Annotated in this window: 116 protein-coding genes (2 of these 116 cut by a window edge); 36 read left to right on the top strand and 80 right to left on the bottom strand. The window is 63.4% G+C overall.

All coding sequences use genetic code 11. The features are described 5' to 3' along the window. The 31 genes from VMF11_09230 to rpmE all read right to left on the bottom strand — a co-directional run. Positions 1-370: the 5' end (the start) of a DHA2 family efflux MFS transporter permease subunit gene (locus VMF11_09230; GenBank protein HTU70486.1), read on the bottom strand. The gene continues 1,172 nt to the left of window position 1, outside the view; the window shows 370 of its 1,542 coding nt (coding positions 1-370); the start codon lies at positions 368-370; its stop codon lies off the left edge, out of view. A gap of 95 nt (positions 371-465) precedes the next feature. Then, complete coding sequence (locus VMF11_09235; GenBank protein HTU70487.1) at positions 466-2,166, bottom strand: DUF885 domain-containing protein; 1,701 nt, start codon at positions 2,164-2,166, stop codon at positions 466-468. Positions 2,167-2,178: 12 nt separating this feature from the next. Further along, positions 2,179-2,700 carry a hypothetical protein gene (locus tag VMF11_09240; protein ID HTU70488.1) on the bottom strand — a complete coding sequence of 174 codons (522 nt, stop codon included), beginning with the start codon at positions 2,698-2,700 and terminating at the stop codon, positions 2,179-2,181. 4 nt (positions 2,701-2,704) lie between these two features. Next, a complete protein-coding gene (locus VMF11_09245) occupies positions 2,705-3,250 on the bottom strand; it encodes a TQO small subunit DoxD (GenBank protein ID HTU70489.1) in 546 nt (181 codons plus the stop codon). Continuing rightward, positions 3,247-4,383, bottom strand: coding sequence for a glycosyltransferase (locus VMF11_09250; protein HTU70490.1), 1,137 nt, complete (start codon positions 4,381-4,383; stop codon positions 3,247-3,249). The genes VMF11_09245 and VMF11_09250 overlap by 4 nt, the downstream gene beginning before the upstream one ends. Continuing rightward, complete coding sequence (locus VMF11_09255; protein ID HTU70491.1) at positions 4,384-4,686, bottom strand: hypothetical protein; 303 nt, start codon at positions 4,684-4,686, stop codon at positions 4,384-4,386. It lies immediately after the preceding gene. A 17-nt stretch (positions 4,687-4,703) separates the two neighbouring features. Further along, positions 4,704-5,702 carry an endolytic transglycosylase MltG gene (gene mltG / locus VMF11_09260; protein HTU70492.1) on the bottom strand — a complete coding sequence of 333 codons (999 nt, stop codon included), beginning with the start codon at positions 5,700-5,702 and terminating at the stop codon, positions 4,704-4,706. Further along, the gene (gene ruvX, locus VMF11_09265) at positions 5,699-6,106 is read right to left on the bottom strand and encodes a Holliday junction resolvase RuvX (protein ID HTU70493.1); all 408 of its coding nucleotides are present in this window, start codon (positions 6,104-6,106) and stop codon (positions 5,699-5,701) included. Before ruvX ends, mltG begins: the two co-directional genes overlap by 4 nt. 5 nt (positions 6,107-6,111) lie before the next feature. After that, positions 6,112-6,864: a DNA repair protein RecO gene (gene recO / locus VMF11_09270; protein ID HTU70494.1), complete on the bottom strand. Its 753-nt coding sequence runs from the start codon at positions 6,862-6,864 to the stop codon at positions 6,112-6,114. After that, positions 6,812-7,213 carry a cytidine deaminase gene (locus VMF11_09275; GenBank protein ID HTU70495.1) on the bottom strand — a complete coding sequence of 134 codons (402 nt, stop codon included), beginning with the start codon at positions 7,211-7,213 and terminating at the stop codon, positions 6,812-6,814. The genes recO and VMF11_09275 overlap by 53 nt, the downstream gene beginning before the upstream one ends. Then, positions 7,191-8,507, bottom strand: coding sequence for a hemolysin family protein (locus tag VMF11_09280; GenBank protein HTU70496.1), 1,317 nt, complete (start codon positions 8,505-8,507; stop codon positions 7,191-7,193). The genes VMF11_09275 and VMF11_09280 overlap by 23 nt, the downstream gene beginning before the upstream one ends. A 135-nt stretch (positions 8,508-8,642) precedes the next feature. Further along, on the bottom strand, positions 8,643-9,347 hold the full coding sequence (locus VMF11_09285; protein ID HTU70497.1) for a diacylglycerol kinase: 705 nt from the start codon (positions 9,345-9,347) through the stop codon (positions 8,643-8,645). A gap of 3 nt (positions 9,348-9,350) precedes the next feature. Then, positions 9,351-9,824 carry an rRNA maturation RNase YbeY gene (gene ybeY, locus VMF11_09290; GenBank protein ID HTU70498.1) on the bottom strand — a complete coding sequence of 158 codons (474 nt, stop codon included), beginning with the start codon at positions 9,822-9,824 and terminating at the stop codon, positions 9,351-9,353. Next, positions 9,821-10,660 (bottom strand): PhoH family protein, encoded by an 840-nt coding sequence (locus tag VMF11_09295; GenBank protein HTU70499.1) that lies wholly within the window; start codon positions 10,658-10,660, stop codon positions 9,821-9,823. Before VMF11_09295 ends, ybeY begins: the two co-directional genes overlap by 4 nt. A gap of 74 nt (positions 10,661-10,734) precedes the next feature. Beyond that, positions 10,735-11,172, bottom strand: a complete 438-nt coding sequence (locus VMF11_09300) for a hypothetical protein (GenBank protein HTU70500.1) — start codon at positions 11,170-11,172, stop codon at positions 10,735-10,737. Between the two features lie 9 nt (positions 11,173-11,181). After that, complete coding sequence (gene floA / locus VMF11_09305) at positions 11,182-12,192, bottom strand: flotillin-like protein FloA (GenBank protein HTU70501.1); 1,011 nt, start codon at positions 12,190-12,192, stop codon at positions 11,182-11,184. Between the two features lie 16 nt (positions 12,193-12,208). Next, positions 12,209-13,522, bottom strand: a complete 1,314-nt coding sequence (locus tag VMF11_09310) for an NfeD family protein (GenBank protein ID HTU70502.1) — start codon at positions 13,520-13,522, stop codon at positions 12,209-12,211. Positions 13,523-13,559: 37 nt separating this feature from the next. After that, positions 13,560-14,006, bottom strand: coding sequence for a GatB/YqeY domain-containing protein (locus VMF11_09315; protein HTU70503.1), 447 nt, complete (start codon positions 14,004-14,006; stop codon positions 13,560-13,562). A gap of 9 nt (positions 14,007-14,015) precedes the next feature. After that, positions 14,016-14,186 carry a 30S ribosomal protein S21 gene (rpsU, locus tag VMF11_09320; protein ID HTU70504.1) on the bottom strand — a complete coding sequence of 57 codons (171 nt, stop codon included), beginning with the start codon at positions 14,184-14,186 and terminating at the stop codon, positions 14,016-14,018. Positions 14,187-14,285: 99 nt separating this feature from the next. Next, complete coding sequence (locus tag VMF11_09325) at positions 14,286-14,750, bottom strand: type II toxin-antitoxin system VapC family toxin (GenBank protein HTU70505.1); 465 nt, start codon at positions 14,748-14,750, stop codon at positions 14,286-14,288. Between the two features lie 3 nt (positions 14,751-14,753). After that, a complete protein-coding gene (locus VMF11_09330) occupies positions 14,754-15,389 on the bottom strand; it encodes a hypothetical protein (protein HTU70506.1) in 636 nt (211 codons plus the stop codon). Positions 15,390-15,500: 111 nt separating this feature from the next. Continuing rightward, complete coding sequence (locus tag VMF11_09335; GenBank protein ID HTU70507.1) at positions 15,501-15,839, bottom strand: histidine triad nucleotide-binding protein; 339 nt, start codon at positions 15,837-15,839, stop codon at positions 15,501-15,503. 9 nt (positions 15,840-15,848) lie between these two features. Beyond that, positions 15,849-17,315 (bottom strand): hypothetical protein, encoded by a 1,467-nt coding sequence (locus tag VMF11_09340; GenBank protein ID HTU70508.1) that lies wholly within the window; start codon positions 17,313-17,315, stop codon positions 15,849-15,851. Continuing rightward, positions 17,312-18,265 (bottom strand): glycosyltransferase family 1 protein, encoded by a 954-nt coding sequence (locus tag VMF11_09345; GenBank protein HTU70509.1) that lies wholly within the window; start codon positions 18,263-18,265, stop codon positions 17,312-17,314. Before VMF11_09345 ends, VMF11_09340 begins: the two co-directional genes overlap by 4 nt. A gap of 59 nt (positions 18,266-18,324) precedes the next feature. Continuing rightward, positions 18,325-19,065, bottom strand: coding sequence for a glycosyltransferase family 2 protein (locus VMF11_09350; GenBank protein HTU70510.1), 741 nt, complete (start codon positions 19,063-19,065; stop codon positions 18,325-18,327). Continuing rightward, positions 19,062-20,720 (bottom strand): CTP synthase, encoded by a 1,659-nt coding sequence (locus VMF11_09355; protein HTU70511.1) that lies wholly within the window; start codon positions 20,718-20,720, stop codon positions 19,062-19,064. Before VMF11_09355 ends, VMF11_09350 begins: the two co-directional genes overlap by 4 nt. A 49-nt stretch (positions 20,721-20,769) precedes the next feature. Further along, positions 20,770-21,534 (bottom strand): peptide chain release factor N(5)-glutamine methyltransferase, encoded by a 765-nt coding sequence (gene prmC, locus VMF11_09360; GenBank protein ID HTU70512.1) that lies wholly within the window; start codon positions 21,532-21,534, stop codon positions 20,770-20,772. After that, positions 21,531-22,631 carry a peptide chain release factor 1 gene (gene prfA / locus VMF11_09365; protein ID HTU70513.1) on the bottom strand — a complete coding sequence of 367 codons (1,101 nt, stop codon included), beginning with the start codon at positions 22,629-22,631 and terminating at the stop codon, positions 21,531-21,533. Before prfA ends, prmC begins: the two co-directional genes overlap by 4 nt. Positions 22,632-22,636: 5 nt before the next feature. Beyond that, a complete protein-coding gene (locus VMF11_09370; GenBank protein ID HTU70514.1) occupies positions 22,637-22,999 on the bottom strand; it encodes a type II toxin-antitoxin system PemK/MazF family toxin in 363 nt (120 codons plus the stop codon). Beyond that, positions 22,996-23,244, bottom strand: a complete 249-nt coding sequence (locus VMF11_09375; GenBank protein ID HTU70515.1) for a hypothetical protein — start codon at positions 23,242-23,244, stop codon at positions 22,996-22,998. Before VMF11_09375 ends, VMF11_09370 begins: the two co-directional genes overlap by 4 nt. Positions 23,245-23,348: 104 nt before the next feature. After that, positions 23,349-23,618: a 50S ribosomal protein L31 gene (gene rpmE, locus VMF11_09380; GenBank protein ID HTU70516.1), complete on the bottom strand. Its 270-nt coding sequence runs from the start codon at positions 23,616-23,618 to the stop codon at positions 23,349-23,351. Between the two features lie 84 nt (positions 23,619-23,702). On the opposite strand from rpmE, the gene VMF11_09385 reads away from it, so the two are divergent. Both VMF11_09385 and VMF11_09390 read left to right on the top strand, forming a co-directional pair. Beyond that, positions 23,703-23,954 (top strand): type II toxin-antitoxin system Phd/YefM family antitoxin, encoded by a 252-nt coding sequence (locus tag VMF11_09385; GenBank protein HTU70517.1) that lies wholly within the window; start codon positions 23,703-23,705, stop codon positions 23,952-23,954. After that, positions 23,951-24,376 (top strand): type II toxin-antitoxin system VapC family toxin, encoded by a 426-nt coding sequence (locus VMF11_09390; GenBank protein HTU70518.1) that lies wholly within the window; start codon positions 23,951-23,953, stop codon positions 24,374-24,376. The genes VMF11_09385 and VMF11_09390 overlap by 4 nt, the downstream gene beginning before the upstream one ends. An 11-nt stretch (positions 24,377-24,387) precedes the next feature. Here the strand turns inward: VMF11_09390 and VMF11_09395 are convergent, their stop codons facing one another. Further along, positions 24,388-26,550 carry a protease pro-enzyme activation domain-containing protein gene (locus VMF11_09395; GenBank protein HTU70519.1) on the bottom strand — a complete coding sequence of 721 codons (2,163 nt, stop codon included), beginning with the start codon at positions 26,548-26,550 and terminating at the stop codon, positions 24,388-24,390. After that, the gene (locus tag VMF11_09400) at positions 26,547-28,400 is read right to left on the bottom strand and encodes a hypothetical protein (protein ID HTU70520.1); all 1,854 of its coding nucleotides are present in this window, start codon (positions 28,398-28,400) and stop codon (positions 26,547-26,549) included. The genes VMF11_09395 and VMF11_09400 overlap by 4 nt, the downstream gene beginning before the upstream one ends. A gap of 76 nt (positions 28,401-28,476) precedes the next feature. Between VMF11_09400 and VMF11_09405 the strand changes: the two genes are divergently transcribed. Both VMF11_09405 and VMF11_09410 read left to right on the top strand, forming a co-directional pair. Beyond that, positions 28,477-28,965: a hypothetical protein gene (locus VMF11_09405; protein ID HTU70521.1), complete on the top strand. Its 489-nt coding sequence runs from the start codon at positions 28,477-28,479 to the stop codon at positions 28,963-28,965. Further along, positions 28,962-29,579 carry a hypothetical protein gene (locus VMF11_09410; GenBank protein HTU70522.1) on the top strand — a complete coding sequence of 206 codons (618 nt, stop codon included), beginning with the start codon at positions 28,962-28,964 and terminating at the stop codon, positions 29,577-29,579. The genes VMF11_09405 and VMF11_09410 overlap by 4 nt, the downstream gene beginning before the upstream one ends. 34 nt (positions 29,580-29,613) lie before the next feature. Here VMF11_09410 and VMF11_09415 read toward each other — a convergent pair whose 3' ends face one another. After that, a complete protein-coding gene (locus tag VMF11_09415) occupies positions 29,614-31,746 on the bottom strand; it encodes a protease pro-enzyme activation domain-containing protein (GenBank protein HTU70523.1) in 2,133 nt (710 codons plus the stop codon). Then, positions 31,743-33,335: a hypothetical protein gene (locus VMF11_09420; GenBank protein ID HTU70524.1), complete on the bottom strand. Its 1,593-nt coding sequence runs from the start codon at positions 33,333-33,335 to the stop codon at positions 31,743-31,745. The genes VMF11_09415 and VMF11_09420 overlap by 4 nt, the downstream gene beginning before the upstream one ends. Between VMF11_09420 and VMF11_09425 the strand changes: the two genes are divergently transcribed. The 11 genes from VMF11_09425 (at position 33,322) to VMF11_09475 (ending at position 45,777) form a co-directional block, all read left to right on the top strand. Continuing rightward, entirely contained in the window at positions 33,322-33,630 is a 309-nt protein-coding gene (locus tag VMF11_09425; GenBank protein ID HTU70525.1) for a hypothetical protein, read from the top strand. The genes VMF11_09420 and VMF11_09425 overlap by 14 nt on opposite strands. A 114-nt stretch (positions 33,631-33,744) precedes the next feature. Further along, the gene (locus tag VMF11_09430) at positions 33,745-35,004 is read left to right on the top strand and encodes an O-acetylhomoserine aminocarboxypropyltransferase/cysteine synthase family protein (protein ID HTU70526.1); all 1,260 of its coding nucleotides are present in this window, start codon (positions 33,745-33,747) and stop codon (positions 35,002-35,004) included. Further along, positions 35,001-35,486: a CoA-binding protein gene (locus VMF11_09435; protein HTU70527.1), complete on the top strand. Its 486-nt coding sequence runs from the start codon at positions 35,001-35,003 to the stop codon at positions 35,484-35,486. Before VMF11_09430 ends, VMF11_09435 begins: the two co-directional genes overlap by 4 nt. Continuing rightward, positions 35,483-36,598: a hypothetical protein gene (locus tag VMF11_09440; GenBank protein ID HTU70528.1), complete on the top strand. Its 1,116-nt coding sequence runs from the start codon at positions 35,483-35,485 to the stop codon at positions 36,596-36,598. Before VMF11_09435 ends, VMF11_09440 begins: the two co-directional genes overlap by 4 nt. Then, the gene (locus VMF11_09445) at positions 36,595-37,818 is read left to right on the top strand and encodes an acyl-CoA reductase (protein ID HTU70529.1); all 1,224 of its coding nucleotides are present in this window, start codon (positions 36,595-36,597) and stop codon (positions 37,816-37,818) included. Before VMF11_09440 ends, VMF11_09445 begins: the two co-directional genes overlap by 4 nt. A 5-nt stretch (positions 37,819-37,823) precedes the next feature. Continuing rightward, complete coding sequence (locus VMF11_09450; GenBank protein ID HTU70530.1) at positions 37,824-39,107, top strand: aspartate aminotransferase family protein; 1,284 nt, start codon at positions 37,824-37,826, stop codon at positions 39,105-39,107. Beyond that, entirely contained in the window at positions 39,104-40,141 is a 1,038-nt protein-coding gene (locus VMF11_09455; protein HTU70531.1) for a Gfo/Idh/MocA family oxidoreductase, read from the top strand. The genes VMF11_09450 and VMF11_09455 overlap by 4 nt, the downstream gene beginning before the upstream one ends. A gap of 69 nt (positions 40,142-40,210) precedes the next feature. Further along, on the top strand, positions 40,211-40,594 hold the full coding sequence (locus tag VMF11_09460) for a hypothetical protein (GenBank protein ID HTU70532.1): 384 nt from the start codon (positions 40,211-40,213) through the stop codon (positions 40,592-40,594). A gap of 38 nt (positions 40,595-40,632) precedes the next feature. Further along, positions 40,633-41,133: an RES domain-containing protein gene (locus tag VMF11_09465; protein HTU70533.1), complete on the top strand. Its 501-nt coding sequence runs from the start codon at positions 40,633-40,635 to the stop codon at positions 41,131-41,133. A gap of 691 nt (positions 41,134-41,824) precedes the next feature. Next, positions 41,825-43,519 carry a toll/interleukin-1 receptor domain-containing protein gene (locus VMF11_09470; protein ID HTU70534.1) on the top strand — a complete coding sequence of 565 codons (1,695 nt, stop codon included), beginning with the start codon at positions 41,825-41,827 and terminating at the stop codon, positions 43,517-43,519. Positions 43,520-43,572: 53 nt separating this feature from the next. After that, complete coding sequence (locus tag VMF11_09475; protein ID HTU70535.1) at positions 43,573-45,777, top strand: tetratricopeptide repeat protein; 2,205 nt, start codon at positions 43,573-43,575, stop codon at positions 45,775-45,777. A gap of 9 nt (positions 45,778-45,786) precedes the next feature. Here the strand turns inward: VMF11_09475 and VMF11_09480 are convergent, their stop codons facing one another. From VMF11_09480 to glpX, 7 genes are read right to left on the bottom strand one after another with little or no spacing between them, the layout of a single operon-like run. Continuing rightward, positions 45,787-47,490 carry a S8 family serine peptidase gene (locus VMF11_09480; GenBank protein HTU70536.1) on the bottom strand — a complete coding sequence of 568 codons (1,704 nt, stop codon included), beginning with the start codon at positions 47,488-47,490 and terminating at the stop codon, positions 45,787-45,789. Positions 47,491-47,516: 26 nt separating this feature from the next. Next, positions 47,517-48,770 (bottom strand): competence/damage-inducible protein A, encoded by a 1,254-nt coding sequence (locus VMF11_09485; protein ID HTU70537.1) that lies wholly within the window; start codon positions 48,768-48,770, stop codon positions 47,517-47,519. Continuing rightward, positions 48,760-49,311 (bottom strand): NAD(P)-dependent oxidoreductase, encoded by a 552-nt coding sequence (locus VMF11_09490; GenBank protein ID HTU70538.1) that lies wholly within the window; start codon positions 49,309-49,311, stop codon positions 48,760-48,762. Before VMF11_09490 ends, VMF11_09485 begins: the two co-directional genes overlap by 11 nt. Positions 49,312-49,325: 14 nt before the next feature. Beyond that, positions 49,326-50,183 (bottom strand): NAD+ synthase, encoded by an 858-nt coding sequence (locus VMF11_09495; GenBank protein HTU70539.1) that lies wholly within the window; start codon positions 50,181-50,183, stop codon positions 49,326-49,328. Next, complete coding sequence (locus VMF11_09500) at positions 50,180-51,067, bottom strand: nitrilase-related carbon-nitrogen hydrolase (protein HTU70540.1); 888 nt, start codon at positions 51,065-51,067, stop codon at positions 50,180-50,182. Before VMF11_09500 ends, VMF11_09495 begins: the two co-directional genes overlap by 4 nt. Continuing rightward, on the bottom strand, positions 51,051-52,487 hold the full coding sequence (locus tag VMF11_09505; protein HTU70541.1) for a dihydrolipoyl dehydrogenase: 1,437 nt from the start codon (positions 52,485-52,487) through the stop codon (positions 51,051-51,053). The genes VMF11_09500 and VMF11_09505 overlap by 17 nt, the downstream gene beginning before the upstream one ends. Before the next feature lie 9 nt (positions 52,488-52,496). Continuing rightward, entirely contained in the window at positions 52,497-53,438 is a 942-nt protein-coding gene (glpX, locus tag VMF11_09510) for a class II fructose-bisphosphatase (GenBank protein ID HTU70542.1), read from the bottom strand. Positions 53,439-53,522: 84 nt separating this feature from the next. On the opposite strand from glpX, the gene VMF11_09515 reads away from it, so the two are divergent. From VMF11_09515 to VMF11_09525, 3 genes are all read left to right on the top strand, one after another. Next, positions 53,523-55,010: a mannosyltransferase family protein gene (locus VMF11_09515; protein ID HTU70543.1), complete on the top strand. Its 1,488-nt coding sequence runs from the start codon at positions 53,523-53,525 to the stop codon at positions 55,008-55,010. Continuing rightward, positions 55,003-55,431, top strand: coding sequence for a GtrA family protein (locus VMF11_09520; protein HTU70544.1), 429 nt, complete (start codon positions 55,003-55,005; stop codon positions 55,429-55,431). The genes VMF11_09515 and VMF11_09520 overlap by 8 nt, the downstream gene beginning before the upstream one ends. A 150-nt stretch (positions 55,432-55,581) precedes the next feature. After that, on the top strand, positions 55,582-57,291 hold the full coding sequence (locus VMF11_09525) for a glycosyltransferase family 39 protein (GenBank protein ID HTU70545.1): 1,710 nt from the start codon (positions 55,582-55,584) through the stop codon (positions 57,289-57,291). On the opposite strand, the gene VMF11_09530 is transcribed toward VMF11_09525, so the two are convergent. The 6 genes from VMF11_09530 to proS all read right to left on the bottom strand — a co-directional run bounded on the left by VMF11_09530 (position 57,249) and on the right by proS (position 62,891). Continuing rightward, on the bottom strand, positions 57,249-58,058 hold the full coding sequence (locus VMF11_09530) for a hypothetical protein (GenBank protein HTU70546.1): 810 nt from the start codon (positions 58,056-58,058) through the stop codon (positions 57,249-57,251). The genes VMF11_09525 and VMF11_09530 overlap by 43 nt on opposite strands. A gap of 6 nt (positions 58,059-58,064) precedes the next feature. Then, positions 58,065-58,718: a hypothetical protein gene (locus VMF11_09535; protein ID HTU70547.1), complete on the bottom strand. Its 654-nt coding sequence runs from the start codon at positions 58,716-58,718 to the stop codon at positions 58,065-58,067. Next, the gene (locus tag VMF11_09540; protein ID HTU70548.1) at positions 58,705-59,601 is read right to left on the bottom strand and encodes a DUF2837 family protein; all 897 of its coding nucleotides are present in this window, start codon (positions 59,599-59,601) and stop codon (positions 58,705-58,707) included. The genes VMF11_09535 and VMF11_09540 overlap by 14 nt, the downstream gene beginning before the upstream one ends. Next, a complete protein-coding gene (locus tag VMF11_09545) occupies positions 59,588-60,844 on the bottom strand; it encodes a pitrilysin family protein (GenBank protein HTU70549.1) in 1,257 nt (418 codons plus the stop codon). The genes VMF11_09540 and VMF11_09545 overlap by 14 nt, the downstream gene beginning before the upstream one ends. A 3-nt stretch (positions 60,845-60,847) precedes the next feature. Next, positions 60,848-61,345: a hypothetical protein gene (locus tag VMF11_09550; protein HTU70550.1), complete on the bottom strand. Its 498-nt coding sequence runs from the start codon at positions 61,343-61,345 to the stop codon at positions 60,848-60,850. 61 nt (positions 61,346-61,406) lie between these two features. After that, the gene (gene proS / locus VMF11_09555) at positions 61,407-62,891 is read right to left on the bottom strand and encodes a proline--tRNA ligase (protein HTU70551.1); all 1,485 of its coding nucleotides are present in this window, start codon (positions 62,889-62,891) and stop codon (positions 61,407-61,409) included. A 38-nt stretch (positions 62,892-62,929) separates the two neighbouring features. On the opposite strand from proS, the gene VMF11_09560 reads away from it, so the two are divergent. Together VMF11_09560 and VMF11_09565 are read left to right on the top strand one after the other, a co-directional pair. Then, positions 62,930-63,538, top strand: coding sequence for a cob(I)yrinic acid a,c-diamide adenosyltransferase (locus VMF11_09560; GenBank protein HTU70552.1), 609 nt, complete (start codon positions 62,930-62,932; stop codon positions 63,536-63,538). Positions 63,539-63,554: 16 nt separating this feature from the next. Then, positions 63,555-66,104 (top strand): TonB-dependent receptor, encoded by a 2,550-nt coding sequence (locus tag VMF11_09565; protein HTU70553.1) that lies wholly within the window; start codon positions 63,555-63,557, stop codon positions 66,102-66,104. On the opposite strand, the gene VMF11_09570 is transcribed toward VMF11_09565, so the two are convergent. Beyond that, positions 66,101-66,637, bottom strand: coding sequence for an NUDIX hydrolase (locus VMF11_09570; GenBank protein ID HTU70554.1), 537 nt, complete (start codon positions 66,635-66,637; stop codon positions 66,101-66,103). The two genes, VMF11_09565 and VMF11_09570, sit on opposite strands and share 4 nt — an antisense overlap. Positions 66,638-66,663: 26 nt before the next feature. Here VMF11_09570 and VMF11_09575 point away from each other — a divergent pair, with 26 nt between their 5' ends. From VMF11_09575 to VMF11_09585, 3 genes are all read left to right on the top strand, one after another. Then, positions 66,664-68,193 (top strand): amino acid permease, encoded by a 1,530-nt coding sequence (locus VMF11_09575; GenBank protein ID HTU70555.1) that lies wholly within the window; start codon positions 66,664-66,666, stop codon positions 68,191-68,193. 124 nt (positions 68,194-68,317) lie between these two features. Continuing rightward, positions 68,318-68,914, top strand: coding sequence for a hypothetical protein (locus VMF11_09580; protein ID HTU70556.1), 597 nt, complete (start codon positions 68,318-68,320; stop codon positions 68,912-68,914). A gap of 20 nt (positions 68,915-68,934) precedes the next feature. Next, positions 68,935-69,234: a hypothetical protein gene (locus tag VMF11_09585; GenBank protein ID HTU70557.1), complete on the top strand. Its 300-nt coding sequence runs from the start codon at positions 68,935-68,937 to the stop codon at positions 69,232-69,234. A gap of 18 nt (positions 69,235-69,252) precedes the next feature. Here VMF11_09585 and VMF11_09590 read toward each other — a convergent pair whose 3' ends face one another. From VMF11_09590 to rpsB, 11 genes are read right to left on the bottom strand one after another with little or no spacing between them, the layout of a single operon-like run. Then, positions 69,253-69,723 (bottom strand): copper amine oxidase N-terminal domain-containing protein, encoded by a 471-nt coding sequence (locus VMF11_09590; protein ID HTU70558.1) that lies wholly within the window; start codon positions 69,721-69,723, stop codon positions 69,253-69,255. After that, positions 69,720-70,862 (bottom strand): flavodoxin-dependent (E)-4-hydroxy-3-methylbut-2-enyl-diphosphate synthase, encoded by a 1,143-nt coding sequence (gene ispG, locus VMF11_09595; GenBank protein ID HTU70559.1) that lies wholly within the window; start codon positions 70,860-70,862, stop codon positions 69,720-69,722. The genes VMF11_09590 and ispG overlap by 4 nt, the downstream gene beginning before the upstream one ends. Before the next feature lie 5 nt (positions 70,863-70,867). Further along, positions 70,868-72,001, bottom strand: coding sequence for a M50 family metallopeptidase (locus tag VMF11_09600; protein ID HTU70560.1), 1,134 nt, complete (start codon positions 71,999-72,001; stop codon positions 70,868-70,870). After that, a complete protein-coding gene (locus VMF11_09605; protein ID HTU70561.1) occupies positions 71,992-73,200 on the bottom strand; it encodes a 1-deoxy-D-xylulose-5-phosphate reductoisomerase in 1,209 nt (402 codons plus the stop codon). Before VMF11_09605 ends, VMF11_09600 begins: the two co-directional genes overlap by 10 nt. Further along, positions 73,197-74,000: a phosphatidate cytidylyltransferase gene (locus tag VMF11_09610; protein ID HTU70562.1), complete on the bottom strand. Its 804-nt coding sequence runs from the start codon at positions 73,998-74,000 to the stop codon at positions 73,197-73,199. Before VMF11_09610 ends, VMF11_09605 begins: the two co-directional genes overlap by 4 nt. Before the next feature lie 8 nt (positions 74,001-74,008). Beyond that, the gene (gene uppS, locus VMF11_09615; GenBank protein ID HTU70563.1) at positions 74,009-74,716 is read right to left on the bottom strand and encodes a polyprenyl diphosphate synthase; all 708 of its coding nucleotides are present in this window, start codon (positions 74,714-74,716) and stop codon (positions 74,009-74,011) included. Continuing rightward, positions 74,700-74,900: a hypothetical protein gene (locus tag VMF11_09620; protein ID HTU70564.1), complete on the bottom strand. Its 201-nt coding sequence runs from the start codon at positions 74,898-74,900 to the stop codon at positions 74,700-74,702. Before VMF11_09620 ends, uppS begins: the two co-directional genes overlap by 17 nt. Positions 74,901-74,910: 10 nt before the next feature. Beyond that, the gene (gene frr, locus VMF11_09625; protein HTU70565.1) at positions 74,911-75,465 is read right to left on the bottom strand and encodes a ribosome recycling factor; all 555 of its coding nucleotides are present in this window, start codon (positions 75,463-75,465) and stop codon (positions 74,911-74,913) included. Between the two features lies 1 nt (position 75,466). Beyond that, the gene (gene pyrH, locus VMF11_09630; GenBank protein HTU70566.1) at positions 75,467-76,219 is read right to left on the bottom strand and encodes a UMP kinase; all 753 of its coding nucleotides are present in this window, start codon (positions 76,217-76,219) and stop codon (positions 75,467-75,469) included. 13 nt (positions 76,220-76,232) lie between these two features. Next, positions 76,233-76,832 (bottom strand): translation elongation factor Ts, encoded by a 600-nt coding sequence (locus VMF11_09635; GenBank protein ID HTU70567.1) that lies wholly within the window; start codon positions 76,830-76,832, stop codon positions 76,233-76,235. A gap of 20 nt (positions 76,833-76,852) precedes the next feature. After that, complete coding sequence (gene rpsB / locus VMF11_09640) at positions 76,853-77,647, bottom strand: 30S ribosomal protein S2 (GenBank protein HTU70568.1); 795 nt, start codon at positions 77,645-77,647, stop codon at positions 76,853-76,855. A gap of 197 nt (positions 77,648-77,844) precedes the next feature. Here rpsB and VMF11_09645 point away from each other — a divergent pair, with 197 nt between their 5' ends. The 5 genes from VMF11_09645 (at position 77,845) to rfbF (ending at position 82,620) form a co-directional block, all read left to right on the top strand. After that, positions 77,845-78,789, top strand: a complete 945-nt coding sequence (locus VMF11_09645; GenBank protein ID HTU70569.1) for a hypothetical protein — start codon at positions 77,845-77,847, stop codon at positions 78,787-78,789. 61 nt (positions 78,790-78,850) lie between these two features. Further along, a complete protein-coding gene (locus tag VMF11_09650) occupies positions 78,851-79,948 on the top strand; it encodes a PHB depolymerase family esterase (GenBank protein HTU70570.1) in 1,098 nt (365 codons plus the stop codon). Between the two features lie 59 nt (positions 79,949-80,007). Next, positions 80,008-81,024: a dTDP-glucose 4,6-dehydratase gene (gene rfbB, locus VMF11_09655; GenBank protein HTU70571.1), complete on the top strand. Its 1,017-nt coding sequence runs from the start codon at positions 80,008-80,010 to the stop codon at positions 81,022-81,024. Positions 81,025-81,032: 8 nt separating this feature from the next. Continuing rightward, on the top strand, positions 81,033-81,764 hold the full coding sequence (locus VMF11_09660; GenBank protein ID HTU70572.1) for a sugar phosphate nucleotidyltransferase: 732 nt from the start codon (positions 81,033-81,035) through the stop codon (positions 81,762-81,764). A gap of 82 nt (positions 81,765-81,846) precedes the next feature. Beyond that, positions 81,847-82,620 carry a glucose-1-phosphate cytidylyltransferase gene (gene rfbF, locus VMF11_09665; GenBank protein HTU70573.1) on the top strand — a complete coding sequence of 258 codons (774 nt, stop codon included), beginning with the start codon at positions 81,847-81,849 and terminating at the stop codon, positions 82,618-82,620. On the opposite strand, the gene VMF11_09670 is transcribed toward rfbF, so the two are convergent. Then, complete coding sequence (locus VMF11_09670; GenBank protein ID HTU70574.1) at positions 82,617-83,261, bottom strand: NeuD/PglB/VioB family sugar acetyltransferase; 645 nt, start codon at positions 83,259-83,261, stop codon at positions 82,617-82,619. The two genes, rfbF and VMF11_09670, sit on opposite strands and share 4 nt — an antisense overlap. 56 nt (positions 83,262-83,317) lie before the next feature. On the opposite strand from VMF11_09670, the gene VMF11_09675 reads away from it, so the two are divergent. Then, positions 83,318-84,472: a DegT/DnrJ/EryC1/StrS family aminotransferase gene (locus tag VMF11_09675; GenBank protein ID HTU70575.1), complete on the top strand. Its 1,155-nt coding sequence runs from the start codon at positions 83,318-83,320 to the stop codon at positions 84,470-84,472. A 13-nt stretch (positions 84,473-84,485) separates the two neighbouring features. Next, positions 84,486-85,145 carry a hypothetical protein gene (locus tag VMF11_09680; protein ID HTU70576.1) on the top strand — a complete coding sequence of 220 codons (660 nt, stop codon included), beginning with the start codon at positions 84,486-84,488 and terminating at the stop codon, positions 85,143-85,145. 20 nt (positions 85,146-85,165) lie between these two features. Here the strand turns inward: VMF11_09680 and VMF11_09685 are convergent, their stop codons facing one another. Further along, positions 85,166-85,705 (bottom strand): dTDP-4-dehydrorhamnose 3,5-epimerase family protein, encoded by a 540-nt coding sequence (locus tag VMF11_09685; protein ID HTU70577.1) that lies wholly within the window; start codon positions 85,703-85,705, stop codon positions 85,166-85,168. Next, positions 85,702-86,925, bottom strand: coding sequence for a class I SAM-dependent methyltransferase (locus tag VMF11_09690; protein ID HTU70578.1), 1,224 nt, complete (start codon positions 86,923-86,925; stop codon positions 85,702-85,704). The genes VMF11_09685 and VMF11_09690 overlap by 4 nt, the downstream gene beginning before the upstream one ends. A 93-nt stretch (positions 86,926-87,018) precedes the next feature. Between VMF11_09690 and VMF11_09695 the strand changes: the two genes are divergently transcribed. Then, a complete protein-coding gene (locus tag VMF11_09695) occupies positions 87,019-88,767 on the top strand; it encodes a glycosyltransferase (protein HTU70579.1) in 1,749 nt (582 codons plus the stop codon). A 6-nt stretch (positions 88,768-88,773) separates the two neighbouring features. Here VMF11_09695 and VMF11_09700 read toward each other — a convergent pair whose 3' ends face one another. Both VMF11_09700 and rfbG read right to left on the bottom strand, forming a co-directional pair. After that, the gene (locus VMF11_09700; GenBank protein HTU70580.1) at positions 88,774-89,466 is read right to left on the bottom strand and encodes an FkbM family methyltransferase; all 693 of its coding nucleotides are present in this window, start codon (positions 89,464-89,466) and stop codon (positions 88,774-88,776) included. Between the two features lie 11 nt (positions 89,467-89,477). Beyond that, positions 89,478-90,536, bottom strand: coding sequence for a CDP-glucose 4,6-dehydratase (rfbG, locus tag VMF11_09705; protein ID HTU70581.1), 1,059 nt, complete (start codon positions 90,534-90,536; stop codon positions 89,478-89,480). A 64-nt stretch (positions 90,537-90,600) separates the two neighbouring features. Between rfbG and VMF11_09710 the strand changes: the two genes are divergently transcribed. Continuing rightward, the gene (locus VMF11_09710; protein ID HTU70582.1) at positions 90,601-92,376 is read left to right on the top strand and encodes a glycosyltransferase; all 1,776 of its coding nucleotides are present in this window, start codon (positions 90,601-90,603) and stop codon (positions 92,374-92,376) included. 7 nt (positions 92,377-92,383) lie between these two features. Then, a complete protein-coding gene (locus VMF11_09715) occupies positions 92,384-93,421 on the top strand; it encodes a hypothetical protein (GenBank protein ID HTU70583.1) in 1,038 nt (345 codons plus the stop codon). Here the strand turns inward: VMF11_09715 and VMF11_09720 are convergent. The 3 genes from VMF11_09720 to cysD are packed head-to-tail and all read right to left on the bottom strand — an operon-like array spanning position 93,415 to position 96,818. Continuing rightward, positions 93,415-94,176, bottom strand: a complete 762-nt coding sequence (locus VMF11_09720) for a sulfite exporter TauE/SafE family protein (protein HTU70584.1) — start codon at positions 94,174-94,176, stop codon at positions 93,415-93,417. The genes VMF11_09715 and VMF11_09720 overlap by 7 nt on opposite strands. Further along, a complete protein-coding gene (gene cysC, locus VMF11_09725; GenBank protein HTU70585.1) occupies positions 94,173-96,002 on the bottom strand; it encodes an adenylyl-sulfate kinase in 1,830 nt (609 codons plus the stop codon). Before cysC ends, VMF11_09720 begins: the two co-directional genes overlap by 4 nt. A 3-nt stretch (positions 96,003-96,005) precedes the next feature. Beyond that, a complete protein-coding gene (cysD, locus tag VMF11_09730; protein ID HTU70586.1) occupies positions 96,006-96,818 on the bottom strand; it encodes a sulfate adenylyltransferase subunit CysD in 813 nt (270 codons plus the stop codon). 99 nt (positions 96,819-96,917) lie between these two features. On the opposite strand from cysD, the gene VMF11_09735 reads away from it, so the two are divergent. The 3 genes from VMF11_09735 to VMF11_09745 are packed head-to-tail and all read left to right on the top strand — an operon-like array spanning position 96,918 to position 100,068. Then, positions 96,918-97,859, top strand: coding sequence for an AAA family ATPase (locus VMF11_09735; protein ID HTU70587.1), 942 nt, complete (start codon positions 96,918-96,920; stop codon positions 97,857-97,859). A 32-nt stretch (positions 97,860-97,891) separates the two neighbouring features. Further along, complete coding sequence (locus VMF11_09740) at positions 97,892-99,304, top strand: hypothetical protein (protein HTU70588.1); 1,413 nt, start codon at positions 97,892-97,894, stop codon at positions 99,302-99,304. Further along, positions 99,301-100,068, top strand: coding sequence for a glycosyltransferase (locus VMF11_09745; GenBank protein ID HTU70589.1), 768 nt, complete (start codon positions 99,301-99,303; stop codon positions 100,066-100,068). Before VMF11_09740 ends, VMF11_09745 begins: the two co-directional genes overlap by 4 nt. 20 nt (positions 100,069-100,088) lie before the next feature. Here VMF11_09745 and VMF11_09750 read toward each other — a convergent pair whose 3' ends face one another. The 12 genes from VMF11_09750 to VMF11_09805 form a co-directional block, all read right to left on the bottom strand. Further along, on the bottom strand, positions 100,089-100,451 hold the full coding sequence (locus VMF11_09750; GenBank protein ID HTU70590.1) for a hypothetical protein: 363 nt from the start codon (positions 100,449-100,451) through the stop codon (positions 100,089-100,091). A 7-nt stretch (positions 100,452-100,458) separates the two neighbouring features. Further along, entirely contained in the window at positions 100,459-100,914 is a 456-nt protein-coding gene (gene fliS / locus VMF11_09755) for a flagellar export chaperone FliS (GenBank protein ID HTU70591.1), read from the bottom strand. Positions 100,915-100,923: 9 nt separating this feature from the next. Further along, the gene (gene fliD / locus VMF11_09760; protein HTU70592.1) at positions 100,924-102,939 is read right to left on the bottom strand and encodes a flagellar filament capping protein FliD; all 2,016 of its coding nucleotides are present in this window, start codon (positions 102,937-102,939) and stop codon (positions 100,924-100,926) included. A 9-nt stretch (positions 102,940-102,948) separates the two neighbouring features. Beyond that, the gene (locus VMF11_09765) at positions 102,949-103,332 is read right to left on the bottom strand and encodes a hypothetical protein (GenBank protein ID HTU70593.1); all 384 of its coding nucleotides are present in this window, start codon (positions 103,330-103,332) and stop codon (positions 102,949-102,951) included. A gap of 155 nt (positions 103,333-103,487) precedes the next feature. Next, positions 103,488-105,458 carry a hypothetical protein gene (locus VMF11_09770; GenBank protein ID HTU70594.1) on the bottom strand — a complete coding sequence of 657 codons (1,971 nt, stop codon included), beginning with the start codon at positions 105,456-105,458 and terminating at the stop codon, positions 103,488-103,490. Then, positions 105,455-108,079, bottom strand: a complete 2,625-nt coding sequence (locus VMF11_09775) for a glycosyltransferase family 2 protein (protein ID HTU70595.1) — start codon at positions 108,077-108,079, stop codon at positions 105,455-105,457. The genes VMF11_09770 and VMF11_09775 overlap by 4 nt, the downstream gene beginning before the upstream one ends. Positions 108,080-108,086: 7 nt before the next feature. Further along, positions 108,087-109,757, bottom strand: a complete 1,671-nt coding sequence (locus VMF11_09780; protein HTU70596.1) for a glycosyltransferase — start codon at positions 109,755-109,757, stop codon at positions 108,087-108,089. 230 nt (positions 109,758-109,987) lie between these two features. Next, positions 109,988-111,223, bottom strand: a complete 1,236-nt coding sequence (locus tag VMF11_09785) for a flagellin (GenBank protein HTU70597.1) — start codon at positions 111,221-111,223, stop codon at positions 109,988-109,990. A 115-nt stretch (positions 111,224-111,338) separates the two neighbouring features. Next, positions 111,339-111,575 carry a carbon storage regulator CsrA gene (gene csrA / locus VMF11_09790; GenBank protein ID HTU70598.1) on the bottom strand — a complete coding sequence of 79 codons (237 nt, stop codon included), beginning with the start codon at positions 111,573-111,575 and terminating at the stop codon, positions 111,339-111,341. 45 nt (positions 111,576-111,620) lie between these two features. Further along, a complete protein-coding gene (locus tag VMF11_09795; GenBank protein HTU70599.1) occupies positions 111,621-112,085 on the bottom strand; it encodes a flagellar assembly protein FliW in 465 nt (154 codons plus the stop codon). Between the two features lie 43 nt (positions 112,086-112,128). After that, positions 112,129-113,457 carry a flagellin hook IN motif-containing protein gene (locus VMF11_09800; protein HTU70600.1) on the bottom strand — a complete coding sequence of 443 codons (1,329 nt, stop codon included), beginning with the start codon at positions 113,455-113,457 and terminating at the stop codon, positions 112,129-112,131. A gap of 18 nt (positions 113,458-113,475) precedes the next feature. After that, on the bottom strand, positions 113,476-115,343 hold the 3' portion of the coding sequence (locus VMF11_09805) for a flagellar basal body rod C-terminal domain-containing protein (protein ID HTU70601.1). 373 nt of this gene lie beyond the right edge of the window; only the last 1,868 of its 2,241 coding nucleotides appear in the window; its start codon lies beyond the right edge, outside the window — the gene reads right to left on this strand; the stop codon is at positions 113,476-113,478.

Genomic DNA, 115,343 nt, shown 5'->3' on the forward strand with positions numbered 1-115,343 from the left:
TCGACTGTGCGGTTGCCAGCAAACCGCCGCCGAACGCGCCCTGCACGATGCGCGCGACAACCAAAACACCCAAACTGCTCGCCGATCCGCAGACCACCGACGCGATGGTGAAGCCCGCGATCGAAGCAACGAAATAATTCTTACGCCCGAAGCGGTTCTGAAGCCATGGCGTGAGCGGGATCACGACGAGCGCGGCAATCGTGTACCCGGTGACGACCCACGTGCCTTCCTCTTGAGTCGCGCCGAGGTTGCCCTGAATCGTCGGCAGCGCCACGTTGGTGATCGTCGAGTCGAGCGTCTGCATCAGCGCCGCCGCCATCACCCCGGCCACGATCAGCGCGCGGCGCAGACCGGTCTCGGTGACATCCACCCGCGATGGGGTCGGCGACGCGCTCATAGCTCACAAGAACACGCTCAAACCAACGGCGGATGCCGAGGACGATGCCAAACCATGCTTGCTTGATTCTACCGGTCGCCGCCGATAAACCGATCGATCTCCGCCTTGACCAGGGTGAGCGGCATGCCGCCGTTTTGAACGATCCGCTCGTGGAAAGCGCGCACGTCAAACGCCGAACCGAGTTGTGTACGTGCCTTTTCGCGTAAGTCGGCGAAGGTCAGCGAGCCCAGCTTGTACGACAGGCTCTGCGCCGGAAGGTCCGTTGCATAGCGCAAGAGTTCCGAATCGATTTCCGTTTCCGACATCAGCGTGTTCGTGCGCATGAACTCGGCGGCACGCTCGAGGCTCCATCCCAGAGCGTTCAGGCCGGTGTCGACGACGAGACGAGACGAGATAAAGATGTCGAGCGCGTAGCGCCCGTATAGGTCGTACGGATCCTCGTAAATTCCGAGTTCCTTGCCGAGATCGGCTGCGTATTCGGCCCAACCTTCGTGATAGGCGGCGATGTACGTCGAGATCGATTGAAACGCTCGAAAACGCGGCAGCGATTCGTTTTCCCGGGAAATGCTGATTTCGTAGTGGTGACCGGGAACGAGTTCGTGCAACGCAAGCGACGCCAGGCTCAAGAGCGATCGTTCTTCGAGCTTCGAGCCGTTGTAGATATAGTAGCCGGTTTCGCCGGCCTTTGCGCCGGGCTGGTAATACCCGAACGTCATCCCGCCCTCGAGATCGGGCGGCAAGCGTTTTACGCCGAACGGCGCCGACGGTTTCTTCGAGAACAGCGCCGGCATCACGTCATCGGCTCGCCGTGCGAACAGCTCTAGGCGGTCACCGATTTGTTCGGCGCGGGTCGGCACGAAGCGCGCGTCATGGCGAAGCGAGAAATGAAACTCCGGCGCGGAGCCGCGAAAGCCGAGCCGCTCTCGCTGCTCGGCCATCGAGTTGCGAAGCGCATCGACGGTCGAAAGACCGCGCTCGTGGATCGTTTTCGCATCGAGATCGAGCGTCGTATTCGCGCGGACGAGGTAATCGTAATAGCCGGCACCGCCCGGGTACGATGACTGCCCGATCGTATCGGATGCCGCAGCAAGATAAGCCCCCGCGAGATCGTCTGCCAATTCCTGGAGAGCGGGCGAGACTTCTGTACGAATCGCATTTTGCGCATCGTTCAAAAAGCGCGCACGAAGCGTCTCGTCGAGAACCGCCAATTTTTCGGGCGGCGGAAGAAACGGGCTCCTCACGGCGTCGACGGCGGCGCGATGCAGCGCGACGATCGGAGGAATCGCGCGTCGCGGAAGCACGATCCCGCGCTCGACTTGGCCGGCGACCTTCGCTCGTACCGCCCGCGCGTAAAGGCCGACGTCTCTGATGACCGCGAGGTAACGCGTTCGAGCTTCGTCCGACTCGACGTCGAACGCGCGAAAGATGCTCCGAAAGGTCCCGATAAACGAGCGATACGGCGTAACGCACGGTTCGTACCAATAATATCGGCTCGCTGCTTCGCGCCGCTCGATGGCCGAGCGGAGCACGGCGAGCGAAAGGCGCTCTTGCCCCTCGAGAGCCGATCCGTCGAGTTCGTCCAGTTGCGTGAGGAAGCGCCGGCAGAACGCAGCGGCCTCCTCGTTACCCTCTTCGGTTACCGGCGCGATCCGCGAAACCGCCAGGCCTTGTCCCGAACGATAAAAGGCCGAGAATCCGGCGGTCGCCAAGGGACCGTGTTCATCGAGGTTCGCGCGCTCGTACGCCGCGATGGCATCGGATAGTCTCACGGACCGCTGGCCTTAGAGCAAATCTCTTCGACGGCGTTCCAGCTCTTCGCAGAACTGCTTGCGCTGCTCGACGGCGGCTGCGGCTACCGGCTCGAGCGACGCGTTTCGCGACGGTATTTCCTCGCGAAGCTTCGCTACGTTTCGTGCGATCACGCCGGCGATCTGCTCGTGAATGTGCCTGGTCGCTCCCGGTTGCAGATGGGCGCGAAACTTGAGCGTCATCCGATCCTCGGTCAGGTGAACCTCGTAGGCATGCTCGATCGTTCCCGCGCTCGTGGGCTGGCAATGAAACGCCTGCGGGTTCTTGATCTCGTGAACGTAGGTTGCGTACTCGCCCTGATCGTCCAGATCGGCGGCAATCGCCTTCACATCGAACTCGGGAAGGGCAACGGCGTGCGCTTCCAGGATCCGGCGTATCAGGTAGGCGTCATCGGCGCTCTTGCAAGGGATCGCGGCGGCCTCTTCTTGGATCGCGCGGCGCGCGGCGCTGAACACCTCGTGCAGCGGGTGCGCGAACAGCCGCTCGTCGGGCACCGCCTTACGGGCTCGGCGCGCTCGGTCCGGTCATCGGCGGTTCCTCGACAAAGACGGCAGCCGGTTCAGCTTTGCGGTGGTGCCGCAAGCGCGCGAGGATTCCGTCGACGCCGAGCATGCGGCCGGTCGGGAGCACCAAATTCACGGCGGAGAGCACCAGCGCGGTGGAATCCAATCCGGACCACACGCTCAGATGTGCGAGGCCGCCCTTGGCCGAGATGTAATTGAGCGCGAGCAAGATACCGATCAATCCGCCCAGGCGCGTATAAAATCCGAGCAGCAGCAATGCGCCGGTCACGACTTCACCCAAGCGCACGAGCTCGGCGAAGAACGATGCATTGGGCAGCACGACGTGGATCAGGAACGACTGATACGGACCACTTACGTGCGAGATCTGCGTATTGAGGAACTCCACCATCATGCCGTTGGGCGGCATGAAGTCTTGGCTGTTCAGGAATTTCGGGATGCCGTGCATCAGCCAGAACGCGCCGGCGTAGATGCGCAGGAGCGAGAGCCAGAACGCGTAGGTCGAGGAAGATGGGAGCTTCACGCTGGAACCTCCTTCGCTGCCGTCGCAAGCCCAAAGATGAGTGATGCGGCTTCACGTGCGGCATTCGGGCGCCCATGCCGCCCTGCCGCCTGAACCATTCGCTCGCGGCGCGCCGAATCCGTCAGAACGGCGGTAAGCGCCGCGGGTAGATCGTCGATGCGCCGCGCGCGCAGCGCGACACCCCACTCCGTAAGCACACGCACATTTCGTTCTTCCTGTCCCGGCAGCGGTTTAAACAAAACCATCGGAACGTGGGCGGCGAGCGCCTCCGCGGTACTGAGGCCACCTGGTTTGGTGACGAACACGTCCGCTGCATGCATGTAATCGTAGACGTTGTCCACGAAGCGAACCACGCGCACCGGATAGCTCACGCTCTCGGCAGCGGCAAGCACGCGCTGTTCGACGCGCGAATTACGTCCGGCGATTACCATTGCCGCAATCGGTGTGCCCACGTTTTCCATGGCGCGCAGCATATGCTCGAGCGGGCCGATCCCGAGGCCGCCGCCCATCACGAGCGCGATCTGCCGGTCGGGCGGCATGCCGAGGCGTTCGCGAATCGCGGCCCGCGACTGGCAGGGTTGACCGAAGCGCGGGTCCACCGGAATGCCGCACACGAGAATCCGTTCCGGACAGACGCCGCGCGCGATCATCAGCTCGCGCATTGTTTCGGTCGCCACGCAGTAACCGTCGAGATTGTCGTGGATCCAGAACGCGTGGACCGCGAAGTCGGTCACGATCCCGATGACCGGCGGGCACTCACCGTACAGCCGCTTGTATTCCGCCATCGCGCCGCTCGGGAATGCATGCGTGCACACGATCGCATCGGGGCGCTCGCGCTGGACCACGCGGCGAAGATTGCTCGCGGTGAACTGATGAGCCCAAGTTCGAAACGGACCGACCTCGGTCGCGCGTTCGGCGCGATCGTAGATGTAACGATACATCTGCGGAATCGTTTTGACCATCTGCAGGTAGCCGTCGGAAACCACGCGCGAAACGACAAGCGCGGCATACTCGTACGAATCGACGACGTTGGTGCGCGCGAATGGATCGATCTCGCGCAACCCGGCGCAAACGGCATTGGCCGCCGAAAGGTGGCCGACGCCGACGCTCGCCGAGAGAAAGAGTATTCGAATTTAGGGAGCCTCCCCGCCTTCGTCGCCGGCCTCCTCGGCGAAGACCAGAAACTCATCGAGGATTTCCTGTGCGAGCGCGTCGTCTTCGAGCAGATTGCCCTCGAGGTCGGTGACGATGAATTCGCTCTCGGCTTCTTCGTCTTGCGGCTCGTGCATCAGCACGGCATAGGAGGTGCCGTCGTCGGGGTCCTCGAGAATGCCCACCACCTCGAACGGCAGCTCGCCGCCGTCCTTGGTTTCGATGTAGAGCACTTCGCTCAATTCGAGCGGTCCGCTCCTGGTTTCACCGTTGTTGGACGACATCTTGGCTCCTTAAGTATCTAATGTAAGCAGCGTGCGACGTTGGCTTGATGCTGGGCAAGTGTACTCGCAAAGGCATGGTGCCCATTACCGCAATAGACATAGTACAGCGCATCGGTCTTCGCCGGGTGAAGCGCAGCCTCCAGCGAGGGGAGGCCCGGGTTGGCGATTGGGGTCGGCGGCAAGCCGTCATGCCGGTACGTATTATAGGGTGAATCGACCTGTAAATCGTGCAGGGAAAGCTCGCTTTTGTAGCGCGGCAACGCATACTCGATCGTCGCGTCGATTTGCAGGGGCATCCCCAGCCGCAGCCGGTTGTAGATAACGGCGGCGATGAGCGGGCGATCGGCATCGATCTTGGCCTCGCGTTCGACCAACGATGCCACCGTCACTGCCTGCGGTACGGTCACGTGCAGCGCCCGCGCCCGCTGCGCAGCATCGGAAGGTAGCTCTTTGAAGAACTGGTCGGTGAGCTGGCGCGCGACCTGCGCCGGCGTCGCGTCCAGCGGTACGAGATAGGTGCTCGGAAACAAGAAGCCCTCGAGGCCGCGGGTTCGCGTGCCGTCGACGTCCAGACTCGTCGTACGGAACGAGCGCTCGAAAGCCTCGGCAGCCCCAACTCCCTCCGCCGCGAGCCGGTGCGCGATCTGACTGTCGCGATACCCTTCGGGGATCGTAACCCACGTCGCGATCTGCGCGCCGCCGGTCACGAGTTGCTCCAAGATTTCGGCGGCGGTGGCGTGCGGCGCGAACGCATACGCACCCGCTCGCACTTCGACGTCCGCATGACGCAGGCGCGCAAGAATGCGAAACGCGAACGAGTTGCCGATCACGCCGCGCTCTTCCAGCAGCGCTGCGATGTCGGAAAAGGATGCACCGGGCGGCACGATCACGTCGGTTTTTTCCGTCGGATGCGAACGATCCAGATAGACCAACGCCGACCAGGCGCCCACCGCGCCGAGCCCCAGGATCACGACCAGCGCCACCAGCGCGCCGAGTATCTTCGAACGCTGCGTCATGCGTTCCGGCGGCGCGCAAGAAAGGTCTCGAGGATCAGTGCAGCCGCCATCTTGTCGACGACTTCCTTGCGCCGCTTGCGCGAAACGTCGGCGGCAATGAGCGTCTTGGTCACCTGCGCCGTCGTCATCCGTTCGTCGACACGATGAATCGTTCCGGCGAACACGCGGCGAAGGGCTTCGACGAACGCATCCATTTTTTCCGCTGCGATTCCGCGCTCGCCGGAGAGCGCAACCGGATCGCCGACAACCAGTTCGCGCACGTCGTACGATTCGACGTACTCCGCGATCTGCGCCAGATCGGCGCGCAGATTGCTGCGTTCGATCGTGCCGAGCGGCAAAGCGAAGCTCTGCGTCGGATCGGCGATCGCGAGACCGATCCGTTTGCTGCCGACGTCGAGTGCCAAGATGCCTATGACGCGGCCTTGGGCTTTCTGCCCAGGTGATGCGTCACGATCTCCGCGATGGCTGCGGCCACGCGCGGGCGTGCATGCACGCTCGCACGCGCCGCGCCGCGCGGTGCGCCGAGGTCGGCGAGATTGCGAACGTCGACCTCGTCGAGTTCGATCAGATCGCGCCAGGATTCGCGGCACGATGCGCCGATGAGTCCGCCGTTCTGCGGATCGACCCAAACACGCGGGCCATCGAGCGGTTTGCCGCAGCGCACGCACCGCTCGAACGGAGGCTCGATCCCGAGCGAGGAGAGCAGCCGCAGTGAAAAGCGGGGCACGAGCGTGCGCGGCTCCTGGCTGGCGGCGATGGCGCGCAACACCCCGGCGAGCAGTTCGTACACGTCGGGCATCGCGAGCTCGGGTTCACAGAATGCGTCGATCAATTCGGCCGCCAGTTGCGCGGTCGCAAACCGGTCCGGCTCGACCAGACGCTCCCACGGGGCATGCACGATGTCGGCGCCGACGATGACGTCGAGCGAACGCCCTTGATGCATCTGTAGATCGCATTCGTTGCCGAACTCGAGCCTGCCGGCGAAATGGCTTTTGGCACGGCGCACGCCTTTCGCCACCGCGTCGAGTTTTCCGCGGTCGGTGGTATACAGGCGGATGATGCGATCGGCTTCGCCCAGCGGCCTGGCGCGCAGCACGATGCCGCGCGTCTTATACGAACGGGCCGAAGGAATGGGGAAGCAGCTCCTCGAGCGTGGCGGCAACCGGCCCGTCGGGCGCCGTGAAGATCACCGTCATCGCCGGATTGAATTCGGCCAGCACTTGCCGGCATGCGCCGCAGGGGCTGGTGAGCACACCGTCGGGACCGGCGATTGCGATCGCCGTGAAGTTGCGAAAGCCTGCGGTTACGGCCGATGCCACCGCCGCGCGCTCGGCGCAGATCGAGAGGCCGTAGCTCGCGTTCTCGACGTTGCACCCCAGGAACACCGCACCGTCACCGGTATCGAGCGCGGCCCCGACCCGAAATTTCGAATACGGCGCGTAGGCGCGTTCACGCACTTCGCGTGCAGCGGAGAGCAGCGCCTCATATTCACCGAGCAAGATCGTCGACATGCACCTCTTCCCCACCGGGGACCACGCCATTGGGACTGGTGAAGATGCGCACCGAGAGAATCCGCCGGCCGCGCGTGCGCTCGACCTTCAAACGCGTGCGCGCGTCGGCCTCGATCTCCTCTCCCTCGCGCGGGAGACGGCCGAAGAGCCCGACGATGTAGCCGCCGATCGTTTCGAAATCCTCGGTCGGCAGATGAGTGCCGAGCTTTTCGTTTACGTCTTCGATATTCGTGCCCGCCTCCACCACCGCTTCCGCGTCCGAGACTAGGTGGATCGGTTCTTGTTCGTCGATGTCATGCTCGTCGCGGATCTCACCGACGATCTCTTCGAGCAGATCCTCCATCGTCACCAGTCCCGCCGTTCCGCCGTATTCGTCGACCACGATCGACATCGAAAACTTGTCGCGCTGCATCTCGCGCAGGAGTTCGGCGATCTTCTTGGTTTCCGGAACATGCGAAACCGGACGCATCAACGAACGCAGGCTCACCTGCGAGAGCGCGCCGTTGGCGAGCGCGATCAAAAGCTCGCGATCGTGCACGACGCCGACGATGTCGTCTTTGGATTCTTGGTAGACGGGTAACTTCGAATACCCCTCGGCGATCACGAGGTCGAGCGCGCGGCGCGGCGAGTCGTCGATCGAAACGGCGACGATTTCCGGACGCGGCGTCATCACCTCACGGACGATCGTATCGCCGAATTCGATGACCGAGTGGATCATCTCGCGCTCTTCTTCTTCGATGACGCGCTGCTCGGCGCCCACGTTGACGACCGCGCGAATGTCTTCTTCGGTAATGTAGATCTGATGCGTCACGCGCACGCCGAAGATCCGCAGGATCACGTTTGCGACGAAGATGAAGGCGTTGCTGATCGGCCCGAGCACGGTCGCGACCACCCGCATCACCCGCCCGAGCTGCAGCAGCCAGCGGTCGCTGTTGCCGGCGGCCAGCGTCTTCGGAATGATCTCACCGAAGAGCAGCAGCACGACCGCCATCACGACCGTCGACCAGATCGCGGCTTGCGCCAGACCCATGTCGATCGCAATCGTGGTCGCGAGCGAGTCGGCGGCGAGCAGCGCGATCGTATTGCCGATCAGGATCGAGGTAAGGACCTGACTCTTGTCGTCGACGAGCTTGACCAGGCTCGCGGCCCCGCGCAGATGGCGTTCTTCGAGCGCCCGCGCACGAACCCGCGAAACCGCCACCAGGGCCGTTTCGGAAGCCGAAAAGAAGGCCGAGCAGAGCACCAAGACGATCAGGGCCGTGATTTCGAGCCCGCTCGGATGGACCGGCGTCACCGCAGACTACTTCGGTCGGGGTCGCTATTCAAAACGGCGCCATTATAACACATCGGTTTTTTACCGCTGCGCGGTACCGCCCATCCTGGGCTAAAAACCTTTGCACCACCTTCCAGGTGGTGCATCGGGTACCCGTTATATCGCAAGGTGGGACCTCGCAAGCAGGTAGATCGCTAAGGCGACCACGATCCCCAGGACCGACCCGGCCGCCACTTCGGCGGTGGTATGGATCTTCGCCTCGACCCGGCTCTGGGCCACCAGGAAGGCCACGAAATAGGCGAGGAGCCCCGCCAGCGGCCGCTGGTAGAGGAACGCCAGCAGGGTTGCCGCCGCAAAGGCCAGCGCCGCATGGCCCGAGATCGCTCCACCTTGCAAGGCGGAGCCGCGCCCGACCCAGGCCTTGGCGAAGATCGTAACGATCGCCACCGCCGCGAGCACGACGAAGGCGATGTTGCTGGGCACGTTCGCGACCGCCTCGTAGACGCGCTGGCCGCCGTTGATCAAGCCCTGATAGAACACCAGGTAGCCGACGATGAGCGCCGCGATCGAGGCGATGAGGACGGCCCCGGCCGCGGCGTCCTTCGCCGTTTTGGCGAGGGGATGGTGGGTAACGGTGAGCAAGTCGACGATCGCCTCGACCGCCGTGTTCACCAGCTCGAGCGCGAGCACGACCGCGATGATGATCACCAGGTCGATCACGTAATCGCGCCCGATCCGCAAGATCATCGCCGCCAAAAGTACCAAGAGGGCGATGATCAGGTGGGCGCGCATGTTCGGCTGCGTCCGGGCGGCATACATGATGCCGGCAAACGCGTGGTTGAACGAACGCCAAAACCGCACGGGCTAGGTCTCGTCGAAGGGCCACGGCATGCCGATCGCCGCAGCCAGGCGGCGTTCCTCGGCTTCCATCGCCGCGCGTTCTTCCGTCTGCATGTGATCGTGACCGAGGACATGCAGCAATCCATGGATCATCAGCCGTTCGATCTCGCGTTCGAGCGGCGCACCGTAATCGGCGGCTTGCCGTCGCGCCGTATCGATACTGATCACGATGTCGCCCAGCAAATGCTCGGGTTGCGGGGATGCCGCGGGCTTGGGACGGCCTTCGCGCGGATCGTGAAGCGGGAACGAAAGAACGTCGGTCGCCTTGTCTTTGCCGAGGTGCTCCTTGTTGAGCTGGGCGATGCGCTCGTCGTCGACGAGCGTGAGCGAGATCGCCGAATCGTTTTCATCGACGCTCGCCAGCAATTTGCGCATCGCGGCCTTGAGCGCGCGCGCGTTTACCCCGCTGGCGCGCACCTCGTTTCGAAAATAAATCAAGGTTGATCCGCGTAGGCGCGGATGATCTTGGACACGAGCGGATGGCGGACGACGTCGGTTTCGTTCAATTCGATTACGCCGACCTCCGCAAGGTCGCCGAGACGACGCGCCGCGTCGCGCAAGCCGCTGCGCTGGCCCGCAGGCAGATCGATCTGCGTCACGTCGCCGTTGATCACCATCTTCGACCCGGCGCCCAAGCGCGTGAGAAACATCTTGAGCTGCGCCGCGGTTGCGTTTTGGGCCTCGTCGAGGATCACGAAGGCATCGTTCAACGTGCGGCCGCGCATGTAGGCGAGCGGCGCGACTTCGATCGTCCCGCGCTCGAGGTACTTCGCCACCAATGCGAGATCGAGCAGGTCTTCGAGCGAATCGTAGAGCGGACGCAGATACGGATCGACTTTCTCGCGCAAGTCGCCCGGCAGGAATCCCAACTTCTCGCCGGCTTCGACCGCCGGACGCGAGAGAATCACGCGCGAGATCTCGCGGTTTTTGAGCGCGCGTACCGCCATCACGACGGCAAGGAACGTTTTTCCGGTACCGGCGGGACCGATGCCGATCGTGAGCGGATTGTTCTCGATCGATTGCACGAACGCGCGTTGCCCAGCCGTCTTCGGACGGACCTCTTTTCCGCGCGCGCTGCGGATCAGCGTGGGCGGAATCGCCCGCCCGTTGCTGCCCTCGCCCGCATCGGCGATCGCGAGCGCCACGTCATCCGGCGTGATTTGCGCGCCCTCGAGTGCCGCGTCCAGCATGCGCCGCACCGCCTGCTCGGCACGCTCGACGTTGGCGGAGGTCCCGGCGAGAAACAGGCGGTCGCCGTCGGCGCGAACGCTCACCCGTAACCGCTCTTCGAGTGCGGAGAGATTTTGATCGAGTTGTCCGAAAAGGCGGACGCGATCTTCGAGATCGCTTAGATCGACGGTTCGCTGTGACGTGGACTCCAGATCGATTGCTCCTGAAACGCTTTTGGTGAGCCGAGAACTTCTGCGGCGACGATCGCCCGCACGAGCGTCGCGCTTCCTCCGAACATACCACGGATCGGCGAGGTTCCAATCCGCGGCGGAACGTGAAGCGGCGGCTCCGATGGGGATGGCGGCGCGTCGACCGGCGGCATCTCAAATGGCTGCGCCGGTATGACCATCCGGGCCGGCGGCGGCGTTGCCGGGCGCGGCGGGGGTGCCGGGCGCGGCGGGGGTGCCGGACGAGGCGCCGGCGGACGCGAGGACGGCGCCGCCGTCTGCGGTTGCGGTGCGGCGCGCCCGCGCGCGCCCCGCACGTTCTTACGAATGCTCGAGATCACCCCGATCAATACGATGGCGATCCAGATGAGCGCGCCGATGCCGTGCACGATCCGTCCCTATCTGGGCGGCTGCGTCTGGCCGGCATCCGGCGGCGGACCGCCTTCGACGCTGCCGCCGATCGCGTCGCGCATGCCGGTATCCGCCTGCAGATTCTTCAGGCGGTAATAATCCATCACGCCGAGGTTGCCGCTCTTGAACGCGTCTGCGATCGCGAGCGGAATCGCGGCTTCGGCGGCGACGACTTTGACCCGCATCGCCTGCGTTTCGGCCTTCTGCTCTTGCTCCGCAGCCTGCGCCGCATACTGCCGCTCGGAGGCCTTCGCCTGGGCGATCTTACGATCGGCGTCGGCTTGCGAGGTCTGCAGTTCGGCGCCGATGTTCTTACCCACGTCGACGTCGGCGATGTCGATCGAAACGATCTCGAACGCCGTTCCGGCGTCGAGCCCTTTGGCGAGCACCGTCTTCGAAATGCGGTCCGGATATTCGAGCACTTCCTTATGATCGATCGCCGCGCCGACCGCGGCGACGACGCCTTCGCCGACACGCGCGATCACCGTTTGCTCGCCGGCGCCGCCGACGTAGCGGTCGAGATTGCTGCGCACGGTCACGCGCGCTTTGACGTTGAGTTGAATGCCGTTCTGCGCTACGCCCTGGAACGTCGGCGTTTCGATGACCTTGGGGGTGACCGAAGTCTGCAGCGCTTCGACGACGTTACGACCGGCCAAATCGATCGCTGCGGCGCGCTGCCAATCCAGCGGAATCTGCGCGCGCTGTGCGGCGATCATCGCCAGCGTGACGTTCTCGACGTTGCCGCCGGCCAGAAAGTGCGACTGCATCTGATCGACCGTGAGGTTGAGGCCGGCCTTGCGTGCACGCACGTAGTTCGCGACGATGACGCTGGGCGGAATGCCGATCAGGCGCATCCGCACCAAGGTGATGATGCCCAGCGGCACGCCGGCCGCGATCGTGCGGATCCATGTTCCAATCGGAAAGTAATACAGGAAGACGAAGAACAGGATGATCGCGACGAAAAAAACGATCACCACACCGGCGGTTGCGAGCCCCACGCTATTCAAACCTCTCTCATCGGTAGTCGGGTAGTGTTACCGGCTCTACGAATACTCGCGCGCCTTCGACGCGCGTTACGCGGATGGGCGTTCCCGCCGCAATGAATTCTCCCTCGGTCAGTACGTCGACGCGTTTGCCGTCGATCTGCGCAACACCCGCGGGGCGCAGATAGGAAGCGGCAACACCCGTTTTGCCGAGCAGCGACTTGAAATCGCTGCTCGTCACATAGTCTGCGCCTTGCGCGTCCACCAACGCCAAACGGCGCATCCACGCGTTCTCGGGAAAGACCCGCGTCAGCAGCGCAAAGCAGATCGCGGTCATGATTATCGCCGTCGAGAACGTCTCGACCGCGATGAAAAAGAACGGAATTCCAAAGGCGAGCAAGACGGCGGCGAGCAAGGCGAGGCCGCCCAATATGCCCGGAACGCCGTGACCGGGGACGACGTGCAGTTCCCACAAGATGCCGATCAGCCCGGCGATCGCGAGCGCGATCACGAGGCCGTTCGAGAACCCGGCCTCCACGTGCGTTCCGAAGAAGAGCGCGAGCGCGCCGACGCCGATCGTACCGGCGATGCCGTGCATCGTCTGCATCTCGAGAATCAGACCCAACATGCCGATGGTCAGCAACAGGCCGCTTATTTCGGGCGTGTTGGCAAAGCGCGCCAACTCTTCGCCCCAGGTATAGGCGGTCGTTTGCCGCGGATCGCCGGCGAGACGCTCCGAGGCGAGCGCCGCGTCGAGCGAGGGTTCGATGGCGTCGGCCATGCCCGTCTTCACCGCGTCCTGGGCCGAGAGCGTCAGGATCGTTCCCGGCGTCTTATAATCGGGCACGTCGATGTTCTTATCGACGAACGCCGCGGCGAGTTTGGCGGGACGATGGTTGCGCTGCGCGGTCGAGACGAAGAGCGACTTGAGCGCCGAGATGGTTTCGGGGTCGGTGGGATGCGGTTCGGCCGACCCGATGACGGAACCCGGCGCCATCATGATATGCGAGGTCGAAAGCGTGATCAGCGACGCGGCCGAAAACGCGCGATGCTCGACGTAGGCGATGACGGGTTCGTGCGCGGCGAAGATCGCGGCGCGGATATCCTCGGCCGCTTCGACCAGCCCGCCGTTGCTGTTGACGTCGAGCACGACCGCCGCGGCATGTTCGCTATCGGCCTGCGCGATCGATCGCTGCACCAAATGCGCCATCCCGTCGTCGACCATGCCGGTGATCGGTACGATCACCACCGGACTGGTGGGGGACGCCGCCCGCGCGAGCCCGGCAAGGCCGACCGTCGCGAACGCCAGAGCGAACGTGACCCGTAACAAGCGCATACCAACCATGCCGGATGCTACCTTCGCGGCAGGGCAAGGTTTCTTTCTAGCCGCCGAGTTCCTCGGTGACGATCTCGCGGATCAGGTTGCCGTCGGCCTGCCCTTTGAGCTGAGGCATCACCGCCTTCATCGCAGCGCCCTGGTTGCGCGCGCCTTCGGGCAGCGCAGCCAGCGCCGCTTTGACGATTGCCCGGATCTCCTCGGCGGATTTCTGCGCCGGGAGATAGGCGCTCAAGATCTCGCGCTCGGCGCGTTCCTTGTCGGCCAAGTCGGCACGGCCCGCTTTCTCGAACTCGGCAAGCGAGTCGCTGCGCTGCTTGACCAGCTTCTGGACGACCGCCAGTTCGTCGGCGTCGGAAAGCTCGGTGCCGGCTTCACTCCGTTTGTAGGTAAAACCGGAGAGGGCCGAGCGCAGCGTATCGAGCCGCAATTGGTCGCGCGCCTTCATCGCCTCCTTGAGATCGGAGGCGATGCGGTCTTTCAAACGTCCCATCTCGAAGGGTTACGCGCGGCGCTTACGAGCGGCCGCGGACTTCTTCTTGCGGCGAACGCTCGGTTTTTCGTAGTGCTCGTGCTTGCGCGCTTCGGCGAGAATACCCGCCTTCTGGGTGGCCTTCTTGAAACGGCGCAGCGCGCTCTCTATCGACTCACCTGGAGCTACGCGGACTTCCATTGTTGATTGACCCCCCTTTCGGCACGCGCGGAGCGCGGCAAAATCTCGGCCTCGAACACGGGGCCGGCTGGGGTACTGTAGCACAGGCGTCCGAGGCCGTCAAACCGGCTCTTCGCTGCGTCCCGGATTCAGCGTTGCCAGCCCTTCCGATCGCGCTGCCCCCTCGAGGCTGATGTCGGCGCACGCGAATCTCACCGGCTCTCCGCCGGCGGAGCGCGGCATCACGAGGCACCCGGCCAACTGCATTGCGTCGTAAGCACGCAGCGTGTAACGGTCGATCAGTTGCAGCGCCGTTTCAACCGTGGCCTCGGTTATGGGTTGCCGGATAAACACCTCGGCCAGATGCTTCGCAAATGCCAGGAGGATGCCGTCAGCGGCGTCGGCACCAACATCGCCTGCTCGCTCGCGCCGTCGGATCGCCGCATGAAATTCGACCGGCGCGAGTGATAGCACCGTGAAGGTGTGCGATGGCGTGGCGTTCGCGAGCCGGAGCATTTCTTCCGTGCCCGGCTCGCGAACATACAGCTTTACGAGAGCGCTTGTGTCGAGGTAGTACAGCCCCAACCGCTATCGTCTTTCACGCAGGATCGTTTCCGACAACGGTTCACCGCTGATTGAAACGGGCGCAAAGCGCGCGCGTGGTTCAGAGGCCCGAAGGACGGTCTGCACGTCGGACGCAGAGCGATTGAGACGAACCGAAGCGACCGGGAAATTCGGATTCTTCGGATTCGGCACTTTACCCGTTTGCACGATCCCCTGGTCAATCGCTTCCCGCAAGAGCGCCTCGCGATTTAGGTGCGCCAGGGCAGGCTCCACGGACATTCCCACATCGCGAAACCACTTGAATGCAACGAACGTGTACCCGGGACGCGATTCCGCGCGATCGAGCGCTCGAATCAACGCGGCAAGCACCTCGGTTCCGGGCCTTTCGTATCTGGTATTCTCCCCTATGCGGGATGACGATGTTGGGGCAGGCTCAAACGTCAGGACGACGGCCGTCTCAAGCGGCGCAAAATTCGTCTCGAAATCCGCGCTTTCGCGGATTTTCCGCGCCGCCTTCTTTCCGTCAGCATGATGGAAAACCGCCCGAACATGAACGTTCTGCGGGATTATCGGCTCGAACGAGCCGCTGCGCACCAGAGCTTGAATTTCATCGGAGAGCGCCGCTTCGGCATCCCGGATCGTCGAATATCTATCTTTCATGACCGGCTTACGTTTAGTTTAATTGTAACAATAAAATAATTTTCTCTCTATCTGAGACACGTGTCAGCGTAACACAGCGGTCAACCTGGATCAAGCCAGCCGGGATCACGGCTAGCCGGGCGGCCAGGTCAGATGGCGACCCGCCAAGACGTGGATGTGGAGATGGTCGACCGTCTGCCCGCCGTCGGCGCCGGTGTTCATCACCAGGCGGTAACCATTGTTGCCGTGCTCGCGGCCGAGTTTGGTCGCGACCTCGATCAGCCGCGCGAGCAGCGCGGCTTCGCTGGCGTCGGAGAGATCGCCGATGTTGGCGTGATGCGCGCGCGGCATCACGAGCAGGTGGGTCGGCGCCTGCGGATTGATGTCTTCGATCGCGATCACCGTATCGTCGTGATAGACCTGCGTGGATGGAATCGCGCCGGCCGCGATTTTGCAAAACAGACAGTCCACGTCGTGCTCCTATGGGCGAATGGTGAAGGTCCAAGATTTCGTCGTGGTGTTGCCGGCCATGTCGGCCACGCGCACCGTCACGCGCACCGGCCCGCTGCGATACGAGTAATCCGGTAAGTATTGGATGAACGTCGGCGTGCGCAAACACTCACTGGTCACGTCGCGGCCGTCGACCCAGAGCACGATGCTCGACGGGTTCACCGCAACCGCATCGGCCACGAACGTAGCGTAGATCGCCGGCGACGAGGTATTTACCGTCGCGCCCTCGCCGGGAGCGAAATCCGACACCCCGGGCGGCGAACTCGAAGCCGACAGCGTTTGTGCCGCCTGTAGATCCGGCGCGCTCTTGCCGTCGACGCTGAGATGGCCGATGATCGGGACGCCGGTGAAGTTCGCGCCCTGGGGAATCTGATAACTGCCGATGTACTCACCGTCCGGGCTCGCGCTCATCGCAAGGCTCGTTACATACGATCCGATGTCGAAAGTGGCCGCCCCGCCGGGCGTTCCATGCATCGTCACGTTGACGGTATCTCCGGCGCGAAGCGGATGATCGGTATCGAGGGTCAGGCTCGCAATCTGCGGACCGCCGGGCTGCGCGGAAGCTTGCGCCACCGCGCGGCTGACGAAGATGGAGCGCACTTCGCTGCTCTCGACGTTATACCGGACGGTTACGAGATCACCGTTTCGCAGGTCGGAGAGCTGCGCGGGCTGTCCGTTGAGCGTGATCTGGGTGGTGCGATCGGGAACGATTACGTGGCCGTCGGTTAGGACGAACTCATCGGCCGTCGAGGCGGCGATGCGGCCGGTGCGCGAGCCGAATGCGTCCTCGACGCGCTCGACGTGGCCGGCCCGATCCATGTAGATGCGCGCGAAATCCCCGGGGTGCAGATCGCTCAACTCGCCCGGAACCGTGACGTTCGCCGCCACATCGTGCAATTCGACGATCGCGTTGCTGCCGATCGGAACGGTGTGAACCGACGCATTGTACTCGAGCGTCACGCTCGGCGGATCGGAGTCGAGATCGACGGCCGTCACCGTGCCGAAGCGCTCCGCCGAGGTGTGGGTGAGGATGAGCCCGTTCGACGATGTTCCGACGAGCTGCGCGATGATATTAACGCTATGTGCCGCGCGATCGTAGGTCGCGTACGCGCCCAGCACGTCGGTGAAGAATCGCAATGGTACGTAGAGCACCCACTTCACCTCGACCGCGCCGCCGCCGCCGATTTGCAAGGTAACGGTTTTTGCACCGACTTGCGTCTCGATCAGATTTCCCGACCGCATGAACTGCAATCCAAGAGCCTCGATCGTCCGTCGTACCGGAACGTAGAGTTCGCCGCGGATGAGGATCGGCGGCGGTTGCAGCGGCAGCTTCACGCCATTGATGACGATCGATATCGGCGCTGACGTCGGCGCCGGCTTCGGCGCGGAGCCGAGCAACACCAGGGCGGCGACCAGCACGACCGCGATCCGACTCATTCTTCCTCCGGCAAGATCTCGCGATAGACGTCGGCCGTCTCACGCGCCGTGCGATCCCAGCTCAGCTTGGCGGCGGCCTCGCGTCCCCGTTCAACGAGATCGGTACGCAATGCCTGGTCGTCGAGCAGCCGCTCGATCTGCGCGCGCGCGCCGTCCACGTCGCGGGGCTCGAACGCGAGCGCGATGCCGGCGAGCGGGTCGGGGATCGAAGTCGTGCTGGCGATGACCGGGCACCCTTGCGCCGCTGCCTCGACGAGCGGAAGGCCGAACCCCTCGAGCAACGAGGGGTGCACCAGCGCGACTGCGCCGGCATAGTACGCGGCTAGTTGATCGTCGCTTAGGTCGCCCAGCGCGCGCGCGCGGCGGTGTTCGCTCGAGGCGCGCTGCAAAAGCCCGCCGAAATCGTCGCTTCCGGTAAAGTAGAGATCGACGTCGTACCGCGCGGGAAGCGATGACCACGCCTGCACGAGCGTGGGCAGGTCTTTGTGCTCGCGATGGTTCCCGACGTTGAGCAGATAGGGACGCTCGCCATGGTACGGCGATGCCGGTGCGAAGAAGCGATCGCGCGGCGCCAACGGAATCACGCGAACGCGCTGCGCGTCGACGCCGAAGAAGTGAACCAAGTCGTCGATGGTGCGTCTATCGGAAGTGATGATGCGCGCGGCTCGCCGGGAAGCGCGCCGCACGATCGACATGTAATACGGTTCGATATAGGCACGGAAGTATTGCTTGAAGCGCAGATGGATCAAGTCGTGGATGGTAAAGACGAATCGCCCGCCGGCAAAAGCCGGAACGTAGTGCGCCATGTAATGGGCCAGGTCGATGCGATCGTGCCACATTTCGAGCGGCAAAACGATCTGCTCGGCGATACCGAGGTTTTCTCCCTTCGTATAGACGCGGTAATCGAACTCGGGCGCGATGCGCGGAAGACGCGTCGAGACTTCGCGCATGTAGGTGGCCATTCCAACGGAAATGCGCCGCCCGGTCCGGGCATCCAGCCCGATTCGCCTCAACGAATCGCTTTCCAGGCAACGACGGCGGGATAGACGGCCGAGTACCAGGCCACGTACCAGCCGCGCGGGCCGTCAAGCAGCGCGCCCCGCCAGAGCAGGGCATGGGCAAAACGCGGCGGCACGAGCGCGGACTCGCGCAGCAGGCGCCACGGCGGCGTATGCTCCGCTGCCGCCTCGATCGCGGTGTAGCGCGCAAATTTCTCGCGATAGGTTCGCGCGGTTGGATACGAGTAGTGCAACAGCGTTCCGTCGAGTTCGCGCACGACACCGTCGCACACGAGGAACTCGTGCAGGGCGGCTTCGCCGCCCGCGGCAGGGCGCGCCTCGACGCGAACGGCATTGGTGCGAACCAAGCGCAGCAGCGGCTCGTTCTTCCACAACCGCATCGGTTTCCCGCGAAAATACGTCGTTCGCCGCACCACGTAACCGTCGGCCTCGTCGGACGCGCGCACGATCGCCTCGCGCAGCCGGTCGTCGAGTTCTTCGTCCGCGTCGATCATCAGCGTCCACGGCGTCGCGATCTGCGCGAGGGCGAAGCGCCGCGCGTCGACGAAATCCGTCCAGCGCCGCTCGATCACACGAGCGCCTGACGCGCGCGCATACGGAACAGTGTTGTCGGCCGAGAGCGCATCCACGACCAAAATCGAAACGCCGTGCGGCAGGCTCGTGATCGCACGCGGCAGATCGCGCTCTTCGTCCCGTGTCAGGATAAAGGCGGTGATGCGGTCAGGGTTCAAACTATCGGAGCCCCCGGGCGAACGACGTTCGCCTGGGGAGCGGAGGCGTGCGCGAGCGCCGCACCGACGAAATCGCGATAGAGTGGTGACGGATTATTGGGACGCGATTTGAACTCGGGATGCGCCTGCGTGCCGAGGAACCACGGATGCATGTCGTGCGGCAATTCGACGATCTCGACCAGCGTGGTCTTACCGACCGTGTGATGACCCGAGAAGCGCATGCCGTGCTCTTCGAAAACCGGACGATAACGGTTGTTGAACTCGTAGCGATGACGATGGCGTTCGGTGACTTCGGCCGTACCGTAGGCACGTAGCGCCAGCGACCCCTGCTCGAGGGTGCAACTATAGGAACCCAACCGCATCGTGCCGCCGTAAATCTCGAGATCGCGCTGGTCCGGCATGAAATCGATCACCGGATCGGGCGTGGTCTCGTCGACTTCGATCGAGCTCGCTTTTGAAATGCCGCAGACGTCCTGGGCGAACTCCACGCACGCGAGCTGCATGCCGAAGCAGATGCCCAAGAACGGAATCCGGTGCTCGCGCGCATACCGGATCGCCTGGAGTTTACCGTTGACGCCACGCGCACCGAATCCGGGCGCGACCAGGATGCCGTGCGCGCCCTCGAGCACGCCGACGCCCTGCGTTTCGACGGTGACCGAATCGATGCGCTGAACCTCGACCTCGGCGTTGTGATGAGCGCCGGCGTGATAGAGCGCTTCGTTGATCGAGATGTAAGCGTCTTTGAGTTCGACGTACTTTCCGACCAAGGCGATACGTACGTGATGGCGCGGGTGCATGATCCGGTCGACGATCTTCGCCCATTCGTCGAGTTTGGGGGCATTGGTCGGCAAATGCAATTTGCGGATGACCGCGTCGGCCAACCCTTCAGCCTCTAAATTGAGCGGAACTTGGTAGATCGTGCGTGCGTCGATGTTCTGCACGACCGAGTTGGGCGGGACGTCGCAGAAGAGCGCGATCTTCTCTTTCAGCTCGATCGGCATCGGGATGGCCGACTGCGTGCGGCACACGATCGCGTCCGGCGAGATGCCGATCCCGCGCAGCTCGCGCACCGAGTGCTGCGTCGGTTTGGTTTTCAACTCGTCCGGGGCCCCGAGATGCGGGACGAGGGTGAGGTGCGCGTACATCACGTTCTCGTCGCCGGCGTCATAGCGCATCTGACGAATCGCTTCGAGAAAGGGCAGCGATTCGATGTCGCCGACCGTTCCGCCGACCTCGACGATGCACACGTCGGCGTGACTGGCCTCGGCGACGCGCTTGATGTGGGCTTTGATTTCGTTGGTGATGTGTGGAATCACTTGGACGGTCGCGCCCAAATACTCGCCCCGCCGCTCTTTTTCGATGACGGAGTTGTAGATCTGGCCGGTCGTGACGTTGTTCGCGCGGACCAAATTTTCGTCGATGAACCGCTCGTAGTGACCGAGATCGAGATCGGTTTCGGCGCCGTCTTCGGTAACGAAGACCTCGCCGTGCTGATACGGGTTCATCGTGCCCGCGTCCACGTTGATATAGGGATCCAGTTTCTGGATAGAGACGCTGATGCCGCGCGCTTTGAGGAGTCGTCCGAGGGATGCCGCAGTGATGCCCTTGCCGAGCGAACTCACCACGCCGCCGGTGAAGAAAATGTACTTCGCCATCTCGGGATGATGATATTCGCGCTAGACCGGGGTCTCCACCTTGGATGGTTCAGCCGCACCGTGCGACGACGTAGCGCTCGCGTCCGCCGTAATCGCGCTCCATGGTAACGGCTGCCTGCGGGAACGCCGCGCGCGCGAGCGCGAGCAGCCCGGCGGCGATCGGCGGCGCCCCCTCAGCGAGCACGAGCCCACCCGGTTTGACCACCGGCGGCACTTCGATGAAAAAGCGGCGGTACTGGTCGAGGCCGTCGGCGCCGCCCTCGAGCGCCAGCGCCGGCTCGAATCGCAGGCTCACCTCGCCCGCGCCTGTCGGGACGTAGGGCAGATTTGCGACGATCGCGTCGTACCGCTTGTGCTCGACCGGCGCCAGCAGGTCGCCGAGATAGAACGTGACCCGCTTTTCGAGACGGAAACGATCGCGGTTTTCGGCCGCGACGACGAGTGCGGCGGGCGAGATGTCGACGGCGTCGACGTGCGCGCTAGGCAATTCGGCTGCGAGCGTGCACGCGATCGCACCGCTGCCGGTGCCGACGTCGAGGATGTGCGGCGCATCGTAGCCGCGCAGATGCGCGAGCGCCGCGTCGACGAGATGTTCGGTTTCGGGACGGGGAACGAGCACGCGCGGATCGACGATGAACTCGCGCCGGTAAAAGCCCGCGGTTCCGATGATGTACGCGAGCGGCTCACCGTTCCGGAGGCGCGCCGCGAGCGCGTCGTACCGCGCTTCCGTCGCAGGATCGAGCGGCTCGCCCGCATGTGCGCGCAGATACGCCGGCGATTTTCCGGTGGCAAACGCGAGCAGCGGCTCGTTCATGCCGGGGCGGCTTCGCCGGCTAGGAGGCGCGCCTGTTCGTCCTTGAGCAAGTCGTCGACGATCGGGGCGAGCGCACCGTCCATGACGCCGCGGATGTTGCCGTAGCTCTGGTTGATCCGGTGATCGGTGACGCGGTCTTGCGGGAAATTGTAAGTGCGAATCTTCTCGGAGCGGTCGCCGGTACCGACCTGGCTGCGCCGCAGCGACCCCATCGCCTCTTCTTTTTCGCGCTGCTGGCGTTCGTACAGCATCGCGCGCAACATCTGCATCGCCTTCTCGCGGTTTTGCATTTGCGAGCGCTCTTGCTGCGAGGCGACGATGAGGCCGGTCGGCACGTGCGTTATGCGGATCGCCGACTCGGTCTTGTTGACGTACTGGCCGCCGGCGCCCGAGGCTTTGTAGGTGTCGATTTGCAGGTCGGCGGGTTTGATCTCGATCTGCACGTCGGGATCGACCTCGGGCAGCACCGCAACCGTCGCGGTCGAGGTGTGGATACGCCCCTGCGCTTCGGTCGCCGGCACCCGCTGCACGCGGTGGACGCCGGATTCGTGTTTGAACCAGCGATACGGCGAATCGCCCTTCACCGCAAAGACGATCTCTTTGTAGCCGCCGGCCTCGCTCTCGTTCTCGGAGACCAGCTCGACGCGCATCCCGCGCGACTCGGCAAAGCGCATATGCATACGGGCGAGATCGCCCGCAAAGATCGCGGCTTCATCGCCGCCGGCGCCGGCGCGAATTTCGATGAAGACGTCTTTGTCGTCGTTGGGATCCTTCGGAACCATCAGCACGTGCAGCTCGCCCTCGAGCTGGGCCCGCCGATCGCGCAGCGTGCGCAGCTCTTCCTCTGCAAGCTCCCGCAATTCCGCATCGCCGCCCTCGCTCAGCAGCGCTTCGCTTCCCTCGATTTCAGCGAGCGTCTTGCGGTACCGCCGGTAGACGTTCACGGTCTCTTCGAGCTGCGCGCGTTCCTTGACCAGCGCGGTGTAACGCTCCTGATCGAACGCGCCGCTGGGATTGGCCAGCTCCGCCTCGATCTCATCGAAGCGCCGGACCATCGTATCGAGGCGTGCGAGCACGCTTTCGTTCAGTTCAGCCATGATAATCAGTCGCGATATCCAATTGTTTCGGCGATCTGACGCCGGATCGACCGCAGCTGGTCGAGCGTTATCCGCGTGCCCGGACGGCCCCGGACGCGCCCCTTTGCCGCCGTGACAACCGCGTGCGAAATCGCGAACGAACGCCGTTGGCAGCCATTGTCCGGCGTCGGCTCGACAACGGTCGAGAGTTGTGGAATCACCATCGACTCATCGCTGGTGAGGGGCACCACGATCACCGTCGGATGCGCGGCATCGAACAATTCGTCGTCCTCAACGACAACGCACGGGCGCAGTTTGTTCGCTTCTTTCGCCAATCCATCGCCCCGCCAATCGATCAGGACGATCTCGCCGGATGCATATTCGCTCATCCGAGGTCAGGCGCGGAAGAGCCGATCTCGTCATAGAACTCCGCCGCCTCGCGCGATGCAAGCACCCGCTCGCCGAGGCGTTTGCTCGCCGAGCGAATCGCGGCTTTTCGGACCTCGTGCGCGCGGACCGTCGCGAGATCGCGGAGATACGTCGCCAAGCCCACGCCGTGCGCGGCCGCGTCTCGCTCCAGCACCTCCCGAACCTCAGGATCGAGACGGAGAGAGATTGGCGCGCGCGTACTCATGATGCGTCTATTGTAGTGCGCCAATGTATTACGGTCAAGTAATACGTTTCGCCCATAAAAAAGACGAGCCGCATGCAGCTCGTCTTCGAACCCCGACGGGGTAGCTACGCCTCGACGGCCTTCTTGGCGTCCTTGACGGCCTGGCGCTTGGCAGCTTCCTCTTTCTTCCTCGCGGCGGCGGCAGCGCGCTGGTTGAACTTATCGACGCGGCCGGCAGTATCGACCAGCTTCTGCTGGCCGGTGAAAAGCGGGTGGCATGCCGAGCAGATCTCGACCGCGATCTCTTTCATGGTCGAGCCGGTGGTGAAGGCGTTGCCGCAGGCGCAGTGGACGCGCGCCTCCGGGTACCAGTTGGGGTGGATCTTCTGTTTCACAGCCCACTGATTATAGCAGGGGGTGCAAGGGCCGCCGGGCACGTTGACGCGTCAACGCCGGCCAAGTAAACTAGTTGGACTAGTATGCCGCGACGATGGAATCTTCAGGACGCCAAAGCACGGCTCTCCGAGCTCGTCGATCGAGCGCGTGCCGGTGAGGCGCAGGTCATTTTGCGCCGCGGCGAGCCGGCGGCGGTCGTCATCGCATTCAGCGACTACGAGGAACGGGACGGGCCGGCGCAATCCGTGCTCTCGTTCTTCCAAGATTCGCCGCTCAAAGGCCTCGACGTAGAAGCGATGCCGCGACGCAAGGAACGCATGCGAGAGTTCGGGTGACGCGCTTTCTTCTGGATACGATGGTCGTTTCGGAAGCGACGAAAGCGCGACCCGATCCGGTCGCGGCGGCCTGGCTCGAATCGCAGCGCATCGACGCCTGCTATCTCAGCGTCCTAACGCTTGGCGAGCTCCAATTTGGGATCGCGCGTTTGCCGGCCGCCTCGGCGCAGCGAGCCGAACTCACGCGCTGGCTACACGACACGCTCCTTCCGACGTTTCGCGATCGCATTCTACCGTTCGATCGCGAAGCCGCCCTCGAGTGGGGCGCGTCCGCGGCTCGGGCCGCTGTACGCGGCAAGAGACTCCAAACCGTCGATGCGCAGATCGCAGCGACCGCTAAAACGCGTGAACTGACGCTCGCCACGCGCAACGAACGTGATTTCGCCGGCGTCGACATCGACATCGTCAATCCGTGGGGATAACCCCCGTCTTCTTACGGAACTGAAAGCCCCGTAATTGCGTCGATCAGGTGCCCGGCATACGGAACACCCACGCCGGTAATCATGTCGTATCCGGTCATGGCCGGGTAGCCGGGGACCGGCGTCGACGGAACACCAGTCGCGACCTCGTTGCTGCCGTACAGCACGTCGTAAAATACATTTGCGTACGGTAGTAAGGGCGTGGTACTCACACCGACATCGTTGCCTTTATAGATCGCGTACAGGTACGGCGCGGCGTTTCCCAGTCGATACGGATATGATCCTCCGCCGTTCGCACACAAACCCTGCCCGGGATGCGTTTTGCACGCGCTGAGTACGTCGGCCCACATGGCAGCCATCTCAGGCGCAGCTACCGACGTGCCGCCGATGTCTTCGGGGCCGGAAGGGCCAAGATCAACACTAACCGTGCCGGGAAACGCCGCGTCGTAATAAACGGTGACGCCGGTGTTAGGATCGCCGATCATCGCCACGTCGGGCTGCTCGCGCATGGACGCGCTAAGATCGTCCTTTTGCCAGAGCGGTGAGATGACGATCGTCGAGATGCCCCCGCCGCTCGCTCCGCCCGGATTGGTTCCCGCGCCGTAGCCGGTATCGTTCGACGAGATACCCCAGGCAAGAATCGGTCCGTTGAGCTGGTCGACGCTGTTGATGGGTAAGGTCACGCCGCCAACCGATGTCACGTTGAGATCACCCGACGGATACGTCACGCACTGGATGTCCTCGAGCGCACCCGTCGTTGGATCCTCGCACTCGGCCGAGCCGCTGTCGCCGGAAGAAGCAAACACGGCAACGCCCTCGCTTTCGAGTGCGGCAAACTCGAGCGCGTAAAATGAACTCGGATAATTTGCGGATGTAAAGCCGACCTGGCTTTCGCCTTCGCCGTAACTGATCGAGACGACGTCGACCGTGTCGTCGGCAATCGCTTGCTGGATCTCGGGATCGGACTCGATGAGTCCGATGTACGGCGCTCCCGCGTTCGAGCCCGACGTCGGACATGGCGACCCGTTGAAGGTCGTGTCGCAGTCATCTTCGTTGTACGCAAGATAAAAGTCGACCGTAGCGTCCGGGGCGAGCGTCGCCACTTGTTGCGAGTCGAGCTGCGCTTCGAGGTCTTCCGGATTGCAATCCGCCGATACGTTGCCGTTTCCCGTCGGCGTGCACGGTGCGGTGACCGGCGGCGGCGTGGCAAACGTGTTTGCGTACGGAAAATCAGGTTGTGAAATACCGCTGTAGCTCAAACCGGCCGCGACACCGTTTCCCGTAACCATGATTTCGTTGATCTGCGCAACGCTTGCAATGTTGTACAGCGACTTGAGTGCATTCAGATCTTTATCGCCGGTGCCGATGATGATGCCCGAACCCGGCGTGGTGGTGTCCGCCGCGTTGGCGAAGTCCAACGGACCCGTTCCGATGATGCCGACGTTGATCCCGGTTCCATTGTACCCGGCGGTAATGGCGTTGTTGAAGTCGAACGCGCCCTGCACTTGCTGCGGCGAATAGCCGAGGTTGAAGGCTTCACCTGCGGTCGGTGGATGCATGAGGAACGTCCGAGCCGTTTCGGCGGCGACCAGATTTGAGACGGCGTCCACCGGAAGCGGCGTCATGAAGTGCGGAACGCTCGTCGGCGCGATGAACGTCTTGCCGTAGCCGTGGTACGCACCGAAGGTCGTGCCGAACGCACGCTGCATCGAGGTTTGACCGCCGGAAACGGTCAGAATCATGTGCTGCGGCCAACCGGCGACGGCCAGGCCCTGCTGCGCGAAATAGGCGGCGACCTTTTGATAGTCGCTCAGCGAGGCGCCGAACTGTTGCGCGATCTGCTGCGGCGTCAGCCACCGATGGAAGCTGCCGGACGTCGGATCTTGAGTGGCGAGCGCGTAATTCATCAGCCCCTGCGCGTTTTGCTGGTGGACCAGCACGTTCACGCTCAGGAAGGCATTGCTCACCGGCCCTTCATACGTGGCGTTTTGCAGGAGCGGCTGTCCCCAGCTCGCGATTTGCAGGTCCGCGGGGATCGAGCCCGCGTTGAACGACGGCTGTCCGACGCCCTGCCCTGTGCTAGGTGCAACGCCCCCGCCGCCCCCGCCACATGCGCTCAGCGCCAGCGATGCTGCGGCGGCAAGCGCCGCGAAGCGGATGAGCGACGCGCGTTTCACTTCACACCTCCAGCGATACCATGCATGACCATATATTTTGCAAACGTCTCCATCGTCTTCGCGCGCTGCAGCGAGCGGGTGAAGCGAATCCCGAGCGCGCGGGCGTTGATCTCTTCACTCATGGCGCTCGAGGAGAGGGTGCGTCGTGCGACGTCCGCGACCAGTCCGCTCTGCGAGAGGTTCAAGGTCTCGCTGATGTCGTTGGTGAGCACGGGCTGGCCGGCTTCCGTGTAGAACAGGCTAAACGGCGTCGTCAAGCTGTAGTCGTAGTATTCCGAGAGATCGTCGGTGATGATCGAGCAGACCGGGCCGAGCGTCGTCGAGCCGGTTCCGGTGCCGGTACTATTGGTGTCGGCGAGGTCGTAATTGTCGATCGTTTCCGTCTCCGTGTATCCGAGGACCGGATCGGTGACCGAGATTGTGCGTACGATCTCGTCCGGCGTACCGTTGCTGCCGGTGATCGGGAAGGTGCAGCCGGTTCCCAACGCACCGACCGTCCCCTCGTCCTTCGTCGAGTCGCTGTAGAAGGTCGTCGTGGTGAACCATTCCGGGATCGTCATCGTACTCGTCGGCTCGCCCGGAGCGGTGATCGTTAGCGTAATTCCGCTGCTCGACGGCGCGCTGAACGCGTACTCGACGAGCGGCGAGCCGCTAGAGAGACCGATCGAGTAGCTGCCCGAGCCGTCCGCGCTCACCGCGATTTGGTTGGAGTATCCGCCCGGGATCGTGTCGGTCTCGCTGTAGGTTCCCCCCGCGCCGTACGTCTGGTCGATCGCTTCACCGTCGTTGAGCGTCTGATTCACCGAAGCGGGCGCGGCGTTGGTCCAGCTCTGTGAAGACGATTCCGGAACTTCGGCGTAGATCAAACCCGGTGAGGTGTACGTCGTAGTCTCGGCGTTGTTGTTGCCGTCGGTCGCCGTTTCGCTCGTTTCGTAGAATGTCGTCGTGCCGCCCGATATGCTCGACGATACGTTGGCGACGGTGTCAAGCGTAGTATCCAAGAGTGCGTACGTGTCGGTTTCGTCGTCCGTTTCCTGCGTGCCGTTGGTCGTCACGTCGATCGCTACGGTTGCCGCCGCCGTCGCGGTCGGTTGTGGGCAGGGTTCGTAGCGCGTGATCGTCTGCACTAAGCTACCGCCGTACGTGTACGAATCGCCGCTCGTGATCGGATGCACGCCGACCGCGTTGCTGTGTGCAATCGCCGAGCCCGACGGCGGCGGCGATGCGTTGCCGTTCACGCATCCGAAGATGTTGATCGGCGGAATGTAATTTCCGCTGTAGAGCGCGAGCTGCAGCGGTGACGATGCGTTGATCGTCAGCGCCGTCGGAATCGCGAGCGTTGGAATCGTCAGCGTTCCCGAGCCCGAAACATTTTCGCCGGTCTCGGTCGTCGACGTCCATGCGGGCGTTTGACCGCCGCTGTAGTACCACGCCAAGAAATACGGCGAGCTCGAAGCGGGCACACCGCTCACGGTGAATCCGGGAAACGCATCGAGCGTCGCCGAGCCCGTCGAGGTTATCGTGATATAGACGAGCGGCGAGTTCGCCGGATTCGTCTGCATCCGGTGCTTGAGGTCGAGCACCGCCGGATTGGGCGTCGTCGAAATCGTAACCGTCACCGTGCCGCTGCCGGCGGGTACGCTCGCCGTGCCGCTGTATCCCAGTACCGAGAACGGGGCGCTCGTCGCGGACGCTCCGAGCGTCACCGTCGTCGTATAGGTGGAGCTGCCGGTCGGCGTGCTCGTCGGCGGGCTCGTGGGGGGGCTGCTGCTACCGCCACCTCCGCCGCCGCAAGCGACTAAGGCCGCGGCAAAAATGACGGCGCCGAAAAATGCAAAGCGAGCGTGCACTCAGGTTCTCCCACAGGAACGCGCGACGAGTGTGCCCCACTTACCGTTACTTTGATAGCATCCCTGCGGAGGCTAGATGAGAAATAGATTGATCTTTACGGTCGCGATCCTGGGATTGTCCGTGCTGGGCGCGGCCGCACCGCGAGACGGTGCGGTCATTCATAACTCGGGTTCCACCAATACGGCGGGATATACGATCACCGTCCGGTCCGATGGAACGGGCACGAAAAGCATCCAGCGCGGACCCGCGAGCCCATTCACGCTTGCTCAGGACGTGAGCGAGCGGTTCTTCGCTGATCTCAAAGCCGCGCGCGAGAATCCCGGCGTGCCCACGCACTGCATGAAGAGCGCGTCGTTCGGCACGACCACGGTCGTGCAGTGGCATGGTTGGACCTCACCGGACTTACAATGCCCGCCGTTCTCGGCAAGCGTGGGCGCACTCGCCAACGACGTTCGCGCGATCCAATCGGCAGCAGGAATCACGACCTTGATGCGTGGGAGGATCGGTCTGCCGCCCAGCCTGCGCAAGATTCCCCCGGCGACTCCCGAAGTGCAGCCGACGTGAAATATGCAGCCCTGATGTTCGTTGCGGTTGGACTGATCGCCGCGACGCCGACCCCACCGCCATCGCCTCCACCGCTCAATGCTACGATGCCCGCAACAACGCCGGTGCCGGCCGAATCCGCGATGCCGAGCTCATTGCCGAGCGCAACCCCCACGCCGAATCTCGACACGATGATGGGTCTGCCGCAGCGGCACGGCAGGCATCCGCAGACGCGCGGCACGCCGACTCCGCCGCCGCAGCGCAAGGGGCTCGACGGCGTGTGGGAAGTGCAGATCCAGCGCGGCGCCAACACCGAATACGAACACATGAAGCTCACCCAGGTCGGGAATACGATCACCGGGTTCTATTTGACGAAGGACAAAAAGAAGTACCCGGTCGCGGGATCGCTCGACGATCAGAACAACGTGCGTCTCGTGGTTTCGCTTCCCGACGGATCGACGATTCTGCTCGAAGGCCGCGTCGACGGAACGACCGATATGCTGGGCATGTTCACCGATTCCAAGGAACGCGTACCGTTCACGGCTGCGTACCGTCCAAAAGAAAATTGGATGGAGAACATCAACGCCACGCCCGGCGGACTCGGAACCGGGGGCGGGCCGGGCGGCCCGCCATAACGGCAAGCCGCCCCATTTTCGATCCGCCTAGCGTTTACGGAACGTTCGTTCCGGTCACGGCTTGGACCAGGTGTCCGGTAAAGGGAGCACCGACACCGGTGACCTGATCGTAACCTGGTCCGGCTGAATAACCGCCCGGCGTGCTCGCCGGCGTCGGCGTCACGTTCGGCGGCACCGCTTGATTGTTACCGTAGATGACGTCGTAGAATGTTTGTGCGTACGTGAGAGCGGGCGTGAAGCTCGACTTGTACGGCGCCGCCGCGAGAGCCGACGTACCGTAGATCGCGTAGTATAACGCGGCCGGATCGCCGAGACGATAGCCGGTCGTTCCGCCTTTGTTGCAGGTCGCACTCGCCATACATGCCTGAAGCACGATGCCCCACTGTGCCGCCGCTTCGGGAGCCGACGCACTCGTGCCGCCGATCGCCACTGGCGCGAAGCCATACGCCGCGTCGACGGCAACGCTCGGCCCGGTGTTCGGATCGGCGTCCAGCGACATATCGGGAAGCTCGCGCATCGCCGCACCGGTCGTGGCCGCTTGCCACGGTTGCGGCGTGAACACCGCCGAAACGCCGCCGCCCGAACCGACGTTATTGCCGAAGGTGCCATTGCCGCCGAGCGTCGTGTTGTCGGCCCACGCCGTGATCGACCCGGTCAAGTTTCCGCTCTCATCGAGTGGAATGTTGACGCCGCCGACCGCGACCACGTTCGGATCCGAGGCCGGATACGATACGCAGGCGATGCCAAGATATGCGCCGGTCGTCGGATCTTGGCAATCCCAGGCACCGTTGTCGCCTGAGGAAACGAACACGGCGATACCTTCAGCCGCAAGCGAGGCGAATTCGATCTGTCCGACGCCCGGAGCACCGCCGGTCGCCGACCCTTGAATGTACCCGTAGTATTGTTCGATGTTCTCCGGCGCTCCGAAGCTTAAAGAAAGCGCGTCGGCTTTATTGTCGGCAATGGCTTGTTGGATCTCGTCGTCGGCGATCTGAATGCCTTCGTACTGCTGTGGCGTGTCGCCAGCAGCGCATGGGGGCGCATAGAGATCACCGGCGTCGGCACCCGATGCGTAGATGCAATAGCTGTCGAATCCGAGGTAGAACAACACGGTTGCACCAGGTGCGAGCGACGCAACCGATTCGGTATCCAGCTGCGCTTCATAGTCTTCGGGGTTGCATGCGGCGTAGTTGTTCAGACCCTCGTTAGGATTGCCGGTGTAGTTGCAGCTCGGATTCGTCACCGGCGGTGGGGATGTGAGGTACGAGCCCGACTCCGTGGGGTCGACCGATCCCGTGCCGGTGTTTCCGTTTTGCGTTGTCGCCGGTTGATTTTGCGCGTCGACCTGCACAACCGACGCGAGCTTCGCGTTCCAGAAGCTGGCCAGCGCAGCGGTATCGTCATCATGTCCGTTTGCATCCAGAATCGGGCCGGTACCGATGATACCGATATCGATACCGCTGCCGTTGAGACCGCCGCTCGCCGCTCCGGAGTAGTCGAAGCCGGTCGCGATTTGCTGCGGCGAATAGCCGTAGTATGCGGCGTTGTTGTTATGGATGATGTACGTGTGCGCCGGCTGTTCGCCGACCAAACCGAACACCGCGCTGACCGGGAGTGCGGTCGTGAAATGCGGTGTACCGGTTGGCGCGACGATCTGTTTGCCCTCGAACGTGTACACGCCGAAGGCCGTTCCGAGCGCCTTCGTGAAGGCGGCAAGCGAACCGGTTACTTCGAGCGTTTCACGCTGCGGCCAGCCGCCGACGTGGAGTCCATAGCTCGCGAAGTAATTGGCGACGGCAGCATAGTTCGCGGCGGTCGCGCCGTACTCCGAACCGATCTCCTGCGGCGTCAGCCACTGCCGGTAGACTCCTGAGCGCGGATTGCTAGCCTGCGCCGCATATTGCAGCAAGCCCTGGGCGTTTTGCATGTCGACCAGCACCTGCACGGTGAGTCCACCCGTCGTCGCGGGTCCGGCATAACTCAGCTGCTTGAGCAGCGGCGCCCCCCAGGCGAAGTTCGCCGTGTTCGCTGGAATTGGCCCGGTATTTTGCGCCGGCGGCGCCACGAGAGATGCCGTTTTGGGAACACCGCCGCCGCCGCCGCACGCAGTGATGAGCATCGCGCCGGCAAGCAGAGCCCCCAGCACTCGAATCGAAGAGCGAATCATCGCACGCCTCCCTGGATCGAACGGATTGACGAAGCTGCCTTCTGCGAACGAACCGCCTGAAGCAGTGTACGGGTACGAATCACGCGTTCGCGCGCAAAGTAACTCAGTTGATGCGCTTCGAGCGAGGCAACGATCCCGTTCCTCGCGGGAACCCCCGCGGTTACGGTTGCCGGCATCGCTGCGCTTCGCATTGCCGATGAGGCGGTCGAGCCCGACGACGCGGCGCCCAAGACGAGGCTTTCGGTCGTCGTAACCGTCTCAAGGGGACTCCCGTTCGGCGTGATGTAGAGGAAATACGGCGTGTTCTGCTGCTGATCGTACGCATAATTCTGCGTATCGGTGGTCGTTAGGCAGATCGGGACGCCATTGAACTCGTAGCTGTCGAAGACGGTGGTCTCGGTGTACCCGATCACCGTATCGAGGGTCGTGATCGTGCGATTCACGTCGGTCGCCGTGGTGAAGGGAGCGCACGATTTCGGTAATGACGCGCCGGTCGTCACCGTGTCCGTCTCCGAATAGAGCGAGATTGGCAGCGAATACCAAACCGGAGCGGCGATCGTCTCGCTCGGTGGGTACCCGTAGTCGTTCTGGGCGTCGGTCGTGTAGTTGACCGTGACGTCGATCGCCGTCGGCGAGGCCGCCGGTGACGGCGCCGCAAACGCCACCGACGAGATGATGTCGCCGCCGAAATACGGGCCGGTGATCAATCCTGAGCCGTCGCTATTTTCGGTGAGCACTGCTTGGCCGCCGATGCCGCCGGAAAGCAGGTTCTCCGTATCGACGTAACTCCCGTCCGAAGCCACGGCACGCGTGCCGTTGTCGCCGTCGGCGTAGCTATACGTGACGGTCGACGCAGGGTTGTTCGTCCAGGTCGCGCCGTTGCCCGCCGGATATTCATCGACCTGCTGCGCGTTCGTGTACAGCGTCGTGATGTCCGGCAGATTTTCCGAGGACGGCTCTTGTTGCGTCGATCCGTAGAGCAACTCCGTATACGGACTGCTCGACGCGTCCAGTCCGAGCCAAGAGTCGGTCGTGTAGGTCGTCGTTTCGAGACTCTGCACGTCGGACTCGGCAACGTGCTCGTCGATCAGGCTCGCCGTCGTGGTACCGGGATACGGCGAAGAACCGGCGCTCACCGTCGTCGAGACGCTGTAAGCAAGATTCGCCGGAGGCGCGGTTGCCGTGGGACCGGGCGTTGGATATCCGAAGGCGTATCCGTAGCTGAAATTGACGTTTTTCGCGCCGCCATACGAAAGCGACGGAGCAGTTGCGGGCGTCGTCGAGACCACGAGCGCAAAAATGTACGTATCCCCCGCGGCAAATGTGATCGGAGGGTTGAGGGATTGCGCGGCAAACGTGATGTTGGTGCCGCTAATCGTTCCGGGTCCAAGCAGGACGTTCCAGCCCGCACTCGGGTTGCCGGCGTCGTAGTAGGCAACGTACGCGGTCCCCGTCTGGGCGAGCGCCGTGGTGAACGAAAACGCCGGTGTGGTGGTAATGACCACCGGCGAACTGACCGTCAGTGCGATGTAAGCGAATACCGAAAGGTTGCCGCCGCCGATGGCGTCGGATTTCTTGATCGTGCTCATCTCCGGCGTCGACACACCGGCGGGAGCCGAACCGGTATACGACAGGCTGGCGGTCGTACTGACGTTGACGCTTGGCAGCGTGATGGTCGCCGTAGCGCCGCTCGTGTTGGGCGTGGCGAAAGTGACAGCGGTGGTACCGCTGGTCGATAATGGCACGGACGTTGTCTCCGCCTGTGGGATGGAGCTGGACGGCATATACGTATTTCCGACGGATCCGCCACCGCATGCGGCGAGCATCGCCGCCGCCGCCGTCGCGACAAAGAACACAAAGCGCGCTCTCACGAAAACTCCTTAAAGTAGCGACATCGTCGCTTGCCATACCGGCAAGTGATGTGAGGCGGTCAGTTAGGCTTTTGTCGGACCGCACCTGCGGGACTTATAGATCATAAGCGACGAAGCACCAAGCAATATGCATGACCGCAATTTCGGCTTTGCCACGCGCGCCATCCACGCCGGGACGCCGCCCGATCCGACGACGGGTTCTCGGACTACCCCGATTTATCAGACGGCCGCGTATGTCTTTGGGACGACCGAGCAAGCCGCCGAGCTTTTTCAACTGCGCAGCTACGGCCACATCTACAGTCGCATCAGCAATCCGACGGTGGCAGCCTTCGAGGAGCGAATGGCCTCGCTCGAAGGCGGCCTGGGCGCAATCGCCTTCTCGAGCGGTCTGGCAGCGCAGCTCTGCACGGTTCTCGCATTGGCCCAAGCCGGCGATCATCTCGTCTCCTCACAAAACGTCTACGGCGGAACGGTCACGCAGTTCACCGTCACGCTGCGTCGCATGGGCATCGAAACGGCGTTTGCGCCGGTCGACGACTACGCAGCGCTCGAGGCAGCGATCAAACCGAACACCAAACTGCTCTTTGCCGAAACGATCGGCAACCCGTCGGGCACGATCGCCGACCTCGCGCGGCTGGCGCAGATCGCGCATGAGCACGGCATCCCGCTCGTCATCGACAACACCTTTGCATCGCCGTATCTCTGCCGCCCGATCGAGCACGGCGCCGACGTCGTGGTGCATTCGGCGACGAAGTTCATCAGCGGACACGGGACGACGATGGGCGGCGTGATGATCGAATCGGGGCGCTTCGATTTCGGCGGCGGGAAGTTTCCGCTGCTCTCGCAGCCCAGCCCCGGCTACCACGACAAAGTCTTCACCGAAACGTTCGGCGAGTACGCCTTCTTGATGCGTTCGCGAGCCGAGGTGCTGCGCGACGTCGGCGCACAGATGTCGCCGATGGACGCATGGATCCTCCTCTTGGGTCTGGAGACGCTGCCGCTGCGCATGGAAGCGCACGTGCGTAACGCGAAAGCGATCGCCGCGTTTCTCGCAGCGCGGCCCGAAGTCGAGTGGGTGCGTGCGCCCGAAATGGGGTCGATCTTCACTTTCGGCATTCGCGGAGGCCGTGAAGCAGGACGGCGCTTCATCGATTCACTCGAGCTGTGGAGTCATCTCGCCAACGTCGGCGACGCGAAGTCGCTGGTCATTCATCCGGCTTCGACCACGCATTCCCAGCTCAGCGACGAGGAGATGCGCAAGGCGGGGGTCGCTCCGGAGGCGATCCGGCTCTCGGTCGGCCTGGAGGATGCGGACGACCTGACCTGGGACCTGGGCAATGCCCTCGAAGCTTCGCAGCGCGGTGAGCTGGCGGAGGCCCTGCGATGATCCTGCAAACCCCGGCGCAGCGGCGCGCGCTGCTCGAGCGTTCGAAGCGCGTGGCCGTCGTCGGCGCGTCGAACAACCCGATGCGCCCCAGTTACACCGTCTTCTCGTACCTGCGCACCCAGCACCGCTTCGAAATCGCGGCGATCAACCCCACGATCGCCGCGATCGACGGCGTCCCGGCCTTTCCGTCGCTCACCGCGTATGCCCAAGCACATGGCGCACCCGACATCGTCGACGTATTTCGCAAGCCAAGCGAGGTCGTTCCGCTGGTAAACGAGGCGATCGCGGTCGGCGCCAAGGCTATTTGGTTCCAATACGGCGTGATCAACGAGGAAGCCATCGCGCTGGCCGATAAAGCGGGTCTGGACGTGGTCGTGGACCGCTGCATCAAGGTCGAGAGCGCCCGTTTCAACGGCGGCCTCTCGATGACGGGCCTCAACTCGGGAATCATCACCAGCCGCCGAAGCGAGACGCACGCGTGAATTACGCCGAAGAATCCCATCAGCTCGACGCCGAGATCTTTACGGTCATCCAACGCTGGCACGATTACGACCGGGATCTTCCCGAGGACGCCTTCAACGAACTCGCTCTGCGCGTCTTCGAGCATCAGCTCCACTACAACCAGCCTTACGCGCGCTATTGCGAAACGCAAAACGTTTCGCTCGAACGCATGCCCGAGCATTGGCACGAGATCCCTCCGGTTCCGAGCGCGGCTTTCAAAGAGGCCGCGCTCACTACATTCGACCCCGAACAAGCCGCGCTGGTGTTCGAGACCAGCGGCACGACAGCCGGACACACCGGCCGTCACTATATGGAAAGCACGAAACTCTACGACGCGGCGCTCATCGCCGGCTTCGATCGCTTCATGCGGCCCGACCACATCCGCTTGCGTTACTTGAACCTCGTGCCCAATCCGGCGCTCAACCCGCACTCCTCGCTCGGCTACATGATGGGACGCGTGAGCGAACGGCGCGGCGACGGCGCCACCGCCTGGTATCTTCACGGCGAAACGTTCAACGTCGATGCGTTCATCGGTGATCTGGAAGCAGCGGTCGAGTACGACCGTCCGGTCTGCATCGCCGCCACCGCCTTCGCCTTGGTCAACGTGCTCGACATCCTGCACGAACGCCGGCGCTACTTCGCCCTGCCGACCGGATCGCGCGTGATGGAGACGGGCGGATTCAAAGGCCGTTCGCGCGTCGTCGATCGCGACGACCTCTACGCCCGCACCGCCGAGCGCTTCGGCATGACCAACTGTTCGATCGTCGGCGAATACGGCATGACCGAACTCACCTCGCAGTACTACGACGACGTGATGGTCATCGGGCACGATCACTCGATTGCACGCGTACGCTACAAGCTCGCGCCGCCATGGCTGCGGGCGCGCGTCGTCGGCTCCGACGGAGCGACGCTGCCCGATGGGACGGTCGGCGCGCTGGTCCACGTGGACCTCGCAAACCGTTCCTCGTGCGTGGCAATTCTGACCGAGGATCTGGGCGTGCGATTCGACGACAGTTTGGTCTTGATCGGGCGCGAGCACGGCGCCGCGCTGCGCGGCTGTTCGCTCGCGGCCGAGGATCTCATCGTGCGATGAACGCCCTGCGCGCCGTGCCGGCACGACGGGTCGTGCGCGCGGTTGCCGATGCCGCGGTGCGCTGGTCCGACGCTGATTTTCCGCCGCGCGTTCGTTTGCTCGATCGGATCGTCGAACGCACCGGTTACACCAAGCCCGTCGTGGAATACGCCCTCGACCAACTCTTCGGCTCGCTCACCGTCGACTCGCTCGAAGCGACGATCGCCGGCGAGCTGGGTTCGCTCGACGTGCTCGACGAATTTGCGTTACGACCGGGGCGGCCGCGGGCACGCGCCCTGCCGGCGGGCGTGGTTTGCGTCATTTCGAGCCGCACCACGATCGGGGTTGCGATCGTGCCGGCGATCTTCGCGCTGTGCGCGAAGTGCGAGGTGCTCGTCAAGGATCGCGAAGACGGCCTGGTGCGCGCATTTTTTAGCACGCTCGGTCAGGAGCTGAACGAATTCCGCGAGGTGACGCGCGCCCAGGGCTGGGAAGGCGAAGGCGACGCGGTCGATTTGGGGCGATTCGACGTCGTGGTCGCCTTCGGGAGCGATGCGACGCTGGGCCGCATCGCGGCGGCGATGCAAGGCGGCGCGCGCTTCATCGGATACGGTTCGCGCGCGAGCATCGGCTACGTGGCGCGCGAAGAACTGCGCGACCTCGTGCAAGCGACCGCGATCGCGGCCGGCGCAGCACGCGATCTGGTCCTCTACGAAACCGAGGGTTGTCTCTCGCTGCACGCGCTCTTCGTCGAGCGCGGCGGATTGATCGATCCCACCCACTTCACCGCGCTGGTCGCGCACGAGGTCGAGCGCGCTTCGATCGAGTTTCCGCCCGGCAAGCGCGACGCGCGCGCGAGCGCCCGTATTACCAACGCGCGCAACCTCGCCGCGTTCCGTTCGGCTGCCGGCAGCGGCAGCGTCTTCTCCGACGCTCGCGGCTCGTATCTTGCGGTGCTCGACCCGCCGGCGAGCGAACCGCCCGCCTTTCTGCCGCGCGCGCTGGCGATTCACGCGGTCGATAACCCGAGCGACGCGATCGGTTACCTCGTTCGTCACGACGTTCCGGTGGAAGCCGTGGCGCTGGCCGGCAAGCGCGAGGATCTGCGCACGTTCGCAACCGAAATCGGGGCACACCGCATCGCGCGTTTCGGCGATCTTCAGCGCCCGCCGCTCGGGGGCAATCACGGCGGCCGTGCGCGCATCGCGGACTTCATTACGTGGATCACGGACGAACGATAGCCGTGATGAACGAGGACCTCGAGCACGTCGCGGGCGATATTCCCGGCCCGCGAACGCGTGCGCTCACCGCGCCGCTGCTCGCGCACGAGTCGCGCAACGTCACCTACGTGGGCGACGATTTCCCGGTCTTTTGGGAATCGGCCAGCGGCGCCGCCGTAACCGACGTCGACGGTAATCGCTACATCGATCTGACCGCGGCGTTCGGCGTCGCGAACGTCGGCCACAGCAATCCGGCGGTGATCGCCGCGATCGCCGAGCAGGGCGCAGCACTGATGCACGGGATGGGCGACGTCCATCCGACGGCGGTGCGCACCCGGCTGCTCGAACGGCTCGCGCGCGTGCTTCCCTCGGGACTGGACAAGACGTTCTTCGCTACGACCGGCTCCGAAGCGGTTGAGGCCGCACTCAAAACCGCGGTGCTCGCGACCGGCAAACATCGCTTCATCGCCTACCACGGCGCGTATCACGGACTCTCGCTCGGCGCGCTCGAAGTCGGCGGCATTCCGCGGTTCATCGAGCCGTTCGCGCCGCTCGTGCCCGAAGTTGCCATTCGGCTCGACTATCCCGACGCGCGCACGACCACAGCGAAGGACGCGCTCGCCGCGTTTCGCAGTGTGGCCGATGCACACGACGATATCGCGGCCGTGATGGTCGAGCCGATTCAGGGCCGCGGCGGCTGCATCGTTCCGCCGGACGGGTATCTGGCGGGTTTGCGCTCGTACTGCGATGCGCGCGGCATCCTGCTGATCTTCGACGAGATCTACACCGGGTTCGGCCGCACCGGAAATTGGTTCGCGTGCGAGTACGATCATACGATTCCCGACGTCATGTGCATCGGCAAGGCCATGGGCGGCGGCTTTCCGATCAGCGCTGCGGTCGCGCGCGACGCGGTGATGGACGCCTGGCCGCGCTCGACCGGCGAAGCGCTGCACACCTCGACCTACCTCGGCAATCCGATGGGCTGCGCCGCGGCGCTGGCGACGATCGAGGAGCTGGAGCGCATGGCGCTGCCGGTGCAGGCACGCGAGCTGGGCGAGCTGATCGAGCGCCGGCTGCAGGCGATGCTGGACCATCCGGCTGTGGTCGCGATGCGCGGCCGCGGCGCGATGTGGGGCTTGCAGCTGGCGAGCGCGGCCGATGCCGACCGAGTCGTCAAGGCCGCGCTCGCGCGCGGTGTTATTCTCGTGCAGGCGGGCCCGCGCGGCGACGTGCTCTCGATTACGCCGCCGCTGGTGATCTCGCCGCTGCAGCTCCATCGCGCGCTCGAATTGGTGAAAGAAGCTTTGTGAAAACCTATCGCATCGGCATCAGCGGCGCCGGCTTCGGCGTCAAGGCCCATCTCCCGGCGCTGCTCGCGCACCCGCGCTTCGACGTCGTCGCCCTCGCCTCGCCCTCCAGCGCGAAGGCGATCGCGGCCGAACGAAAGATTCCCCATTCGTATCCGAGCGCGGCGGCGATGATCGAGGGCGCCGAGCTGGATGCCATCACCATCGCTTCGCCGCCGTTCACCCATCGCAACGACGTGCTCGCGGCGCTGGACGCGGGGCTGCACGTGATGTGCGAGAAACCCTTCGCGCTCAACGTCGAGGAAGCGGAAGAGATGGTGGCGGCCTCACGCGACGCCGGCACCGCGTGCGGCATCGCGCACGAGTTTCGGTTCGTGCCGCAGCGGCAAGCGCTCAAAGAGCTGATCGACAACGGCCATCTCGCGCCGCTGCGCGAGATCGAGATCACGCACCTCACGACCTTTCTGCGCGAAGCGAGCACCCAGCGCCGGCGCGGCTGGTGGTTCCAGCGCGAGAAAGGCGGCGGCATGGCCAACGCAATCTTCTGCCACCTGATCGATAGTGCGAATTGGGCGATCGGCCGTCCGCCGCGCCGTACGTACGGTTTTCTGCGTACCGCAAACCGCCTGCGGCACGACGATCAGGGAGAATTCGCGAGCACGGTCGACGACGGCTGCTTCGCGCTGCTGGATTACGGTGACGGGCTGGTTGGGCGTCTGACCACTGACGCAACCGAGATCGTTGAATCGTTCACCTTTGCCGTGCACGGCGAGAACCGCTCCGCCGTGGCGAGCGGTCCGGGCGCAATGGACACCACGCTCTACAGTATCGATGCCGACGAGACCAACGAACTGCAATGCAAGCCCTCGCCGTACGCGAAGTTCGCGAGCGTGCTGCCCAACGTACCGTATTTGATGGAACTCTACGACGAGTTCGTCAAGCAGATCGAAACCGGCGAAAGCGCCTTACCGACGTTCCAAGACGGCCTCGAAACGCAACGCGTCCTCGCCGCGATCGGCTATTCCTACCCGACGTAGGACCTGCAGCTGCGACATGTGCTTCTGACTACACTTTACGTAGTCACGCAGATGGACTATGCTAAGTCCATGGCCTGGACGATCGACGCCCGCAAGCTCTCGCCGCGTAAACTCAGCGAGTTAGGGGCTATGCAGCCGCGCCTTCTTCGGTTGGCGGAAATCCTCGGAACCCGGCCGCTGGCCGGCCTCCTCGGTATGGACCCTGGGAACCTCACCCAGATGGTCGCTGGGAAGCGCAACGTGCCCGAGGAGATCGCCAAACGTGCGCTCGACCTCGACCACGTTCTGGCTCGCGCGCTCCAGGTCTTCGGAGACGCCCAGGTGGTCGTCGATTGGCTCGAGGGAACGGAGCCGACATTCGGCTTTGGGAAACCAATCGTCATGCTCTCGAAGCATGGTGCTGGTCCCCTGCTCGACGTGCTCGACGCGATCGACGCAGGAGCCTACACGTGAGGCTGTATCGCGTCTTTCCTTGGGATCCCAGTGCCGCCATGGACCGACCAGGCGGCGCTCTTTTTATCCCACGGTCGAGCACCGGCAGCTTCGATAACCCAGACCTCTTCCAGGGACTCTACTGCGCGGCGTCTCCCGAGGCAGCCATCGGCGAACGGTTCGCCAGACTCCGCGCGTGGCGCCCAGCGACCTTCCAGAATGCCAAAGCCACGTTCGCGCTCGCGACGATCGACACCCAAGACCTCGCCCTCGCCGACCTAGGCCACGTTCCGACGCTGACCAAGCTTGGCATACAGCGCGTGACCGATGTGGTCACCCGGGACCGAGCCGTCAGCCAACCCGTCGCCGCCCGCGCATACCACCTGGGCGCGGCGCACGGTCTTAGCTGGTGGTCGGCCTACGTCGCGGATTGGACGAACGTGTTACTCTGGGATACCACCCGCTTGACGCTGGTCGGCCAGCCTGAACCTTTGAGTGTCGCGCATCCGGCGGTCGCCGCTTCGGCCGATACGCTCCCGCGCTCAGTTGTCTTGCGGTGAGCGACACGGCGGCGATTACGGATCCCTTGCGGCGTGTTAGTCGAAAATATGCTGCGCGTCCGCGCAGTGTCGCTTATGGAGCCACGCCCGTACCGTTCCGACAATCGCTAACGCGGAGCCAAGGTGGCGAGCTGTCGACCATCCGCATCCGCACTGATACGTACGCATCCAGCGTAACGCTTCGTACCCGCGCATTGTCATATGCCACGTATCGCCGTCTTTCGCGGCCCAGCCCAGCCCTTGGGCGAAACGGCAGGCGTCTTCGACGTATTCAGAGGTCATCCGAAATGGGGTGCGCTCAAGAACGCACAGTACCTCGAGCGGCATCTTCGCGGGTCCATTGAAGTCGGCTACGCTCGGCGAACGCGGGTGCATCACGATCGATTAGTACAGAGAAGGGGCCGGGATTCCCCCCGCCCCCCGAAATCAAGCACGCAACGCCCGCATCGTCTCGCACGGGACGCCTCCTTCGGCCGGCAAACTTCCGACGGACGTGACGTCCTGGCCTCCCGTACTAGGATCGACTAAGATCACTCCACACCTCCGGTGCGTTGCGCGCCCTTTCAAACGGGACCACCTTGAGAGGGCGCCCTCAAGCACACGACTCCCTCAGCCGATACGGAGGGTTCCGAACAACGAGGTGCCGATGACTCTGTGGCGAGCCATTGCCGATAAGCTGAGCATTGCAAGAATGCTTCTTGCCGCACGCATTCCGTCATGGTGGGTCCGAATTGTGGTGCTCGCAGGCGTCTACACCGCCGTGATGCTCGTCGTGACGTTGGCAATCCCCGCATGGCACGACTGGGATTGGCGCTTCTTCTCATTGTTGAGCTCCCGCGCCGCGCCGGTTTTTTCACAGGACCTCACCATCGTCGACGTCGCTTGGGACCCGAAGATCTCCGGGATTCCGGCCGACCGCCTCCGCGTCGCAAGTTTTCTCAATGGCCTGGTGAAGACCGGCCTCGGACAAACCCATCAATGGCCCGATGGCGTCATCCTCGATTTCCGGTTCTACCCCTGTCATTCGCAGCCGTGCACGCTCGACGAGCGCAACGCTCGTGACGCGCTGGTGACGAGCATCCGCACTGCGACCTATTATTTTCCCGTCTATGCGACCGAGCAATTCCCGGTGGACGTCGCCTACGATCAGGCGGCTGGACCGCTCGACCCCCAGGATCAAGCAATCTACGCGGCCGTGAGCGGAGCAGCGGACACCATCTTCATCAGCAATACGCGCGAAAGCGGCCTTTTCTACCGCCGTTGTTACAGCCAGGTTCCCGTTGTCTCCGGTGACATTCAAGCTTACGAGGACGTCTGGTCGATGGTCGCGCGCGTTCTGATGCTTCCGACGCGCGGCGGCGCAACGCTTCCCGCGTGCGACCCCACCGAGGTCGCGTTGCGCTTAGGCCCAAAGATCGCGCTGGCCGCGCCCACCGTGTATCGCTTCACGAACGCATCCGCATTTCAAAACTACCCGCAGCTCGACGGAACGTACGTCATCGTCGGTACGATCGAGTATGACAGGTCGCCCTATGCGGATCGAAGCGGTCCCGAACTGCTCGGCTGGGCGCTAAGCAACGCGCGTGACCAGGGCCTGATGGACTACTATGACGTGCAGCCCCAGAATCGGTTCCTTCTCTTGCTTATCCCCGTCTTTTCGGCATTGGCCGTGCTCGTGTATGCCGCGACGTTTTTTCTGCTAAAGCGTACTCGTCTACGCGCGGCGCGCCATTTGCTTCCGGCTCTCTCGTCGGTAATCGCGCTGGCGCTCGGCCTGGGCATCTTCCTGCTCTTCGAATTCTGGATGTTCTCCTCGCACCACATCCAGCCGCAAGTATCTTTGATTTCCATCGGTATCGTCGTCGCGTCGGGGCTCGGATTCGTCCGCGGATCGCAAGTCTTGAACGACGAACGCAATGCCATCGAACCCCTTCCAGTGGAAGCCTACGACTACGATGTCTTCGTCAGTTATGCGCGCGAGGACGGCGCCTGGGTTTATGAACACGTGTACGTTCCCCTGCGCGACGCCACGCTATCGAACGGTGAAAAGCTCTCGGTCTTCTTCGACACGTCCGCCATTCGCGGAGGCAGCGACTGGCAATCGAAGATAACTCTTTCGCTCGATGCCAGCCGCTTCGTCGTGCCGGTGTACTCTGAAACGTATTTCACGAAACCGTATTGCCGTTTCGAGATCATGCGCGCGCACCGAAAGTGGATCAATGCCGGCATCGAGTCGCGCTGCGTCTTCCCGGTCATGCTCGGCCATCCCAAGATTTACGAACCGGTCAGCGACATCCAAGCCCGCAGCATCGACGACGACCCGAACGTCGTCCAGGAGTACATCGCCGAAATCGTCGACCGCCTCTCGCATGGGCCGGTGACCTAAGCCCGCGGCGGACGGCAGGCTTACGGCCGCTCGCCAGCGCACCCTACCGCACCATGGCCGGCTGGATACGCGCCTGCTTTTTGCTCGCCCTCGCGATATCGATGCAGGGACCTGCGTTCGCGGCGGCGCCGCGCGTGCATACGGTCAAGCAAATCTTCCTGGACGGGAAGCGGGCGGCGACGGCCCAGGTGACGGTAACCCGCGGAACATCCGTGCGGCACACGCTGCAGCTCGGGGAAACGATCCTAGATGGGACACGCATCGACGTGCCCGCCCACGTAGTCGCTGTTATCGCGAGCACCGGCGGCAAGAGCACGATTACCCTCGAGCCGGGGGCCAGTATCACGTTCGTGAGCACCGGGGCGGGCGAACTCGTGAAGCGCAACGGCGGGAACATGACGTTCGACATCGTGCCCCACAGTCTCAATTTCTTTCAAGTCCAGTCCGGCGTGGCGCTCTCGGCTTCGGTCCCCGGAACGGTATTTTCGATAACCGGAAGCGACGGAAGCGTGACGTTCGCGTGTACGCGGGGCGAGATCAACGTCAGCAAGACGGGATACCTCGTCATCGGCACGGCCTCACCGTTCAAAGCGACGCTCACGGACGTGGTCGCGGCGGCAGGAATGTCGCACATCACCTATCATCCCACCGGCACATGGTTCTTGGCGAAGTTTTCGAACTACGCGCAGGCAGAAGCGTACTACGAACGGCAGCTCGTGTTGGCGCGCAAGAGCAAGGACTCCAATGCAATCGCGGTTGCGCTTCGAAATCTTGCCACAGTCCAGTGGCACGCCGGCGAATATCATGCGGGGATCCAATCGTTCGGCACGGCACTTGCGGTCGAACGCGAGCGCCGCAACCTCGTCGGCGAGGCGAACGCGCTCAAGGGTATTGCGGTGATCGAAGATACACAAGGCGATCATGCGCAGGCGCTTCGCACGTTTGCTCAAGCCCTCGCCCTTTATCGACAGGAGAACGATCGCGAGGGAGAAGAGGCAGTTCTTAGCAACACTGCAGTTACGGCGGATGAAGAGGGCCGCGAGGACGACGCACTGCGTTTGCAAAGTCAAGCTTACGCGTTGAGTCGCGCGCTCGGCGATCGAGACTCCGAGGCCTACGACCTTATCGACATGGGAAACGTCCGCATCCATCAGGGCCGGTACGCCACCGCAGCGGAACTGAATAAAGAGGCGCTCGCGTTGCTCGTTCCCCTCCACGATGCTTACGGGCAAGGACTGGATGAAAGCAATCTTGGCTTGATCGCTTCGCAGCAGGGCCGGTACGCCACTGCGCTCCAGTGGTTTGCGCAGGCACTTTCGCTCGACCGCACGTTGGGAGATCTCGACGGCGAGGCGATCATTCTCGGTAATATCGGGAACGCGCAACAACATCTGGGCAAATACCCGGAGGCGTTGAATGCCGAGGAGCAATCGCTTGGGCTCTATCGCCGAATCGGCGACCGCGGGAACGAGGGTTACGCGCTCATCGGTATCGGCCTGATCCAAATGTTCGAAGGGCGCTACGCGGAGGCACTGCAAGCGGGGGAACAGTCATTCGTGCTCGGGGGAGCCGTCAACGAACCCGAAATCGAAGAAGGCGGTCTTCTCGATGTCGCGCTGGTCCAATGGCGCGAGGGGCAATACGATGCAGCGTCGGCGACATCGCAAAAGAGCCTTGCGGTTAGCAAACCGATCGGCGGCGACGACGAGGGAAGCGCTTTGGTCGTGCTGGGTTACGTGCAAAACAGCCTGGGTCAATATTCAGCCGCAATGAGTTCGGAGCAACAGGCGCTGACGCTCGTACAGAAGGCGGGGGACGTCGACGGCCAAGGCGATGCGCTCAGTGGATTGGGCCTCGCGCTGCTTGGCCTGGGAACCGACGCCGATGCGCTTGCCTCCGAGCAGCACGCGCTCTCCCTCTATCGTACCGTTTCCGACCAGGACGGTCAGGGGCGTGCCCTCGATGACTTGGGCCGAGTTCAAACCGCGCAAGCTGCGTACGCAGACGCAATGCGATCGCTCCAAGCCGCGCTAAAGATTTTCCGCTACATTGGCGATCCTCACGGCGTGGCCGACTCGCTCGCCGACATCGGCGCGATCGACGAAAAACAATTGCAGTACGGCGACGCTCTGCAATCGTACCAGCAGGCGCTCGCACTCTATCAGCAAGTCGGGGACCACTTCAACGCTCCGAAGATTGCGCAGGCTCTCGCCCGCGTTCAGGCTCTTCTGCACGCAGAAGCGAGCCCCACCCCGTAGCGACGACGCTTATGTCGGCGGGTGCGGGTCGCCCAATGCGGTCGCGATGGCGCGGTAGACGTTGAGCCGGCCGCAGCCCTGATGCGGATCGTAGATGTTATCGGCGGTACTGCACAAGAGTTCTTTCATCGCGGTCGGCGACTGGTAACTCGAATTCACCGAGAGCACGAGCGCGGCGGCACCGGCGACGTGCGGGGTCGCCATCGAGGTCCCGGCGATCTCGGTCAGGCAGTTGCCGGGCTCATTGAACTGCGGATCGTCGCACTGGCCCGCGTAGCTGCTATCGAGCGGCGTCGTCGTCCAGATGTTTTCGATCCAATGCAGGTAGTCTTGATCCGTATCACCGGTCGGATCGCCGCCCGGTGCAACGATGCCCCACGAGGCCGAACTGTTGAGCGTGTTGACCGAGCCGTATTGCGAGTAGCTCGCCACGTATTCCGTATTCGAACCGGAGTAGCCGGTGCCGTTCGCCGCGCCGTCGTTGTAGGCGCTCGCGCCGACCGCGATCACCCCCGGGTCGCAGCCGGGTGCCGACACGCCCGAGCCCCCGCTGTTGCCCGCGGCGGCAACGACGATCACGTCGCTCGCGATCGCGTTGGCAATCGCCTCGCCCTCAACCGGGTCGGGGTCCGCTCCGCTCACGCACGAGCTTCCGCCTAGACTCATGCTGATCACGTTCGCGCCGTTGTTCACCGCGTCGTCGATGGCGCTCGCGATATCGGTGTCTGTTGCCGTGCACTGCGGGTCGGTCGAGTTCGGATTGGTGCAATTATCGTCGGGTGTCGGGAAGACCCGATACAGCATCAACGACACGTTGCCGGCGTCGCCCGCAAAGCCATAGTCGTTGTTCGCGTTCCCTTCGGCGATGCCGGTGACGTCCGTACCGTGCCCGTCCTCGTCGGTCACGTACGTGCCCGTGCTTTGCGCATTGCTGTTCGGATCGGTGATGAAGCACTCGGTGCGCACGATACTCGCCTTGGCAAGCTCCGGATGCGTCACGTCCTCACCGGTGTCGATGATCGCCAACTTCACGTTGGTCGAGCCGAGCGCTGCGGCGTTGGTGATTCCGCTGCCGTTGTTCAACTGCGAATAATCGAAAGCGTGCTCGAGCTGCACGACGTGCATGTCCCACTGCCCGCCGACCGCGCTGTTCTCGTAGAGCGGTGCGGGGACGCCGGACTGGCCGTCAAAATACGGGTCGTTGCCGAGATAGGGGCCATTGACGCTCAAGGCGGAGAGACGCTGCGATTCGCCGACCGCGACCACGCCCGGCGTCGCGCGGAGCGTCGATTCGACCGCGCTCGCGTCGGCGGGCGTGACCCGCACCAATCGGGTCGCGTATCCGATCTTTGCATAATCGAATTCTCCGACGTTCGTCCCACCGATACGCGCATCGATCGTGACCGCCGGATTCGCGATCACGGATGGACGATAGGTCACTTCGATCAGTCCCGGACTCGCGATCACTCCCGACGCCTTACGATACATGCGTCGCGTAACCGATGCCGATCCCGCTGCACGCGCAACCGACGAAGCGCTATCTGACGAAGGACACGTGTAAGCGGATGACGAGCCGCCGCTCGGCGCGCTCGTGGGCTCCATTGTCGCAATTGCGGCGACGCTGCTGCCGCCGCCTCCGCCGCCGCACGCGGCGAGAGGAATCAACAGCAGCGCTGCCGTGAGTGACGCGCCAAAACGAGCAAGCAGAATCAAGGGAACCTCCCGGGGTGCGCTTGAGCTTAGCGTGACAAGCTTAGAAAACGCCAAACCAAACCGAGCGCCATCACGGTTGCCCGGCGCTGTACTGCGTCGCGGTCACCGCGGAAATGAAAACGATATGTCTTGCTTTCCCCCTCTGCGTCGATGGCGAACCATACCAAACCAACCGGCTTCTCGTCGCTCCCGCCGTCGGGACCGGCGATGCCTGTGGTCGAGAGGCCGTAGTTGGTATGGAGACGTTCGCGCACGCCGCGCGCCATCTCCCCCACCGTCTCTTCACTCACCGCGCCGTAGCGCTCGAGCGTTCGCCCGCTCACGCCGAGCTGCTCCACCTTGACCGCATTGTCGTACGCCACGATCCCACCGAGGAAACTCTGCGACGAACCCGGCACCGCGGTCAGCGCCGCCGCAATCCGGCCACCCGTACACGACTCCGCGACCGCGATCGTCGCAGCGCGCGCCCGCAGAAGCTCGTGCACCGCGCCTTGCAGCGTGAGGTCATCGGCGCCGAAGATAAATCCGTCGAGGCGGCCTCGGATCTCGGTCTCGAGTTGTGCGATCATCGTGTCGGCGAGGTCTTGCGAATCCGTCTTGGCCATGATCTTCACGTCGCACAAGCCCTCGTGAGCGAGGACGGCGATCTTCGGATTCTCGCTCGCGCGAAAGAGATCGTCGATGCGGTGGTCGATCTCGGATTCGCCGATGTTGACGGTGTGGAGCACGCGCGTATAGATGGCTTCGCGCACCGCGTAACGTTCGCGTAAGAATGGAATTAAGAGGTCGGTGAGCATCGGGCGCATCTCGCGCGGTACGCCCGGCATACACGCGATGAACTTCCCGTCCTCGCCGAACGCGACGAACCCGGGAGCCGTGCCGCGCGGGTTCTCCAGCACGAGACTGCCGCGCGGCACATACGCTTGTTTGCGATTGTTCTCGCGCATCTCCCGCCCGATCTGTGCAAAGAATTCTTGCATTTGCTTAAGAGAGGGCTCGTTTAATTCTACGTCGAGTCCGAGTGCGTCACACACGGCTTCCTTGGTTACGTCATCGATTGTCGGCCCGAGTCCTCCGGTTGTGATGACGCCGGTTACTCGCTCGAGGGCGCCACGCATCGCACTCGCGATTCGCGCGCGATTATCGCCGACCGCGTGTGTGCCGTACACGTCGATGCCGTTTGCGGCGAGCGACTGCGCGATGAAGACCGAGTTCGTGTCGGTCTGCTGGCCGAGCAGCAGCTCGGTGCCGACTGCGATCAGCTCGACGCTAAGGGGCATCGAACCACGGCGGATACGTAAAGCGCACGTCGGCATCGAATCCTCGGGCCGCTTCGATCATCGCGCTGCGGCGCTCGTCGGCGTGCGCGGGGCCGGGCTTTTCGCGCTGCATCTTCACCTTCATCTCGCCGAGGCGCTCGACGAAGCGCGCGAAGCGCGCATCCATCGCAGCCTGCAGCCGTGCTTTGAGGATTTTGCCTACGCGCGGAGCAAGACCGCTGGTGGCGATCGCAATGCGCACCGGGCCTGCTTTGGCAATCGCCGCCATCGCAACGAAACCGTACTTCGGCTGATCGATGCAGCAGAGCAGAAACTTATGCTCGTCTGCCAGCGACCGCAATCGCGCCGAGAGTGCATCGTCGAGCGGACACGAGATCACGAAATACGCGTCGGTCACATCCTCGTCTCGCAGTACCGACGGGTCCTGGATCCAGCGCACGTCGGCGCCGGATTCGCGCAGCGACGCCTCCTTTTCGATTGCTTCACGGTCGTTCGCGGCACCGATCACCACGCAACGCCGCCCCACCAAATTGAGGCTCACCGGGAAAAACGCCATCAGTAGTCGACCGGGCGCAAGTAGAACTCGTTGATCGCCGTGTTGGTCAGCATCGCCGTCGTCGGCAAGTGCCGCTTCCAATGCGTCGAATCGACGCGGCGGCGCACCAGCACGACGTCTTGACGATCGAAGCCGCGCTGCACCAGTTGGTCGTCGGTGTAGCCGATCAAGAGCTGCGCAAGGATCGCATCGGCACGTGCATACGTGATACCGATGTCGCCCTCGTCGGTTTGGTCCGCTTCCAGATCCGCACTCGGCGCCTTGTCGACCAGGCGCTGGGGCACACCGAGATACCGCGCCAACGCCCAGACCTGCGTTTTGAACAGGTCACCAAGCGGATTGACCGGCGGCGTGTCATCGGCGTGCCAGGTGAAATAGCCGAGAAGCCGTTCCGTCTTGTTTCCGGTACCGATCGGCAGCGCGTCCAGCTTGGCGGACTGATCGAAGAGCACGACCATGCGGGTGCGTGCCATCACGTTACCCCGCCGGCGCGCGTCCGCTTCAGGTTCGAATTGCAGATAGCCGTCGACCGCGGCCGTGATCTCGATTGTCCGCGCGTTGATGCCGAGGTCGTCGATCACGAGCTGCGCGTCGGCCAAGCTCTCGGGGCTCGACGTTTTGTACGGCAAGCGCATCGCGTACACGTTCTCGGCGCCGAGCGCCCGCGCGCAAAGATACGCCGTGACCGCGGAGTCGACACCGCCCGAAAGCCCGACCACGGCGCGGCCGATGCCGCGGCGCTCGATCATCTCATCGCGCAGAAACGCGACCAGCCAGCGCGCGGCCACCTCGGGGTTGATCGAGGGCGGCAGCTGCAGCGCATCGGTCGTCGCGCGCACGACGGTGAGCGTTTTCACGCGCGCCCCTTGGGAAGCGGCAACTCATCGTCGAGCAAGAGGTCTGGCAAGACCGCCTCGAGATCGCCGAGCAGCGGCAACGACGCGCGGGCAAGATCGGCGTCACGCAGATCGATCGCCGCACTGAGCACGCACTCGCCGAATTCGGGCCCCTGCACGATGATCTCGCCGCGCGGGTCGATGACGCACGAGGACCCGGTCATGCCTTTGCCGCCCTCGAATCCGGTCAAACCGGCGTAGATCACGAAAACGCCGTGCTCGCTGGCGGCGGCGCGCAGGATCTCGCGCCAGTGCGTGATCGAGGTCAACTCGTGTGCGCCTTCGATTCCCCGCCCGGGCGCCGCGGAAGGCACGAGCAGGATGCGCGCTCCCTTGATCGCAGCGATCGTCGGCATGATCGCATGCCACATGTCTTCGCAAATCAGCATCGCAACGCGGCCGTACCTCGTCTCGAACGTCTGCAACCGCCGTCCACGCGAAAGAAACCGCGCCTCGTCGAACACGCCGTAGGTCGGCAAAAACATCTTGCGATGAACGTGCAGGATCTCGCGGCGCCGCGGACCGGCGCGGACGTACATCGCGCTGTTGTAATACGTTCCGTCGTCGTTCTCGTAGAAACCGCAGCACAGATCCACCTCGCGCTCGCTTCCGGTGCTCTGCCATGCCCGTGCAAGATCGTCGGCAAACCGCTGCGCCGGACGGGCCAGATCGTAGACCGCGCCTTCGAGAAAATAGCCGGTCAGCGCGGCTTCCGGCAACACGATCACATCGGGCGCGCCGCCGTCGGCGCAGATCTGCGCGAAGATCTCGGCGCACTCGGCGAGGTTCTCGTCGTAGCGTCCCTTCGCGGGCTTGACCTGAACGACGCTAATCTGCACCGCCACTGGTAGCCATCTCGACCATTTGGTCGACCGCCTCCTTCAGGCCGCACTGCGCCGCACATTCCTCGGCCGGGTACGTCCAAATCTCGGCCAGCGTCGGATGAAGATGTGGAATGCGCATGAAGTCACCCACCGTCGCACGATAGTTCATTGCCACGATCACTTCATGGATCAACTCGGACCCCTGCGGACCGATGACCGAGGCGCCCAAGATCTCGCCGGTCTTGGGGCGAGCCATCATCTTCACGAAACCACGCGTTTTGTTCAAGCACATCGCTTTGCCGTGCTCGGCAAAATCGTACCGTCCGAAAAGATACTCGATGCCGGCGCGCTTGAGATCTTTCTCGGTCATGCCGACGTGCGCGATCTGCGGGTCGGTGAAGATCGCGTGCGCGCCGAAGATGCGGTAGTCCGCCTCTTCATTCGTGCCGCTCACCGCGTTACGCGCCGCGATCTCGCCTTGGTAGATCGCGACGTGCACGAGCTGGAACTCGTCCATCACGTCGCCGATCGCGAAGATGTTCGGGCGGTTCGTGCGCAAGGTGAGGTCGACGCCGATGCCGTCCTCGAGATCGTACTCGACGCCCGCCGCAGCAAGACCGAGCCCCTCGACGTTCGGCACGCGCCCCATCGCGAAGAAAATCTCCTCCACCGCGAGTTCCAACCGCTCGCCACCGACCGCGTAGTGCACGACTTTGCGCTGGCCGCGCTTTTCTACGCGTGCCACGGTCGCATAGGTAACGACGTTGATGCCGTCCTCGCGAAAATATCCGGTGAGCGCCTCGCCGACGTCGTCGTCCGCGTCGGTGAGGAGATGGTTGCTGCGAATCAGGACGGTGGTTTTCGCGCCCATGCGCGCCAGAAATTGCCCGAGTTCGCAAGCCGTGTAACCGCCACCCAGGACAGCGACCGACCCCGGAATGCGCTCGAGTTCGAGCACACCGTCGCTGTCGATGTATCCCGCTTCGCTCAGCCCGGGTATCCGTACCGGAGCGACCGAACTGCCGGTTGCGATGATGAACGAGCGTGCCTGCAGGCGCATGTCCTCGCCGACCATCACCGCTTCGTCCGAGACGAATTGCGCGTGCCCGAGATGGACCGGAAACGTATTGATACCCTCGATGCGGTGATCGGCGAACTCCTTGACGAGCGCGCGTTTGCGCAGCGCGACCGCCTGCATGTCGGCCGCAATCGTTCCCTCGATCTGAATGCCGAGCGCCGGTGATTCGCGCACGTCGTGCAGCGCATCGCTCGAAGCGATGAACGCTTTGCTGGGCATGCAGCCGCGCAGGATGCACAAGCCGCCGAGCGGACCGTGATCGACCAGTGCGACCTTCGCGCCGAGTTCGTTTGCAACGCGAGCCGCCGCATAACCGCCCGAGCCGGCTCCGAGGACGACGAGATCGTAGTCGTGAGTTTGCATATCGTCTATCTAACGCGGGCGCGCCCTGAGCAGATGAATCGACTCGATGAACCGCACCGTCCCATTTGCGTGGACGAGAATCGAGTGGGTACGCGCGTGGTTGCCGAAAAACCGGACCCCTCGTACCAGGTCGCCGTCGGTGATGCCCGTCGCGCAGAAAATGACGCTGTCGCTCTTCACGAGGTCGTCGATCATCAAAACGCGGTCGAGGTTGCCGAATCCCATGGCGATCGCGCGATCCGCTTCCTCTTGGTTGCGCGGCTGGAGGCGGCCCATGAAATTTCCGCCTAAGCACTTGATCGCGGCTGCGGCCAGCACGCCTTCGGGCGCGCCGCCGGTACCCATTGCCACGTGTATCCCGGTGGTGTCGATCGCGGTCGCGATGCATGCGTCCACGTCGCCGTCGGAGATCAGCTTGATGCGAGCGCCGGCTTCGCGCACCTCTCTGATCAGCTCGGCATGACGAGGACGGTCGAGGATGACGACGCAGACGTCGGCCAGCGGCTTCTCGAGCGCGTTTGCTACTGCTTCGAGATTGTCGAGTACCGGTGCGTCGATGTGCACGTACGGAGCGGCCTTCGGCCCGACCGCCAATTTTTTCATATACGAATCGGGCGCGTGCAGCAGACCTCCGCGCTCGGAGATCGCCATCACCGCGATCGAATTGGGTAAGCCGTTGGCGACCAGATTCGTGCCTTCGACCGGATCGACCGCGATGTCGACCTCGAACCCTCCACGGCCGACTTCTTCGCCGATGTACAGCATCGGCGCTTCATCTCGCTCACCTTCGCCGATGACGATCCGCCCCGAGATCTCCATTTCGCCGAGCGCTTCACGCATTTTCTCGACGGCGGCACCGTCGGCTTCATCGCGCTCGCCCCTGCCCATGTAGCGGGACGCAGCAAGCGCCGCACTCTCGGTAACCTTGATGAAATCGAGCGAGTTGACCATGCCGCTCAGCCTCTACAAGGGAACTACTCCGATTCCTTTAAGAAATGCGCGGTGTCTGCCCACGCTCATAGCTCGCGCCCCGTCATGCGCACGCCCGCCACAGTCGATCTACTTGCCGCCGGTCCCGCGCCGTGCGCAATCGTTGCGCTCGCCGGTTTTACGCTCGGCTTCTTTGCGTGGCTCACGCTGATCGTTCCGCGCCATCACGCACTGCTCAGTGACGCAGGGCTGCTCGTTTCGCTCGCGCTCGGTATCGCGGCGACGTTGTGGCTCTGGCAGCGCTACGCCCACTACTTTTCTCGCAGAACCGGGGCCACCTACGCGCGCTCCCTGCGCTACGACGCGCTCACCTGGGCGCCGTTCGTCCTACTCTGGCTCACGTTCGTACTTGCGCCGGCGCTCACGCACGGCGAGTCGCGCACCTTCGCCATCTGCGCGACGCTCTTTTGTCTCGGCAAAGTTCTGATCGCCGCGCGCTTCAACCAGACGGTGCGCGAGGTACTGCTCGATTTCGTCGTGACGCGCACCGCCATCATCGTCATCGCGGAGCTCGCCGCCATCATCATCGGTCAGCGCGCCGGTCAGCACGTGCAAGAATCGACGAACCTGCTCCTCAACGTTTGGGGCCGCTGGGACGCCGTCCACTATCTCGCGATCGCCTCGCAGGGATATCAGGGCACGGACATGGCGTTCTTCCCGCTCTTTCCGCTGCTGATTCATCTGCTCGGGCTCTTGGTGGGCAATCACCTCATCGCCGGACTGCTGATTTCGAACGCATCGTTCTTCTTCGGCTTGCTCTACCTTTACAAGCTCCTCGAGCACGAATACGATCGTCCGGTCGCGCGGCGCGCGATCTTCTACGTCTCGATTTTCCCGTCGGCGTTCTTCTTCTCGGCGGTCTACACCGAATCGCTTTTCTTCATGCTGACGGTCGCATCGTTCTACTATATGCGCGCACACCGCTGGTGGCTGGCCGGCGCAATCGGGCTCCTCGCGGCGATGACACGGGTCGAGGGCGTACTGTTGGTCGTTCCGTTCGCCATCGAATGGTACATGCAGTACAAACCAAATCTGCGCCGCCACCGCAGCGACCTCTACGCGGGCGCCCTGATCCCGCTCGGTTTGCTCGCATACATGGCGTACCTGTGGGTGCTCGTGGGCGATCCGCTCTATTTCTCGCACGTGCAGATCCATTGGAACCGCCACTTTGCGGCACCCTGGGTGAGCGTGATCAACTCCGTTCACGGCATCTTGCACGCTACGCAAGGTCAGACGATCGCCGACCAGGGCATGGAATTGGCTTTCACCGCGCTGATGGTCGCCGTGCTCATCGGCGGCTGGAAACAGTTGCGGCCGTCGTACATTGCCTACATGGCGCTCTCGATCCTGATTCCGATGTCGACCTCGAGCCTGATGAGCATGCCGCGCTTTGCGCTCGTGCTCTTTCCGATGTACGCAATCCTCGCTCGCGACGGCGAGAAGCCCTGGGTCAACAACCTGATCGTCGCGTTCTTCCTGCCGCTCCTGGGACTCTTCACCGTCCTCTTTGCGAATTGGTACTGGGTTGCGTAGCCGCATCGCTGCCCTGATGGAGCGCCGCGGCGTGCGTCAGTTCGTCAAATTCGGGATCGTCGGCGCGTCGGGATTCATCGTCAATCTCGTGGTCTTCACCGTTCTCCAGCGCCTCGATCCGCAACATACGCTCGCCCTGCACTACGATGTGCTCTACTCGATCGGCTTTCTCGCCGGTGGCGTCTCGAACTACTGGCTCAACCGCGTCTGGACATTTCGCTCGAGCGGGCACGCGGTTCGCGAAGGCGTGCAGTTTCTCACCGTTTCGGTGATCGCACTGATCTTCGGGCTGATCGTATCCGCCATGGTCGCGCCGTTCTTCGGCCACGGCCACCGCACGTGGTTCGTCGGCACGGTCGCCGGCATCTTCGTCAACTTCTTCGTCAACAAATACTGGACGTTCAAGGGTGCTCCGGCCTAGGCTCCGTTCAAAGGCGCTCCGCCCCGGGCTCCGCGCCCCCCAACTTCGTTGGGGCCCCCCAACCATGGCGCGCTCAACGTGTCGGTAAGCGAAGATTCCCCTAGGGCGCGCCAAACCAACGTTGATACGCAGCCATCGATTTCCCGGGACTTGGACCGGCGCTTTACTCTTCTTTTGCTCGTCATCGTGCTCTTTGCCGTGGTCCTGCGCCTCAAAGGCATCCACGATCCGATTCTCGATCATCCGGCCTGGCGGCAGGGCGATACGGCGAGCATCGCGCGGAACTTCGCACTGCTTCGGTACAACATCATGTATCCGCAGACCAACTACGACGGGCCGCCGCCCAATTACGTCGAGCTGGAGCTGCAGATCGTTCCGTTTCTGGCGGCCTCGCTGTACAAGGTCTTCGGCGTGCACGCGATCTTCGGACGACTGATCACGCTGCTCTTCTCCGCCGGGACGGTCGCGGTCGTCGGTTATTTCGGCCGCTGGCTGTTCTCCCCACTTGCTTGGCAGCAAGTGGGGACCCCGGCACGTTCAAAAGGCGCTCCGCCTTCGGCTGCGCGCTCCCCCGGTGCTTTGCACCTGGGGCCCCCCAGCGCGATCGCGGGGCTAACGGCGGCGTTCTTCTACGCGATCTTTCCCGGCAGCATCTACTATGGGCGCACCTTCACGCCCGACACGGCGATGGTGTTCTTCCTCACCGCCGCACTCTATGTCGTCACGCGGCTCATCGTGGAAGACGAGATCTTCTCCCAACGCTCCCTCGCGCGCGCGACCGCGCTGCTCACGTTGGCCTATTTGGCCAAGCCGGTCGCCGTCGTCGGGCTCGTTCCGGTAATCGGTACGCTCTGGGAACGTGTGCGCAGCGGACGCACGATGCGGCCCACGGCCGTCATGGTCTTACTGGTCGTTCCGCTGATCATTCTATGGCTCTACGACGTGCGGGTGAGCGAACAGGCGGAGTGGCATTGGGCGAGCGGCATCACCAGGCTGCACGTCATCCCGGGCCTCGAGTCGGCCTTGCGCAGCATCAGCGGTTTCACGCTCAAACTCACCCAGTTCCGCGAAGTGCTCGGGATGCTGCGCGCGACCATGCTCGGCACGATTCCGTTCGCACTTTCGATCGCCGGATTCGTCGCGCTCGTCTGGACGAACGCGCGCAGCAGGGCGCTGCTGTGGGGGTGGCTGATCGGCGGCATTGCCTACATGTACGTCGTGGTGACGGTCGAACGCGTCGACTATTACATGGCGCCGCTCTTGCCGCTCTGCGCACTGGTCATCGGCGCGCTCGTCGCGCGCTTCATCGCGTGGGTTGGAACGGTCGACGCTGCTCCGGCGTCGCGCTACGCAATCGTTGCGCTGGTCCCGCTCGTCGCGCTCGCCTCGCTGGTGCAAGCGCGCGCCGCGATTGCGCCGTACTACGCCTACAACAAGGCGGCGTATCGCAATGCGGTCACGCTCGATCATACGCTGGCACCCGGTTCGCTGGTCGTCGTCGGCCACTACGGTCCCGACATTCTCTATTACATCGACCGCTACGGTTGGGAGGAGGATCCGTACCTGTGGACGCCGTTCGACGAAGAGAGCGCGATCCGCAAGGGGGCGCGCTACTTCATCTCGATCGAGGATAACCGCTTACGGCGCAACCTCGAACTCTGCGCGTGGCTGCAGCGCTTCCCGGTGCTCGATCCGAACGCGCAGTGGCCTGTCTATGTCACGAATCCCGCGCACGAACGTCCCGGCGCCGACGCGTTCTGGCGCGCCTTCCGCAAGGCGGAAGCTGCCGGTAGAGGCCGCGCGTTCCTCGACTCCCGTCACCTGTGCATCGGGCGTACCGGATCGGCCGCGTCGACCTGATCGAAGACGCGCTGCGCGCGCTCGAAGGCGTGGGGCTCGACGCGAACCGCGCCTCGGAACGGAAAATCGAGACTCATGGTCAGAAAGATGACCATTCCGATCAAGAGAGCGAGCGCGCCGAGCATCGCGGTCTGCATCGCGCTCTGGCGAAAGCCGAAGAGCGAGGTGAAGGCAACCGTGATGAAGCCGCCGGCCAAGACCACGAACCACATCACGCCGTTGAGGCCGGTCGAGTCCTCCGACAGCCGCGCGTCGCGATCCAGCAGCGCCTCGCTCACCTCACCCAGCATATGCCCGTACAGCACGGCGTCGCGTTCGTTTCGAAGCGGCGTGCGCCGTGCGTCACGCGCCAAAATTTCGCCGCTGATGCCGGTGAGCGTACCTTCGCGCGCGTTCTCGAGGGCCGGCCATCCCCGGTCGATCACATTTATCACGTACGAGCGCACATCGTGGCGAAGCAGCGTACCGTTCGAGAATCCGCTCGCATCGCGATAGACGGAAATCAGACTGCTCGCCTCGTCGTAGGTACGCGCCTCAGCCGCTTGAAAGCGGTCCCAGACGCCGACGGTGATGAAACCAAGGATCACCGCATAGACCACGCCCACGACGGCAAAGATGAAACCGGTCAAATCGTTGTGCTCGCGCAAGACGTCCGGTCGCGCGATACGTCCGACGAGCCGGGCAAAAAGCAGCGAAAGCGCGACGAATCCGCCGACGATGAGAACAGCTCCCGAGAACAACGGAAGGGCCTCGAACCAGGCGATCATCGCCGCTTACGGCAGGGGCAGGAGCGAAGCGGCATTGACGTTGCTCGTGCTGTGGGTGGTCTCCGGTACGCCGGAGCTGACGACCTGACGATAGGTGATCAGACGGTTGGTGAGGCGCGCGACGTCAAGCTCGAGATCGTAGCTGTCTTTGATCGCGGCCGTGAGCTCGTCGGTATCGTAGGTATACGAGAAACGCTTCAGCGCGGCAAGGATCGACTTGTCGGAAGCATCGAGCTGCCGGTACGCGTGTTGGATCTGAATACCGGCGTCCTTGTAGGTCGGATAGTTCGAGATCACGATCTCGCGCTTGAGCTTGGCGTCCTCGAGCTGGCCGCGCAGCGCCGCCAGACGCACGCTCGAAGGATCGTATTTCAGCCCGCTGGCAATCGCCGCAAGGGCGTCGTCGAAATCGCCTTTGGAATAATCGTCCTGCGCGAGCGCGGCCGAGGTTTCGACAAACCCGGCGCGGGCACGCGGATCGTTCGGATCGACGCGTAACGCCAGGCTGTACGCCAGCACCGCGTCCCTGACGTTGCCGCGCGCAAGCGCGGTTTCGCCCTGATGCACGCGCGTATCGACGATCCAATGCTCGATCGGACCGGCGCAGCCGCCGAGAAAGAGCACGAGCGCACCCAGCGCGGCGTATTTAGAAATGCACATGAAGAGCAAACCTTGCTACGTATTCGATGATGACGGCGGCGGGATAAAAGACGATCTGCGAAAGCAGCGTCCCCGCAATCGCCGTGACGGAGAGATAAAACACCATTGACCGAACCTCCTCGACCGTGCGCTTCCCATGGATCGCCTGATCGGTGATCATCGAGGACGTCGGATCGACGAAAAGCGTGAATGAGATCGTGCCGATCCCGTTGATGATGCCGGAGAGGCTCGACGCCGTCACGCGGACTGCGGGATCGAGCACGGCGGCGAGAAACGCGGCCGGGACCCCGATCGCGTAGATACCGGTCACGACGACGTTGAATATCAGGAGGCGGCGGGGAATCGTATGCCAGTCGAACTGCCGTAATTCTTCCCACGTCGGCAAGTGCTCGGCGCGCACGACGTCCCGGATGTTCTTCGGCTTGAGCAACTGCGCGAGCGCGTGCGGTACCGAACCGCGCAACTCGAACGAGTGCACGCCGCGGCGGAAAAGATAGACGAACATCGGCAGCAGCAATGCGAAGATCACCATGCCGGCCGTACCCGCCAAAATGATCAGGCGCAGCTGCAAATCGTAATTATGCTGCCACGCGGCGGCGAGCACGGGATCGTGGCGGTCCGCTACCACTGCGTCGCTTGCCATATCCGCCAAGGGAGCGACAAAAAAAATCGAGAACAGCGTCGCGAGCCGGCCGACCGTCACGAACAGATTGAACAGCGAGATCGAAGTCGCGATCCGTTTTGTCTGCACGCCCGCGAGGCGCGCGGAGTAGGCTCCGATCGTGATGCCCTGCACGATGAACGTGATCAGCATTGCGCCGATCAAGCGTCCCGAGAAGAGAGTCGGGGTGAGAAGCTCGTGTGCGACGCTATGCGGCGTCACGGTTCCATTCTATTGAAGCTTCGTCCACGGGTCCGAGGATGCACAAACCGAGCTGATCTTCGGAAAACAGCTCTTGCGCCAGCTGCCTGATCTCCGGCGCGCTCACCAAATCGACGCACTCTTCCATCTCCTCGGGCGTTATCTGCCGGCCGAGCGCGAACTCGTTGCGTCCAAGGCGAATCATGCGGCTCGACGTCGACTCGAGCGAGAGCGTCAGGTTTCCCTTGATGTGTTCCTTGGCAAGATGCAGCTCGGCGTCGCCGATCTCGATCTCGCGCAGCGCCGCGAGTTGTTCCGCGACCACGTCGATACACGGCTGCACGTTCTCGGCCGAGGTACCCGCGTAGACGCCGAAGAGCCCCGCCGCGCGATATGCCGCTTGAAACGAATAGACCGTGTAGACCAAGCCGCGCTTCTCGCGGATCTCTTGGAAGAGCCGGCTCGACATGCCGCCGCCCAAGACCGTGTCGAGAACCGAGAGCGCATAGCGCCGGTCGTCGCGCACCGAGAGGCCGCGCGAGCCCAGTACCACGTAGGCTTGTTCGCTGTCTTTCTGACGAACCAGCGCCGAGGGCGTCGGCGAGGGGGAATCCGGCTCGAAGCGATCGCTCGCGCCCTTGAAGTTGGCGAAACATTCGGCCACCAATTCGACGAACGGCTCGTGCTCCACGTTCCCCGCCGCCGCCACGACGACCGAATTGGGCGCGTAGTGGTGAGCCATGTGCGCGCGCAGATCGGCAGGCGTCGCCGCGGTAACGGTATCGACGAAGCCGATCGTGGGTTCGCCCAGGTTCGACCCGCTCCACATCGTCTGTAAGAAGAGATCGTGGATCAGCTCGTCGGGCGAATCCTCGTACATCTTGATCTCTTCGAGGACGACCTTCTGTTCCTTGGCCAGCTCTTCGGCGTCGAAGCGCGAGTGGAGAAACATATCGGAGAGCACGTCCAGCGCGAGAGGCACGTGCCGGTCGATGACCTTGGCGTAATAGCAGGTCGTCTCTTTGTCGGTGAAGGCGTTCAAGTTGCCGCCGACGCCGTCCATCGTTTCGGCGATCTCGCGCGCGCTGCGGCGCTGCGTGCCTTTGAAGAGCATGTGCTCGACCAAATGCGAGATCCCGCGCTGTTCGTGCCGCTCCAGCGACGAACCGACGTCGGCCCAGATCCCGATGCTCGCCGAGCGCACGGCGGGCATGCTTTCCGTGAGCACGCGAAGGCCGTTCGCTAGCGTGGTCTTTCTATACACCGCTCAACTCTTCGTGAAAGCGTCGCGCGCCCATTCCGAATCGAGGAAAAGGTTCGTTCCGGTGCGCAGACGAGCCGCGAGCGCAGCCGGCTTCTCGCTGCGCCGAACGCTGACCGCGAACACGGTTCGCGTGGTCGGCATGGCGAGGTCGCCGCTGACGATCAGCCCCTTGCCGACCGAGAGCGGAACGGTCACCCACACGTCGACCTCCTCGGCGCGCGGCGCCGCGGCGAAGGAACGCGCCACCAGATCTGCGATCTCCCGGTCGAAGCCGTCGCGCGAGACCATGCGGTGAAATTTGACGCCCGAGACGCGCAGTCCCAAGATCAGGTGCGCGCCCATCGCGTTGGCTTCGACCTGCAGCACCTGCGCGGGCCAGGTGGTGGTGAAGAGACGTTCGCCCACCATGGTCGCGACGGCGAGCCGGTTGCCGCCGGCCCGCGCGTGCGCATCCAAATCCGCCACGGATGGAGTGGCGGCAATCAACGCTAGAGCGAGCATGAGCGAGCAGAGCGAGCCATGCGACTTTAGATGACAAAGCTTCCGCTTTGGCAGATAAAGTCTAGTAACTTTGCGCAAAGTAGGCCCTCACGACAGCCGGCTCGCCGCACGCGACGCATTTCCCCGGCGCATCCAGTGGATATGTGTTGCGCGTGGTCGCACCCGTCTGTTCCTTGACGTATTGCTCGCACTGCGGTCGCGCACACCAGGCGATGTCGACCATCCCCGCGCGCGAACGGCACTTCTCGTAGAACTCCTCGCGATCCGTCACCCGGAAGGTGTGACCGGCCAAGAAGTCCTTGGCCTGCGCGAAGAGCGATTCTTGAATCGCATCGAGCAGCGCGCGAACCTGCTGCGCGAGCCGATCGAGCGGGACCGTCTGCTTTTGCTCCGGGTCGCCCTTGGCGCGGTCGCGACGCACCAGCACCGCGCTGCGGGCGTCGACGTCGCGTGGACCGATCTCGATGCGCACCGGCACGCCCCGCACGTCCCATTCCGCGTATTTCCAGCCGGGCTGCTGATCGCGGTCGTCGACGCGCACGCGAAACCCGGCCTCGCGAAGCGTTCGGGACGCGTCGTGACATGCCGCGATCGCTCGCTCGTCGCCACCACGAACGATCGGCACGAAGACCGCTTCGAGCGGCGCCATCTTGGGCGGGATACGCAGGCCGCGGTCGTCACCGTGCACCATGATCATCGCGCCGAGCATCCGCCACGACATCCCCCAGGATGTCGTAAAGACGTGCTTGATCTGCTGGTCCGCGTCGACGAATTCGATGTCATATGCCTTGGCGAAATTCTGCCCCAGATCGTGCGAGGTTCCGGACTGCAGCGCTTTGCCGTCGGGCATCAGCGCTTCGATCGAAAACGTCTCGACCGCGCCGGGAAAACGCTCGTTCGCGCTTTTGACGCCCGCATACACCGGCACCGCGGCCACGTCTTCGGCGAATTCGCGGTACACCGCGAGCATGCGCAGCGTCTCTTCGCGCGCTTCTTGTGCCGTCGCGTGCGCGGTGTGACCCTCTTGCCAGAGAAATTCCATCGTCCGCAGGAACGGGCGCGTCGCCTTCTCCCAACGCAGCACGTTGCACCACTGATTGATCAAGATCGGCAGGTCGCGGTAGGACTCGATCCACTGTGCGTACATGACGCCGATGATCACTTCCGAGGTCGGGCGAATCGCCAAACGCTCGGTGAGCTCTTCCTGACCGCCGTGCGTCACCCACGCGACCTCGGGCGCAAACCCTTCGACGTGTTCGGCCTCTTTGAGCAGCAAGCTCTCGGGAATCAGCAGCGGAAAATACGCGTTCTCATGCCCGGTCGCTTTGAACGCGGCATCGAGATGTTTTTGCAGGTTCTCCCACAAGCCGAATCCGTACGGACGCAGGACCACGCAACCGCGCACCGGCGAATACGAGGTGAGCTCGGCCTTCAGACAGACGGCCGTGTACCACGCGGACAGGTCGGCGGCTTTCGGAGGGATCTCCTTCACCACCGGCTGGCGCATTGCGGCTTCGGACATGACCGCAGCCGTTTCGCGCGGCATCGGTGGGCGGCCTTCACCGCAGGCGCGAAGAGACCCGCATGCCCAAGCTGACCCGCATCTACACGCGAACCGGCGACGACGGCACGACGGGCCTGGTCGGGGGACAGCGCGTGAAGAAAAACGCGCTGCGCATCGAGACCTACGGAACGGTCGACGAATGCTCGAGCGCGATCGGGATCGCACGAGCCGCGCTGCGTCCCCTGCTTGCATCGCATCCGCGCGCAGCGCGATTGGACGCGTGGCTCGCCTGGACGCAGGACGCGCTCTTCAATTTGGGGAGCGATCTCGCCACACTGCCCAAGGATCGCTGGGAGGGCATGCCGCTGATCACGCAGCAGGATGCGGCCGCGCTGGAACGAGCGATCGACGAAGCGCAGCACGATCTGCAGCCGCTCAACAACTTCATTCATCCCGGCGGCTCGCTGCCCGGCGCGTACCTGCACCTGGCGCGCACGATCTGCCGCCGGGCCGAGCGTTTGCTGCTGACGCTGCGCGAGCACGACGATGGTATCTCGTCCGAAACGCAGCGGTATGTGAATCGCCTTTCGGACGCGCTCTTCGTGTGGTCGCGTTGGATTAATGCGGGCTTAAACGAACCGGAGTATCTTTGGAACGCAACCTCCGTTCCTCCGGCATCGCAGCCATAATCGCAAAGGAATCCTCGTGCGCCTGAGTCTCGCTCGCACCCTGTGCGGAGCGCTTATCTGCGCATTCTTGGCATGCGCGCTGCCCGCTCACGCGCAGTCCGCTGCACGCGTCGTGGGTCTGGTGGTCGATGCCGCCTCCGGTGTCGCCCTCTCCGGTGCCCTGGTCCGCATCGTCGGCACCTCGACGCACACGGTAACCGACGCGCGCGGCGCATTTGCGTTCAAGACCGTCGGGCCGGGCACGTATCGGCTCGAAGTCGAGCATCAAGGATATCAACCGGCGCTCTCCCTCCCGGTCTGGGTGGACACACGCAGCACGGTGCGAACGACGCTCGCTCTGCAGCGTGCGACCGGAGGGCTGCACGTGATTACGGTGACCTCGACAACGGCCGGCAACAGCCTGCAGCAGTCGAGCGCGTTTACGCAGAGCCTGGATTCGGAGGCATTACAAGCCGGCGGCGTTCAGCGCGCCGGCGATGCGCTTCGTCAGCTGCCCGGTGTGAACAACGGCATCACCGGCGACACCGCCGCACTCGGCGACGACATAAACTTGAACGTTCGCGGCATCGGGACCGCCGAGACCGTCGCCGCGCTCGACGGCGATCCGATCGGCTACGGCATCAAAGGCGGCTACAATTATCAGCTCTCGCCGCTCTTCCCGTTTCGCGACGTGCAAGTGCTCTATGGGTCGGGCGGAAGCGATCTTCTCGGCATCAACGCGATCGGCGGGGTCGTCAACTTTCAAACGCTCGATCCCACGCCCACACAAGAGGTGAGCGTGATGCAGGGCTATGGAACCTTCGAGCGTCAGAGTACGAACGTTATCGCCACCGGTTCGACCGGCAAGCTTGGCTATGCGCTCGCCTACGGTGTCTCCGGCCTTGACGGCCCGCTCCGCAACGCCTACTTCTATCAGGTCGGCGCTCAGGCGAGCTACATCGACGACTCGTCGGTGACCTCGCGCGCGAACCTGATCAAGCTGACGTACGCGCCGGATTCCAAGACGAACATCGTCCTGACCGGCGTCAACAGTTCGTACTGGGAGAACAAGACCGGCAACGGCGACGGCGACTACCTTCCCTACCCGAGCGCGTACGCGACCTGCGTTGCGTCCGGCAGCGCCGATCCGGCGCAGTGCGCGTCCCAGACGACCGGGTGGCAAGGTGCGGGCCCGGCGTGGCAAGCGTTCAACTTCGGCTACCAAGATGCGACGGTTTCGCATCGCTTCGGTGAGGGGACCGTTTCGTTCAACGGGTTCACGACGCTCTACGACGACACCACCTACCGTCTCAACCTCCCGACGCCCGTGAATCAATATCTGCGCGATTATCGCGTTCGGACGAGCGGATCGTTGCTGGGCGACGACTTCGCCGGAGCCGACGACGACTTCGCCTTCGGCTACAACTATTTCAACAACGCATACGTCTACAGCGACCTCTATGCGCTCAGCCCAAAAAAGAACACGTATACCGCACCGTACTCTAACGAGGGAGCGTTCTTCATTCGTGAGGTGTGGCAAGCGCAGCATTCGCCGCTCACCGCCTTCTTCAACGTCTGGGCGCGGCACGCGAGTGAAACCGATTCGTCGTACCTCGATCCGCGGCTCTCGCTGCTCTATCGTACCTCGCCGCGTGACGTGGTTCGCGCCGCATTCGGAGCGACGACGACCGAACCGACCTCGGATGAACTCGATCTCCCGTTCCAACCGGGTCAACTCGCTGATGGAATCACGAATGGCACCGGCGGAGGTGCGACGTACACCTGCGGTGCGCTCAACTCGATTGGATCGGTGCCGTCGGCCGACCTCAAACCCGAGCGCGGCGTCGACGAAGAGGCCGCTTGGGGACACACGTGGTTCGGGGACTCGATCACGCAGCTTCAGCTCTACAACGTCGACGTCTACGACAAGCTCTACTCATCGCTGGTACCGCTTTCGCAAGCGGGTGCGGCAGGCATCAATCCGTCGTACCTTGCGGCCGCAAACCAGGCGCTCACCGGCGTGTGCGGTGCGAATAACTACACGCTCGGCGTTACGGGCACGGTGAATATCGGCACGCTGCAAGCTCGCGGGGCCGACCTTTCCGGCCGTCAGCGGATCAGCCTCCGGTTGTACATCGACTATGATTGGGCGCTGACCTCGAGCGTCCTCGAGAACGCGCCGCCGCAGTATCTCGAAGCAAACCTGACCTCGATCGTCGGCAGTCAGATCAAGGGCGTGCCGCTGCACACGGCAAACGTCGCGGTCGACAACACGTTCGGCGTGGTCGACGCTCGGTACACGATCTACACCGTATCGATCAACAATACCAAAGACTTGCCGGCGTACGATTACAGCGACCTACGGCTGACCACGCCTATCTCGCGTAACGCAACCTTCACGATTGCGATCTCGAACGTGTTCAATCAATACGCTAATATCGCCGGTTTGATCGGAGAAGGGGTGCCGGCGCCGCTCAACAGCTACGCGAGCGTCGCGGACTACGCCCCGTATATCGGAAAATCGGCGACGGAGTGGTTCGGCTTGCCGTACCGGCAAGTCTACTTCAGCCTACAATTCCTGCGTTAGAGCTTCCTTAGTCGAAAACGCAGCAGCGCGGCGAGCGTGACCGCGTCGTCGATACGGCCGTCAACGCTCGCGCGAAAGGCGTCGTCGATCGACATGCGCACGGCATCGATGCGTTCGACATGCTCGGGAGCGCTCGGCACGACGCGCAGACCGCGGGCGACGAACAGCGCAACCGGATCCTGCACGATCGAAGGAATCTCGTAAACGGATCCGAGCGGCCGCCACGATTGCGCCTCGAACCCGAGTTCCTCGCGCAGTTCGCGTTGCGCGCAAGCGAGCGGCGATTCGCCTTCGCCGGCGCCTCCTTTGACGATCTCGAGCTTCTCGGCATCGGCAGCGAAGCGCGCTTGGCGCGCCAGCACGAACGCATCGCCATCGACGACCAGCACGCCCGCGGCCCGCCCGGTCACAACCAGCACGTGCTCGCCGGCGGCGCCGGTGGGGTGGATAATTTCGTGCACTTCGACCGCGACCCAGGGATTGCGATAGATTTCGCGATGTGAGAGACGGCAGTAGGCACCGGGGGGACGCATGCGCCCTCCTTGCGAACCAGCGCGAAATGTCCTTTGCGTCCCAGCTCTTTGCGACGACCAACGTCGACAAACTTCGCGCGCTCGCGCAGCAGAAAATTCTCAAACGCGCACTCACCGCCAAAGACCTGGTCGCAATTGGCCTCGGAACGATGATCGGCGGCGGCATCTTTACGACGATCGGAACCGGCGTGGTCGGCGCCGGACCCGCGGTGATCGTTTCGTATCTACTGGCGGGACTCACCTCGTTCTTCGCCGCGCTGTGCTACGCGGAGCTCGGCGCGATGGTGCCGGTTGCGGGCAGCGCATACACCTACGCGTACGCGACGCTGGGAAAACTCTTCGCCTGGATCATCGGCTTCGCGCTGATCTTCGAGTACGGGATCAGCGCCGCACCGGTAGCGCAGCAATTCTCGGCCGCGATGCAGGACGTGCTCAAAACGATCGGCTTCGCCCTACCGGTTTGGGCGCAGCAATCGAATTTGGTGATCCATGGTCCATGGTGGCTGCCGGGCAGCTGGGATCTGCTGCACTCGCAGTGCGATCTGCTGGGCGCGCTCTTCGTGCTCGCGCTCTCGGTGCTGCTCTCGATCGGCATCCGCGAATCGGCTACGACCAACAACATCTTCGTCGTCTTGAAGATCGGCGCACTGATCGTCTTCGTATTGGCCGGAATCCAGCTTTTTCACGCCGCGCACTTCGCGCAGTTCGCACCCTACGGTTGGGGCGCGCTGCGGCCGTTCGGCGGCATGGCCGACTTCAACTCGACCGCGCAGCCCTACGGCATCGTCGCGGTCGGGGCGTTCGTGTTTTTCAGTTACATCGGCTTCGACACCGCTACCACGACCGCGGAGGAGTGCAAGAACCCGCAATTCGACGTTCCGGTCGGCGTCATCGGTGCGCTCGCGATCGGAACGGTGCTTTACTGCGCCACCGCGATCGTCTTGATCGGAGCGGTGCCGTGGAATCACGTCCCGGTCAAAAACCCGCTCGTTTACGCGGTCGCGCCGCTGCATCAGCCGTGGCTTTCCTGGGTCATCACCATCGGCGTGCTCGCCGGGACGACCAGCGTCGCGCTCAGCTCATTGCTCGGCCAGACGCGGATCTTTTACGTGATGGCACGCGACAAGATGCTGCCGCCGGTGGTCGCGGTGATCAACCCGCGCTTCAAAACGCCGGTGCGCACGACGATGGTAACCGGGATCGCGGTCGCGCTCCTGACGCTGATCGTGCCGCTCGACGAATTGCTCAACCTGGTGAACATCGGAACGTTGATCGCCTTCACCGTCGTCTGCGCCGGCGTGCTGTACCTGCGCAAGCGCAAACCCGATCTTCCGCGAAGCTTCCGCGTGCCGTTTGTCCCACTCTTTCCGATCCTCGGCATCGCCTTCTCCCTCTTTCTCGCGGTCTTCGGCCTCTCGCGCACGACCTGGACCTGGTTTGCGATCGCGCTCCTGGTCGGACTGGTCTTTTTCTTCAGCTACGGCTTCCGCACGTCCAAACCCGAGGAGATCGAGCCGGTCGTGGAGCCCGACGGCATCGCGGAGCAGTTTGTTTAGCGTCGGCAAACCGGCTGTAAACCTTCCGTAACGCGGCGATTATCGACGCCGCTCGGCCCCTCGAGCAGCCGATCATCGCTATTGGGTGTGGTTGTTGGAAGATATACAAGAGGTGCTATCTATCATGGCCACTCGTTTTGCACGGGCTGAACGCTCGATTTCCCCCGCCAACCTTCGTGCCCGCGCGACGCAGGTGTATGCGCTCTTTGCGTGGCTACACGTCCCCGCCGTCGCGGCAATCGCGCTCGCCGCGCACAACGGCTGGCTCGGTCCGGTGATGCTGCTCGCCGAAGTGGCGACGTTCGCAACCGTTTGCGCGCTGACGATGAAGGACGGAATCCTGCTGCGATCGATCATGGCGGTCGCGCTGACCCTCGGCCCGATCTTCTTCGTCTACGCCGGACGCGGCGGCGCCATCGACTATCACGGCTATTACTTCGTCGCTCTGGCGATGCTGGCGGCCTACGTCGACTGGCGTCCGATCGCGATCGCCTCGCTCCTGGCCATCGGTCTTGCGCAAGTGAGCCTGGGCCTGGCCGCGTTGCAAGGCGTCTACGTTCTGGCCGAATGCTCGATGCTCGTCTGGATCACCTACGCAATGCAGATGTTTCTCAACCGCGTCGACGACCTGATGAACTTCACGGCCGAAGCGATCGCGGGCGAACTCGCCGAAAAGGCGAGCCTGCAAGCTGAAATCAGCCGTCTCAGACACACCGCATAGCGCCGCGCGAGGGGAGGACCATGATCGTTCACACGCGCATGCGTGCCCGCACTGCGTTCCTCTACTCGTTGATCGTCTGTCTCAACATCCCGGCAGCGATCCTCGTGGTGAACCGCGCATCGATCTTCATCGCTTCGGCGGCGTTGATCGAGTGCGCGGTCCTCATCGGCATCGCGCTCACGATTCGATCGATCTTCAAAAGCTTCGACCATGTGCTGGACGTAACGACCAAAGCCACCGCCGAAGCTCTGGCCGACGAAATCGAAGAGAAGACCAGCCTCCAAGCCGAACTCAGCCGGCTGCGCGCGATCGCCTCGTAGCGCCCCCGGCCGAACCGTCTATTGCGTCTGGGCCGGTGGTCCCGGAGCGGCCTCGCCGATGCCCGGCGTCATTACCTGGATGCGCGCGGTGCGCGGATCGTAGGATGCCTGCACGCCCAGCACACGCGCCATCGCGCGCAGCCCGATCATGACCCGCCCGCGCACGCGGAAGGGCGCGTGCTTGAGCGTGAAGGGCATGCCGTTGATCGTGGCATGAACATCCCCGACGCGCAGCCGCAGCGACTGGCTCCCGCGCACGACGTAGATGTTCGTTCCGTCGACCGACGTCTGGGCCCCGAGCGCGTCGGCCAACGAGCGAACCGGAACGTAGACCCGATTCCCGGTCGTAACCGGGGGAACGTCGCTCTCGACGGTCTGGCCGTCGACGACCATGTCGGCCGGACGAGAGAATGCGAGCAGCGTCGAACCGAGCGCCGCGAAGACCGCGGTCAGAACCAGCGTCTGAACCGTGGGCCGGCGGTAGGTCATGACACGCTCGTGATCTCGCTCGCGTACGACGGATACTTCTCGGCGATCACCTTCTCGATTTCCAACCGCAGCATACCGAGCAACTCATCCTCGGGATAGGTGCCGACCAGCTCGCCGGCGCGGTAGATCGCACCCTTGCCTTTGCCGCCGGCGACGCCGACGTCGGCCATCTTCGACTCCCCCGGACCGTTGACGACGCAGCCCATCACCGCGACTTTGACCGGCGCGCTATACTCCTTGGCGATCGCTTCGACCGCGCGGCCGAGTTCGAGCACCGAAATCTCCGCGCGCCCGCACGACGGACACGCGGTGATCTCGAACCCCTTCTCGCGCAGGCCGAGCGACTTGAGGATCGACCAGCAGACCGGCACTTCTTCGATCGGGTCGGCTGCCAGCGACACGCGAATCGTATCCCCGATTCCTTCGTATAGCAGAATCCCTAGGCCGATCGACGACTTGATCGTGCCGTCGCGCAGCAGTCCTGCCTCGGTGATACCGAGATGCAGCGGATACGGCGTCCCGCGCTCGCGCAGACGCCGGTCCATCAAGCGGTATGCATCGACCGTCGTGTTTACGTCGTGCGCCTTGAGCGAGATCGCGATCTCGGTATGACCGTGTTCCTCGAGAATCAGCACGTGGCGCAATGCCGATTCGACCATCGCTTCCGCCGTGTGGCCGAGCGTCTTCTCGAGATCGGGCGCGAGCGAACCCATGTTCACACCGACGCGCACCGGAATGCCGCGTGCTTTGGCGGCGGTGACGACTTCGGCAACCTTCTTCGGATCGCGAATGTTGCCGGGATTCAACCGCAGTTTGGCGACCCCGGCCTCAATCGCGGCGAGCGCCATCTTGTGATCGAAATGGATGTCGGCGACGATCGGAACCGGCGAACGGTAGACGATCGCGGGCAGACCGGCGGCATCGGGCGGATCCTTCACCGTTACGCGCACGATCTCGCAGCCTTCCATCGCGAGCCCGTAGACTTGTTCCAGCGTCGCGTCCGCATCGGCCGTGTCGGTGGTGGTCATCGACTGCACCGCGACCGGATGATCGCCGCCGATCCACACGCTCTTGGCGTCGGACTTGCCGGTCTTGTTCTGTAAGAAAATCGGGTTGGATTTACGCCGCAAGCGAATCACGATTGCTACAGGACCCCTTGTCCGGAAACGATGCGAGCGATGTCGTGGAAGGCGACCAGGATCATGAGCGCCATCAGCGCTGCGAGACCCGCAAGATGCACTAACGCTTCTTTATCGGGGTCGACGGGTTTGCCGCGCACGAGTTCCGCAATGATGAACGCCGCGCGGCCGCCGTCGAGCGCCGGGATCGGCAGCAGGTTGAATAGGCCGAGTGCGAACGAGATCGTGGCCGCCAGCGCCAGATACGGGCCCCACCCGAACTCTTGCACGATCCCCGCAACTTGCCCCATGCCGACCGGACCAGAGACCTGGCTCGCGTATTTCGTGAAATGCGTCACCAGCAGACCGAGCGATTCGAACGTCTGGTCGGCAACGTTCACATATTCGGATCCGACGTACTGCAGCGTCTTCCCGAGCGCGACGCGCTCGTAGGCCGGCTCGGGTGAAAACCCGATGCATCCCAACTTGGCGCTCTGCGGGCAGGGTTGCGGCTTGACGTGAATCGTCTTGCTCACGCCGTTGCGCTCGTAGGTGACATCGATGCTCTTCCCGAGCGATCCGTGGATCGTATCGACCAACGCGTTGGCGTTGGTCACGTCCCTGCCGTTAACGCGCACGCCCACGATGCGATCGCCCGGACGCATGCCGTGCGCTGCCGCCGGATAGCCGGGCTCCACCATGGTAACGATTGCGCGATCGATGCGGTCGCTGGGCACGCCGAAGGCCAGCGCGCCGATGAGCAGGATGATGTACGCAAGTATGAAGTTGGCGATCGGGCCGGCCAGGACGATGATCAGACGCTGCCACGGATTCTTCGATTGAAAGTTGCGAGGCGAGCGCGCCGGGGATTCGCGAAACTCGCGCTGCTGCTCGGCCTCGGTCGTCTTGTTGTCCTCGCCTTCCATCGCGCAGTAGCCGCCGATCGGCAGCAAGCGCAGCGAGTATTGGGTACCGGTGCGGGGGCTAACCCAGCTGAACAGCTTAGGACCGAAGCCGACCGCGAACTCGTTCACCTTCACGCCGTTGCGGCGCGCGACGATGTAGTGGCCCAGTTCGTGCAACACGATCAATACCGAAAGCATCACCAGGAAGGTGACGATCTTGTCGATCGATTCGAGGTTGACGACGGCTAAGTGCACTTAATGTCCTCTACGTACTCCGCGGCCAGAAGTCGCGCGTCCGAATCCGCTTCTCGAATGTGGGTGAGGGTCGCATCCCGATGAGCTACCCGTTGGAGCGTACGCTCGATGATTCGCGCGATCTCACCGAACCGTACTTTCCCTTCGACAAAGGACCGCACCGCGACTTCGTTGGCGGCCGAAAGCACCGCCGGGGCGGTCCCGCCGCGAGCCAGCGCTTCATAGGCCAGGCCCAGGCACGGAAACCGCTCGAGATCGGGACGCTCGAACTCATAACGCAGCTCGGCCGCGCCGGGTTGAGCTCCGAGAATCCGGAGGGGGTCCAGTGACCCTTCGACAGGCTCAGGGTGACAGAGCTCCCTTGTGTCACGCTGAGCTTGTCGAAACGTCGGGAGCCGATCGGGATATGACAGCGCGTACCCGATGGGCAAGCGCATGTCGGGGGCGCAGAGCTGTCCCTTGACGCTGCCGTCCCGGAACCAGACGAACGCATGGGCGATCGATTGCGGATGGATCGCGACCAGCACGCGCTCGCCGGGCTGCTCGAAGAGACGCGCGGCCTCGATGACCTCGAGGCCTTTGTTCATCAGCGTGGCGGAGTCGATCGTGTTCTTCGTGCCCATGCGCCAGGTCGGATGGCGAAGCGCCTGCTCGAGGGTCGCCTCGGCCATCTCTGCCGCCGATGCACGCCGGAACGGTCCGCCCGAGGCGGTGAGAATGAGGGCGGCTACGGCGGCCCGGTCTTCCCCGACCAGGCACTGGAAGAGCGCGCTGTGCTCGGAATCGACCGGTAAGAGCCGGCTGCCGCTGCGCGCGGCGGCGGCCAGCATGACCTCACCCGCCGCAACGATCAGTTCCTTGTTGGCCACCGCGATGTCGGTTCCGCGCTCGATCGCTGCCAGCACCGCGTCGAACGCGACCGCCCCGTCGGTAGCGGCGAGCACCAGGTCGGGACGGCTCTCGACCGCGACGCGAAGCAGCCCTTGCGGACCGTCCGCGGCGCTGGTCGCGATCTCGGGCGTAAAGCGGGCGCACTGTTCGTGCAGCAACCGCAGATTTCGGCCCGCCGCCAAACCGGCGACGGTGAAGCGATCCGGATGCGCCGCGATGACGTCGAGCGCCTGGGTGCCGATCGATCCGGTCGAACCGAGAATCGCGACGCGTTTCGTTCTGTTGGCGTTCGTTCCGTAAGCGCTCATTGCGGCACCGTCAATATGCCGAGAAGATGCAGCATACCAAAGTACGCCATGCCGCCGAAGAGATACGAATCAAAACGATCGAGCACGCCGCCGTGGCCTTGAATGATCGCTCCGGTATCTTTTACGCCCGCATCGCGCTTGAGCGCCGATTCGGCCAGATCGCCGGCCTGGGCCGCAATGCAGGTCGCCGCGCCCAGGGCCAGACCTTGCCACCACAGCAGCTGCAATGGCGGAATCCAGACCGCGGCAGCGGTCGAGATGGCCGAGACGATCGCCAGCGCGCCGAGCGAGCCTTCGACGGTTTTCTTCGGCGAAATTCTGGTCAGTTGATGGCGTCCGATCAGCGAACCGACCGACATCGCGCTGATGTCGGTGAGCGCGATCAACACGATCACGTCGTAGGTCCACCAGATACCCAACTGTGGGATCGAGCGCAGAAAGACGAAGTACGTCATCAGCTTGCCGATGTAGAGCACGGCGAGCACGGTGTAAGCCGTCCGCGCGAAGTACCCTTTCTCTTCGCCGTACATGCCGAGCGAGAAGCTGGCGAAGATGATGGCGGCGAGAAGCGCGCCCTCCCACTTGTGCAGCAGGTCGAACATCGCGAGCACGATATAGGTGACGACGCCCGCGATCGCGACCGGATATTCGAGCGGCTGGCCTTTGATCTCGCAGAGCGCGTTCAGTTCGTAGAGGCACAGCACGCCCAATACGAGTACGAGCGCATCGAACGTCCAGACCCGCCACACCAGCGCCAGGCCGACGACCGCGAGCAGCAGCCCAACGACGATCCGCCGCACGGCGCGCGTTATTCCCCGAAACGCCGCTGGCGAAGGGTGAACTCGCGCACCGCCTGCACGAGATGCTCGCCCGAGAAATCCGGCCAGTAGACCTCACTCATGACAAGCTCGGTGTAGGCTGCCTGATAGAGCAGAAAATTCGAGAGACGCCGCTCGCCGCCGGGACGGATCAACAGATCCGGGTCCGGCACGCCCGCGGTGTAGAGATAGGACGAGATCAGTTCATCGTCGATGCGCGCGGCGTCCAAGGTGCCGTTCGCGACGTCATGCGCGATTGCGCGCACCGCACGTTCGAGTTCGCTACGCGAGCTGTAGTTGACCGCCAGGTTGAGGATCAGCCCGGTGTTGGCGGCGGTCTGCGTTTGCAGATCGTTCAGGGCGTCGCGCGAAAGCCTCGGTAATGCCTGCCAGTCGCCGATGATGCGCACGCGCACGTTGTTGCGCTGCAGCTCCGCCAGTTCGCTCTTGGCAAAGTAGACGCACAGGTCGAATAGGAAGGCGATCTCCTGCGAATCGCGGCGCCAGTTCTCGGTGGAGAATCCGTAGACGGTGACGATCTCGATGCCGAGATCGCTCGCGGCGCGCGTGACGCTGCGCAGCGCCAAGATGCCGCGCCGGTGCCCTTCGAGCGCCGGCAACCCGTGCGCGCGCGCCCAGCGGCGGTTGCCGTCCATGATGATCGCGACGTGACGCGGGACGTCAATTGCAACGGTCATAGGATTCATATCCGCATACCAGGTCGATCTCCCCGTCGCGCTCGGTGGCGCGCAGGACGCGCAACGCTCCGATGCCGAGCCATCCGCCGACCGGTGCGAGCACGGAAAGATGCACGCGCGCCGCGCCGAGGATCGCGCGGGCTTGAACTTCAGGCATCAGTGCGAGATCAAGTGAATCGTTCATCAAGGAGCCGCTAGACTTCCATGATGTCTTTTTCTTTGGTCACGACCAGCGAGTCGATCTCTTTGACGAAGCGGTCGGTGAGTTTCTGCAGCTGCTCCTGCATCCGCTTGTTGTCGTCTTCCGTGATGTCGTGATTCTTGAGCTGGGTCTTCAAATCGTCGTGGGCCTTGTGCCGCACGTTGCGCACCGCGACCTTCCCGTCTTCGGCTTTCTTTTTCACGACCTTGACCAGGTCTTTGCGGCGCTCTTCGTTGAGCGGCGGAATGCTGAGACGAATGGTCGAGCCGTCGACGTTGGGGGTGATGCCGAGGTCGCTCTTCTCGATCGCTTTGCGAATCTCGCCGGTCACGTTCTTGTCGAAGGCGGTGATCACCAGCGTGCGCGAGTCGGGGACGCTGACCGTCGCGACCTGCTTGAGCGGAACGGCCGAACCGTAGGCTTCGACGTGCAAACGGTCGAGCAGCGCCGGAGACGCGCGCCCGGTCCGAATCGACGCGAACTCGGAACGCGTCGCATCGAGGCACTTGGCCATCTTGGATTCGAGGTCTTTGAAGAAATCGGCCATGTTAGTGTCCTGCCACGCTCAGATTCGATTCGCGTTCGACCACCGTCCCGATCGGCTCGCCGAAGATCACGCGACGAATATTGCCGGGAACGGCCATGTCGAACACGACGATCGGAAGGTTGTTGTCCATGCACAGCGCCATCGCAGTCGAATCCATCACGTCCAACCCGCGCTGCAGCACCTCCATATAGTCGAGGCGGGCGAAGCGCGTCGCGGCCGGATCCTTCTTCGGATCGGCGCTGTAGATGCCGTCGACCTTGGTCGCTTTGAGAATCGCGTCGGCGCCGATCTCGACCGCGCGCAACGCCGCCGTCGTGTCGGTGGTAAAGTACGGGTTGCCGGTGCCGGCGGCGAAGATGACCACGCGGCCCTTCTCCAAGTGCCGCATTGCACGACGGCGGATGTACGGCTCGGCGATTTGATGCATCGCGATCGCCGTTTGGACGCGAGAGGGAACGCCCATGCGTTCGAGCGCGTCCTGAAGCGCGAGCGCGTTGATCACGGTCGCGAGCATGCCCATGTAGTCGGCGGTCGCACGATCCATGCCCGCCTCTTCGTGGATCTTGCCGCGCCAAATATTGCCGCCTCCGACGACCACGGCAACCGAAATGCCGGCGCGGCTGACGCCGGCGATCTCATCGGCCATGGCACGCGTCGTGTTGACGTCGACGCCGGTATCGGTTCCGGCGAATGCCTCGCCGGAGATTTTGAGGAGAACGCGTTTGTACTTGGGTCGACTGTCGGTTGAATCCAAGTGAGCTAGTGCCTCAATTTTCTCCGAGTGCGTACTTCGTAAAGCGGCGAACCTTGATTTTCTCGCCGAGCGATCCGACCGCCGCGTTGATCAGATCGTTGACCGAGAGCGAGTCGTCCTTGACGAACGGCTGATCGAGCAGCACGTGCTCCTCGAACCACTTGTTCAGCTTGCCTTCAACGATCTTCTCCGCGACCTCGGGCGGCTTGCCGGCCGGCACAGCCGCGCGAAACTCTTCGCGCACGCGGGCCACGACGTCTTCCGGAACGCTGCCGCGATCGAGATATTGCGGTGACATCGCCGCGATGTGCATCGCGATGTCGCGGCTGAGCTCGGCGAATTTCGGATTGCGCGCGACGAAATCGGTCTCGCTGTTGACCTCAACCAGCACGCCGATCTTGCCCCCGGCATGGATGTAGCTGGTGACGAGCCCTTCGTTCGCGGCACGCTCGGCCTTCTTCTCGGCTTGCGCCGCGCCGCGTTCGAGCAGCAGCGCCTTCGCCTTCGCAAAGTCGCCGTTCGCGTCGATCAGAGCCTTGCGGCAATCGCCGATCGGCGCGCCGGTCTCGGCACGAAGCTTCTTGATGTCGTCGGTTGTGGGTCGGTAGGACATTGAGGTGGACACGGTTCTCCTTACAGCGCGGCTTCGACTTCGGCCATCGTGAGGGGTGCTTCGTCCTCCTGAGCGGTGTAACTCTCGGCGTACGGCTGGGCGTACGCGCTCTCCGCGTCGTAGGCGCTCTCGCTCTCGGTCTTGCCCTCGATGATCGCGTCGGCAATCTTGCTGACCATCAGCTTGACCGCGCGGATCGCGTCGTCGTTCCCCGGGATCGGATAATCGATCTCGTCGGGGTCGCAGTTCGTGTCGATGACCGCGATGATCGGGATCTTCAGCTTGCGCGCTTCGAGAACGGCGATGCGCTCTTTCTTCGGATCGACGATGAAGACCGCGTCCGGCAAGCGGTGCATGTCCTTGATGCCGCCGAGGAAGCGCTCGAGTTTGGCCATCTCGTCTTGCAGCTGTGCGACTTCTTTTTTCGGAAGGCGGTCGAAGTCGCCTTGCATCTTCATGCCTTCGAGTTCGCGCAGACGCGCGATGCGCTTCTGAATGGTCGAGAAGTTCGTCAGCGTACCGCCTAGCCAGCGCTGGTTGATGAAGAACGTTCCGGCGCGCTCGGCTTCTTCGCGCACGACGTCCTGCGCTTGCTTCTTGGTGCCGACGAACAAGATGACTTTCTTCTCGCGCGCCATCTGCTTGACGGCCTCGTAGGTCTCGCGCAGCTTCTGCACGGTGAGCGCGAGATCGATGATGTAGATGCCGTTGCGCTCCTGGAAGATGAACGGTTTCATCTTGGGGTTCCAGCGACGGGTCTGATGCCCGAAGTGGACGCCGGCCTCGAGGAGTTCGCGCATGGTAACGACAGACACAGGATTCTCCTTTGACTGGCCCCGGGCCGCGTGCCGTCATGGCGGTGCGATCCGTGTCATGGAGCCACTTCATCGCCCAGCCTCCTGCCGGGCGTAGTGAACTTACCGTCCTCCAACACCCGGTAGGACAGCCGTCAGAGTATACCACGGCGCGTGAGCGCCGACTAGGGCGAGGGCACAGCGGGTACGCATCGCCCATGGATCTGACGCGAGCGGCCTTCCTCTCGGGCGGCGCGGCGGCGAGCCTGGCCCTCCTGACCCGGTCGGTGCTCGCGCGACCGAACGCCTACGTCTTCTTGCGCCCCGGCGGGTCGGTCATTGCCGGCGACGTCTTCGGGCACGTCGGCTTCGCTTTCGCCACCGCGCCCGAGGAGTACATCGCGGGCGCGATCGAGATGGCTCACCACGACCCCAGCCCCAAGGGCAAGGACTTCTGGCACGCTGCCACCAGGGAGCCGCTGGTTCGCGCCGGCGCCTACGACAACGTCGGGCTGGGCTACCAGACCCGCTACGATCTCTACAAAGCGCTCGAAGGGGGCGGCAACGTCGCAGCTGCGAACCGCGCGATCGCAGCCATCGCCGGATGGCGCTTTGCCGCCCCGGGTCACGATTGTCTCGATGCGGTGCGCGCGGTGCTGACCGCCTATGGGCTGCGCTTCAACGGCGAGGAGATGCGGACCGTCAATCCCGACGCATTCTTCCGGATGCTGCCGGCGCGCCCGGGCGAGCTGAACTATCCCTGGCCGGGCAGTGTGATCGACGTCTCGATCTATTCCGAATACGGACGCCATGGCTTGCGCGACGATATCGTGGCCTTTGCGCCGAGCGTGATCTTCGAGGACGACACCAGCTATAATCCCTCGTCGGGCTACCCCGAGGTCGCCCTTTCCTCATTCGTCGTTCGGCGCGGGCATATGGTGCTCTACAACCGGCCGCAGTTTCGCGGAGCGGCAAGCGTGATCCGACCCGACGCCACGGTCAACTTGAACCAGCTGAAGTGGACCTACAAAAGCGTGGGCTCCTACGTGATCGCGGACAAAGCGTTCGACATCGCTGCGCCGCCGATCACGGGTCTGGCCGCGCGGTTCTCCTCGGCCGCAGCGCGCGCTGCGTACTACCGCGAACTCAAGAGCAAGCCGTAGAGGCGCGCACCCACCCGTTCGGGTCTACCGGCCGCCGGCTCGGCAGTGCGACGATGGTCGCATGAGATACACGCAACTCGCGGCCGTCCTTGGCCTGGCCGCTATTATGACTGCCTGCTCGGGTGCCGGCAGCGGGTCGCTGCCCGTAGCGCCGACGGAGAATCAATCCGCGGTCCATCGTGATGCGAGCGCCGCAACGTTGCCGAGCTTGGGGCACTACAACGTGAATTTGAGCGACGTGGTGGTCGCCGGCGTTTCGTCCGGTGCCGACATGGCCACGCAACTGCACTTCTCGTACTCCGCCAACATCAAAGGCGAAGCAATTTTCGCGGGCTCGCCGTTCTTCTGCGCGCTCGGCACCTCGGACGCGTTTTGGGGGCTCGTCTACGGTCCCGGGTACTCGGCCGACTACGCGCTCTACTCGTGCTCCGGCACCGAGTATTGGTCCGAGGGCGAATCTCCGCCGCTGGGCACGCTCGAGACCGACACCAATAACGCGGCCAAAGACGGTTACCTCGACCCGGTAAGCGATTTGAGCGGTTCGAAAGCATGGATTTTCTCGGGTGAAGACGACACGGTCGTCGCGCAATCGGTCGTCAAGGACTCGCAATCGATGCTCAGCCATTACGGGGTGAGCACGACGACGAACTACACGACCGCGGCCGAGCACGGCTGGGTAACACCCGATACGTCGAACTCGTGCGGTGCGATCAACTCGCAGTACTTGATCAACTGCGGCTTCGATGCCGAAGACGAGTTCCTCACCGACTTTTTCGGTACGCTCAATCCGCGCAACGACGGCACGCTCTCCGGGTCGCTCATCGAGTTCAATCAGGCCCCGTACGCCGCTGCCGGGATGGATTCGGTCGGGTATATCTACGTCCCGGCGAACTGCGCCGGCGGCGCGGCCTGCAAACTCGTCGTCGCGCTGCACGGCTGCGAGCAGGGTGAGTCCTACGTCGGCACTGCGTTCGTGACGGAATCCGGTCTCAACGAATGGGCCGACACCAACAGCATCATCGTGCTCTATCCGCAAGCAATCGCGTCGTCGGGAAATTCGCTCGGCTGCTGGGATTGGTGGGACTACACCGGTACCGCCTACGCATCGAACGAAGGACCCCAGGTCAATGCGATCTGGAAGATGATCGAGCAGATCTGACCGCCGGCAGGCGGCGCCTCCTCAATCGGGGCGCCGCCGGGGCCGACAATTCAGGAGATATGAGCAAGACCACGCGCTGGTTGGTTACCGGGGGCCTCGGATTCATCGGTTCGAACTTCGTCCGTCTGGCATTGCGCGAGCGGCCGGAGCTGGAGATCGTCAATCTCGATGCGATGACCTATGCGGGCAACCCCGCCAACCTGCGCGACCTCGAAGGAAACGCGCGTTACCGCTTCGTTCGCGGCGACATCTGCGATCCGGCGGCGGTCCGCGAAGCGATCGGCAACGGGGTCGACGCGATCGTGAATTTTGCGGCTGAAACGCACGTCGATCGTTCGATCCTGGATCCCGAGCAGTTTCTGCGCACCGACATCCTCGGAACGCACGTGCTGCTGGAGGCCGTGCGCGAGCGTTCGATCGCGCGCTATCTGCAAGTCTCGACCGACGAAGTCTACGGCGACGTGAGCGAGGGGGAGTCGAGCGAGAACGATCCCCTCGCGCCGCGCAGCCCGTATTCCGCGAGTAAGGCGGGCGGCGATCTCCAGGTGCTCGCCTATTGGACGACGTACCGCACGCCCGTGCTCATCACCCGCGGCAGCAACACCTACGGGCCGCACCAATATCCGGAAAAATTGATCCCGCTTTTCGTCACGAATCTGATCGACGACGAACAGGTGCCGGTGTACGGCGACGGGATGCAGGTCCGCGATTGGCTCCACGTCGACGATCACGCACGCGGTATCATGCACGTGCTCGACCGCGGCGAGCCCGGGAACGCGTACAACATCGGCGGCGGCAACTCACATACGAATATCGAGATCACGCGCCGCCTGGTGAACGGGTGCGGCCGCGCGATGGAGACGCACGTGCGCCACGTAACCGACCGTGAAGGACACGACCGCCGGTATTGCGTCAGCAGCGCGAAGGCGCGCGCGCTCGGTTGGGCGCCCCGCGTCGACTTCGAGGAAGGCATTCGCACGACCATTGAGTGGTACCAGATGAACGAAGCTTGGTGGCGTCCGCTCAAGTCCGGCGAATTTCTCGCATACTACAAGCGGCAGTACGCACACCGATAAGGGGGGACATGAAAGGCGTCATTCTCGCCGGAGGATTGGGGACGCGACTGCGTCCACTCACCAAGGTTACGAACAAGCATTTGTTGCCCATCTACGACAAGCCGATGATCTACTACCCGATCGAAACGCTATGCCGCGCGGGTATCAAGGACATCATGATCGTGACGGGCGGTAACTCGGCCGGCGATTTTCTGCGGCTGCTCGGCAACGGCCGCGAGTTCGGTCTGAAGGACATCTACTATACCTACCAGGAGGGCGAGGGCGGCATCGCCGACGCACTCAAACTTTGCGAGCACTTCGCGGAGGGCCAGCGCATCGCGGTGATCCTCGGCGATAACATCATCCAAGACGACATCGGGCCTTACGTGCGCAAGTTCGAAGAGCAGAATTCGGGCGCGCGAATTCTCCTCAAAGAGGTCGAGGACCCGGAGCGATTCGGTTGTCCGGAACTGGAAGGCGATCGTATCGTGCGCATCGAGGAGAAGCCGGAGAAACCCAAGAGCCGCTACGCCGTGACGGGCATCTACATGTACGACCGGCGCGTCTTCGATTTTTGCAACCGGCTCAAACCCTCGGCGCGCGGCGAGCTCGAGATCACCGACGTCAACAACGCCTACATCAAAGAGGGCGATCTCTACTACGACGTTCTCGACGGTTGGTGGACCGACGCCGGCCAATTCGAAAGTCTCTTTCGCGCGGCGCAGCTCGTCGCGAGTCAGCGCAGCGGAATCACCGTGTAGCGCGAGAGCATGCTCGGTACGCGAAGCACCCCTCTTGCGGGGAAAGAGGGGTTTTGCGCGCAGCCGCGGGACGTTGCGCCCAATGAAAGCCGTAATACTCGCCGGCGGACTCGGCACGCGCCTCAGCGAGGAAACGACACTGCGCCCCAAGCCGATGATCGAAATCGGCGGAAAGCCCGTCCTTTGGCACGTCATGAAGACCTATTCGCATTGGGGCATCAACGATTTCATCGTGTGCTGCGGCTACAAGGGCTACATGATCAAGGAGTATTTCCACAATTACGCTCTTCACATGTCCGACGTGACCATCGACCTGCGGGCCGATTCACTCACCGTTCATCGCAGCGACGTCGAGCCGTGGTCGATTACGCTCGTCGATACCGGCGAGGGAACGCAGACCGGCGGCCGCCTCAAGCGCGTCGCGCGGTACCTCGAGGGCGAAGATCTCTTCTGCTTTACGTACGGTGACGGCTTGAGCGACGTGAACGTGCCCGATGCGATCGCATTCCATCGCAACAGCCGCACGCTCGCGACCCTCACGGCCGTGCAGCCGCCCGGACGCTTCGGCCAACTCGAGATGTCCGAAGCGCGGATCACGTCCTTCCGGGAAAAACCGCCCGGCGACGGCGCATGGATCAACGGCGGCTATTTCGTGTTGAATCCGGGGGTCTTCGAGTATATTCGAGGCGATATGACGGCGTGGGAACGCGAACCGATGGAACGTCTGGCGGCAGAGGGCAATCTTTCGGCTTGGGTCCACCGCGGGTTTTGGCATCCGATGGACACGATGCGCGACAAGATCCTGTTGGAAGACCTTTGGGAATCGGGCGGCGCTCCCTGGAAGGTCTGGCCCTAAGCTCGCTCCACCACGCGCGCGGGATTGCCCATCACCAGCGCTCCGTCGGGAACGTCCTTGGTGACGACGCTGCCCGCGCCCACGATCGCGTGAGCACCGATCCGAATGCGGGGAAGCACGGTCGCATTGCTGCCGATGAAGGCCGCGCGCCCGACTTCGACGCAACCCGCCAGCGTCGCCCCCGGCGCGATGTGGACGCCTGCATCCAGGACGCACTCATGGTCGACGCCGGCCGCCGTATTGATGATGCAGGCCGGACCGATTCGCGCTCGTGCGCACACCGCCGCCATCGCCAAGATCGCACTACCCTTCCCGACCTGCGCATCCGTCGCGACGAAAGCCGCCGGATGCAACGCCGTGGCAAGGGCGAGTCCTTCGCGCTCGAATCCCTCGCCGATCGCGATTCGATCCTCTCCGCGCTCGCCGCCGATCGCGACCAGCGCGCGATACTCCACGGAAGGATCGCGCAGCGATAGCCAGCGCGCAAAACCGTCGCCGCCGTGATAGATCGGCACGCCGGGAAACGGTGAGATGATCGCCGGGTCGTTGTCGAAAACCGCTGCGATCGGGATGCCGAGCCGTCCGTAGAGCTCGCCCATGACCAGCGCCTGTCCGGTGGCTCCCCACAGTACGATGTTCATGGGCTAGCGCTTTCCAGCCGATGAATGGTGTGAACCTTTCCCCTCGAGGAGGTGCAGTGCAGACGCTCGACCGCGCAGGTGCCACGCTGGAACACATTCCGGTCTTCGTTCCCCGAATCGGAGTCGACACGCTCAAGCATCTTACCGACGCCTTCGACGTCGGCTGGCTCGGCATGGGCGCGACCACCAAGGAATTCGAAGAGCGCATCGCCGCCTATCTCGGGCTCGAGGGCCGCTACGTGGTCGCCACCAATACCGGGACGTCGGCTTTGCATATCGCCCTCCTCGCGGCGGGCGCCGGTCCGGGCGACGAGGTCATCGTCCCTTCATTCAACTACGTCGCGGATCATCAAGCTATTCGTTACACCGGCGCCGAGGTCGTGATGTGCGATATTCGCGACGACGATCTCGGCATCGATTGCGCGAAGGCTCGATCGCTCATCACGAAACGGACCAAGGCGATTCTGCCGTTGCACTTCGCAGGCATCCCCTGCGACCGAGCCGGCGTCTACGACCTCGCGCGCGAGTTCGGCTTGCGGGTGGTCGAGGACGCCTGTCACGGATTCGGCAGCACCATCGACGGCAAGAAGATCGGAAGTTACGGAGATATCGCGTGCTTCAGTTTCGATCCCGTCAAGATCATCACGTCGATCGACGGCGGCTGTGTCGTGGTCAATTCTGAGGATGAACTCCGCAAGCTCCATCACCTGCGCATCCTCGGAGTCGATAAGGACACGACCGAACGTTACCGCAACGCGCGAGCGTGGGAATACGACGTCGTCGATCAAGGTTTCCGCTACCATCTGACCAACATCATGGCCAGCGTCGGAATCTCGCAGATCAAACAGATCGACGACTTCATCGCCTCGCGCCGAGAAATCTGCGAGCGGTACAGCACCGCCTTCGCCGAGTTGCGCGGCGCGCGGGTCCTTCGCCGCGACTACGGCGACGTGAGTCCCTTCATCTATAGCTTGCGGGTTCTCGGCGGGCGCCGCGCCGAGCTCATCGCTCATCTCAAGGAGCGCAATATCGCCGCAGGGATCCACTTCATGCCGGTCCATCAACACACGTATTTCGCATCCTGCCGCCGCGGCGACATGACGGTTACCGAGAAGGCCGCCGCCGAGGTCGTGACGCTTCCGCTTCACTCGCATATGAAAGAAGCCTCGATTCAACGCGTGATCGACGCGGTGACGAGCTTCTTCGCCTAGGCATCCCGGCTTCGTGTATCTATCGACCGACCGCGGGACGCTCGGCTCCTATCTGCGATCGCAGATCGAGGCGCTCTATCCGGCGAGCCCGGACGCGTTCGGGCAGTTCGATCGCGTGGTCGACGAGGCGCTGGAGCGGACCGAGGCGTGCTTCGCCCGCGTCGTTCTTCCGGGGTATCGTCGCAACGCGAAGCCGTTCTATAATCACCTGCACGGCGATCAGAGCGCCGTCTTCACGTATTTTGCCGCGAATTCGGCGTGGAGAATGGGCGAGGAGAGCCTTGCCGCGCGCTTCTTTTTGCTCAATAAAATGCAGAACGGGCTCGTTTGCATGTACGACACGCAAATGCCCGACGTCTTTCTGTTGATCCACACGGTCGGAACCGTGCTCGGGAAAGCCGCGTACAAGAATTTCTTCGTCGCCTACCAGAACGTGACGATCGGAACCGAGTCCGGGCGTTCGCCGAGCATCGACGAGCATGTCGTCGTGTACGGCGGCTCGATGGTCCTGGGTGCAACGACGCTTGGCCGGGGAAGCATCGTCTCGGCGCAATCGCTGCTGATCGACGTCGAGGTTCCGCCCGGCTCCGTCGCTGTTGGCCGCTCCCCCGACCTCGAGATCAAGGCCCGCAAGCGCGATTTCGCTCAGCAGTACTGGGACGTCAAGCCCTAGGGAAGCTCTGAAGAGCTTCCCTAGATCATCGCGGCGGCAAGCCGCGGCAGGTTTTTATCACGTTCTGAAAGGCGGCTAACCGGCAAGGGCCACGTGATTGCCAGCTCAGGATCCGCATGATGAATTCCGCCCGCGGCGTCGGCGAGGTACGGTTCCGAGATCATATACAGGGCAGCCGTTCCGTCTTCGAGCGTTTGGTAGCCGTGCGCGCACCCCGCCGGAATGTAGAGTGCCGATCCGCTTTGCGCGGTCAAGGTCAGGCCGAACCAGCGGCCAAAGGTCGGACTTCCACGGCGCAGGTCCACGGCGACGTCGAATACCGCGCCGGCAACGCAGCGAATGATCTTGGTCTCCAGATATGGCGATCGCTGATAGTGCAGACCGCGAACGGTGCCGGCCTTTTCGTTGAAGGCGATACTGTGCTGCGCGTACTTCGCCACGAGTCCCGCCAGCTCGAACTCCGCTTCGTCGAACGTTCGAACAAAACGCCCGCGCGAATCGCTCGATTGATCGCCTTCGACGACCGTGACCCCGGCGATCCCGGTTTCGCGAAAGGTCACCGGACGCTGATCTCCGGAATCGCGATCACGTGCCGTCCGCCCCATTCACGGATGAAACTCGTCTGCGCGATGATCTCGTCCCGAATATTCCACGGCAGGATGAGCACGTAGTCGGGACGGGTTTCACGATAGTGCTCCGGCGCGTAGACCGGTATCCGCGAGCCCGGCAGGAGCTTGCCCTGCTTTTCCGGATTGCGGTCGACCGTGTAAGCGAGCATGTCCGCCCGGACGCCGCAGTAGTTCAGCAGCGTGTTGCCCTTTGCCGGAGCTCCATAGCCGACCACGCTCTTCCCCTCCTCTACCGCCTCGATCAAGAAACGCAACAGTTCGCGCTTTCTCCTCGCGACGTCGGCCGAAAAGGAGCGATAGCGGCCGAGATCGGTGACACCGAAAGCCGCTTCACGCGCGCGAAGCGCTGCCACGCGCGGTTCCTCCACTCTTGGGTCCTCGAACCGGACCGCCCATACGCGCAACGAGCCTCCGTGCGTGGGAATCGTTTCCACGTCCCACACACGCAATGCATTGCGCTCGAGCACGCGTTCCATCGCATAAAGTGAATAGTAGGAAAAGTGCTCGTGATAGATCGTATCGAATTGAACCTGCTCGATCAGTTCAACGAGATGCGGAAACTCGATCGTCAGTACGCCGCCGGGCGCGAGCATCTCTTTCAGGCCGCCCACGAAGTCGTGCACGTCGGGAACGTGCGCGATAACGTTATTGGCGATGACCAAGTTCGATTCGCCGTAGCGCTCGCGCAGGGTGGACCCGCTCTCGCGCCCGAGAAAGATGCTCTCGGTTCGGATCCCCTTCTCGAGGGCGACGCTCGCGACGTTGCGTGCCGGCTCGATACCCAGCACGTCGATTCCGGCTTCCCGGAAAAACTGCAACAGATATCCGTCGTTGCTCGCGGCTTCGCAGACCAACGCGCCGCGCCCGAGTGCGAGACGGCGCGTCGCGCTCTCAGCATAGCGCCGCGAGTGCTCGAGCCACGATTCGGAGTAGGACGAGAAGTACGCATATTCGCTGAAGATATTTTCCGGCGTCTCAAAGGCCTCGAGCTGAACCAGAAAACAGCGCTCGCATACGTACGCGTGCAGGGGAAAGAACGGCTCCATTTCACGCTCGCGTTCGCGCGATACATAGGAGTTCGACAATGGCGACGTGCCGAGATCGACGAACGTTATGCGCAGCGGCGCCGAACAATTGCGACAGACTGACATTGGCATTGGGGCCATTCTTCCGATGAAGAGGCATCGCCTCTGCGTGCACGGCCGCGAGCGGAGCAACGCTCCGACCCGGCGAATCCGCTGCCCATGAACGCCCCGTTCTCCGGCGTCAGCATCGTCATCACGTCGTATAACTACGGCCGGTTTCTCGCCCGAACGATCGCCAGCGCGTGCGCCCAGCAGGCCGAAGATCTCGAGATCGTCGTGGTCGACAATGCGTCGACCGATGATTCGTGGACGATCGTCGAGGGATATGCTGCGCGCGACGCGCGGCTTCGGGCCTACCGCAATCCCGAAAACATCGGAATGATCGGCAACCACGTGCGCGGGCTGGAGCTCGCAACGAAGGACCGCGTTCTTTTCCTCTCCGCCGACGATTATCTGCTCCCCGGTCACGTGGCGCGCCTCGTTGCCGCTCACGGCGCGTATCCGGACATCGATTACTTCTATACGTCGTATGTCCACGTCGATGAGAACGATCGTTTCTTGCGCCACCTCGGACACGTCGGCCACTTGCGCGGATCGTACACGGGCGGGAGAAACGAATTTGCCGATCTGCTCACCCACGACTGTTACATGTGCACGCCGACGACGCTCTTCGACCGTCGGGAGCTACTCGCACGCGGCGGCTTCGATCCAGACATCATCTGCGGTGATTACGATACCTATCTCCGGCTGGCCGCGGCCGGCGCGAGTTTCGGATTCATCGATACCGTCGGTGCGGCCATTCGCATTCACGCGCAAGAGGTAAGCGGTCGGGAACGATTTCTCGCGACGGGGAAGCAGTTCTTGGAACAACTCCTCTTGCTCGAGCGCTACCTCACCGAGGAGAATCTCCCGAAGATCGCGGGCCGCGAACAGGGAGTTGCCAACCTACTGCTGGCAAAGGCGAACAATCTTCGTACGTATCCCGACGTAGCGTCCCAGATACTCCCGGCTGCACAACCGCGGGTCGACCTCATATTTGCGACGCTCAGCCGAAACCGCGATAAGTATCTTGCGGCCCCGCTGACGAAGAATGCCGGAATCAGCGTCGTTTTCGAGGCCGCCGGAGACCCCTTATCCGTGCTCGCGACACTGGAGGCCTTGAGCGAGCAACGCTACACCGACTGGAACCTCGTGATCGCAGCGGACGGGGCAATCGACTTCGCTCCGCTGTTCGAAGATCGCGCTCGAACGTTACGAAGTCGACTCGTCGTTCATCGGGCGCCGCCGAACCGGGCGACCTCACTGAACGACGCGCTCAGCCTGGCGAGCGATGAGATCATCGTTTATGCCGAACCGGGCGTTCGATGGCCGTCCGATCATCTCGAACGCATCGCGGCGGGTTTTGCCTCCGCAAAGATCGATGCCCTGGTCGTACGCGCTCACTTGATAGCTATTCGCGGCGATGACGTCGTGACGCGGATCGACGATTTCGCGGGTAGTTCCGTCGCCAACAGAACCGCCGCGGTGGGCGAGGGAATCCCGCTAGCCGCGTTCGCCCACCGGCGCTCCGTCATCGATCGATTCGGGCGCTTCGACGAGCGATTGCAGCACCTTGCGGATTTCGATTTCATCACGCGCGTCTTCGGCAGTGTCAACGTCAGAATCGACGACGAATCCACGGTGACGATCGCACGCCCGTTCGATCGTCCCTCGCCTCCGCTCCAGGACCCGAGGGGCTACGTCGCCGCTTTGCAAGCGATCTACAACGCGCGACCGGTACAGCCCGAAACGGCAGCGAGACGGCGAACGCATCTGCAGCGCATCGTGAGCGAACTCAACGCTATCGGCGCCGGCAGTTCGCCCCGCGATCCGATCAAATTCGCCGAGATTGCGCGGGGTCTCGTCTAGGGATCGTTACCAGGTCCGTTTGACGTGGAAGTCGTGCCATGTCTTCGGATCGTTCGTCAACCACGTGTGACGCTCGCGGTGCCCCATGATCGAATGCAGCCACTCATACGCCGCGACGTCGAACGCTACCCATCTGCCCGGCGCTTTTTCGCCAAACGGACCCGAGCACGCGTGCATGCCGTGTGCCTTCTGATCCACGACTTTGAAGGCAGTGTACCCCATCACGTTCAGACGCGCGAGGTATTCGAGCTTGTGCGCTTCGATCGACATGTAGATCGGCAAATCTTTGCGATCGAGCGTCTCGAGAGCGTCGAGCACGAAGCGGTCCCCGGTCTCAATATCAGATTTCAGGAAATACGGCACACCGTAATGCTTGAAGAGTTCCGTCAATCGCATCACCGGAACGTCAACCACGGGCCCATCCTGGCCGTCCCGCCACGCAACTTCTTTATCGAACGCACTCCATTCCGTATTGCGCGGATTCACGTAAAACGGCATCATGCCCTCCGCCGGGCCGATCCCGATCGGCAAGATGCGCAGCAAACCGTTTTGCAACTCGCGTGCAAATCGCTTCTTGCACTGTTCGACCAGCATTGGGTTGGCCTCGACCGCGATCACACGATAACCTTCGCTCATGTAATACGCCGTGTCGTTGCCGACGTGCAACCCGATATCGTAGATCAGATCCGGAACCAGCATTACTCTCCTGCCTAGGGTGAAGTCGAACTCCACGCAACCGAGTCGATTTGTGCCGACGTCAGTTCGCGCGCATTCTCGCCATCGTAAAAGGCGCGATACCACTCGGCTGTCAGCTCCACTGAACGACTGACCGTCAGCGACGTCTCCCATCCGAGCCGCTCGCGCGCCTTCCGTGCGTCGAGCTGCAGCACCGATGCTTCGGGCTTGGACCCGGAATCTACTCGCTCGACGTCCAGGCGTTTCCCGGTCGCGCGCGCAAACGCTTGCACGACTTCCTCCACGGTCGTTTCGCCTGAACCGGGGGGGCCGAGGTTCCACGCTTCATCGACACGTTCGCCCCTTCGCGCCGCGCTTGCGACGGCAAGGTAGCCGCGCAGTGCATCGATCACATGCTGCCACGGCCGGATCGCACGGGGATAGCGGATGCGCAGCCGCCTTCCTTCAAAGGCTGCGCGCGCGAGATCGGTAAAGAGGCGATCCTCCGACCAATCGCCGCCCCCGATCACGTTGCCCGCGCGCACCGAGGCGAGTTGCAATCCGCGCGGACGAAAGAAGCTCGTGCGATAGCTTTCGATCGCGATCTCAGCTGCGCTCTTGCTCGCGCTGTACGGATCCCCGCCGCCAAGCGGATCGGTTTCGACGAACGGGCGCGCCATCGTGCCGTCGTTGCGGTAGCATTTATCGCTCGTCGCGGCGACCACGATCCCCGTCTCGCGCTGCAAGCAACGTTCGAGACACGCGATCGTGCCGCCAACGTTGACATCAAATGTCTCCGCCGGCGCGTCATACCCGGCGCGCACGAGCGACTGCGCGGCAAAGTGAAAGACGACCTGCGGCCGCGCCTCATCAAAGAATGCGGCGAGACGAATTTCGTCGCGAACGTCGCCGATATATGAATGCACGACGGTATCGAGGCGAAGCGCATCGTAAAGATTCGGTGTGGTGGCCGAAACGAGCGCATAACCCCAGACCTCCGCTCCTAATCGTTGCAGCATGTAAGCAAGCCACGCGCCTTTGAAGCCCGTGTGGCCGGTGATTGCAACACGCACGCCCTGCCAATCGGAAGCCATGATCGCGCTGATCGTTTGCCATCTACCAACAGGACCCTCCGCTTTCACCCCGTAGGAAAAGGCGGTGAGGATCTCGTCCTCGCCGGCTGCGGCGATTCATTTCGATCGCGAGCGCTGGCCCGAAGAAGCAACTGCACTCGAATCCCTGAGCGTGCCCGATTTGCTATGTGTCGGGCTCGATCTCGCGCAGCCGGCCCGGGGACTCGGTGAAATCGTCAACGCTCGGCGTCGCGGAACGCTCGTAGCCGCGCTCATCGTGCATCGCGATCCGCTCGAGATATTGCTGCTGCAGATTCTCGGACTCGTGCGCGCAACCGCCGATCCCGACACTCGCGCGCTGCAACTCGCAGCTCTGCGCGACCGCCGCCTCAACCTTCAGGGTAAGTCGCCCGAGGAAATGGCTTCTCCGGCCATCGAGCTCGTCAACGCAGCGAAATTCGCACTGCGTCTCGCCGATTTCGTCCTCGTCGCCACGCCGGCCGATCGATTCCGGCTCGAGCGCCTAACCGGGACCACGCTTCGGCGCTGGACGCTGCTGCCCGATGCCGAGCCGCTCGCGCAGCCTACCCGCGACCGCGACGTGACCGTCTATGCTCCTTCGGTGAAGCGGGCCGAACTGGCCGGCGTCGAGATGGCGCTCGAACTGCGCGGCGTTGGCGCACAATTGATCACGGCCGAGAACGCGCGCGACGCGATCCGCGGAGCAACGGTCGTATTGCCGGAACTCTGGCGCGGCCGTCGAGCCTGCGCATTGGCGGCAGCCGGCTATCGCGTCGCGGTGCCGGAAGAATGCGGCGCGGAGCTGCTCTATCACGGGATTGCGACGTACAACATTCGCGATCCGCATACGATCGGTGACGCGCTCGACATCCTTGCAGCGATGAGCTCACCGGCTCCGAAGCTGCGCGTCGAACCCGCTCACGTCGCATCGATCGCACTCGCGGAACGACCGCCTGCCCTCGACGGACCGCTTCTCTCTTTGGTGATCCGAACGGCCGACCGCCCCGAGTTCTTGCGTCGCGCCCTCGCGAGCGTCGCCCAACAAGGCTATCGCAACATCGAAATCGTGCTCGTCAACAACGGTTCACAGGAGGTTCTCGAACTCGCGCAAGCCGCCGGCGGCGGTTTCCCAATCGCGTACGTCCGGCCGCCGGCGCCCGTAAAGCTCGCCGCCGCACTCAATCTCGGCATGCAGGCCGCTACCGGCACCTACATCGGTTATCTCGATGACGACGATATCTTCTACCCGGATCATTGCGCCCGCTCGGTCGCGTTGCTCGAGCAAACCGGCGCCGACCTCTCGTATTCGAAATGCGTCGGCGAATATTCCAGGGTCGACGAAAATGGAGTCAAGCACGTCCTAGGCATGCAGGTCTACACCGACTGGCCGTACCGCCTGGACGACCTCTACTCTTCGAATCTCACGACGATCCATAGCGTGGTTCATCGCCGTGAACTCTTCGACCGCTTCGGATTTACCGACGAGTCGCTGGCGGTGACCGAAGATTGGGAGCTGTGGCTGCGAATGGCATCGGGCGGCGCGCGTTTCGTTCATCTCGATCGACCGACCTGCGAGTACTCCTGGCGCGACGATAAACGCAATCCCAATACGTCTACCGAGCGCCGCGCCGAGTTCGCGCTCGCATACGAGACGATCTTGGAGCGCTACCACAGCCATGTTGCCAACCGCACCGGTACGATTCTGCCGCGCCAACAGGGGAATCTGGCGCATATCCGATCGCACGCGCAGGCCGTTGCCGCGGACCCGGCGGCCGGTTTGCGTTTGAATATGCAGGACGTGATGATGCACGCCGCACCGGTCGAAGGTCTGGTGGAATAGGGCCGTTATGCGCACGTGTCTGGTGCACATCGGAACGCATAAGACCGGTACGACCTCGCTGCAAGTGCTGGTCGAGCAAAATCGCGCGACCTTGCAAGAGGCGGGACTCTTGATCACGCGTACGGCCCGTCCGAGCTTCGCGCAAACCGGTAATCACCAACTCGGCTGGGATTTACTCGTGCACGGTGAGAGCAGGGATTTGCCGCTCCTCACTCAGGAGCTGCGGGCGAGCCCGGTCGACGCGGCGCTGGTGACCTCAGAAGATATCTGTTTGATCTACTCACGGCCTGCAACGATCCAGATGCTCGCCGACGCGATCCGGGCAGCCGGATACGCCGGCAAGGTCGTTATCTACCTCCGGCCGCAGGCTCCGTACGCAGAGTCGATGTATGTCGAGCGGATCAAACACGACTATATCCGGCCGCTATCGGGATACATCGACCGAATTTTGCAGACCGGCATGTACGTGCCCGACGGTTCGCCGATCCAGATCGAGTTTCGCTATCCGCGGCTTCTCGAGCCCTGGGTCCGCGTTTTCGGCCCGGAGAACGTCATCATTCGCGCCTACGAGGCCGGGCAGCCGAACGAATTCATCTTCCAAGACTTTCTGCGGCTCATCGCGCTGGCAGCGCCGGGATTCGGCCGTTCGCCGCTCCAGCTCTCGGTGAGCCATCCGCGCGCCAACGAGAGTTTGACGTTCGGCACGCTCCTCGATACCGCGTACCAAAAGCTGCTGCCGCAGGGCGTTCCTCAAGCCGAGCCGCGTGCACTGCTGCGCACGCACGTGCCGAGCTTCTCCGAGGCGCTCTTGAACGAGCGCTTTGCGCTCTTTTCACGCGACGAAACGCTGTCATTGCTGCGCGCGTTCGCTCCCGACAACGAGGTACTCGCACGCGATTACGGCGTCAACCTTGCCTTCCGCACCGAGAACGACGTCCCGCCGGCCGGCGATCCCGTATGGGAGAAAGCCGCCGTCGAGCGAGCGATCTTCGATCGTTTGTTGCAATTGTGGATGGAGACGCGCGACGCGCTTTCTTCTCAGTAGAACATTCGCACGCCGACGATCAAAAGAATGAGCGCAAGCCCGACACGGAACGCTCGCTCGGGCAAGCGCTTCGCCAGCGGCGTGCCTACCAAAACGCCCGGAATCGATCCCGCCAAGAGCAGCATTGCGAGCCGAATGTTGACGTCGCCGAGCTTGAAGTGGCCGATGATCGCCGGAACGAGCAGTACGACCGCAAACGCGACGTCGGTTCCGACCAGTGTGCGCAACTGCGCTTGGGAAAGGACGAGCAACAAGAGCGGCAGGGTCAGCGATCCGCTGCCGATCGACGTGATGCTGACCAGGGTCCCGACCACGAAGCCGGTCAGCGTCAGCGGCAGATGCGGCAGCGGCCGCTCCGGCGGATGCGTATCGGGGGCAACCGAACGCGTAAAGGCCACGGCGGCCGCCGCGATCAAAAGCGCAACGCCAAGCGCGATCTTCAGCACATGGTTGACGGCGGGGAGCGGGAAGTGCGCGTGGAGCCAGCCGGTAATCAACACCCCGACGATGGCGCCGGGAACGCCGCCGAGCGAGAGAAAGAGCAGCGCGCCGTAGTTGACCGTTTGCGCGCGAATGTGGGTTAGAAACGCGACGATCTTCGTCCCCAGACTGAAGAGCAGATCGGAACCGATCGCGGTGCTCGCATCGTACCCGAGGAAGAGGACGATCAGCGGCGTGGTGAGCGACCCGGCACCGACGCCGGAGTACGAGATGCACACTCCGACGATGAATCCGATCAGAATGATTTGGATCATCGCACCAAATGCGATTCGATGTACTCGAGCAGGCAGGCCGCCGACTCATCGATGCGGTGCACGGCTGTATCGACCACCAGATCCGCCCGTTCGGGCACTTCGTACGGCGAGGAGACGCCGGTGAAATGGGCGAGCTCACCGCGCCGTGCACGCTGGTAGTGTCCTTTGACGTCGCGACCCTCCGCGGTACGCAGGTCGCACGAGACGTAAATTTCATGGAATCCGTTCGGATACGCCGCGCGCGCCAACTCGCGGTCCGCCGCGAAGGGTGAGATCAACGCACAGAGCACGATCATGCCGGCGTCCGCGAAGACAGCAGCCACGGCCGCCGTCCGGCGCACGTTCTCCGAGCGGTCCTCGTCGGAGAAGCCGAGGTCGACGTTGAGCGTGGTCCGCAGCGTATCGCCGTCCAGCACGTACACCTGCCGGCCGCGCTCGAAGAGCATCCGCTGCACCGCCATCGCAACCGTCGACTTACCGGCGCTCGGGAGGCCGGTCAGCCAAAACACGCCGCCCGCATGTCCGTTGCGCAGCGTCCGCTCCGCCCGTTCCACCGACGAGATCATCGCGACGACGTTGGTCGCGCCTTCGCCGCGCGTGTGGCCGAGCACCGCATCGATCCGGCCGCCGGCCACGATCGTTCCCGCGCGCACCAGCACGAAACGGCCGATGCTCGACTCGGCGAGATTCGTATCGGCTGCGATCAGTTCGCGCGCGACCAGCGAGACGACGCCGACGTCGCCGCTGCTCAGCTCGTCCGCTTCGCGCGGCTCGAGGGTGTCGGGATCGATCGTCTCCTCGATGCGCTGCAGCGTCACCGGGAACTCGCGCGTTCCCAAGCGCATGCGCAGCGCCTCTCCCGCACGAGCGGGTTCGGCGCCGAGCCACACGACCGTCGTCTGGGCCGCATGACCGAGCTCGGGAGCGTCGGAACCGCGACTTCCCACCGACCCTCGATCGACAAAGACGCGCGCGTCGAGCTCCGCCGCGATCGACGCACCCGCCAGCGCGCGATCGAGCTCGCGCGGCCAATCGTGAATGGCGAGCACACGCGCCCCGGTCTGAAGCGGCCAAAACGTCAGATGCTCGCCGCGCTCGAGCGTACCGCTCTCGATGCGTCCGGCGATGAGCCGTTTGCCGTCGCGCCGGTACACGTCTTGCACCACGAAGCGTAGCGGCCCATTATCCGGCGCCCGGTCGCGCTCGAGCATGCCGAGCGCCTCGAGCAGCGTGGGACCATCCCACCACCGTGTGAGCGGCCCAGGCTTGACGATGCCGTCGCCGCTGCGTGCGGCGACCGGCACGATCGCGCGCGCGCGCATGCCGAGTTGATCGAGAAACGCGCCGACCTCCGCCACACGCTGCTCGTATGCAGCCTTCGGATCGCCGGCGAGATCGAGTTTGTTGATCGCGACCAGCACGTTCGCGAATCCGAACCAACGCAGGAAGAGTGCTTGGCGGCGCGTTTGCAGCGTGATGCCTTCGTCCGCGGCGACGACCATCACGGCCGTGTCGACCTCCGACGCGCCGCTGAGCAGGTTGCGAATCAGCTCCCGATGACCCGGTGCGTCGACGAAGACGAATTCGGCGTCGGGCGTGCGCACCCAGATGCGCGAGAGATCGAGCGTGATCGCCTGATCGCGTTCGAGTTGGAAAGCGTCGAGCAGAAACGAATACTCGATCGGCACGCCGCGCTTCGAGCTGGAGGTCTCGAGCTCTTCCAGCTTCGCCGGTGTGACCAGACCGAGATCGACGAGCAGACGGCCGAGGATCGTGGATTTTCCGGCGTCTACGTCGCCGACCATCACGATGCGAACGTTTTTCAACGCCTACATGTACCCCGTCGTGCGCAGGCGTTCGAACGCGTCCTCGCTCTCGTTGTCCATCGTGCGTCCGGCGCGCTCGGGATCCCGCGTCACCTCGAGCTCGGCGATGATCTTCTCGATCGTGTCGGCGTCGCTCGCGACCGGAAAGGTGATGTTGCTCTCGCCGAGCGAACGGAATCGCTTGCCGCTTTTCGCGAGATAGAGCGGGACAAACGGGATCGATTCGCGCAGCGTATAGCGCCAAATGTCGAGCTCCGTCCAGTGCAGCAAGGGATGGATCCGAACGTGCGCACCGTCGGGAACGTCGTAGGCATAATAATTCCAGAGCTCGGGCGGCTGCGAGCGCGGATCCCACGAGCCGTCGGCGTTGCGCGGACTGAAGATCCGCTCTTTAGCACGGATTGCCTGTTCATCGCGGCGGATGCCGAGGATGATACCGCGATATCCCTCACGCGCGATCAGCGCGCGCAGGCCCGCGGTCTTGCGCGCGGCGTGACGCGCGGCAGGCGGCAGTGTTTGATCCACGGTGCTCTCGGGCGGACATTGCTCGTTTGCGACCGGGAGATGCCACTGCGCAACCAGGCGGTCGCGGAAGGCGTAGACTTCCTCGAATTCCATCCCGGTGTCGAGCAGTACGACCGGGAACGGAATCTCGCCGAGAAACGCCTTGCGCACCATCCACAACAGCGCCGTCGAGTCCTTGCCGATCGACCAGAGCATCGCCAGCGGCGCCACGCACGAGAAGGCTTCACGCAGGATGAAGATCGTACGGGCTTCGAGCTCGTCGAGGTAGTCAAAGTCGCCCGGGCGGGACATTTCGTCCTTATCTCTACCTCGGCTGCGTAAGGTCCTCGTTAGCATGGTTTTAATACACAATGACTTTGCGCTCGCGGGTCTAACCTAGTCGGTGGCGCTATGTCACGGTACTTCGAATTCTTCGGCCTCGAACGCGACCCGTTCTTGGACACGGCCGACCCGTTTTTCTATTGCGAGTTCGGCGCGTTGCGCAAGGCGAAAGACCGCCTCTACGCTTCGGTCGACGCTTCGCGCGGGCTAACCGTCATCCTCGGCGATCCCGGCACCGGGAAGACGAGCTTGAGCGGCGCGCTCGAACAGGAGCTGCTCGCCGACGACCGGGTCGTCCTGGCGAAGATCCTCGACCCGGCCTTCGCGACCGAGACCGAATTTCTCATCGCGATCGGCCGCGTTTTCGGTCTGGCGCTTCCGCCGCGTTCGAGTGCCGCCTTGAAAAACGCGTTGAAGAATTTCTTCTTCGAGACCGCGATTCTCGAGAAGCGCAACCTCGTACTCACCATCGACGAGGCGCAGAATCTCAGCGACGAAAACCTCGAAGCGCTGCGGCTTCTGCTCAACTACCACGTGCCGCAGCGCAAACTGCTCAATATCCTGCTCTTCGGGCAAAGCGAACTCGCCGATCGTATTCGCGCCAAGGGCAATCTGGAAGACCGCGTGGACGGCTGGATCCGGCTCGAACGGTTGGATGCGGGCATGGCCTCGGCCATCCTCGATTTCCGACTCTCCAGGGCCGGGCTGCCGCCTGAACGGCAATTCTTCACCCCCGACGCACGTGCGCTGATGATCGAGGCGGCCGACGGGCTTCCCCGCCGCCTGACGATGCTCGCCCACGCCGCCATGCAAGAAGCCTGCGACCGCGCCAGTACGCTGGTCAACGAGGATCACGTCCGCTCCGCCATGCTCGTGCGCGGCATTGCGCCGCGTCTGGTCACCTTGCCGGTTCGCGCCGAGGTCGGTTCGACGGAGCCGCGAGAGCCGGTCGCAGCGCCCGCGCCGCGCGGTCTCTTCGGCCGGCTCTTTGCCCGGCGTTCGTCGTCATGAACCGGGAGCCGGATTTTGAATCCAGCGCCGATATGCGGCTGCTGGAGCTACAGCGCACCTCGCTCGGATTGACGGCGCCGCCCGAGCGCGTCGGGTGGGAGACGCGCTACGCGGGCGATTCGGCGCCGTTGATCGATATGGTGACCGAGGCGCCGGTAACCAAGAGCGCGGTGCTGGCGGTCACCCTCACCGCCACTCCGCCCGGGGAGGTCATCCCCGGCACGGTGGTCACGTACGCACTGAGTATCGTGAGCGAAGGCGCCGCGCACGCGGCCGGCGCGGTCGTCGCCGTGCCGCTGCCCGGCGGCGCGGCCTACCGCCTGGGATCGCTCCAAATCGACGGGCGCGCGGCCGACGACGGGGCCGCCGACCAGCTCTTCGGAAACGGTCTAGAATTGGGCACCGTGGCCGCGGGGAGCAGGGCGACGCTGCTCTGGAAGGTCGGGGTTCGCATGGGCACCAAGCCGCTCGTGACGATCCCCCAGGTGCGCGCTGCGAATGCGGGGATCATCGGCGGCGGCCCGGTCATCGTCGAACGCAAGGGCAGCGTCAGCGCCTTTGCCGGCGAGCTGGCCGCGGCCGATCGCGCGCTCTACGAGCCGCGCCCGTTGATTCCGGTCGAGATTCCCGCCGACGAGCTTCCGATCTATGAGCTCGACGCCGAGGAAGCGATCGTTGAGGAGGCTGCCCAGGCGGCACTCTCCGACGCGGCGGCACCCACGAAACCCGTGGCTGAAGCCGGGCCTATAACCGAACCCGAGCCGGTTATCGAGACCGAACCGGAGCCGGCGCGCGAAGCCGTCGTGTTCTACGGTGCGCTCGACCGTCCGACGCTCGCCTTCTTCGAACGCGTTTTCAACGGCTCGAAAGCTCCAACGATCCTCCAGCACTGCATCTTCGGAAACGCGCTGGCTTGCTCGGTCGATGCCGACGGAAATGACCCCATCGAGATGAAAGCCCACCTTGCCGCACAGTCGCAGATCCTGCACCGCGTCTCACTGCACGAGAAACTCGGCAAGAAAGAGCCGATCACGGAGTACGCGGGACGGCTGCTCGCCAACATGGGGGCGATCGCGCCCGCTGCGGTACGTGCGGGCGGGTTCTCCGGCGCCGATCGGTTCCTATTTGCGAACGAACTGCACGAGCCCGCACTTGCCGTTTTGCGCAAGATTGCCGAAGAGCGTGAGCGCTGGGATTTCGTCAAAGCGCGCCAGCTCACGCTCGCGCTTCAGGCGCAGCGCGTCTTGCTCGACGACGACGCACGCGCCGCCGCGATCGACAACGCGCTGCGTGCCTATGCGCAACACTCGATGACGGTATTGCAAAAACTCTTCGTGCGTCTGCGCATCGATCGCACGACCGGCGTGCTCTTCCAGACCGATGCCGCGCTCGACGGCGCCGCGCGCGCGCTGCTCGCCGCCTGCGCGTTTGCTCTTCCCAATTGAAACTGTTCCTCGGCATTCCCAGTGCCGGCTCCCCCGCACCGCCCTTCGTCGAAAGTTTGGCGCGGATCGCGCTGCCGGCGTCGGTGGAGCGATTCGAGCGCACGGTGGTCACCGGCAACTACGTTCCCGCGCAGCGGGATCTGATCGTCGAGCGCGCCATCGAGGCGCGCGCGGATATCCTCGTGATGTGTGACGACGACATGGTGCTCCCGACCGATGCGTTCGTCACGCTGTGCGCCGCGCTCGAGAACGACGAAAGCGCAGCGATCGCCGGGTCCCTCTACTATTCGCGCGACGGCTTTCGACCGATGACCGTCGAGCACTGGGACGGGTCCGACACGCGTACCGCGCGCGTTCCGGCGTTCGATCGCGAGCCCGTCGCCGTCGACGGCGTTGGCTTCGGCTGCGTCGCCATCCGCGTCGCGATGCTGCGCGAACACGCGCCGCCGTACTTCGATGCGCATGTCTTCATCGAGCGTTCGGCGGGCCGCATCCGCGTGTGCGACGAGGATTATCTGTTCTGCGCCCGCCTACGGCGCGCCGGTGGGCGCATACTCTTGGTCCCTGCCGTTCGATGCGGACATTACGATCGCACCACCAACACCGTCGTTCCGTCCGCGTGGGAATCCGCCGAGGTCACGCGGCGGCCGCGCATGGCGGTGGTGGCCGATGGACGGCCCGCGCTGGTCGAAGCACGCGACGTGCCCGGCAGCATGGCCGAATCACACGTGCGCGCAAGTCTCGAATATGTTATCGTGCCCTAGGGAAGTTCTCCAGAGCTTCCCTAGCGCACGTCGCTGAAGAGGACGAACTGATTCCGGCGCTTACCGGCCACCGAGCGCGCATAGGATTTCCAACGCGCGATGAGCTGCAGCCGGTCCCCGATGTCTTCCTGCCGTGAGAGCAACCGCTTGAGATGCCACTCGCGGTAGGTCAGCACGCGTTGAACGCGTTCGCGGACCTCTCGCTCGAATTCGGGCGTACGCGCCGGTTGGGCCGATTCCCACGCGTTTGCGAGCGCATGTCGGGCACGCGCCATATCGGAGAGCAACTGCTCGCAAGCCTTCCAGTCGCGCCGTTCGAGCAGCGGTGCGAGGGGCGCGCACAACTTCTCGAGCTCCGCAATCGCAGAGCGAACCTCGTCCAACAGCGCTTCAGCCAACTGCGGCAAACGTCGACGTCACGCCGTCGCCTCCCGCGAGATCCTTTGGCGCCCGGCGCTGCGCCTTGAACTGCGTTACGGCAGTGTTCCACGTCTCGCGGTAGTCGCGCGCGTAGCCGAGCACCCGGGCGACGCGCTCCGGGTCCTTGCGCATGTTGGCCATCACCAGTTCACGATGCCAGAACCCGTAGACGCGCAAGAGATTCTGCGAGAGTTCGCCGCCGATCTCCATATTCAGCGAGCTCATGAGCACGGTACAGGCACGCTGCGCCCGCAGCAGTGCCTTGTGAATTCCCTCGATATCGTCACGCTCGTTCATCAGCTTGTCATGCGCGTGTTGCGCCGCGATGATCAATACGTCGAAGATCTTGACGATCAGATCCTCGGGGGCAGCCGTGAGAATCGAGGTCTCGAGGTAGGTTTGCTCGTTGTTCTTACGCATGGCCATCCGTGACGCTTAGCTGCTTGAGCTCGAGCTCGTGCTCGACGTGCTGAATCCGAAGACTGCCGCCAGCTCCTGCTGCTCCGCCTGAAGTCCGGCGATCGTCGCTTCGTCGCCGGTGTATTCCGAGCGGAGGGTGTCGGCGTATTGATTGGCGGCGTCGGTGATCTGCTGTACCTGTTGCTGCAGGTTGGTGATCGTATCGTCGTTGCTGTTCTCGTAATTCTGGATCAGCGAGACGCTGGGAATATTCCCGACGGTGCCGGAATTGAGGAGCGTCGGGTTGCCGGTTACACTGGTCAGATAGCTTCCCAGTTGTGTCGTCAAGCTGTTTGCGCCGACGATGAGATTTTGCACCGCGTTCGGATCGGCTTGATACGCGGCCAGGAAAGCAGAGACGCTCAAGGGCTGCAACTGCCCGTCCGTTCCCTGAATGGTTTGGGTCTGATAGAGCGAGCCGTCCGGCGTCTGCGAGTCGACGCTCGTCGGCGCGATCGTGTCGAAACTCGAGTCGAGCTGCAAGCCGATCTGGGAGAGCGAATTGTAGGTCGTTCCCGACCCGAGGAAACCGCCGACGATGTTCTCGAGCTCTTGCACGATGCTCTGGGCGTCGGAGTTGCCGTAGAGCACGCCACCGGGGATCGACTGCGCGATCGCGCCGGAGCCGGGCTGAATGGCCTGGACCACCGGCGGTGCGGTGTCGCTGTTGATCTCGTTGACCGCTGCGTTGTAGGTGGAGACAAAGCCCTGTAATGCGGAGACCAGCAGGGCTGTGTTCTGAGACACGTTGAGCGTGAACGGCGTGGTGGTATTGCCGGTAATCGAGAGCGAGAGCCCCGGTATCGCGTTCGTGACCGTGTTCGAGTCGTTGTAGTACGTGCTCGTCGTACCGTCGGCATTGAGGATCTTTACGACCGACTGCTGCCCGACGGTGGTCGTTGCTCCGCTCGTTGTGGTCAGACCAACGGCGCTCAGGAAATTGCTCGTATCTCCGCTCGCACTCAATATAATGCTCTGCGGCCCGGAATTGGCGTTCACCAATTCGACTTGACCCGTGATCGTGTTATACGATGCGGTCACCCCGGCGGTACTGCTGTTGATCGCGTTGATGACGTCGTTCAAACTTTCGTCTGCCGAGACCGTGATCTTCACACCGTTGATGGTGAAGGTTCCCGCCGTCACGGGCTTGACGAAGCCGGCGGAATTGGACGAATCGAACGACTCGTACGGGTTGATGCCTCCGACGTTTGCGGTCCCGGTGATCGAACCGCCGCTTCCACCGCTGTTGATCAGCTGCGCGCTGCTGAGCTGCAGCACGTTGAGCAGGTTGCCCTGGTCGCTGCTGCTGCCGAGTGAGATCGACTCGTCGGTCGAACTGAACTGCACGACACCGTTGACGAGCGTGGCGAGGAATTGCGCATCGGCGCCGGCACGCACCTCGGTCGTGATATTGTTTAAAATCGTATCGAGCGACTGCGTGTTGACGTTGTAGGCGATCTGCACGCCGTCGACCGTCACTTCGCCCTCGCCGTTGGTGCCGTCGGTCGGTGTGACCCTGGCATACGAATCGATCAGCGGCACCGTATCCGAAGCTTGCCCCGCGTAGGGGCCGCTCGTGAGATCGTCGGTGATCGAGTGGCCGGCGCTCAGACTCGAGAGAATCGAGGTGTTGGTCGCCGCCTGAGTGCTCTCGATGGTATAAAGCCCCGGCGCTGAGCTCACACCCGGGATACCCGACGCGGTCAGCGCGTTCAGGTCGCTCGACTCCGCCTCGTAGGTCGTGAACAAGTCGGGGTTCGAGAGATCGGCGAGTGCGTTTTGCACTGAGGTGAGCAGATTGTTGATCTGGATCAGCGCAGTGTTCGCATTGTTCAGGGTCGCGATCTGCGCGTTGAGCTGCCCTTCGGGAGCAAGTTGAAGCTGCGTCAACTTGTCGATAACAGAGTCCCAGTCGATGCCGGAAACAATACCGGGAAAGGTGATCGGCGGAACGTTGGTGCCGTAGACGCTCGCGCTGTTGCTGGTCGACACGGTTGGTATTTACGCCTTTTGGTCGAGAGTGACGCCGTCGGTCTGATCGAAGAATTCAGCCAAACCGATGAGCACCTCCGGCGGAAACTGCGCGACCACCTGGCCGGTCTCCGGGTTGGTGAACACGGTGACGATCAAATCGAGTTGGTGCACGACTTTATACGACACGTCGAGCTCTTGCGGAGCGCCCGAGGAGCTTTGCGTAACGTTGTAGAGTTTGGCCACAGCAGACGCGAGTGTAGCGCTGCCGCCCGATGGGGGCTGCGGCGCTCCTGCGCTGGGTCGAACTTCGGCGGCCCCGGTGGGCGCCGAACCGGCAGTCGCGCCGGCCGTCGTGGCCTGCGGCGATCCCGCCGTCGCACCGTTCGCGGGCGCGACCGACTGAACGTCCATGTTGTTCAAATCCTTCTCCCGCTTCTTTCATTGTCGTCGCGCGGGCCGCCGAAGTTTAGCCGCACGAGGCGGCTGGAGGTCCGAAGCACACGATGTGCGCCCGGCCCCTTGGGGCCGGGAGGACCGTCAGCCGCACGAGGCGGCTGGAGGTCCGTCTACCCCGCCCGAACGGTTGCCGCCTCCGCGTAGGCGCCTAAAATCGCCTGGAGCGAACGGAGCGGGTCGTTGTGCTCCGCGGTCAGGGCGGCGATCTGTACGCCGATCGCCGGGGCGCGATCCCAAGCAGTTCGCAGAGCGGACGCGACGCTCTCGACCGAGGCCGGATCGGCGCTGGTGCATAAGCCCGGCCACAGGTCCGCGAAGGGAAGGGCGCGCGAAAGGACCAGCCCGCACCCGAAGGCCGCAGCCCGGACGATCCGTGCGGCGCCGCGACCGGACCATGAGAGGTCGGCATAGACTCTCGCGCCCGCGTAAAGCGCGTCGAGCGTGCCCGGACCCAGCTCGCCCTGCGGCAGCCAGATCATCCCCGGGCCGGCGAAGTTCAGCAGATTCTGGTAGTAATCGCCGTTCTCGGCAGTTCCCAGCACGACGATGGGCAGGCGTTCGGAGGCCGCGGCCCGGACGGCCATCCATTGATTGGCTCGGGGCTCGACCGCTGCGTGGACCAGAACGTACTCATTCGCGCCGCAGCGCGCTCCGATCGCCTCGAGCGGCGCCGGCGGCTGCAGGATGGCGGGGGCACTGCGCACCGGCCCCTTGTACCCGTACCGGGCGCGCACGTGCCGCTCTTCCTCTTCACCGCTGACGATGACCGCGCGCGCGCGATCGATCATCGCGTGCACGCGCGGTTCGTCGAACTCGGCCGTACCGCGCACCGCGCCCCCGGCGAGTTGGATCCGCCGTTCGACCAAGGAACGCTCGATCGAAACCCGCGTCGCATCATCGAATACGGATTGCACCAGCATCAAGAACGTCGACGATCCCCAAGCAGCCTCGTGCTCGAAATCGTCGAGGTGCGGCGTGAGCACGATCGGAATCCCGCGCGAGGTTGCATCCTCGAGGATCGGGCCGAACTGACCGACGTGACGGTGTCCGAAAAGATGGAGCAGATCGAATTGCTCGGCGCGCGCTTGCGCGGCGGTTACGACCGTTGCGTCGAATCCTTGGCTCCGCAGCGCGTCGGTCAAGGCACGCGCATCGTCGACGTCGGCCCCGGGAACACGCAATCCGTCGTCGCGCACAACGATGCCGATCCGTCCTGACGATCCCCCGATCACGGGCATGGGGGTGGGGCGGAACGGACGCAAGCGCGGCTCCTTCGCGCGGACGCAAAACGCGCGAACCGGCGTCGAATCGTCCGGATCGAACGAGACCACGGTTGACGGAAACGCCGGGCGCGCCACGACGGTTCGCAGACCCGCATCGGCGGCCAGCGAAATCGCGGCCGTGTCCGCGACGGAGGGGTCAGGCTCGATCCGCACGTCGAACGGCGCCGTCCCGAGCTCGCCGTAGCACTCCAATCCGAACCAGCGCGCCGCGAGCGCATTGCGTTCGGGCGAACCGAGGTCGCTCGTCACGCTGCGCGCCGACGACGCGAGAATGGCGGAACCAAACGCCGCTTCGGAAGCACGGATTCCGACGCGCGCTCCGGCGGCGAAGCGCAGCGCGTAGACGTACGGGGCGGCGTCGACCAAAACGCTCTCCAATGGTGCCGCTCCGAGAAAGCGCGCGGTACGGGCCGAATCGAACAGCTCGTTCATTTCCCGCTCGTCGGAAAACATGCGAATGACTTCGCGATCGAGCGATCCGACGAGTCCCTCCGACGCGAGCCAGGGTTCGACCAACGCTTCGATCTCACGCGCGGCTCGTTCGTCCACCGGCAGCCACGCCGGCCAAAGAAACGGGCTCGATTCGCGCACGAGCAGCATCGGCGCCTCGATCTGGATAAACGGAGCGAGCGCTATCCGTCCGTCGCGAACAAAGAGGAGCTCGAGCCAAGCCTCGAAACGGGCGCCGTAGGCGGGTTCCAGGCGCGCCGCGACCAGCGACTCGGCCCGCACGCAGGCGTCGATGCGCTCGCGGGACACCGAAGGCGCAAGGCGCGCGAAACGTTGATGGCGCCTCATTGCGCGGCTCGCTCCAAGATGCGACGCAGCGCGCTTGGACTGCGGTCTTCGATCGCATTGATCTCGGTCCAGCCGGCTGCGTTCTTCTCCGCCGCCCAGTCCGCTTCGCTCTTGTAGTCGACGACTTCGATATCCGCGCATCGATCCGGACTGACGCCCGCCTTGCGAAGTACGCGTTCGACGCGCGCCGCAATGGCGTGAGCTCCCGGCTCGCCGAACGCACCGATCACCAATTGCACCGGATCTTCGACGGCGAACGCACGCCCGAAGCGTTTGACGAATTGGGCTACGACCGTCCAATCGGCCTCGCTGCGGACGGTGGCGCCGAAGACCTTGCGCGAGAGAGCCCGCGAGCCCGCGCTGTTCCGATCCGCCAATTCGGGGCGCGGAGCCGGAAGCGGCACGTAGTGGCGCGCCGGATCGAAACCTTTCGCGCGGGCCTCGGCGCTGTTGTATCCCGTGCTGGGGAGCGGCCCGGAGAACCCCCATTTCTCCGCAAACTTGCGCCAATTCTCGTTGAGCGACGCGCCGTAGTCGATCTTGTTGGCGGCAAACGTTCGACTTCCGAAATGGTGAATGAACACGTCGTCACAGACGTAGATCAGGTAGCCCGCAGCGCGCACGCGCATGCAATAATCGTCGTCTTCGAAATTGCCCGCCCCGTAGCGCTCGTCGAGACCACCGACTTGGTCGATCACCGTGCGATCGATACACCAACAGAACCCGATGGCCCGATCGGTCAAATACCCCTTCTCCGCGAACGCCTTCCGCCGCTCCGCGACAAACGCAAGCATGTCCTCCTCGGTCTTGTACTGCGCGTCCGCGAGCTTTTGATCGCCGGCGACAAAATTGCTTCGCGGCGCGGAGATCCCCAGGCCCGGAATGCGGCGAAACGCATCGAGCAGACCGTCGGCCCATCCGGGCGAAACAATGACGTCGTTGTTGAGCACGATGACGAAATCGCCGCGCGCGTTCGCGATGCCGTCGTTGTTTCCGCCGGCGAAACCGCGATTGGTCTGGTTGTAGACGACGCGCACGTGGGGATCGTCGATCGCGGCCAGCGCGCGCAGCGTTTCCGGTCCCGAGCCATTGTCGACCACGATCACCTCGTACGGTTCGCTCGTGTTGGCGCGGATCGACTGCAACGCTTTGATCGTGAATTCGTGCGCATTCCAACTCAGCGTCACGATCGAGACCAGACCACGCTCGCGCCGCGGTGCAGCGCGCAGCACGCGCTCGATCGCGGCCCGTTCGCGGCTCGGGGCGTCGCGCAGCGCGATACCGTGGGCGCGTTCAAAAGACGCGTCCTGCGCCGGCGGCCCCAGTTCTCCGAACGAGCGGGCCGCGACGGTGCTTCGCTTCATCTCCAATGCGCGTAAGAGAAGATCGGCAACCGCTCCGTCGACCGTGTCGAATGATTCGAGCCGCAGGTGAGCCGGGAGTTCTCGCAAACGCAGCAGCACGCAGCGCGCATCGCTGCAGAGAAGCGGCACATGGTTCGCGTTCGGGACCCTCTCCGCCGAAAAGGTGGCGGCAGCCGCTCCCGTCTGCCCGGCGACGTTCGCCAGCAACTCATCCAGCCAACCCGGCGAGAGCGTCGTGTCGCCGCGCACGATTCCCAAGTAGCGCTCGCCACGGATCGTCATCATCGCGTTGATGCGATCGATCGCCTCCGGCCCATCGGTCCAGGCGATTTCGCCGATGGGCGAAGTGTTTCGCGCGAGCATCTCCGCGAACGCGGCTCGATCATCGGGTAGAAGAGGACCGTGCACGACGACGTCGGTCGGAGTCGCTCGACGCGTGTAGGTTCCGAGTCCCCCGTTCGGTGCGCGCGTCATTGCGAGGACGTTGCCCGCCTCGAGATACGTTCGCGGAGCGTCGTATTCGACGAGATCGCGCCAGCGCTCGGTCAAGCGCTGCACGTTGGACTGGGTGCGGCGGAAGCGCTGCGACCCGGATTGCGATTCGAAGTGGAAGAGGGTCGCCTCGGGTTCATAGACGACTCGCAGTCCACGCTCGCGCACCTTGAAGCAGTAATCGACGTCTTCGTAGCCGTTCCAGTACCCTTCGTCAAGGCCGCCGAGCTCGAGATACAGCTCGCGCGGCGTAACCAGGCACGCACCGGTAACGGCCTGAAAGTCGCGCGAGCGGTCAGCGTTGGCATCGCTCGCCGGATTTTTGAAGAGGTAATGATACGGCACGAATCCGGAAGCGCCGTAGATCGCCGACCGTACGATGACGCCGGCGTGTTGGATCGTACGATCGGGAAAGAGCAGGCGCGCGCCGACGATGCCCACGCCCGGTTCGCTAGCGCGGCGCAGCATCGGAGCCAGCCATTGCGTGATCGGCTCAGTGTCGTTGTTCAAAAGAACCAGAAAACGCCCCCGAGCCTCGCGAGCGCCCTGGTTGTTCGCGCCGGAGAAGCCGAGATTTTGCTCGTTGCGGATGTGTCGGATCCAGAGAAATTCGCGCAGCATCTCCGGCGTGCGATCGCTCGAAGCGTTGTCGATGACGATCACTTCGCCCTCGCCTGATCCGGCGAGCGAGGGCCGCAGTTTCGTCAAACAATTCCTTGTCAGCTCGGCCTTGTTGAAGACCGGGATGATGATCGAGTAATCCACCAGGAGGCTAGGACTTCAACGCGCCGTCGGCGATTGCCGCTGCTTCGCCGAACCGCTGTTCGCGCAGATAAAACATCGAAAGCGCGACGGCTCCCTTGACCGGATCGACCTCGCGGGCGCGTAGGAGCGACGCTTCGACGCCGGCGGGTGAGGCAAGCAGCTCGAGCGCCGCCGCTCGAGACATCAGTAAGTCGTAATCGCGCGGATCGAGGGCGAGCGCATCGTCGGTTGCGCTTAGCGCGTCGCTCGGACGGCGCTCGTCCAGCGCGCGGCGCGCGCGCGAGCTCAGAATCCGGCCCAATCGCTCCTTGACTTGTGGGGAGTCGGGGGCAAGTTGCGCTGCAGCGCGGAGGTACTGCTCTTCCTTTCCGAAGCCGCAGCGTTCGGAAACGCCGGCAGCGCCGACCAGCATTTCCGCCGCTTCCTCCGGCTTCACGCGCGGATACCAGTCCTCGACGAGCGCAAGCGCTTCGGCATGGCGCTGCGAGCGCAAGAGGAAGTTCACGTACTGCACCATCGCCAGGACCGATTGATGCGTTTCATATGCGCTTCGGAACGCGTCGTAACTCTCGTCCGAGCGACCGAGTCGCTCGAGCACCTTGGCACGGTTGATCATGAGCGGTTCGACCCTGGGCGCGTTGGCTAATCCGCGCTCGTACCACGCGAGGGCGCTCGCATCGTCACCCTCGGCCGCGTATGAGGACCCCATCTCGCTCTGTGCTTTCCACACGTAGACCTGATCGTCGACGATGAACTGGTTCTTGGCATACGGCGCATCGGCAATTGCGGCGGCAAATGCTTCTCGCGCCTCGTCGAAACGCTTTTGCGCCATGTAGGTCTTGCCCAGCATCATGTGGGCGTTGGCGTAATGCGGGCTGCGCTTGAGCGATTCACGCGAAAGCTCCTCGCCGCGAACGGGATCGCCGAACCGGTCGCAATAGATGTCGGCGAGCAGCGCGAGACCGTTGGGCATGAACGCGCGGGAACCGTCTCCCACCTGCTCGCGCATCCGCTCGAGCGAAGTCCGCGCGAGTTCATAGTTCTTGCTCAGATATGCCGTCGTTCCGAGATTGTACCAATGGTATGGATTGTCGGGTTCCTGTTCCGTCGCTTCGAGCAAGATTGCAAGATTGCGTTCGCCTTTGTTGCGCATCGCCACGACGTCCTTGACGTAGCCGTGATGGATAATCGAGATGTCGCTGTAGACGGCCTCGATGCTGTTCTCGGTGCCTTCGAGTGCCGGATACTCGTGGATCAGCCCGCGAAAGCGGATCCGCTCGTCGTTCGGGAAGATCCGAATCAGCGCATGCGAGACGTCACCCGACCCGAGATAATCGTCCGTCCGGTTGTAAATGCGAACCCATAGCGCCATCTCGTGCGCGGGCAGCGTCTTGATCGCCATCAGCGCATCGCGCGATTCCGCCACGAGCTCTTCGTCGGCATCCATGAACAGGATCCAACGTTTGGTCGCGAGCGCGAGCGACTCGTTGCGCGCCCAGGCGAAGTCGTTGCGCCATGGACGGTCGATCACGGTCGCGCCAAACGACTTCGCGATCTCGATCGTGCGGTCGGTCGATCCGGTATCGGCGACGATGATCTCGTCGACATAACCTTTGATGCTCTCCAAACATTGCGGTAGAAAGAGCTCTTCGTTTTTGACGATCATGCACAGACTCACGCCGGGCGGCTTCTGAGGCCAGCCCGGCGGCGGCGCGGGGAGCGCCGGCACGGAGAGCCTGGCGGCCGTTGGCGTGGAGGACTTGGGTGCTTCGGGAGACCGGTGTGATCGCACGCGAATGGGCATCGCATATGTCTTCGGCCTTGCGGAAAACGACCTTTAGAAGAAAACGAAAGGGCCCGCCGGAGCGGGCCCTCTGATGTTGACCGAGCGGTCGCCCGCCGGATCGATTAACGGAAGAGCGTGAGGACGCTCTGCGCGTTGGTGTTCGACTGCGCGAGGACCGAGGTGCCGACTTGCACCAGGACCTGCAGTTTCGTGAACTCGGTGGTCGCCTGGCCCACATTGAGGTCGGCGATATCCGATTCGGATGCTTGCAGGTTGGTGGCTGCGGTATCGTCGTTCTCCTGGTCGATGCCGAGGCGGACGACGACGGCACCGAGCTGCGCTTGCTGAGTGGTCAGCGTCTGCAGCGCGATGTCGAGCTGGCCGATCGCATCTTCCGCGCCGAGCGACGGATTCTGGGCCGTCGACAGAGCGAGGTTGATGTTCGAGATACGAAGGGTGTTCGTGTTCGTCGCGGCGATGCCGAGCTGAATCACGTCGCCTTCGTTGGCGCCCGACTGGAAGTTGAACGCCGGAGCGGTCGCGTAGTTCGTCGGTGCGACGTACTGCGAGAACTTCACGTATGCCGTCTGGCCGATATCGCCCAGGGTCGGAGCCGCGAAGTTGATCGTGACGCCGGCGTCGAGGCCGGATGCAAGCGTGATCGTGTACGTGCCCGACGCAAGCGTCTGGGTGTTCGCGATCGATTGCGCCTGGCTGTTGAACTGCGTGATCTCGAGTTGCGGTGCACCCGCGGTCGGGTTGCCGGTATTTGCAACGACTTGCACTTCGATCGTGGCATCGTTGGTGGCCGCCGAAGTCGCCCACGCGTTCGGAGTGACGATGCTCTTCACCAAGAAGCCGCCCGCCTCGAGCGCCGCGTTCGCGGTGATCGTGTAGTACGCTTCCGCGCCTGCCTGATCGCCTTGATGGCTGCCGTTGAGGAGCGACTGGCCGTTAAAGTTGGTATTCTGCGAGATGCGGTTGACTTCGAGCAGGAGCTGCGAAACTTCCGCCTGCAGGTTCACGCGGTCGCTGTTGCTGTTGACGTCCGATGCCGCTTCGACCGAGAGGGTACGAATGCGTTGCAGGATGTCGGTCTCTTGCGTCAGAGCGCCGAGGGCGACTTGCGCCGCATTGTTGGCGTTCTGCACGTTTTGCGACGCCTGATTGAACGCTTCGTATTGCGAGGTCAGGTTGGTCGCGATCGCGTTGCCAGACGGATCGTCTGCGGCGCTGTTGATACGCAGGCCGGACGAAAGCTGGGTAACGACGGTTTGGAGCTGGTTTTGGTTGTTGTCGAGGTTCAGTTGAACGGCATTCGACAACAAGTTGGTGGCAATGCTAAGGCCCTGAGCCATTTGTTTCCTCCATGATTGGCGCCTCGCGGGCGCCGATACGCTAGCCTATGGGGAAGAGTGTCCTTTCTCCCCTACGTCAAATATCGGCCCGGCCGGAGCGGACTTTAGCGGAAGTTTACTTTCGAGGGCGCAGGGTCGCCCGCTCGGGTTTGCCGCTGGCTGCGGGGGCGGCTCCCAGGGCCTCCCGGTTGGCCCGCTGGATCTCTTCGTAGACCTCGGACCGGTGGACCGGCACGGCGCGCGGAGCTTCGATCCCCAGCTTCACCTGATCGCGGTCGACGGCAACGATCACAATGCGAACGTCGTCACCAATCATAATGGATTGATTGATCTTACGGCTTAGAACCAGCATCGGCGAAGGCCCTCCTTGGCGACTGGAGGGGGACTTTCGGCAGGGCTAAGCCGTCTTACTGCTCGCGGGGGCCTTACGCGGAATCGGTTCGCGTGTCGAATACGTCGAATTGTCGAGCATGATCTGACGGGCCCGATGATTGCGCAGGTTGACGAGGATCGGCGCCATCAAGTTGATCGTCATCTCCTCCGCGTTCGGCGTCACCACCACGACACACAGTGTCGCAAAGTCGGCGGCTTCACGGATTTCGAGCGAAGTAAAGGCGTAGGCCGGCGTCTTCGGTTCGTAGTTCTCGAAGAGCAGCCACGGGTCCACGGTGGGGATGGCGACCTGGTGATCCTCGAGGCTCTGGAACCAGACGAAGCTCGGGTGACTCTCGACCGTCAACGGCAACCAGCGGTGAAGCGTGGGAAAGCCCGGGAGACCCCACGGGAACTCGATGACGTCGCTCTCGGCATACGTGCAAGCGCCAAACTTTGCGAGTTCGACGGTGATTTTCTCTTCTTCCATAGCGGCTCCGGTTTTCATTACGTGGCTCCCGTTTCCATCACGATCAGCTGGTCGAATCGAGGTAATCGAAGAGGTCGGTCTGCTCGAGCCGGCTCGTCACCTGGTACGCCGCCTCGAGCGCGGTTTGGGTCAGGCTGAACTGGGACGTCACCTTAGCAATATCGGTATCTTCCAGGCTCGACTGCACCGTCGTATCGGTGCTTGCCCGCGTCGCCTCGGTCGAGCTGAGGGCCGAGACCGTCTGTACGGTGGCCCCGATCGTCGAGGCCGCCTGCAGTGCGACGGTAAGGGCGTTGTCGATGTCTCCCAACTGGGTCGAGAGATTGGTGACCACGTTGGCGGTCGAGCTCAGGAGGAAGGCTGAGGTGAAATTGGCCGGCGTGGCCACCAGCGGTCCCGAGACGATGTTGCTGACCGTGAACGGCTGGTCGGTCGCATCGGTCAGGGAGAGCCGCTGCGTCTGGTAATTGAACACGGCCGAAACGCCGGTCGCGACCGACGCCGCGTTGATCGCCGCGACGACCTGCTGCACGGTCTCGCCCGGCGTAAGGATGAAGGACGTGCCGTTCGGCGAGAGCGACGAAGCGATCGAGAAGGCGACGTTTCCCGATGAATCCGCTTGCAGCGGCACCTGCAAAATCGGAGGGACCGTTGCCTCGAGTTGGGCGATCGTCGTGTTCGGCGTGACCGCCTCGTTGGCGAGGTTGATCTGCGTGCTGCTCTCATCCACGACCGCACTATTGTCCAACGTGTCGCGCAGGGTAATGAGCATCTGAAAGACGCTCGGCGAGCCGTTTGACGCACCCAGGTTGAAGGCTTGCTGCAAGGTTACGTTGGTCGGAACGAGCTGTCCGTTGGGCAGCTGCTCGCTCTCCTGAACCAAGTTCGACGCCGCTGAGACCGCCGTCGGCGGATCGCCGACCGCGGTGACGAGGCTGCCCCCGGGCACCACCGCCGTGCCCGAGAAGATGTACTTGCCGTCGTACTGCGTGTTGGCCAAGCCAATCGTCTCCTCGAGGAGCTGGTTGACTTGGTCGCCGATGGCTTGGCGTTGCGAGCTGGTAAGGGTGTCGGATGCGCCCTCGATCGCCAAGCTGCGCGCATTCTGCAGGATCGAGGTCAGGCTCGAGAGCGTGCTGTCGGTCGTCGAGAGCACGTTGTTCAGGCCGGTGAGATTTTGTTCGATTTGCGTGGTAACGGCTGAATCGCTGCGCACCGAGAGATCCTGAGCAATCACCGTCGGATCGTCCGAGGGCTCGTTGAGGGATATCCCGGTCGAGAGATCCTCGCCTTCCTGCTGATATTGCGATTCAAGGTTGTCGATGGCGAGCGTCTGCTCGTTGTACATCGTGGACGTTGAAATGCGCATCATGGGGTATCCCGCCTCTCCTTAGGAACCGACGCCCAAACCGGTAACGATCGTATCGAGCAATTGGCTGAGCGTCGAAATCGTCTTTGCGGCCGCCTGATAGGCCGTCTGGTACTTGATGAGATCCTGCGTTTGGTCGTCGATGTTGATGCCGGCGATGCTCTGGCGCTCCTGGTCGATTGTCGAGGCCAGGTTGGTTTGCGTCGTCACGCCGGTGTTCGCGGTCTGCGTATCCAGCCCGACCTGCGTCACCAGCTGTCCGTACTGCTGCTGCAGCGTCTGCGTCTGCGCCGTCGTGATCGTGTAGGGGCCGGTATGAGTGTATTGCGGCGTAAACGTCACCGACTCGACGCCGGTGGTCGGATCGACGCTGATCGCGGTAATGGTGACGTTCTCTTGATCGTTCGTGGGATAGTTCGGTCCGCCGGTAGCCGCGCTTAGGGTGAGCTGCTGCCCGACCTGAAGATCGTTCACGCCTGAAGGCAGCGCAACGGTCGTCGGCTGACCCGCGTTCGCAGTGACGGTCCCCAGCATTTCGAGTCCGGGGAAGCCGACGTTACTCTGGAACATGGCCGTCAGCGCGTTGGCGACGCCATTGTCGTCTTCGCCGTACGCGTTGCTCGCGTTCTGCTCGACCCCGTTGATGTTCCCGGCGCCGAGGACGCCGAGCAGCGATGTGTTGGGGGTTGCGGCCGCGTAGTTACTGTCGCTGATCGTGAACGAGGCGGTTTGCGCGTTCCCCTGCTGCGCCCCGCGCAACGCGAGGCTTTCGTTGGTCGGGTCACGCTGGAAGACGATCTCTTGCGACGATGAATCGTACGAGGCGGTCACGCCCGACTGCAGTGCGTTGAAGCTCGAGACGAAATCCTGCACGTTGTCGGCGTAGATCTCGCCCGGAACGGCGCCGGTCGCCGGAGGCGGGCTCGACGTGTAAGCGAACTGCTGCGCAACCCCGTTGACCGTGATCGTGAGGTAGCTGACCGGCGCTGCCGGCGAAGCCGGGTTCGCCGGAAACGCCGCGGTCGGCGGGTTCGCGAGCGCACCGTTGTTGATCAGCGCGGTGGACGTGTCGACGGTATTGTTGGCTGAGTTCATCGGCACGATGCCGGTGGTCGTGCTGGTATTCGCTTCGGTATTCGCGAGCACGACGGGAAGCTGGTCAGGATCGGTGATGCCGCACTCGATGTTACCGGCCGAAATCGGTAGTTGCGCATCGATCGGCTGGAAAAGCGCCGTGCCCGACTCCGCGTTCGAATCGTAGCCCGACTCGGTGATGCGGTTGACTTCGGTCGAGAGAGACGAGGCGAACTGGTTGAGCTGCGTGTTGTAATTGCTGAGCTTGTTGTTGTAGAGATCCTGCAGCGCGGCGAGTTGTCCACTGCCCAGCGGAATACTCGGCGAGGATGACGACTGCGGCGGATCGGTCGCGAAGTAGACGTTGAAGCTCGGCGTGCCGTTGGACGCGGTTCCAACGACCGGAGCGGCCAGATTATAGGCGACGGTGTCGTTGACCAACGCCTGACCGTTCACCATCACCAGCACCGAACCGTCGGCCTGTACGGAAGTCTGCGTCGAGATGTATTGCGAGAGCTGATCGATGTCGTAGTCGCGCTCGTCCTCGAACGTGTTCGGATCGTCGCCCACGGCCGTCGAGGAGCGGATTTGCCCGTTGAGCGCCGCGATTTGATCGAGCAAACCATTGACCGTTTGGACGATCGTTGCACCCTGCGAGATCGTCTGATTCTCGGCGCTCGTGATCGCCGCCGACGAGTCGCCGAGCGCTTGCGCCAACGCTTGGGCCGAGGTCAGGACGCCGGATGCCGCCGACTCGGGGTCGCCGGTAGCGGACGCGTTCACCAGTTGCGTCACCGCGGTTTGGAAATTCGTGT

It is taken from the genome of Candidatus Baltobacteraceae bacterium, from assembly GCA_035502855.1.
In the GTDB taxonomy this organism is placed as follows: Bacteria; Vulcanimicrobiota; Vulcanimicrobiia; order Vulcanimicrobiales; family Vulcanimicrobiaceae; genus Aquilonibacter.

What these genes read in the sequence shown, in the direction of transcription:
- VMF11_09255 (HTU70491.1), bottom strand. Translation starts at nt 4,686, where the DNA reads ATGTCGTCCAACAACGGTGAAACCAGGAGCGGACCGCTCGAATTGAGC.
- mltG (HTU70492.1), bottom strand. Translation starts at nt 5,702, where the DNA reads ATGACGCAGCGTTCGAAGATACTCGGCGCGCTGGTGGCGCTGGTCGTG.
- VMF11_09275 (HTU70495.1), bottom strand. Translation starts at nt 7,213, where the DNA reads ATGTCGACGATCTTGCTCGGTGAATATGAGGCGCTGCTCTCCGCTGCA.
- VMF11_09310 (HTU70502.1), bottom strand. Translation starts at nt 13,522, where the DNA reads ATGGTTGGTATGCGCTTGTTACGGGTCACGTTCGCTCTGGCGTTCGCG.
- VMF11_09315 (HTU70503.1), bottom strand. Translation starts at nt 14,006, where the DNA reads ATGGGACGTTTGAAAGACCGCATCGCCTCCGATCTCAAGGAGGCGATG.
- rpsU (HTU70504.1), bottom strand. Translation starts at nt 14,186, where the DNA reads ATGGAAGTCCGCGTAGCTCCAGGTGAGTCGATAGAGAGCGCGCTGCGC.
- VMF11_09330 (HTU70506.1), bottom strand. Translation starts at nt 15,389, where the DNA reads ATGAAAGATAGATATTCGACGATCCGGGATGCCGAAGCGGCGCTCTCC.
- VMF11_09340 (HTU70508.1), bottom strand. Translation starts at nt 17,315, where the DNA reads ATGAGTCGGATCGCGGTCGTGCTGGTCGCCGCCCTGGTGTTGCTCGGC.
- VMF11_09345 (HTU70509.1), bottom strand. Translation starts at nt 18,265, where the DNA reads ATGCGCGAAGTCTCGACGCGTCTTCCGCGCATCGCGCCCGAGTTCGAT.
- VMF11_09355 (HTU70511.1), bottom strand. Translation starts at nt 20,720, where the DNA reads ATGGCGAAGTACATTTTCTTCACCGGCGGCGTGGTGAGTTCGCTCGGC.
- prmC (HTU70512.1), bottom strand. Translation starts at nt 21,534, where the DNA reads ATGAACGAGCCGCTGCTCGCGTTTGCCACCGGAAAATCGCCGGCGTAT.
- prfA (HTU70513.1), bottom strand. Translation starts at nt 22,631, where the DNA reads ATGGCTGAACTGAACGAAAGCGTGCTCGCACGCCTCGATACGATGGTC.
- VMF11_09370 (HTU70514.1), bottom strand. Translation starts at nt 22,999, where the DNA reads ATGAGCGAATATGCATCCGGCGAGATCGTCCTGATCGATTGGCGGGGC.
- VMF11_09375 (HTU70515.1), bottom strand. Translation starts at nt 23,244, where the DNA reads ATGAGTACGCGCGCGCCAATCTCTCTCCGTCTCGATCCTGAGGTTCGG.
- VMF11_09385 (HTU70517.1), top strand. Translation starts at nt 23,703, where the DNA reads ATGCCGCGACGATGGAATCTTCAGGACGCCAAAGCACGGCTCTCCGAG.
- VMF11_09405 (HTU70521.1), top strand. Translation starts at nt 28,477, where the DNA reads ATGAGAAATAGATTGATCTTTACGGTCGCGATCCTGGGATTGTCCGTG.
- VMF11_09415 (HTU70523.1), bottom strand. Translation starts at nt 31,746, where the DNA reads ATGATTCGCTCTTCGATTCGAGTGCTGGGGGCTCTGCTTGCCGGCGCG.
- VMF11_09420 (HTU70524.1), bottom strand. Translation starts at nt 33,335, where the DNA reads ATGAGCACGATCAAGAAATCCGACGCCATCGGCGGCGGCAACCTTTCG.
- VMF11_09430 (HTU70526.1), top strand. Translation starts at nt 33,745, where the DNA reads ATGCATGACCGCAATTTCGGCTTTGCCACGCGCGCCATCCACGCCGGG.
- VMF11_09435 (HTU70527.1), top strand. Translation starts at nt 35,001, where the DNA reads ATGATCCTGCAAACCCCGGCGCAGCGGCGCGCGCTGCTCGAGCGTTCG.
- VMF11_09445 (HTU70529.1), top strand. Translation starts at nt 36,595, where the DNA reads ATGAACGCCCTGCGCGCCGTGCCGGCACGACGGGTCGTGCGCGCGGTT.
- VMF11_09450 (HTU70530.1), top strand. Translation starts at nt 37,824, where the DNA reads ATGAACGAGGACCTCGAGCACGTCGCGGGCGATATTCCCGGCCCGCGA.
- VMF11_09460 (HTU70532.1), top strand. Translation starts at nt 40,211, where the DNA reads ATGGCCTGGACGATCGACGCCCGCAAGCTCTCGCCGCGTAAACTCAGC.
- VMF11_09465 (HTU70533.1), top strand. Translation starts at nt 40,633, where the DNA reads ATGGACCGACCAGGCGGCGCTCTTTTTATCCCACGGTCGAGCACCGGC.
- VMF11_09470 (HTU70534.1), top strand. Translation starts at nt 41,825, where the DNA reads ATGCTTCTTGCCGCACGCATTCCGTCATGGTGGGTCCGAATTGTGGTG.
- VMF11_09475 (HTU70535.1), top strand. Translation starts at nt 43,573, where the DNA reads ATGGCCGGCTGGATACGCGCCTGCTTTTTGCTCGCCCTCGCGATATCG.
- VMF11_09485 (HTU70537.1), bottom strand. Translation starts at nt 48,770, where the DNA reads ATGCCCCTTAGCGTCGAGCTGATCGCAGTCGGCACCGAGCTGCTGCTC.
- VMF11_09505 (HTU70541.1), bottom strand. Translation starts at nt 52,487, where the DNA reads ATGCAAACTCACGACTACGATCTCGTCGTCCTCGGAGCCGGCTCGGGC.
- glpX (HTU70542.1), bottom strand. Translation starts at nt 53,438, where the DNA reads ATGGTCAACTCGCTCGATTTCATCAAGGTTACCGAGAGTGCGGCGCTT.
- VMF11_09515 (HTU70543.1), top strand. Translation starts at nt 53,523, where the DNA reads ATGCGCACGCCCGCCACAGTCGATCTACTTGCCGCCGGTCCCGCGCCG.
- VMF11_09530 (HTU70546.1), bottom strand. Translation starts at nt 58,058, where the DNA reads ATGATCGCCTGGTTCGAGGCCCTTCCGTTGTTCTCGGGAGCTGTTCTC.
- VMF11_09535 (HTU70547.1), bottom strand. Translation starts at nt 58,718, where the DNA reads ATGTGCATTTCTAAATACGCCGCGCTGGGTGCGCTCGTGCTCTTTCTC.
- VMF11_09550 (HTU70550.1), bottom strand. Translation starts at nt 61,345, where the DNA reads ATGCTCGCTCTAGCGTTGATTGCCGCCACTCCATCCGTGGCGGATTTG.
- proS (HTU70551.1), bottom strand. Translation starts at nt 62,891, where the DNA reads ATGCCGCGCGAAACGGCTGCGGTCATGTCCGAAGCCGCAATGCGCCAG.
- VMF11_09560 (HTU70552.1), top strand. Translation starts at nt 62,930, where the DNA reads ATGCCCAAGCTGACCCGCATCTACACGCGAACCGGCGACGACGGCACG.
- VMF11_09570 (HTU70554.1), bottom strand. Translation starts at nt 66,637, where the DNA reads ATGCGTCCCCCCGGTGCCTACTGCCGTCTCTCACATCGCGAAATCTAT.
- VMF11_09575 (HTU70555.1), top strand. Translation starts at nt 66,664, where the DNA reads ATGTCCTTTGCGTCCCAGCTCTTTGCGACGACCAACGTCGACAAACTT.
- VMF11_09580 (HTU70556.1), top strand. Translation starts at nt 68,318, where the DNA reads ATGGCCACTCGTTTTGCACGGGCTGAACGCTCGATTTCCCCCGCCAAC.
- VMF11_09585 (HTU70557.1), top strand. Translation starts at nt 68,935, where the DNA reads ATGATCGTTCACACGCGCATGCGTGCCCGCACTGCGTTCCTCTACTCG.
- VMF11_09590 (HTU70558.1), bottom strand. Translation starts at nt 69,723, where the DNA reads ATGACCTACCGCCGGCCCACGGTTCAGACGCTGGTTCTGACCGCGGTC.
- VMF11_09605 (HTU70561.1), bottom strand. Translation starts at nt 73,200, where the DNA reads ATGAGCGCTTACGGAACGAACGCCAACAGAACGAAACGCGTCGCGATT.
- uppS (HTU70563.1), bottom strand. Translation starts at nt 74,716, where the DNA reads ATGACCGTTGCAATTGACGTCCCGCGTCACGTCGCGATCATCATGGAC.
- VMF11_09620 (HTU70564.1), bottom strand. Translation starts at nt 74,900, where the DNA reads ATGAACGATTCACTTGATCTCGCACTGATGCCTGAAGTTCAAGCCCGC.
- frr (HTU70565.1), bottom strand. Translation starts at nt 75,465, where the DNA reads ATGGCCGATTTCTTCAAAGACCTCGAATCCAAGATGGCCAAGTGCCTC.
- VMF11_09635 (HTU70567.1), bottom strand. Translation starts at nt 76,832, where the DNA reads ATGTCCTACCGACCCACAACCGACGACATCAAGAAGCTTCGTGCCGAG.
- VMF11_09645 (HTU70569.1), top strand. Translation starts at nt 77,845, where the DNA reads ATGGATCTGACGCGAGCGGCCTTCCTCTCGGGCGGCGCGGCGGCGAGC.
- VMF11_09650 (HTU70570.1), top strand. Translation starts at nt 78,851, where the DNA reads ATGAGATACACGCAACTCGCGGCCGTCCTTGGCCTGGCCGCTATTATG.
- rfbB (HTU70571.1), top strand. Translation starts at nt 80,008, where the DNA reads ATGAGCAAGACCACGCGCTGGTTGGTTACCGGGGGCCTCGGATTCATC.
- VMF11_09660 (HTU70572.1), top strand. Translation starts at nt 81,033, where the DNA reads ATGAAAGGCGTCATTCTCGCCGGAGGATTGGGGACGCGACTGCGTCCA.
- rfbF (HTU70573.1), top strand. Translation starts at nt 81,847, where the DNA reads ATGAAAGCCGTAATACTCGCCGGCGGACTCGGCACGCGCCTCAGCGAG.
- VMF11_09670 (HTU70574.1), bottom strand. Translation starts at nt 83,261, where the DNA reads ATGAACATCGTACTGTGGGGAGCCACCGGACAGGCGCTGGTCATGGGC.
- VMF11_09690 (HTU70578.1), bottom strand. Translation starts at nt 86,925, where the DNA reads ATGTCAGTCTGTCGCAATTGTTCGGCGCCGCTGCGCATAACGTTCGTC.
- VMF11_09695 (HTU70579.1), top strand. Translation starts at nt 87,019, where the DNA reads ATGAACGCCCCGTTCTCCGGCGTCAGCATCGTCATCACGTCGTATAAC.
- VMF11_09700 (HTU70580.1), bottom strand. Translation starts at nt 89,466, where the DNA reads ATGCTGGTTCCGGATCTGATCTACGATATCGGGTTGCACGTCGGCAAC.
- rfbG (HTU70581.1), bottom strand. Translation starts at nt 90,536, where the DNA reads ATGGCTTCCGATTGGCAGGGCGTGCGTGTTGCAATCACCGGCCACACG.
- VMF11_09715 (HTU70583.1), top strand. Translation starts at nt 92,384, where the DNA reads ATGCGCACGTGTCTGGTGCACATCGGAACGCATAAGACCGGTACGACC.
- VMF11_09720 (HTU70584.1), bottom strand. Translation starts at nt 94,176, where the DNA reads ATGATCCAAATCATTCTGATCGGATTCATCGTCGGAGTGTGCATCTCG.
- cysD (HTU70586.1), bottom strand. Translation starts at nt 96,818, where the DNA reads ATGTCCCGCCCGGGCGACTTTGACTACCTCGACGAGCTCGAAGCCCGT.
- VMF11_09735 (HTU70587.1), top strand. Translation starts at nt 96,918, where the DNA reads ATGTCACGGTACTTCGAATTCTTCGGCCTCGAACGCGACCCGTTCTTG.
- VMF11_09740 (HTU70588.1), top strand. Translation starts at nt 97,892, where the DNA reads ATGCGGCTGCTGGAGCTACAGCGCACCTCGCTCGGATTGACGGCGCCG.
- fliS (HTU70591.1), bottom strand. Translation starts at nt 100,914, where the DNA reads ATGGCCATGCGTAAGAACAACGAGCAAACCTACCTCGAGACCTCGATT.
- VMF11_09765 (HTU70593.1), bottom strand. Translation starts at nt 103,332, where the DNA reads ATGGACGTTCAGTCGGTCGCGCCCGCGAACGGTGCGACGGCGGGATCG.
- VMF11_09770 (HTU70594.1), bottom strand. Translation starts at nt 105,458, where the DNA reads ATGAGGCGCCATCAACGTTTCGCGCGCCTTGCGCCTTCGGTGTCCCGC.
- VMF11_09785 (HTU70597.1), bottom strand. Translation starts at nt 111,223, where the DNA reads ATGGCTCAGGGCCTTAGCATTGCCACCAACTTGTTGTCGAATGCCGTT.
- csrA (HTU70598.1), bottom strand. Translation starts at nt 111,575, where the DNA reads ATGCTGGTTCTAAGCCGTAAGATCAATCAATCCATTATGATTGGTGAC.
- VMF11_09795 (HTU70599.1), bottom strand. Translation starts at nt 112,085, where the DNA reads ATGGAAGAAGAGAAAATCACCGTCGAACTCGCAAAGTTTGGCGCTTGC.
- VMF11_09800 (HTU70600.1), bottom strand. Translation starts at nt 113,457, where the DNA reads ATGATGCGCATTTCAACGTCCACGATGTACAACGAGCAGACGCTCGCC.